This window comes from Sphingomonas endolithica, assembly GCF_025231525.1.
In the GTDB taxonomy this organism is placed as follows: Bacteria; Pseudomonadota; Alphaproteobacteria; order Sphingomonadales; family Sphingomonadaceae; genus Sphingomonas; species Sphingomonas endolithica.
Genome location: NZ_CP103057.1, coordinates 3,684,753 through 3,797,604, shown reverse-complemented (window position 1 = coordinate 3,797,604; position 112,852 = coordinate 3,684,753). Strand labels below are relative to the sequence as shown.

The window sequence follows — 112,852 nt, the reverse complement described above, 5'->3', positions numbered from 1 at the left end:
GAGCGACGAGGCATCGCCCCCTTCCAGGCCGTAGGGCGGATCGGTGAAGTAGATCGCGCCGCTGCGCGCGACATGCATGTCGTTGGGACTGTTGAAGCGCTTGCCCTGATAGCGATCTGCCAGCACCTCGCGTCGGCGAGTGCGGAGATCGAGACGGTCGAGCGACCGCCCACCGCTATTGGCGATCAACAGCTTGCCCCCGGCATCCAGGGACAGGCCATTAGCGCCAGGCTCGCGGATCAACTTGGGATCGGTGCCGCCCGCGCCCGACGGCGACAGGAACGGCGCCGCCGCCGCGCCCTTGCGCCACCGGCGCACGATGTTGGCGGGCGGATCCGAGAACAACAGATACTGCCCGTTCTCGACCCATACCGGCCCCTCGGCCCAGCGTATGCCGGTCGCGATCACCTCGATCCGTGCGCCGGGCGCGACCATGCGGTCGAACGCCGACGCGATGCGGCGGATACGCGGCACGACGGGCGACGCTGCCCAGGCACCGCTGCCGGCCAGCGCCAGCCCTGCCCCCAGCACCGTCCGCCGGCTCGGCGCGAACCGCGCACTCACAGCATCGTCCATTCGGTCCATCCTCATTTACTTGGTGGTCGCGATCGCGGGCGCGGGTGCCAGGCTGGCGCCGCCCGCAGCCGTCAGCGTCAGCATCGGATGGCCTGCGCTCGCATGGTCCGCCCACGTCGGCAGGCCGGCGCCGTTCGCATTGCCCGTCTTCACGAAATTGACCAGATAGCCGCTCGCCGTCCGCCCGGCGGCCAAGTCCGCCGCCGTCGTCTGTGCGCCATATTTGATCGCTGCCGTATCGAAGAAGAACGGTATGTCGCTGGCATGCGACGCACCCTTGGTTGCGGGCGTGCGCACCGATCCGGCGACATAATCGAAGCGATAGTAGAAGACCGGCACGTTCTTGCGCACCAGCAGGTCGGCGACGTCGCGCGCGCCGGTGATCATATAGCCGTCCGCGCCGCCGATATCGTCGCTGGTCGCGCCGATCATCACCGGCACGTGCGCGAAGCGATCCGCCTCGTACGCCGCGCGTGCATCGACCGCGATCCGCCCGTCGGCCACCGGGCCGCTATAGCTGCCACCCGCCTGCCCCATCGATGCGAGGTTCAGCCCGTCCACCACCTGCGCTCCGGTCAGTGCGCGAAGCTTCGCCAGCGCCTGCGGATCGTCCGGCTGGATGCCGCGCGCCTGCGCGAAGGCGACACCCGCGGCCTCCGCCGTCGCCAGCGTCTTGCCACCCGATGCGGCATTCCCACCGGACTGCACAACGGCGCGCTGGAACAGCCCCTTGGTCAGCGGCGAGGTGACGAGCGCGTGCACCGACATGCCGCCAGCGCTCTCGCCGATGATCGTCACGTTGGCCGGATCACCGCCAAACGCCGCAATATTGCCCTGCACCCAGCGCAAGGCAGCGATTTGGTCCATATAGCCATAGTTTGCCAGCTGCCCGCGATCGGCATCGGCGGCCGTCAATTGCGGGTGCCCGAAGGCGCCGAAGCGGCCGATGCGGTAATTGAAACTGACCACCATGATGCCCTGCTTCGCCAACGCCGCACCAGCATAGGTGGGCGGCGAGGCGCCGCCGTTGACGAAGCCGCCGCCATAGATCCACACCATCACCGGCAATTTCCGCGCCGCACCCGCCGGTCGCCAGACATTGGCATAGAGGCAATCCTCGGCCGGCGCGGTGCCGAGCGGCGCCGCGTCGCTTGGGAAAGGCAATTGCATGCAATCCGGGCCGTAAGCACGCGCATCACGCACCCCTGCCCAGCGCGCGGCCGGCTGCGGCGCGCGCCAGCGCAACGGCCCGACTGGCGGCGCCGCGAACGGAATGCCCTTGAAGGCAGTGACGCCGTCCCTGCTTTGCCCGCGCAGGCTGCCGGACGCTATCTTGACGACCGGAGCGGCGGCCGGGACCGGCACATCCGCCGCGGCGGTGAGGAGCAGCGCCGAGGCTCCGGCAAGTAGAGCGTGGACTATGGGCGGCATATCTTTCCCCTGACGGATCTTGGCCGGCGATAGGCGCCGATACGTCACCATAGCGTGCCGCCGCGTCATGGCGAGCACCGCTGTGGCGACGGGTGAGAGGGTGGTTCGAATTCAGGTGCGCTGCACCGACGCTGAAAGACGCGTTGCATTGCCTCCTCCAGTTCCCCCGCGAAAGCGGGAAAACATGAGGCATGCATCAACCAAGCCGTCACCCCGGACTTGTTCCGGGGTCCACCAGGCGGCTTGCCATGCCGATGCGCTTGGGACGCAGAGCGTGCGGCAGGACCCCGGAACAAGTTGGCGGTTATACCCTTCGAACAAGTAATTCGCCGTCATCCCCGCGTAGGCGGGGACCCATATACTCGAACGTCTGCATTTCATTCGCTAAGCCCGCCACTATGGATCCCCGCCTTCGCGGGGATGACGAACCATGTCTGAAAGAGATAGTTGCCGAACAAGTTCGGGGTGACGGGTATGAAGGTAGCGACCGCTCCCCGCCCCCAAAACCCTAGAACCGCGCGCGGACGCCCACACGATAGATCCGCCCCAGCGTATCGTAGAGCGCCGGGTTGACGTCGAGCCCGGTATTGGTCTGCGGTGCCGGTGCCGGATCGTGATCGAACACATTGTCCACCTTGCCGTACAGGCTGACCCCCTTGGTGATGTTCACCGATCCGCTGACGTCGAGATAGAAGGCACCCTTCATCTTGTTATAGTCGATCGTCGGGTGCTGGCCGTCCGAGACCGGGCAGGATGATGTGCAGACGACATATTGGTTGCCGAACACGCCGTTGGAGAACCAGCGCTCCTGCAGCGTGAAGCTGAACGCGTCATTGTCGTAGCTCTGCGTCGCCAGCCACTTCCAGTCCGGCGTGTTGCCGGTATTGGCGCCGGCCTGATCCACCGTGGCGACACCGGCGATCCCGGCATTGACGAGGAATTTGCGCACATGCGTGCCAAGCGCCCGGACGGTGAAATTGCCCGGCAGGCCGAGCGGCTGGTTCCATTGATAGCTCGCTTCGATGTCGAACCCATCGGTCTTCCACGAAGCGAGGTTGAACGGCTGCACGTTGATGAAATTGCCGCCCTGGGTCGGGCTGTCCAGCACGAAGCCGCCGCAGAACTCCTGCAGCCCGTCCTTGCAGAATTGCACGATCTGCTGCGCCGACAAGGTCGAGATCACGCCGCTCAGCTTGATGTTGTAATAGTCCAGCGACAGGCTCAGCCCCGGCAGGAAGGACGGCCGGGCCCAGACGATACCCACTTCGGTGTTGCGGGCGATTTCGGGCTTCAGATCGGCATTGCCGATCGTGTTTTGGAACGCCTGCACGGCGCCGCCAGTGCCACCATTGGCGAACGGATTGTTGAAGTTCGGCAGCGTGGTGACGGTCGGCGCGGCGAACAACTCCGACAGGTTCGGCGCACGCACGTCGCGCGAGGTGACGACGCGCAGTCGCACGCCGTCGAGCGGCGTTTCCCAGGTGCCGCCGACCTTCCACGCCCACACCGTGCCCGACGTGCTGTAATGCGTCATGCGCGCCGCGCCGTTCAGGTTCGCGGTACCCACCCCATCGCCCTTGAACAACGGCAGGTTGAGCTCGAGAAAGCCTTCGTACACGTCATACTTGCCGCTGCCGTTCTTGTAATTGCCCGCCGCCCAGTTGCTGCCCTGCGTGGCGTTGAGCAGGGGATCGGCCGGATAGTCGGCGCTGTTAGGGCTGACGGCGGTCACGCCGGCACCATAGGGATCGCCGGTCACGCGGTAGAACTCCCGGCGGTACTCGCCGCCGAACGCCACGGAGAGCGGCCCTGCCCACAGGTTGAGCGGCTCGCCCGAGAAGTTCAGGCTGACCACGTCCTGCTTCAGCTTGGTACGCTGGAACGGACCGTTCTCGGGCGTGACATAGGCCAGCGCCGCCGATGAGGGTGCTGCGCCACCGAAGATGTTGATCGGCTGGCATCCCGCCGCGCGCGCCGCGGCGTCCGCGCAGACGATCGCGCCGTTCAGCGTGATCGCGTTGGTCGCGGCCACATAACGGTTCTGCAACACGATATCGTCGACATCGATGTCCGACAGCGTGACGCCGTGCTGATAATAAGTGTCGTAGGTCCAGTCGGTCCCCGCGGCATCGAACTTGCCCGCCGCGCCGACGACGAAGCGATATTGCCGGCGATCGGTCTGCACCCGGGGATCGGGGAAGTTCGCGTTGCTCGTGCCGAAACTGAACGAGGTAATGCCAGCGGTGGTGCAGCGGTCCCGCACCAGCTGGGGCAGATACGGGTTGGCGCACTGCACGGTCAGGCTTGGTCGGTTATAGCCCGGGCTGGGATTGTTGGCGGTCTTCACCTGCGCGATGTTGGCGGTGAAATAGAGCTCGTTATTCTCGGCGAAGTCGAAGCCGATCCGCCCGAAGCCGTTGATCCGTTCGAGCGAGGATTTGAGCGACGCGCCGGAGCCCGGGGCGCCCGACAGATCGCCACCGATGCAGAAAGCGGCCGACGAGTAGCAACCGGTCACCGTGCCGGTGCCCGTCGGCTGCCCGCCTGATCCATAACTGAAATTGAACGGCGTCCCGTTCTGGTCGAAGGCGATGCCCTGCAGCGGCCCGTTGTTGATCAGGCCGAAGCGTGAATATTGGTAGGGCTGCGCAAAATCGCGGTAGAGATATTGCGGCGAGCCGCTGGAAAGCTGCCCGGTGTTGATCAGCGTACTGGCGCGATACCAGTCGCGGCCCTTGGCCAGATCGGTGCCGAAGTCGCCCGGGCCGACGCCGTCTTCATGATCGTATTCGCCGCTTACGATGACGTGCAGACGATCGTCGAAGAAGGATTTGCCCACCGCCGCCTGAACGAGCGCTTGTTCGTCGTCGCCATAATTGGTGATGCCGCCCTGGACATTGCCCTTGAAGCCTTCGAACCGCGTATCGGTGATGAAGTTGACCACGCCGCCGACCGCATCCGAACCGTAGGAGGCAGATGCACCACCGGTCACCACGTCGACCCGCTTGACCAGCAATTGCGGGAACATGCTGATATCGGGCACCCCCGTCACGTTCGCGCCGACGACACGCTGGCCGTCGAGCAGGGTCAGCGTGCGGATCGCCCCCAGACCGCGCAGCGAGAAGGAACTCAACCCCTGCGTGCCGCTCGACGTGCTGAACGTGCCGGTGGCAGCGCCAGTTGAGCCCTGCAGCGAGGGCAATTGCGCGATCGTGTTGAAGATGTTGGGCTGCGCGTTCTTCAGGATCTGGTCCTCGCCGATGACCGTCGTCGGCGTGGGTGCGGCAAACCCGCTGGTGCGGATGCGCGTGCCGGTGACCACCACTTCGGCGCTGCTCGTCGGCTCCGGCTCCGGATCGGCATTGCCGTCGACCGTGGTCTGCGGATTGATCGACTGATCTGGCGCGGCGAGATCGGCGGAGCGCGTGGAGTCGGGCACGCCTGCGGTCTGGCTGGGCGCTGTCTGTGCAGCCGCCGGCGTGACCATCAAGGCAGTGGCCAGTGCTGCGGAACTGATAGCGCTACCGCGCAAAGCCGCCAGCAGCCGGCGATCGGTCGATACGATACCCATCATCATCCCTTCCTGATGGCGCGTGCGTCTTCTTGCGAGCCGCTGCGCCGTTGATTCTCGTGTCTCTACCGGATCGCGCACGCGCCATCATCTACGACCATGGTCGCGGGGGAAGGCCTATGGTTGGGCCGCATACAGCGCATGGTGCGCGAGGATGAACAAGGTGCGCCCATCCGCGCCGCCGAACAGCAGTTGCAACGGGCGCTCCGGTACGTCGATCCGCCCCTGTTCGCGCCCGTCCGCGCCGTAGACGAACACCTGCCCATTGGCGACGTACACGCGCCCGTCCGGCCCGACCGCGACGCTCTCGCCACCGCGCGCAGCGAACGGCTTCAGGTCGGTCACCACGCCACCCGCGCCGAGCAGGCCGCTATAGGTGCGGTTCTCCGACCCGTTGGCGAGATAGACCCGCTCGCCCAACGTACCGGTAACGAAGCCGTACGTGTCGAGCGTATCGGAAAAACGCCAGCCGAGATGATCGGTCGGGCCTTGTTGCCAGACGCGGTAGGCCGGGAGCACGAGGCTGCCATCGGGGGAGACATATTCGCGCGACTTTGCCGCGCTCATGTCGCGCGCGATCATTTCGTTGAGCGTCGTGAAGCGGTCGGCGGCGGGATCGTATTGGTCGCGGAACTCACCATTGTTCCAGAAGCTGCCGGGCAGCGCCACCCGCGCGCCGCGCCGCTCGGCGGTCGGCGTCGGCGCGATCAGCCGCACCTCCTGCGGCTTGCCGGGATCGATGCTGTAGACGGTGGCTTCTGACCCGGCCGACGACAGGACGAGCAATTTGCCCGAACGATCGACCGCCAGGTTCACCGGGTCGAGCGGCGCGTCGGCGACGATCGACAGACCGTCCTTGTCCGACCAGCCATGAATGCGGTGGAATTGTCGATCGATGAAGTACAGCTTGCCTGCCGCATCCACTGCCCCGCCCCCGATCGAATAGAAGCCGTCGGAAAGCTTGCGCACCGGGGCCAGAGACGGTGTGACAGTCGCCGACGCATCGCCGATGTCGAGCACCGCAAACTCCCGCTCGCGCACCTCGGCGCCGCGCGTCACGTCCTGGATCGCATTTTCGTACGGGTATTTGCTGGCCCGCAGATAGGTGTCGCAGCCGCTGTCGTCGCAGGTGGAAAAGCCGCTCTCGGCATTCACATGCACGTTGCGGAACCGGATCCCGCTCGAATTATACAGCTTGATCGCCGCCGGCGCCGGCTGGAGCGAGCGGGTGACCCGGTAGCCATGGAAATTGGCGAACAGGATGTCGTGTGAGTTGCGCACCTCCAGCGCCACGGTCGCGCGGCTCTCGCCCGCTTCCTCCTCGGTCTGCGGCGCCAGGAACTCCCAATTGCGCACCCCGTCCAGCACGATCTCGGCGCGCACATGGTGCTCCGCCGACATCTGGTAGACGTGCCCCGGCGTGCTGGTGTTCGACACGTACAGCCCGGCCTGGGCATAGGTGTTGGGCGTCCACAGCCCGTTGAACGTGCCACCACCACCATCGGTGACCCACAGGCTGGGATACTGCCCGTCCCAGCGCTTCTTCGGATCGACATCTGCCGTGTGGTTCGCGTTGTATGGGTCGAAGCGGCTGCCATCGGCCAGGCTGGTGCCATGCCCGCCCTGGAATTTGACGTCGTCGACCAGGGAGGCGGCACCGGCGCGCCACAGCATCCCGGTCGCGCGCGGATTGATCCCGCCGGTGAACAGCCCCAGCCCGGTGACGATCGCATCGCTGCCCTTGGCGCTCTCGATCAGCGCCTTGGCCGCGCCGACGCCGCGGTAAGCAGGCGTGTCGTCCGCCAGCACGATCTGCGTCAGGCTCGGATGCAGGCCGATCAGCACGCTGTCGGGCCTGAGCTTCAACGTGTCGGTCACGCGGTAGAAGCCGGCCGGAAAATAGAGCACGCGGTGCGTATCGATCGCGCGCTGGATCGCCGCCGTATCATCGCTGACATTGTCGCCCTTGACCCCGAGCGAGCGCACGTCGCGCCACGCTGATACGGTCGGAAACGCGCGGATCGCCGGCGCCGCGGGGCGCGGCAACGCCGCCAATGGCGCGGCATCCATGCGCGTCGCGAACGTGCCGCTCGCGCCGGGCGAGGGCAGCGTCAGGCCGTAGGTGAACTCCTTCACGCGGTAGCGCGGGCCCATTCCGGCGATGGTCTTTCCGCTGTCGCGAAAGCGCGCGAACACTGGCGTGCCGCTTGCCGTCGCATCCTGGAAACCGATCTGCGTGTAGCTGTTGCCTTCGTTGCTGATGATCACGCCGGCCTGCGACACGTTCTCGAACCTCACCCGGCTGCCCCACAGCCAGTCGCCATAGCCGCGGTCGATCTCGATCCCGACCGGTACGTTGCGGATCACGGTATTGACCAAGGTCAGCCCCGCCTCATGCTCGCGGATCGCGGCATCGCGCTGCCCGTCGAACGTGGAATCGAGCAAGGTGTATTGCCAGGCGGGCGAGGTCTTCTCGGTCAGGATGCCATAGCGGCCGCCATAAAAGCGCAGGTCCATGCCGATATTACCGACCTGGTAGATCCCGGCCAGCGCCGATCCCAAGCGGAAGTCGATATGGCTGAGATAGGCATGCTGCGCGACATGGAAGCGCACGGCGGTCGCGGCGGGATTGCCCGCGCCAATCTCGAAATCGACGTTTGACATGGCTGAATAGAAGGTGCCGGAATTGGCGTCGGCGATGTTGGCGTCGAACGGCACGCTGGTCGGCGGCGGGACCGGCACGCGTGGCGCGGCAACCTTCCCGCCCGGCCCCAGCGCGGCGCCGCCGGGCCGGTTGCCGGTGAAGAAGATCATGCTGCCCACGCCCTGCTGAAAGCCGCTGGTCGCGGGTGCTAGGACGAACACCGGGCGCGTCTTGCCCACCCCGAACAGCCGCACGCCGGGCCACATGTACAGCGTCCGGCTCAATCGATAACGCCCCGCCGGCAGGAACACGATCCCGCCACCCGGCTTGCCCGCAGCGTCGATCGCCGCCTGGATCGCGGCGGTATCGTCCGCCACGCCATCGCCGACGCCCTTGGCGACGATCGCACTGGGATCGGAAGGCATCGCGGCCAAGGCCGATGGCCCTGCCCAGGCCGGTGCCGCGATGGCCATGGCCGTCAGCGCCGCGATGCCCCACCCGATACGCTGCGCCCGTCGTGCCATCATGCTGCCCTCGCCCAGGTCGATAAATGCCGGATCATGTCCATGCTATGCCGAATAGACGCTGGGCGACACCCGGCACGACCGCGACAAAGGTCGTAATGGTCAGGCCACGATGCACGCCCGATAGCAGCCGACCATTCGGTCTCGTCGGAGACCGTCCCGACACGCAAGGATGCGCGGTGCACGCACACGACCGGAACGCACTGCCGCCCGCCGCGATCATCGCCATGGGGGTCAGCGGCAGCGGCAAATCGACGCTCGCCGCCTGCCTTGCCAAGCGGCTCGGCTGCCCGGCGATCGAGGGCGACGATTACCATGCCGCCGCCAGCATCGCCAAGATGCGCGCCGGCCATCCACTCGACGATGCCGACCGCTGGCCCTGGCTCTATCGCCTCGGGGGCACGATCGGCGCGGCGGTGGCGCGCGACGGGATCGCGGTGGCCGCCTGTTCCGCGCTCAAACGCAGCTATCGCGAGCGTCTGGCGGCGGCGGCCGGCGTCCCGCTGCGGTTCGTGCTGCTCGACGGCACCCACGACGAGATCGCCGCGCGGCTCGCCACCCGCACCGCGCATTACATGCCAGCGACCTTGCTCGACAGCCAGTTCGCCGCGCTGGAACGGCCGGGTGCAGACGAGGATGCCTTGATCCTGCCGGCGTCACGCTCAGCGGAGGAATCGTGCACCGACGTGCTCGACTGGGTCGTGGCAATGCCTGAACCGGGCAGTAGGGCCTGGCGGCAAGTTTGAGTTACGGTGAAGCTTCCACCAAAACCGGCGAGTTAGCAAACGCCCCGTTGCCGACATGGCTGCGGTGGCAGATAAGTGGCCAATGCGCTGCTTCGTTCTTATAATTCTGATGCTCGAACTGGGCTCCTGCGGGCGAACGCCGCCCGAGCGGCTTGCCCAATGTTGGAGCGCACAAACCTTTAGTCATGGACAAAGGCTTGTTGGGCGTGTGACCATCTTGGTCACGCTGCCGCCGCGTGATTTCTCAGGTTTCCAAGACGCTTCGCCGTTGGTCATGGCTTCGCCGACTCGGCGCGAACACGGCTCATTCGCGATTGAAGGCAGCTACCAAGATCGACTGCTTCGAGAAGGAGCTAATCGACCAGCCATCGGAGATTCTTGGGATCGAGCTTTTCTTGCTGACGTGGAAGGAACAGTCAGGATGGATCGCTCTGACCTCGAAGGGAGTCATGCCCAAGCGCCTGAGCGCCTCGTCTTGTCTCGCGTGAGAAATCTAAAACCAATTGCTAAACCTAATTGGGGACATTGGTGAAGCGCCTCGTGCGAAATAGCCGCAATCCACCAATCTCAGCCATGGCAGCTAACGCCCAGTTGCCGTTGCTGAGCGCGCGCAATGCTCGCCTTGGAAGCTGTCATAGGTCGGGTGTTCACAGACCGATCCGGCGGCAAGCTATCTTCGACGGTCCGTCGAACGGCTGATCATTTTGTGGCTATCGTTGGCAATTGCGTATTCCGAGGAGTTTGGACGCGAAACGCTTGCTCGGTAAGGTCAATGTAACTTGTTGCGGTCGATATTCCTGTAAACGGAGGGCGGAATTATGCGTTTTGCTTGGCTGACGGCGGCTGCTTTTCTGAGTGGTTGCGGAGGTGGGGCGTCTTCTACTGATCCCTGCACGGTGTTAGGGGAAGAGAAACTGAGCGAGATCGCGAAATCGACCGTCACAAAAAAGGAGCTGACCGGCCCAAGGGAGGTCGGCGGGGAGACTGTCTCAACCTGTGATGTCGACTTCTCGGATGGCCAGTGGCTCACGATCAGCTTGGCTCGTCGTGACAAGCCCATCGACGATGCTACCCTCGCGACCTATTCGCACCGCGATAGTACGTTGTCGGCCCAATATGGATTTCCGATCTTCTACGACGGCGAAAAGGACCTTGAAGCCTTCCCCAAGCCGGACCGGCGCGCCCATCTCCGCATGGGGAAAAACGCAGGCCAGGGTTATGCCCAATCGTCTCCGGCGAATGTGGCAGACAAGCTGCGCGCGGTCCTTGCCGCCATCCCGCGATGAAGGGCATAGCAGAAGTCCGGTGGCAACTTGCAGCCTTCCGGGCTCAGGCGTCAACGATAATGCTGCGGAGCCTGAGCGCCTCGAGTTGCGGCCGGTATGCGACTGTGCGCTTCGCTGACCTTCTCGTCTGAACCCGCCTTTCGGGAAACACGCCCGACCTGGATGTTGGATGGCACGCTAAACTTGCTTGCGAGCTTGCATTCGTTAAGTCTGGCGATGTGCAGCACCCGTCCGTCTCTACCGGACAACGCATTTGGAAGCGCTGGAGCTACGGCTTGTCGCTGGTAGTAACAGGCGTGATCACCGTGCTTTTGGTAGTGGACTATCGATGGGCGGTCCCGAAGATGCGCTCGGCTGGGCTAGCCTCGCGGTCTTCGCCGACATGGCAGCTGATGCCCAGTTGCGGACCTCCGCGCAACCGAGGTGAAGTTTTTGCTTATCTCGGTGGCATTGGGTCCGCTTCCGTCATCGTTCCGATAGCCAGAACGATTTCGGGCCGAGCTACGTCGGGAATCGCGTGAAGGAAGATGCCAGTGAGCATCCACCGAAAACGAGCGCTCTTGCGCGCCTCGACCAACACTCTTGCCAGAATATCCTGATCCGGCTTTCGCAGAATATCTTCCAACGGCCCTGCTGCGACTAGAAAAAGGAAGTCTGGCTCATCGTACATTGAGGCGCGCAACGCCGCTAAGGCCAATCCCAAATTAGGATCGTCGTCGGTAAACTGGAACGCCTCGATATCATCGGCATGGGCGTCCAGAAAGGCCTCCTTCGCCTTTCCGTAAGTTCGATAATATTCATGGTATACCGCGACTTTGCGGCGAAGCTCCTCGGCGTCTGGCCTCGGATCGGCGCGCATAAGCTCATCTCGATAGCTTTTGCCGGTCAGGTCGTCCCCCATTTATCAACCGCGATACGCGATGAAAGTGAACGACCGCTTTCCACCAATTCCGGCCGTCCCGGCTACCAACCGGCAGACTGCTAAACCCTCAACAGTGGATCTACGATCGGCATCTCGTGCTTCCCAGAAGGCTGACTTTGAGTTGCAATACGTGCGGTGCACACACGTGACCACCAGATGTAAGGATTGAGCATATGCGGCGTCTCTCGGCAGGTGTGGCCCTCTTGGTGTTGACCGGGCAAGCCACGGCCTCGTCGGTTGACATCCCAGCTGGAGATTTTTGTTCGCGACTAGCGGTAGATAGTGGGATCGAGCGACCTGCGGCACTCGACGGTCGGATCGACTGGACTGTGAACGCCATGAACTTCGGACAGCGTTTTCTCATTGGGGGATCGACGGCGACGGGTGTGGGGGTGACGCCAGTTGAGCCGGCTACTGTGGAGGATTACCGCCGGTTGGAGAACATGTGCCTTCCAAGAGGCAACGGAGCAGTTTGTAACCTCGAAGGTCCGGTTGATTTCAAGTTCATGTGGAAAGGGCGCAAGATCGTGACGCGGATGGGCTCCGGGGAGAGAGCGACCGTATTTGTCAAAGGAACCAAGACGAGATGCCGGTCTGAGGTACGAGATAGCAGCGGAACTTAACGACGGGTGCAGAAGCAGATAGCAGCCTTTTGATATCTAAACGCAGTCGATCAAAAAGGCGGGAGAGATGGCGATGGCCAAGATGGCACTCGGATTATTGTCGTTGGTCACGGCCGCCCCGGCATCTACGCCGATCTCTGCTGGACGGTGGGAAGTCAGCATTCAAATGAAAGAGGCTCTCTTTGACGGTCGACGCAACGACAATCCGACACCGGCTCGGAAGCCTCATGTGATCTGCCTCGCTACGAAAGATGCCGCTAAAGGACCCGGATTGGCTTTCTCGGATGCAAGTCTTTGCAGGGTGCTAAAGAGCAATGTCAAAGATGGCGCTTTCTCGTTTGAGACCGAATGCAAAGCTGTCGAGTCGGACGATGTCATAGTGACCAGATCTCATGGCCGGTATTCGGCCGACAGCTATGTCGGTACATCAACGTCCTTACAGCGCCGCAAGGGCAAGGAGATCGAGATGCGCTCGCGAATGGAAGCCAAGCGCGTTGGAGAATGCTAAGCTGATTGACCACAAATAATCAGTGCGCCGCGTCGCTTTGTCTACCTTCCAGCTCGTCCAGCACAGCCTCCGGCGCAATGTCCCGCTCGACCTCGCTCATTTCAGCAGGAACCGATACCTGCATCTTCTCCGCGATCGCGTTCACGACGATGGCGAGCTTGGTCAACTCATGTTCTGCCAGCAGGTTGATGTGCAGGTCCAGGTCCGCTCGCTTGTCGGCTGCCTGCTGCATCCTGTTCTGGCTGATGAGAACGAAGGTCGAGAGGAAGATTGCCTCGACCGAGGCTTCGGACGCCAGGATCACGAAGCTCGGGTCGAAGGGCTTGAACCCAGGCACGATACCCGAATTCACCGCAATCCAGGCAGCATAGACGACCAAATGCAGGTACACGAAGCGCATGCTGCCGGTGAAGGCCGTAATCGCCTGAGCTACCCGGTCCTCCAGCGATGCTGCAGCGGCCTCCCTCGATTGACGTCGTTCGAGCGCCGTGATGTTACGCTCGAGCGCTTCACTGAGTTGGACCGGTCCAGGTGGTGGCACCAGCGGCTGCGTCATCGATTATCTCCTGAGCCGTCTCGCCGCCAGAACCGCAAGGACAGCTAGAACCGAGACGCGGCGCAACCGTTCCGTCAATCGCGCCGTTACGCTGATCCGCACGCCTGCCAGTCAGCCGACGGTCGCCCCCCGCCACCGCTCACGGCATCAATCGCTTGCGCCCCTGCGACAGATGCCAGCGCATCGCCAGCGCCGCGCCGTCCGCATCCTGCGCGCGGATCGCATCGACGATCGCGTCATGCTCGTCCATCATTGCACCGATCACGTGCGGCGGGCGCGAGCGCGAGATGTCGACGCCGGCGCGCAGGATCCGCATCACCTCTTCGCGCAAGTGATCGAACATCGTCACGAATGCCTGGTTCGCCGTGGCCTCCGCGATCGCACGATGCAGCACCCAATCCTCGTCATGCGCCGGCGCGCTGGACAGCAGCGCGCCACGCAGCGCGACCAGAGCACTCTCGATCGTCTCCAACTGGCTGTGCGAGCGCCGCTGCGCTGCCAGCCTAGCGGTTTCGGCCTCCAGCACGAAACGCACCTCGTACGTGCCCAAGGTCGGCGCCAGCGCATCCATCGGCATGTGCGAGCCGAGCCGTTCGGACGGGCGCCGCTTGACGAACGACCCCGCGCCGCGTCGCGCCTCGGTGATGCCGTCGGCCGCCAGCCGCACCAGCGCCTCGCGCACGATGCTGCGCGACATGCCGAAGCTCTCGGCCAGCCGCGCCTCGGAGGGCAGGCGGTCGCCCGTCGCCAGCGCGTCCTGGTTGATGATCTGCACGATCGCCGTATAGGCGCGGTCGGCCAGCCGCCCCTCGCTCACTGGCGGCTTGCGCGCATCAAACAAAATAGCTCAGCCCGATCACCATCGCGAGACCGGCGACCGAGATCACCGTCTCCAGCATCGACCAGGTGCGGAACGTATCCGCGGTGCTGGTGCCGACATAGCCCTTGACCAGCCAGAAGCCCGGATCGTTGACATGGCTGAAGAAAACCGATCCCGCGCCGATCGCCAGCACGACCAGTTCGGGCGACACGTCCGACCACATCACCACGCCCGGCATGATGCCGACCGCGGTGATCGTCGCCACCGTCGCCGAGCCCGCCGCGAGCCGGATGCCGACCGCGACCAGCCAGCCAAGCAGCAGCGGCGAGATCGAATACATCAGCACCAGCCGCGCGAGCAGGTCCGATAGGCCGGCGGTGACCAACACCTGCTTCAGCGCCCCGCCCGCGCCGATCGCCAGCAGGATCGCGCCCGCCGCGCCCATCGTCTCGAACCACACCGCATCCTGGATCGCCGCCTCGCTCAGCCGCCGCCCGAACAGCAGCGGCAAGGCGATGAGGTTGGTGACGAGCAATGCCAGCACCGGGTTGCTCGCCGCCATCAGCAACGTGTTGTCTTTCAGCGACGGCACCAGCTTGCCCAATTCCCCCGTGGCGATCAGCACCACCGGCAGCAGCACGATGAACAGCGATACCAGGTGCCGCGGCGGCGCGATCTCGAACGGATGATCCAGCAGCACCGGCGTGGTCAGTTTCACGCCTCGCCCGACCACCTTGGCCAGCACCGGCCCCGCGATGATGGCGATCGGGATCGCGATGGCGATCCCATACAGCATGGTCAGCCCGAGATTGGCGCCCAGCGCCTCGACCGCCAGCAACGGCCCGGGATGCGGCGGCACCAGCGCATGCACCACGCCCAGACCCGCCAGTGCCGGCATGATCAGCCTGAGCTTGGCATAATCCTGATCCTCTTCCTCTGGCATCGCCGCGGCGGCCGCCATCACGATCGGCAGCAGCAGGACAAGCCCCGTTTCGAAGAACAACGGCAAGCCGATGATGATCGCGATGCCGAGCGTCGCCCATGGCGCGGCCTTGACGCCGGTCATTCTCAGCGCGCCGCTGGCGAGCGACGCCGCCGCGCCCGACAGATGCAGCATCGCGCCGAGCGACAGGCCGAGCGCGACCACCAGCCCCGTCCCGCCGACAATGTCGCCTACCCCCTTCTGCACCGCCTTGGCCGTCTCGGAAAGCGGCAGCCCGGCCAGAGCGCCGACCGCAAAGGCCCCGCACAACAGGCCGAGAAAAGGATGCAATCGGCCACGCACGATCAGCAGCACGGCGAGCAGGATGCCGGCCAGCGCGGCGACGATCAACCGGATGTCGCCGCCGGTCATCGCAACGTCCCCGCCTGGCCCATCCGCCCGTTCATCATTCCCGGCATCGCCGCCTCCCCTATCTCCCTGGCGGCGCATTCGCCTGCCGGGTATTCCATGAAGTTGTAGGACCGGTTTTCGGCGATCGGCAATAGAAAAGGCTTGATCGAGGCAATAATTGAGGAACATACTGCAACCTGTCCAACCGATTCCGGATCAACCGGCACGGCTGCGAGAACCGAGCGCGGGCACGATGCCCGGGCTCGGACAGCGATTTCGGCCAAGAGCCTAGGAGCAGGGATGATGAGGGAAGCCTTTCCACCAACGCGCCAGATCGGGGCGACGCCGGTCGCCATCGCGCCCGCCGCCAAGACCGACATCCGGCTCACCCCGACGCAATTGAAGGTGCTGCGCGGCGTCCGCTCCGGCCAGCTCAACAAGCAGATCGCCTATGATCTCGGCATCGCCGAGGCGACGGTGAAGGCGCACATGACCGCGCTGATGCGCAAGCTGAACGTGCGCAACCGCACGCAGGTGGCGATCGCCGCGCAGACCTTGTCGCTCCACGCCTGCTGAAGGCGCCTACCCTGACACCCGGCACCAATCCGGCGCCGGTCGCACGATCGGACAATACAGCATGAAGCAGACCTTTCTGTTCTGCGCCGCGGTGATGCTCGCGCCCGTCCCGGCCTTGGCCAAGTCGAGCTCGGTCTATCTCAGCGCCCCGAGCGACCCCCGCGCCATCACCGTGCGCGGCGTGGGCGACGGGCGCGCCGATGACAGTGCCGCGCTGCAGAGCGCAATCGATGCGGCGGCAGTGGGCGGTCATGGCGGCGTCGTGTTTCTGCCTTCAGGCCGCTATCGCATCAGCCGCACGATCCTGGTGCGCTCCGCCGTGCGCATCTTCGGCGTCGGCGCGACGCGGCCGGTGATCGTGCTGGGCGACGACAGCGCGGGCTTCGGCAGCGGCGTGGCGGCGATGGTCAGCTTCACCGGCGAGGACCAGTATCGCGTCGGCAAGGCACCGGTCCCGCCGCCCAGCAACGTGCCGTTCGATCCGGCGATCTTCGACGCCACCTCCAGCACCTTCTATTCGACCCTCTCCAACGTGGATTTCGAGATCGGGCGTGGCAATGAAGGTGCGGTCGCGGTGCGCTTCCGCGTCGCGCAGCACGGATACCTGAGGCATATCGATTTCCATCTCGGCTCGGGGCTGGCCGGCATCTACCAGGCCGGCAACGAGGCGGAGAAACTGCGCTTCTATGGCGGGCGCTACGGCATCCTGACCGAGAAGACCTCGCCCGCCTGGCAGTTCACGCTGATCGACTCCGAATTCGACGGCCAGCGCGATGCGGCGATCCGCGAGCACGAAGTCGATCTTACGCTGGTCAACGTCGCCATCAAGAACACCCCGGTCGGCATCGAGATCGATCGCGGCTATTCGGATTCGCTGTGGGGCAAGGACGTGCGGCTTGAGAACGTGTCGCAGGCCGGCGTGGTGATCTCGAACGAAAACAACGTGTTCACGCAGATCGGCTTCGACAATGCCGTCGCCTTGAACACGCCGGTGTTCGCGCGCTTCCGCGAGAGCGGCAAGACCATCGCCGCGCCGGCCCGCGCCTACCGCGTGGCGGACTTCTCCTATGGCCTGAAGCTGCCGGGCCTCGGCGCGATCGGCGACTATGCCACCGACATCAAGATCGCCCCGCTCGGCCGCCTGCCCGCGCGCCCGGCACCGGCAATCCGCGCGCTGCCGCCGGTGCGCGACTGGGCCAATGCCCGCGATCTCGGCGTCAAGGGTGACGATCAGACCGACGACACCGTCGCGCTGCAGCGCGCGGTCGACACGCACCGCGTCGTCTATCTCCCCATGGGCCGCTACCGCCTGACCGACACGCTCAAGCTACGCCCTGACAGCGTGCTGATCGCGCTCCATCCCAGCCTCACGCACCTCTATTTGCCCGATGAAACCCCGGCTTACATGGGCGTCGGCGGCCCCAAGGCGCTGCTGCAAAGCGGCAAGGGTGGCAATGCCATTGTCTCAGGGCTTGGCCTGTGGACCGGCGCCGTCAATCCGCGCGCCACTGCCTTGCTGTGGAAGGCGGGCGAGGCGTCGATGGTCAACGACGTCAAGATCCAGGGCGGCGGCGGCACCGTGCTGTCCAAAGGCAGCCCGATCGCCCCCAACGACGCCAAGGCGCGCCAGGACGGGCAACATCCCAGCATCTGGGTGACGGATGGCGGCGGCGGCACCTTCGCCGCTTTGTGGTCGCCCAACACCCTGGCCTCGGCGGGTTTCTACGTGTCCGACACCAAGACCCCCGGCCATGTCTACGAGCTTTCCGCGGAGCATCATTACCGCGCCGAGATCGTGCTGGATAATGTCGAGAATTGGGAGTTCCTCGCGCCGCAGACCGAGCAGGAAGTGCGCGATGGGGTGAATGCAATCTCGACGGAATTCCGCAATTCGCGCAACATCCTGTTCGCCAATTATCACGGCTATCGCGTGACGCGCTCGATCAAGCCGATGGATGCGGCCGTGAAGCTCTACAATTCGAACGACATTCGCTTCCGCAACGTACACGTCAACGCCGAGAGCGGCTTTGCCAGTTGCGACGACAAGGGCTGCGGGACCTATACCCGCGCCAGCAAGTTCCCGTTCGAAAACGCCATCAAGGATGTGACCAGCGGCCAGGAAGTCCGCGAACGCGAATTCGCCAGGCTCGATTTCCAGGCCTCGTCCGCACGCGCCGCCGTGCCAGTCACGCCCGGCGTCGAGAAACTCGCCGACGGCTTCTATTCGATCGCCGGTGCCGCGGTCGATGCCAAGGGCAAGCTGTATTTCATCGATCGCCAGTTCCAGCGCATCCACGGTTGGTCGGAGAAGGAAGGCCTGACGATCGTCGCCGATGCGCCGCTCGATCCGGTCAATCTGGCGATCGACCGGTCGGGCGACCTGCTCGTCCTGTCCTCGGCCGGCCGCGACGCCAGCGTCTACAGCATCGATCCGGCCAAGCCCTTCGACGTTCGCGTGATCGCCCCAACCCCGAGCAAGGTGCGCAGCGCCGCCGCCACCGCTTTACCGGTCAACGTCTGGTCCAATGGCGAATTCGCCGACCGGATCGATCCCAAGACCTACCAATATCCGCCGCTGGCCGACTTCTTCGTCCGCGGCCTTGCCGAGCCCAAGGCACAGGAATATGTCTCGCCGGATGGCTCGCTCGTCCTCCCCGCCTTCCGCGTGTGGAACCAGGGGCCGAACGATCACCAGGGCTGGCGCTGGTCGGACACACTCGATGCGTACGGCCTGGTCACCGCCAAACCCGGCGAGCGGGTGTTTCTAACCAACGGCTCGGAGAACCGCACCTATAGCGGGCTGGTCGGCGCGAGCGGCACCGTCACCGATCTCAAGGTGGTCGCCGATCGCGGCGGCGAAAGCGTCGCACGCGATGCCGCCGGCAACCTCTACGTCGCCAACGGCCAGGTGTTCGTCTACGCCGCCGACGGCACCCTCTCCCGCCGCATCGACGTGCCGGAACGCCCGCTGCAACTGGTGATCGGCGGCGCTGACAAGCGCACCCTGTTCATCCTCACCCACCACAGCCTGTACGCAGTCGGCATCTGAGCGGTGCGCGCCGAGAAGTGCTAGCCGCGCTAGCAACCCGATCGTTCAGTGATAATACCAGACCACTTTACGGAATTTCCACGGTCGCGCGCCGGTGTAAATCGCGACGATCGCCATCAATTCACCGCTTTTTCCAAGCCGAACGGCGGCGTTGGTCGGAAGCCGCACCGCCTGCCCGCCATCGAGCGATTGAGCGACCCGTATCCGGTGGATGCTGAGCAGCGTCGCGCCGGGCAGTCCGTTCACCACCGTGGCACTGGTTGCTTCGTTTAGGTCTATCGGCTTGATGCCGGCCTGGAACGGGCGCGCAGTGGCATCCTCGACCGCGCCGTTGCAGGCTGTGGTACGTGGTTCGATCAAGTCGCAACGGTAACTCGCCTGCGCTTTGATCGATCGACCATCTGAGAGCCGGACCGTCGCGAGCGACATCTCGCGCGTGGCAATCTCCGCGTCGAGCGCGACCGACTGGCAAGCCTCGGGATTATCATTGCCGGGGTCGGCGGCATAACGATACAGGATAGGCAGCGCGGCAGCGGCAGGCATCGCTGTCGCCCGCTTCCGCACCGTTACGAATGACTGCAGATTAGGACAAGCGTCGGGGCTCAGACGCCCCACCTCGGCTGACTGGCCGCCTGACGCATTGTCGACGTCGGCAACCCGACTGGAGACGTCGCAGCTTAGCAGCAGCATCGAACCCGCAAGCATCGTGGACACTGTGCGCAGGACATGTACCATCAATGTCGCCCGCCATTCGTCACGATGAGTTTGTACGAACCCATGGCCACCAGTGTAGTCGCAATTTTCTACAGCGCCGCAGCCTTATGGCGCGTTGCCCCTACCGGCTACAATGCGTTTCTGCCGCCGACACGCATCGTACACGTCCTCGCCCGGCCATCTGTGCAACTCTGAGCGCCATCTGGCGCCCACCGCCAATCCGATGGCCGCAGCCACATCGCAAACCGCTCAAAACAAAAAAGCCTCGGATCCCATGAGGGAACCGAGGCTTTTCATGGTGGGCGTGGCAAGGATTGAACTTGCGACCCCTGCGATGTCAACACAGTGCTCTACCACTGAGCTACACGCCCACGAGGAGGGTGCGTCTAGCCGGGGTTTTCCGTGCGCGCAAGCGGCGGAATGCGTCCCCGTCGATTTAAACGGCTACAATCCGCCGGTGGCGCTTTCCACCTCGAACATGCGATCGACCTCCATCACCAGATCGCGCAGATGGAACGGCTTGGACAGCACGCGCGCCTGGGGCACGGACTTGCCCGCCTTCAGCGTCACCGCGGCAAAGCCGGTGATGAACATCACGCGCAAGTCGGGCATCATCTCGCCCGCACGCTGCGCCAGCTCGATGCCATCCATCTCCGGCATGACGATGTCGGTGAGCAACAGATCGAAATGTTCGGTCTCGAGCAACGGTATTGCGGCCGTGCCACGATCCACCGCGCTCACCGCGTAGCCCGACCGTTCGAGCGCGCGCGTCAAATACTCGCGCATCACCCGATCGTCCTCGGCCAGCAATATCTTCATCATCTGATCCCGCTACCCATTACGCTCACCGGCCGTGCCTTGTATGCGCAAAGCTCTTAAGAAATTCCAGTTCGCCCGGCTTGGTCTTGCAGCCGACCAGCCCGGATAGGCCGAGATGCGATGCCCCTTCCCTTATCTTACGACATATACGGCCCGCTCGATCCGGTAAGCCCGGTGGTGCTGTCGGTGCCGCATGCCGGGCGTGAGTATCCGCTCGCATTGCAGGCGGCGCTGCGCGTGCCGGTCGCCGCTTTGCTGCCGCTGGAGGATCGGCACATCGACATGCTGGCGCTTGCCGCGCACGGCACGGAGACGATGCTGGTCCAGCGCCGCGCACGTGCCTGGATCGACCTCAATCGCGCCGAGAACGAGCGCGATCCGCATATCGACAGCGCAGCCGACAGGCGTGCGCTGGGCCCGCCATCGGTCAAGGTGCGCGGCGGGCTCGGCCTGATCCCGCGGCGGCTCGCCAGCGTCGGGGAAATCTGGGCGCGCAAGCTGGCTGGCGAGGAGGTGATGGGGCGCATCGTGCTCGATCACCGCCCCTATCATGCGGCACTGGACAAGGCGCTGCTCGCCGCCCGCGCACGGTTCGGCGTGGCGATCCTGCTCGACGTGCATTCGATGCCCTCGATCGAGGATGGCACCAGGATCGTGCTGGGCGACCGGCAGGGCCGATCGTCGGCGGCGCGGTACGTCGACCGTCTGCAGGCTGCGGCAATCGCGGCCGACATGGCGTGCAAGGTCAACACGCCATATGCCGGCGGCCACATCCTGGAGCGGCACGGCGCGCCCGCCCGGGGGATCCATGCGATCCAGATCGAATTCGATCGCGCGCTCTATCTCGACGATACGCGCGAGCAGACGAGCGCCGGGCTTGCCGGCACCGCCAGGCTGCTCCGGCAGATGATCGACGCGGTGACCGACGAAGCGCTTGGCCAGCCCAGCGCGATCGCGGCGGAATGAAAAAAACCACCCCACGCTTTCGCGCGAGGTGGCCAAGGTTCAGGGAGGAGCTCACCTGAAAGGTGAGCGGCAAGACCCGCGAAAGGGGGGACACGAGCCCTGCCAGACCGATATAGGTAGGTCGTTTTTGGGCTTCAAGGGCGTTTTACCGCAACGCACCCGAAAATTACCTGCCAGATTGTTACGGCGGTAGAAGTTCGGCCGGTCCGATACTCAATGGCTTAAACCGGCTGTTTGCGCGCCCGGCGCCATGCCAGCGACCGGCGATTGAGCGCCGCCAGATCCGCGTCACCGCGTAGCACCGCCTCCCCCAGGCCAACGGCCCGCGTCAGCGTCTCCGCCGGCGCATGGGCATAAGCGGGGCGTCGCGCGATATGGTCGTACCAACACCCGCCGACCGCATTGTCGAGCAGGATACGCTGGAAGCAGTGATCGCGGGATACCGGCCAACGGCGCGCGGCCGCGACCTGGGGCAAGGCGTCGCGCGTCAGCCGGAGCCAGGTGGCTTCGAGCTGATCGCGCGACGCATCGACGTTGGTCAGCGCAGCGTTTCGCTGCCGTTGGTCAGCGCGGCCTTCTGCTCGTTGGACATTGCCGCGGCGTTCACATCGGCATCGTCGATCGCATCCGACTGCGCGTCGCCATTGTCGCGCACCGCGTCAGCCTGATCTTCGAGATTGTCGGCAGCCGCTTCCAGCGCATCGGCACGATTGTCCGCGGCCGCTTCGACCTGGCTACCCAGCTTGTCGTCACCCTTGCCGCCGCAACCCGCAAGCGAGAGGGCAGTGACAGCCAGTACGGCGGCAGTGAATACGGTCTTCATCTGGATTCCCCTTCGTGCGGTGACACTACACCGTTGTTGGCAACGCAGCGGCCGACCCGCGGCCACTGCGACCGGCTTCTATGCCACGCAGCGCCGCCAACGCGCAATCAGACGTGGATCGCCTTACCGCGTACCGCCATCGCCGCTTCCTTGATCGCCTCGCTGTGGGTCGGATGCGCATGGCAGGTATAGGCGATGTCCTCGCTGGTCGCGCCGAACTCCATCGCAAGGCCCGCCTCGGCGATCATCGTGCCGGCGACGCTGGCGATCGCCCACACCCCCACCACGCGGTCGCTCTTGGCATCGGCAATGATCTTCACGAAGCCGTCGGGCTCGTGATTGGTCTTGGCACGGCTGTTGGCGAGCATCGGGAACTTGCCGACCTTGATCTCGCCCTTCTCGCGCGCCGCTTCCTCGGTCAAACCGACGCCGGCGATCTCTGGCCAGGTATATACCACGCTCGGAATCACGTCGTGATTGACGATGCCGGTCTGCCCGGCGATGTTCTCGGCCACCGCGATCCCCTCATCCTCCGCCTTGTGCGCGAGCATCGGGCCGGGCACGACGTCGCCGATCGCCCAGATGCCGGGAACCGACGTCTGGAAGCGGTGATCGATCTCCACTTGCCCGCGCGTGTTGGTGGCAAGGCCGACAGCATCGAGCGCCAGGCCATCGGTGTTGGCGCGGCGGCCGATCGAGACCAGCACGCAGTCCGCCTCGATCGTCGTCGCTTCGCCGCCAGCCGCGGGCTCGAGCGTCAGCGTGGCCTTCTGCCCATCGTTGGCGACATGCGTGACCTTGGTCGACAGCAGGAACTCGAACCCCTGCTTCCTGAAGATCTTGTTCGATTCCTTGCGGATCTCGCCATCGAAGCCGGGCAGGATCTGGTCGAGGAACTCGATACAGGTGACCTTCGCCCCAAGGCGGCGCCACACGCTGCCGAGTTCGAGCCCGATGACGCCGCCGCCGATCACGACCAAGTGCTGCGGCACCCGCTCCAGCTCCAATGCACCGGTCGAATCAACAATCACCTTCTGGTCGATCGTCACGCCCGGGAGTGGGGTGACCGTCGATCCGGTGGCGATGATGATATCCTTGGCGGTCACCGCGCGCTCGCCGACCTGCACGGTGTGCGCATCGACAAAGGCGCCGCGGCCCTTGATCCACTCGACCTTGTTCTTCTTGAACAGGAAGGCGATGCCGCCGGTCAGCTGCTTGACTGCATCCAGCCGCTGCGCATGCATCTGCGGCAGATCGAGCTCGGGCGTGACCTTGATGCCCATTTTGGCCATCGTGCCATTGGCGGCGGCATCGAAATATTCCGATGCGTGGAGCAGCGCTTTGGACGGGATGCACCCCACGTTGAGGCACGTGCCGCCCAAAGTCTCGCGGCTCTCGACACATGCGGTGCGGAGCCCCAGCTGCGCCGCCCGGATCGCCGCGACATACCCGCCGGGGCCGGAGCCGATTACCAGAACGTCGAAATCATAGTCAGCCATTGTCATCTCCACCCCGGCGCACGCCGGGGTCCAGTTGCGGGACGGATATGGTGAGCACCGCGCCCGATTACATCTGCCATCCCGACTGGGTCCCGGCATAGGTCCCATCAAAGTGATACTTTGATGGGACCTATGCCTGGGTGGTGTAAGGCCTTACAGGTCGATCAGAATCCGCGTCGGGTCCTCGATAGCATTTTTGAGCGCCACCAGGAACGTCACCGCTTCGCGCCCGTCGATCAGCCGGTGGTCGTAGCTCAGTGCCAGGTACATCATCGGCCGGATCACGATCTGCCCGTTCACGACGACCGCGCGGTCCTCGATGCGGTGCAGGCCGAGCACGGCGGACTGCGGCGGGTTGATGATCGGGGTCGACATCAGCGAGCCGAACACGCCGCCGTTGGAGATGGTGAAGGTACCGCCCTTCATCTCGTCCATCTTGAGCGTGCCGTCCTTGGCGCGGCGCCCAAAGTCGCCGATCGTCTTCTCGACCTGCGCGACCGACATCTGATCGGCATCGCGCACCACCGGTACGACGAGGCCGCCCGGCGACGACACCGCGACTGAGATATCCGCATAATCGTGATAGACGATCTCATCGCCCTCGATCGAAGCGTTGACGCTCGGGATATCCTTCAGCGCCATGCATGCGGCCTTCACGAAGAAGCCCATGAAGCCCAGCCGCACGCCATGCTTCTTCTCGAACAGGTCCTTATACTTGGTGCGCGCCTCGATCACCGCAGTCATGTCGACGTCGTTGAACGTCGTCAGCAGTGCCGCGCTGTTCTGCGCATCCTTAAGCCGCTTGGCGATGGTCTGGCGCAGGCGCGTCATGCGCACGCGCTCTTCGTTGCGGCCACCGGCAGCGGTGGCGACCGATGGTGCGACGGCGGGCGTGGGTGACGGCGCAGCGACCGGCTTGCTGCTGGCGGCGACGGCGACGTCTTCCTTGGTAATGCGACCGTCCTTGCCGGTGCCCTTCACGGTCGAGGGATCGACGCCGTGTTCCAGCACCGCGCGGCGCACCGACGGCGACAAGGCCGCCGGGCTGTCGCCTGCAGCCGGCGCCTGCTGACTGGCTGCCTCGGCGGATGCCGCCTGCGGCGCGGGCGAGGCGGTCACGGCGGGCTGCGGCGCGACCGCGCTTGCCGGTGCGCCGTCGCCCGCGTCGATCGTCGCGATCATCGCGCCGACCAACACGGTCTCGCCGACCTTGACGGCATGTTCGCCCATGATGCCGGCTACCGGGCTCGGCACCTCGACCGAGACCTTGTCGGTCTCGAGGCTGGCGATCGGCTCGTCGGCGGCGACCTTGTCGCCCGGCTGCTTGAGCCATTCGCCGAGCGTCGCTTCGGTGATCGATTCGCCGAGTACCGGTACTGTGACTTCGGTTGCCATATCTTACTTCCTCCACCCCGGCGGAAGCCGGGGTCCAGTTGCGCAACGCTCGTTGGCGAATGCTGCGCGTCGTTACATCTACCGTCGCGACTGGACCCCGGCGTTCGCCGGGGAAGTCACGGCGGCACTTAAATCTTCTGCGTGCGGCGAATCTCGCCGCGCACATTGTGGCCGAGCGCGTCGGCGACGAGTGCCGCCTGTTCGAGCTGGTGACGCTTCATCAGACCGGTCGCCGGCGATGCCGATGCCGAACGCCCGGCATAACGCGGACGCAGCACCCGACCGCCAGCCTCGACCAAGGACGCTTCGATGAACGGCTCGATGAACGTCCACGCACCGTTGTTCTTCGGCTCTTCCTGCGCCCACACGACGTCTTCGAGATTGTCCAACGCCTTCAGGCGCTTGACCAGCGGCTCGCCCGGGAAAGGATAGAGCTGCTCGATACGCACGATCGCGGTGTTCGCGTCGCCGGCGGCATCGCGCGCTTCCATCAGGTCGTAGGCGACCTTGCCGGTGCACAGAACCAGGCGCTTCACGTCCTGATCGGCAGGGGCCGACGGATCGCTCAGTATCCGCTTGAAGTGGCTGTCCCCCTGGAAGTCCGCCGCCTTGGACACGGCAAGCTTGTGGCGCAGCAGCGACTTGGGCGTGAAGATCACCAGTGGCTTGCGGAAGCCGCGATGCATCTGCCGGCGCAGCAGGTGGAAGTAATTGGCCGGCGTCGTGCAGTTGGCGACCTGCATATTGTCCTGCGCGCACATCTGCAGGAAGCGCTCGACGCGCGCCGAGCTATGCTCCGGCCCCTGCCCCTCGTAACCGTGCGGCAGCAGCATCACCAGGCCGTTGGCGCGCAGCCACTTGGCCTCTCCGCTCGCGATGAACTGATCGATCATGATCTGCGCGCCGTTCATGAAGTCGCCGAACTGCGCCTCCCACAGCACCAAAGTCTTGGGATCGGCCAGCGCGTAACCGTATTCGAAGCCGAGCACGCCATATTCGCTGAGCGGCGAATCGAGGATCTCGACCCGGCCATGCGGGATCGTGCTGAGCGGCAGGTAGCGATTCTCGTCGGTCTGGTCGATCCACACCGCGTGACGCTGGCTGAAAGTGCCGCGGCCCGAATCCTGCCCCGACAGGCGCACGCCATAGCCCTCCGACAGCAACGATCCGAAGGCCAGGGCTTCGCCTGTCGCCCAATCGAAATTGCTGCCCGACTTGAACATCTCGCGCTTGGCGTCCAGCACGCGGTTGAGCGTCTTGTGGACGGTCAGGTCCTCCGGAACGGTGGTCAGCGTACGGCCGAGCGAGTCGAACAGTTTCTGCTCGATGCCGGTCTCGATATTGCGGCGTGCGCTTTCGGCATCCGCCGGTGCGTGCAGCCCCGACCAGCGGCCCGCGAACCAGTCCGCCTTGTTCGGCTTGTAGTTCGCCCCCGCCTCGAACTCGCCTTCCAGCAGGGTCGTGAACTGGTGAACGTTCTCGTCGATCCAGGCGCGATCGACCACCTTCTGTTCGATCAGCTTGGCGCCGTAAATCTCGCTGACCGGCGGATGCTCGCGGATCGCCTTGTACATCAGCGGCTGCGTGAAGCCCGGCTCGTCACCTTCGTTATGACCGAAGCGACGATAGCACCACATGTCGATCACCACGTCGCGGTGGAACTTCTGCCGATATTCGATCGCCATCTTGGTGGCGAAGGTCACCGCCTCGGGATCGTCGCCATTGACGTGGAAGATCGGCGCCTGGACGCCCTTGGCGACGTCCGACGGGTAAGGCGACGAGCGCGCGAATTGCGGCGAGGTCGTGAACCCGATCTGGTTGTTGATGACGAAGTGGATGCACCCACCCGTATTGTACCCACGAATCCCCGAGAAGCCGAAGCACTCCCACACGATGCCCTGCCCGGCAAAGGCCGCGTCGCCGTGGATCAGCACCGGCAGCGATGCCTTGTGTTCGGCCAGGTCACCGGCGATGGTCTGGATCGCGCGGATCTTGCCGAGCACCACCGGATCTTCGGCCTCAAGGTGCGATGGGTTGGCGACCAGCGACATGTGGACGCTGATCCCGTCGAACTGGCGGTCGGTGCTGGTGCCGAGATGGTATTTCACGTCGCCCGACCCGGCAACGTCGTCGGGATTATCCGATCCGCCGCCGAACTCGTGGAAGATGATGCGGAACGGCTTGGCCATGACGTTGGTCAGCACGTTCAGCCGGCCGCGGTGCGCCATGCCGAACACGATATCGTTGATGCCCAGCTGCCCACCATACTTAATGACGCTTTCGAGCGCAGGGATCATGCTCTCGCCGCCGTCCAGGCCGAAGCGCTTGGTACCGACATATTTGCGGCCGCAGAATTTCTCCCACTGCTCGGCCTCGATCACCTTGTTGAGGATAGCTTTCTTGCCCAGCGCGCTGAACTCGATCGCCTTGTCCTTGCCTTCCATCCGGTCCTGCAAGAAGCGCCGCTCGTCGACATCGGCGATGTGCATGTATTCCAGGCCGACATTGCCGCAATAATTGGCGCGCAGGATATCGACCAGCTCACGCACCGTGGTCCATTGCAGGCCCATCGTGCCGCCCAGATAGACCGGGCGATCGATGTCGGCATCGGAGAAGCCGTGATATTCGGTCTTGAGATCGGCGGGCAGCTCGCGCGTGGCGTTGAGACCCAGCGGATCTAGATTGGCGGCAAGATGGCCCCGCACGCGGTAGGTGCGGATCAGCAGCATCGCGCGGATCGAGTCGGCCGCCGCCTTGGCGATCGCATCCTGGCTCGGCGCCGCGGCGGGCGCAGCCGCAGCGGCGGCGGGCTTCGCGCCGCCACGTGCAGGCTTTGGCGCCGGCTCCATCTGCGTCGGATCGAGCGCCGCGGTCAGGTCGTCCGTGGTGCTGAGCGGCCAATTGGCCTGTTCCCAGCTCGGGCCCTGCGCGGAGCCTTCCAGCCCTTCGAACCAGGATCGCCAGGATGGCTCGACGCTCTCGGGCGATTCCTTGAACCGCGCATACAGCGTCTCGATGAAGGCGGGGCTTACCCCGCCGGCAACATCTGCGAAATCCTGGCCTTCATAGCCCATGTCACTCACCTCTACTGTCCCGCTCCAACTAGGAGAGGGAGGATCCCGCCCGCGAAACGGGTGGGGTGATGAGGGCGACGGTAGCGTCTCGTCACCCTCATCCAGCGCCTGGGCGCCACCTTCTCCCAAGAGGAGAAGGGTTAGATCAACCGTTCAATACCGCCAGCAAGGTCGTGCCGAGTTCGCTGGGCGAGTCCGCCACGCGAATGCCCGCCGCTTCCATCGCCGCGATCTTGTCTTCCGCACCGCCCTGGCCGCCCGAGACGATCGCCCCGGCATGGCCCATGCGGCGGCCCGGAGGCGCCGTGCGGCCCGCGATGAAGCCCGCCATCGGCTTGCTGCGGCCGCGCTTGGCTTCGTCACGCAGGAACTGCGCGGCTTCTTCCTCGGCGGAACCACCGATCTCGCCGATCATGATGATCGACTTGGTCGCGTCATCGGCCAGGAACAGCTCGAGCACGTCGATGAAGTTCGTGCCGTTCACCGGATCACCGCCGATGCCGACCGCGGTGGTCTGGCCAAGGCCTGCATTGGAGGTCTGGAACACGGCTTCATAGGTAAGCGTGCCGGAGCGCGAAACAACACCGACCGAGCCCTGCTTGAAGATGCTGCCGGGCATGATGCCGATCTTGCATTCGTTCGGCGTCAGCACACCCGGGCAGTTCGGCCCGATCAGCCGCGACTTGGAGCCGCTGAGCGAGCGCTTGACCTTGACCATGTCGAGCACGGGAACGCCCTCGGTGATGCACACGATCAGCGGGATCTCGGCATCGATCGCCTCGAGGATCGAATCCGCCGCGAAGGGTGGCGGCACATAGATCACCGATGCCGTCGCGCCGGTGGCGTGGACCGCTTCGGCCACGGTGTCGAAGTTCGGCAGGCCGAGATGCGTCGTGCCGCCCTTGCCCGGCGTCACGCCGCCGACCATCTGCGTGCCGTAAGCGAGCGCCGCCTCGGTATGGAAGCTGCCGGTCTTGCCGGTCATCCCTTGCGTGATGACCTTGGTGTTCTTGTCGACGAGGATGCTCATGCCAGCTCCAAACTTTTGTTCCCCCGCGAAGGCGGGGGTCCAGACCTAAAACAAAGACTCGAACAGATCGTCCCAGTCCGGATTCATCTTTTCAATTTCCGTCAGCTTCCAAAGCCGATTCCATTTCTTTAGCTGCAGTTCGCGGAGCCGGGCGCCATCGATCGTGTCATGCGCCTCGTACCATACCAGCGTCTTGCAACCGTATTTCTTCGTAAACCCGTCGACCATGCCGTTGCGATGTTGGTACGCTCTGGCGGGAAGGTTCGACGTCACTCCGATGTAGATCGTGCCGTTTCGGGCACTGGCCATAATGTAAACGTACCCTGCCCGTTCCTCGCGCATCGCCCGGTCCTTGTGCCCCCGCGAAGGCGGGGGCCCAGACTGGGCTCCTGCCTTCGCAGGAGCACAATGCCGCTCAGTTCAGGCTGCTATCAATCCCCTTGCAGGCGACCAGCAGTTCCTTGACGGCGTCGACGCTCACCGCAAGATTGCCCTTGGCTTCCTCGTCCAGCGCGATCTCGACCACCTGCTCGACGCCGCCGGCGCCGATCACGACGGGCACGCCGACATACAGGTCATCGATGCCGTACTGGCCGGTCAGGTGCGCCGCGGCCGGCAGCACGCGCTTCTGGTCGTAAAGATAAGCTTCGGCCATCGCGATGCCGCTGGTCGCCGGCGCATAATAAGCCGAGCCGGTCTTGAGCAGCGCAACGATCTCACCGCCGCCGGCGCGGGTGCGCGCGACGATCGCATCGATCTTCTCCTGGGTCGAACGACCCATGGCGATCAGATCGGGGATCGGGATACCCGAAACGGTAGAATAGGAAATCACCGGCACCATCGTGTCGCCATGCCCGCCGAGCACGAAGCTCGTGACGTCCTTGACCGAGACCTGGAATTCTTCCGCCAGGAAATGGCTGAAGCGCGAGCTATCCAGCACGCCGGCCATGCCCACGACCTTGTGATGCGGCAGGCCGGAGAATTCGCGCAGCGCCCAGACCATCGCGTCGAGCGGGTTGGTGATGCAGATCACGAACGCGTCGGGCGCGTTGGCGGCGATGCCCTCGCCGACCGCCTTCATCACCTTCAGGTTGATGCCGAGCAGATCGTCGCGGCTCATGCCGGGCTTGCGCGCCACGCCCGCGGTGACGATGATCACGTCGGCGCCGGCGATGTCGGCATAATCGTTGGTGCCGGTGATCTTGCCCGAGAAACCCTCGACCGGGCCGCACTGCGACAGATCGAGTGCCTTGCCCTGCGGCACGCCTTCGACGACGTCGAACAGAACGACGTCTCCCAGGTTCTTGAGCGCCGCGAGGTGCGCGAGCGTCCCACCGATATTACCGGCGCCGATCAGCGCGATCTTCTTGCGGCCCATGCCTCGTCCTTTTTGGAAGTTGCGAAAGTTGCCGCGCCTTAGGCTGCTTTGAATACCGGGGCAACCGCTAAAGCAGCTTATTGCAACTGGTTCGCAGTTGCAATAGTGCCATGCCCCGCTGCCAGATAGTCCTCCGAGCGCATCTCCTCGAGCCGACTGACGGTCCGGTCGAACTCGAAACGGCCATCGCCCCGCTCGTAAAGTTGGTCGGGCTGTGCATCGGCGGCGGCCAGCAACTTGACCTTATGCTCGTACAGCGCGTCGACCAGCGAGACGAAGCGCGCGGCCTCGTTGCGGCTGTCCGGCCCAAGCTTCGGCACCCCGACCAGGATCACCGTGTGATATCTGCGCGCAATGGCCAGGTAATCGGCGGTGCCGCGATTGTCGCCGCACAGGCGCTTGAAGCTGAACACCGCCACGCCCTTCAGGCTCTTGGGCACGTGCAACGTCCGGCCACCCTGCACCGGGATATCCTCGGCGGGCACATGCGCGCGATCCTCGACCGGAAAGTCGGTCAGGCGGAAGAACGCGTCGGACAATTGCCGCGTCGCCTCCGGCCCATTGGGCACGAGCCACGTTTCCTGGCTGCCGAGCCGGTCGCGGCGGTAATCGACCGGGCCGTTAAGCGGCAGAACGTCAAGCTTTTGCTCGACCAGTGCGATGAACGGCAGGAAATGCTCACGGTTGAGACCGTTCAGATAGAGATCCGCCGGCGGGCGGTTCGACGTGGTCACCACCGTCACGCCACGCGCGAGCAGTTCGGTGAATAGCCGCGACAGGATCATCGCGTCCGGGCTGTTGGTGACCATCATCTCGTCAAAGGCAAGGCACCGTGCCTCCTCCGCCAGGCCTTCAGCCACCGGCGGAATCGGATCGCCCAGCCCCTTGGCACGCTCGGCCGCCAGGCGCTGGTGCACTTCGAGCATGAACTCCCCGAAATGGACGCGGCGTTTGCGGTTGATGTTCAGGCAATCGAAGAACAGGTCCATCAGCATCGATTTGCCGCGCCCCACCCCGCCCCATAGATACAGGCCACGCGGCGGCACGGGCGCCTTGCCGAGCATCCGCCACAGCGTCGAACCGCGCTTCGGCGTCGCTTCCAGCTCGCTGGCGAGCGTCGCCAGCCGGGCGGCGGCGGCGGCCTGTTCGGGATCGGGGCGCAGTTCGCCGCTGGCGATCAGCCCGTTATAAGCAGCGAGGACCGAGGTCATGGGTATGTCTTCCTGCCCATGGGCTTCGGCGCCCCTCCCGCCAAGGGACAGGAGAGTGAATGCGGCATCATGCCGACACGGCCGGCGTCCACCGACACCGCGACCCGCGCCTCCCGGATCATCCGTTCATCGGCAGCGCCGCCCCGGATCGCCCGGCACCCCACGCTGGTTCCGCGGTGACGAACAGGGATCGAGCGGCACGGAAGGTCAAACCAGGCGTTCGACTTCCATCTTCTTGATCTCGGCGATCGCCTTGGCCGGGTTGAGCCCCTTGGGGCAGACATTGGCGCAGTTCATGATCGTGTGGCAACGATACAGGCGGAACGGATCCTCCAGTTCGTCGAGCCGCTCGCCGGTCATCTCGTCGCGGCTGTCGGCAAGCCAGCGATAGGCCTGCAACAGGATCGCCGGCCCCAGGAACTTGTCGCTGTTCCACCAATAGCTCGGGCACGATGTCGAGCAGCATGCGCACAGGATGCACTCGTACAGCCCGTCCAGCTGCTCGCGCTGTTCCGGCGTCTGCAGTCGCTCCTTGCCCGATGGCGGCGGGGTGACGGTCTGCAGCCACGGCTTGATCGAGGCATATTGCGCGTAGAACAGCGAGAAATCGGGGACGAGGTCCTTGATCACTTCCATGTGCGGCAGTGGCGTGATGGTGATGTCACCCTTGACGTCGTCGATCGCGGTGGTGCAGGCCAGGCCATTGCGGCCGTCGATGTTCATCGAGCACGACCCGCAGATGCCCTCACGGCACGAGCGGCGGAAGGTCAGCGAGCTATCCTGCTCCGACTTCATCTTGATCAGCGCATCGAGCACCATCGGCCCGCACGAATCCTGATCGATCTCGAACGTGTCGTAGCGCGGGTTCTCGGCCGTATCGGGATCGTAGCGATAGACCTTGAAGTTCTTCACGCGTTTCGCGTCCGCGTCGGCCTTGTGGACCTTGCCCTTCTTCGTCACGACACTGTTCTTGGGCAACGAGAATTCGGCCATGCTCTGCGGTTCCTGCGGCGAATATGTACGCAGGTGCAGCTATGCCTCCAGCCCCTTCAGCGCAACCCCTGACCACCCTTCCAGGCCATGTTATGCCGGGCGATTGGCCAATACGCTGTCGAGCAGGCCGGGAAAGCGCGCGTCGAACTGCGCGCGGCGCAGCGTGTTGATCATCTCGCGCCCGGCCGATTTCGTCTCGACCAGCCCGGCATTGCGCAAGATCCTGAAATGGTTGGAGATGGTGCTTTTGGGCACAGGCTCGCACGGGCTCGCCGCGGTGCAGTTGAGATCGTGCCCCAGATCGAGCTTGGCGACCATGATCAGCCGCACCGGATCGGATAGCGCGTGGAGCGCCGCGGCCAGGCTGACATCGGCAAGATTGGGATGAACGAAGCTCGCCATTACAGTCATATAGGGGCAGGCTCCTCAGTTTAATAGTTCGGTATTATTGAACTGTTGGAAGCAGCTTCCCAGATGGCTTTCTGCCGACAGCGCACGATGCGTGGCCGCGGGCAGACGGAGTGACGACAATGACTGACACAGGGAGATTATCGGGCAAGCGCGCGCTGGTAACCGGCGGCTCGCGCGGCATCGGCGCCGCGATCGCCACGCGGCTGGCGGCCGACGGCGCCGATGTCGTGATCACCTATGCCGCCGCCGCCGATGCGGCGCAGAGCGTGGTCGATGCGATCCGCGCAAGCGGGCGCAAGGGCGAAGCGATCCAGGCCGACGGTGCCGATCCGGTCGCCCAGACCGCGGCATTCGATGCAGCGGCGAAGGTCCTCGGCGGAATCGATATCGTGGTGCACAATGCCGGCTTCGGCATCTTCACGCCGGTCAGCGAGGATACGCCCGACAATCTGCGCCGACAGCTCGCGCTGAACGTGGAGGGCGTTCATTCGGGCACGATCGCCGCACTGCCGCACATGCCGGATGGGGGACGCATCATCATCATCGGCAGCATCAGCGGCCACACCGCGCCGTTCCCCGGCTCGGCGACCTATAGCGCGACCAAGGCGGCGGTGACCGGGCTGGCGCTCGGCTGGGCGCGCGACCTGGCACCCCGCAAGATCCTGGTCAACGTCGTGCAGCCCGGCCCGATTGCCACCGACATGAACCCGCTCGACGGCCCTTACGCCGAGATGTTGGTGCCGACGATCCCGCTCGGCCGCTACGGCGAGGCAAAGGAAGTGGCCGCGCTGACCGCATTCCTGGCGAGCGACGAATCGTCGTTCATCACTGGCTCCACGATCGACATCGACGGCGGCATGTCGATATAATTGCCGCAACCGAGCAGTCGCTTGGGATTCCCAAGCGACTGCTCGGCAAACCTGGCTGACGGTGGGTTTGCAGCACCCGCGGTCACCCGTCTATTCTCGCTTATGCGCCACGCGCTACGCAGCTGCCCCACCCAGTCGAACGCCGCCAACCAACTACCGGCGACCTGCCGCCTACATACCCGAAACCGTCACCGCATCCTTGAACGGGATCAACAGCAACGTCTCGCCATCGCGATCGGTCACCCGGATATTGCAGCTGAGGCACAGCTTGCCGCTGAGTACCTCGGCGGCCATGATATCGCGTGCTGCCGCGATGGCCTTCGCCCGGGCGGCATCGAGATCGGCCACCTCCTGCCCCTCGACATCGCCGGTCACGGTCCCGCACTCGTTCAGCTCGAAAAACAGTCTAGCCATCGGCCATGATAGCGCGCGAACGCGCGGTACGTTGCGTTACTTGATTCATTTTAGCATCATTTATTCCGCCCGGTCTCCGCGAGAAGACCGGGCGGCCCCGCAGGGATCAGCTCGTAAAAGGATGCTCGGTCGGCGGCACCCGGCCGCCCCAATCGAGCCCCCGGGTAAGATACATCACCGCCGCCAGCGCCGCGAACAGCAGCAACGATCCGATCAGCAACGAATAGGCCTCCAGGCTGAGCAGCACATAGAGCACTCCGTACAAGGCGGTGAGCAGCCCCGCGATATAGGTCGCCCGCCGCCAGCTGCCGAGCACCGCGGACGAATAGGCCGTCAGCAAGCCGATGATTGCCGCTGCCGCCAGGCAATAAGCCGGCGTGAAGCCGGTCACCTCGGCAAAGGCCAGCAACAGCACGAAGAACAACACCAGTCCGGCGCCGACCAGCAAATATTCCACCGCCGTCACGCGCACGCCGCCGATCACGTCGAACATCAGGAACGCAACGAAGGTAAAGCCGATGAACAGGAAGCCGTATTTCACGCTGCGATTGACCTGGCTGTAGAGGTCGACCGGCGTAACGAGATCGACGCGCGCCTCGTAATCGCCAGGCGTCGCGGCCAGTGAATCGACACCGCGGGCATTGTACGGCGTCGCCTGCTCCGCTTTGTCCTGCTCGGTACCGACCAAGGCGCGACCGAGCGCGAGATTGCCCACACGCCAGGTGGCGCTGAAGCCCTTGTCGTCGACGCGGCGGGTAGCTGGCAGGAAGCCGCCGGTGAAGCTCGGGCTCGCCCAAGTCGAGCTGACCGTCCAGCGTGTATCCCCCGCTTGGGGCAACAGCGACAGCCAGCCATTGCCGCGAAAGGCATAGTCGAAGCTGACAGCGATCGGCGCCTGCTGCAGCGCGCCGGCATCGAGCCAAGTGAAGAAGCCCGAACCGCCGACTTCGCTCGGCCCTTTGCCCGGTTGCAGCGCCAGCCGCCGGTCGTCGATCGTCACCGAGGGCGGCGGACCGAACAGGCCGCGCGCATCGCGCAACCCGAAGCGCAACTCGGCCCGGTTCAGCGTGAGTTGATCGAGCCCGACGCCGAAGCGCTGCAGGTCGGCCGGCATGGCGAAGCGCGCAGTGCCGGTGTTGCGCGCCTCGTACACCACCGCATCGTAGATCGAGCGGCTGCGGCGTTCCGGCTTCAGTTCCGATCGGATGTCGGCGGAAACCGGCGCGATGGTCAGTTCGCGCCACACCATATTGGTCTTGACCACCTGCTTGCCGTTTTCGGTCACCGTCTCGCTAACCTGCTCGCTATAGGGGATGACCAGCACCGGCCCGGCGATCGTCTGCGGCCCACCCCAGCCCTCGACGATCGAGGATCGCGCCGTCTCCGACTGTGACTGGCGATCATAGACCAGCAGGTAGACGGCAAAGAGCGGGATCGCGAGCAATGCGCCGATCAGGATCGCGAACAGCAGTTTGCGCCCCGGCGGACGTTCGGTGACATGGTCGGACATGATACTCCCCTAAGGTTGTGGAGAGTATCGGCTAAGGCGCGGCCGAGCGAAAGGCCAAAGCTGTTGGCGTGGAATGTCGGTGCAGGATCCGTGCAGACGGCGCACGGACGGTCAGATCACGTCAAGCACCAACCCCAGGTCGCGCGCTTCCTCCGCCTCGATATACCAATTGGCCGGCGCCTTTTCGCGCAGATCGCCGAAATCGACGTTGCTGCCCCGCACGATATCGCGAAAGCCCTCCTCCTCGATCAGGATCGACTGCTCGACTTCGTGCAGCGCCGCCTTGATCGACGCGACCATCATGCGCAGCGGCCCTTCCAGGTTGATCTGCTTGGAGATCTTGCGCTCGTGGATCATCAACCGCGTCCGACGCGTCAGGAAGCGGCGATCGACCGGGAACGCGGCCATGAACGTGGCACCGGCCGAATAGACCGCGACCTTGCCCAGGAACAGGATTTCGCGGCCGTCATGCTCCTGCAGCAGCCGAATATCGTCGGCCATCGTGCGCGCGACTTCCGGATCGCCGCCGAGCGTTGTCAACGCAACCACCAACGTACCCTCGAGCGGACACGCGTCGAGCTGGCTGCGGAAGTTCTGGTACATGAGCTGATCGACCGTGCCCGACAGGCGGATGTGCGGCTTGGCGAGAAGCGGATATTTGATTTCCTGCGGCATGCGCGCTGGAACCCTGAAAATGAACCAAGGTTCCGAGCCTTTTCAGGCCGCGCGTTTCCAGGCGCAGCCGCTCCCCGGCGAAGGCCGGGGCCCAGTCGAGGAGCAGACGTAACGTGCGCCGCGCCTAGTTACCAAAACCTGTCCGCCGTGGCCCTTCGCCTGCGCCGGGGAACACCGCCCGATCCCGCTTTACTGCCCGTCGAGCAACGACACCGCCGGCCGCCCCACCGGCGCACTCGCAACCGTCGGTCCGCGCTTATCGAGCGCCGCCAGCCAGCCAGCAGTCCCGGCCCCAATCGACACCTGCGGCTGCGAGGGCTCCAGTTTGCCGCGCTGCTCCCACGTCGTGATCAGCCCCACCGCCTCCTCGCCCGCCGCCGCGATCGGCTGCGGCTTGCGCAGCGCATGGTTGATCAGCGCATCGCCGAAAAAGGTCCAGTCGCTATCCGCCTGACACCCGAACGAGGTGCGATCCGCCGCCGCCGCGGTGATGACCACGCTGTCTTCGCTCGCCAGCAGCGGCACGAACACGCCGGCATAGCAGGCGCTGATCAGCAGCATGCGCCGCTGGATGCCAAGCGCGCCGAGCATCGTCCACAGCCGCCGCGGCGAGATCATCCCGAAGCCCTGATCGCCGTCATTATAGACGATGCCCATCGGCGCGCCGTGGCTGGTAGTGTAGAGCACCAGCACATCCTCGCGGCGGTCCATCACCTCGGCGATGCGGGCGAGCGCCAGCGCGATATTGTCCGGCGAGCCGCGCGGCAGCATGCTGTCCCCGCTGCCATCGCTCCCCGCCATGACGATCGTCCGACCGGCGGCATCATACCGCGCCGACAACACGCGCCCCGCCTCGCGCGCCTCGCGCCCGAACACCGGATCGCTGTCGAGCGCGACCGCGAGCACATAGGCATCGACCACGCCCTTGCGCTGCGGCTGCAGGCCGCCGAGCGCGCGATCGATGCGGCGATGCTCGGCCAGCAGCCAGCCGGCCGTCCGGTCGCGCTCGGACGTAAGGCCGAGATCGGCCAGATGCGCGGATTGCTCGGGCGTGACCTCGGCGTAGAAAGGCGGTGCCTCGGTATGCTGCGGCGGCTGGTACGTCGATTGCGCCGCCCCGACCGCAGCGATCCCCGCCACCACCACACCCGTCACGATCCGCCGGAACAACTGCATCGACACGCCCCCTTGGGTCACGATGTCGGGTCGCACCCAGTGCCTGTCAAGCGGTCGGGGATCCCCGCCGCCGTCACCCCGGACTTGTTCCGGGGTCCACCGTTCCGCACGCTATGCGCCAGACGCACTATGCTCATCGCAAGCAGCTTGGTGGGCCCCGGAACAAGCCCGGGATGACGGATTGCGAGGTGGCATACCGGGTTGCCAAACGCATTGAAGCGCGAAGCTTCCCCCCCGCTACTGTCGTCGTCCGCTCAGTACACCCGCTTCTTCGGCTTGATATACTCGACATCGTCGGTCAGCGTGTAATCGTGCACCGGACGCGTGCCGAGCGTGCTGGTGCCGCCCTTCCCACCCCAGCCATCGAACGTCACCGTCGAGTGCACCATCCATTCCGCATCGTTGCGGTCGGGATAATCCTCGTTGACGTGGGCGCCGCGGCTTTCGGTCCGGTTGGCAGCGGATTCCACCGTGGTCACCGCCTGCGCCATCAGATTGTCGAGCTCCATCGTCTCGACCAGATCGGTGTTCCAGATGAGCGAGCGATCGGTGATGCCGATATCGCCAAGCTGCGCATAGGTCGCGCCGATCTTGGTGCGGCCTTCGCCCAGCAGCGCATTGTCGCGGAACACCGCGCAATGCTTCTGCATCGTGCGCTGCATGTCGAGACGCAGGCCCGCCGTGGTGGCGCTGCCCTTGGACTGGCGGAAGTGATCGAGCCGGCCGAGCGCGAACTCGTCGGCGGCCTTGACCACCGGATCGTGCGGCGTGCCCGGCTTCATGATCTCGGCGATGCGCTTGCCGGTCGCACGGCCGAACACCACGAGATCGATCAGCGAGTTGGAGCCGAGCCGGTTGGCGCCGTGCACCGACACGCACGCCGCTTCGCCGACCGCGAACAGGCCGGGGACGACCGCGTCGGGATCGCCATCCTTCAGATGGACCACTTCGCCGTGATAATTGGTCGGGATGCCGCCCATGTTGTAATGCACGGTCGGGGTGACCGGCAGCGGCTGGCGCGTGAGATCGACCCCGGCAAAGACCTTGCCCGTCTCGGTGATGCCCGGCAGCCGCTCGTGCAGCACCTTGGGATCGATATGGTCGAGATGCAGCCAGATATGGTCGCCATTGTTGCCGACGCCCCGGCCTTCGCGCATCTCCATCGCCATCGATCGCGAGACCACGTCACGCGACGCCAGATCCTTGGCCGACGGGGCATAACGCTCCATGAAGCGCTCGCCTTCGGAATTGGTCAGATACCCGCCCTCGCCGCGCGCACCCTCGGTGATCAGCACGCCCGCGCCGTAGATGCCGGTCGGGTGGAACTGGACGAACTCCATGTCCTGCAGTGGCAGGCCGGCGCGCAGCACCATCGCATTGCCGTCGCCGGTGCAGGTATGCGCCGAGGTCGCCGAGAAATAGCAGCGGCCATAGCCGCCGGTCGCCAGCACCACTTGGTGCGAGCGGAAACGGTGGAGCGAGCCGTCGTCCATGCACAAAGCGATCACGCCCTTGCACACGCCGTTCTCCATGATCAGGTCGATCGCGAAATATTCGACGTAGAAGTCTGCGTCGTACTTCAGGCTCTGCTGGTACAAAGCGTGCAACATGGCATGGCCGGTACGATCGGCCGCCGCGGCGGTGCGCTGTACGGGAGGCCCCTCGCCCATGTTCTGCATGTGGCCGCCGAACGGACGCTGGTAGATCGTGCCGTCATCGTTGCGGCTGAATGGCACGCCGGCATGTTCCAGCTCGTACACTGCGGCCGGCGCCTCGCGCACCATATATTCGATCGCGTCCTGGTCGCCCAGCCAGTCCGACCCCTTGACGGTGTCGTACATGTGCCAGGTCCAGTGATCGGGCGAATTGTTGCCCAGGCTCGCGGCGATGCCACCCTGCGCGGCGACCGTGTGGCTGCGCGTCGGGAACACCTTGGTGATGCAGGCCGTCTTCAGGCCGTTCTGCGCGCATTCCATAACCGCGCGGAGGCCTGAGCCCCCGGCACCAACGACCACCGCGTCGTAGACATGGTCGATGATCTTGTACGCTTCGGCCATTATTTAGGGACCCCGATGAACGCGACCTTGAGGATCGAGAAGATGGCGACCCCGGCGGCCGCAAAGGTGAAGAAGTTGAGCAGGATCATCAGCATCACGCGGCTCTGGCCATGCTGGTAATCCTCGATCACCACCTGCAGCCCGAGCCGGAAGTGGTAGAACACGCTGAAGATAAGCAGGATCAGCGGGATTGCCACCCATGCCGACGACAGCCACAGGCGCAACGCCGCATAATCATATGACGGGACGTGCGCGACCGCGAGCATGAACCACAGCATCAGGAACAGGTTGCCACCCGCGGTCAGCCGCTGGTGCCACCAATGCCCGGTGCCCTGCTTGGCACTGCCCAGGCCGCGGACGATGCCGATCTTGGTGCCCGTACCCATCAGTTCTTCCCCATCGTCAGATACGCCCAGTACAGGATCGTCGCGGTCAGCGAGAAGGCAAAGGTCGCCCAGGCGCTCATCCGGTTGCCCTTCAGCTCGTAATTCGCGCCGACATCCATGAAGAAGTGGCGCACGCCGCTCGCCATGTGCTGGAACAGCGACAGCGTCAGCCCGATGCCGAACAGATAGCCGAGCGGCGCCCAGCTGCCGGTGAACCACGACCAGAAATAATCATGCGCTTCCTTGCCCGCGGCAAGCGCTGCCAGCCACCAGACCAGCAACGCAGTGCCGACCGTCGCCATCCCGCTGCCGGTCGCGCGGTGCACGATCGACACGACCATGTTGATCGGCCACTTTACGTGCATCAAATGGGGGCTGAGCGGGCGGGTCGATGGTCGGGTGGCCAAGGGGCAGATCCTCTAGCAGGCCCCTGAACGGGACGAAGCCCGACCTATTAGTCGGCATGCGCGGTGATGCAAGCGTTGCGACGCGGCCGCTTTCGCCTTCTAACCCCCTCTTAACCAAATCGGCTGTAGACGAACGCGGGAACAGCCGGCGTACACCCGGTGCCTCATCCGGAGTGACATCCTTGCTCGACCAGACCCTACCCGTGCCCGGAACGATCGCAGCGACGATCGACATGCAGGCGCGGCTGCGCGCCTTCGATTTCGACGGCACGCTGGAGGAGCGCGGCCGGACCGTCTGGGCGATCCTGGAGCCCCACGGCGAGGCCCTGGCCGGCGCCTTCTGGGAGCAATGGCGCCGCGCCAGCCCCGGCGCACGCGACTGGCAGCCGCATGAGGAAGCCAAGATGCTGCAACTCGGCGCCACCTATCTGCGCAATCGCTTCTGCGACGTCAGCGGTCGCGCCTGGGTCGAATCGATGGAGCGCTCGGTCGCCTCGGGCTATGCCGCCGGCGCCTCGCCGATGGCCCTGCTGTCGATGACGTGCGCCAGCGACCGCGCCGCGATGGCCGTCCTGCTACGCGAAGTCCCGGCCGACGATCCGCGCCTGCCCGACTTCATCGATACCGTGTTGCGGCTCAGCGGCCTGGAAAGCGACATCACGGTCGAGATCTACAGTGCCTTCCGCCAGCATGCCGCACGGCGCGAACGCGACCAATTGGCCAGCGAGTTCCGCGATGGCATCGCCACGATGGTGGAAGATGCCACCGACGAGAGCGCGGTGCTGCGCAAGCAATCGCTGCACACCTCCAGCGCCGCGCGCGGCATGCTGGGCAAGACATCCGAAGTCGCCGCCGCCGCCGAGCAATCCGCCGTCGCCATGCGCGAGGCGGCGCACACCGCCGCCGGGCTGATCCGCGCGATCGAGGATGCGCGGATCGAAGTGGATGCCGCGCGCGAGATCGCCACCCGCGCCTCCGGCCAGGCCGGCGTCGCGGTCGGGATGTCCGAGGCGCTGAGCGATCACGCCAAGTCGATCGAATCGATCCTGGGGCTGATCCGCGACATTGCCGGCCAGACCAACCTACTCGCGCTCAACGCCACGATCGAGGCGGCGCGTGCCGGCGACGCCGGACGCGGCTTTGCAGTGGTGGCGCAGGAAGTGAAATCGCTAGCCAACCAGACCGCGCGCGCCACCGACGACATCGCCGCCAAGATCGCTGCGATCCAGTCCGCCACCCGCTCGACCGTCGATACCAATGCCGGGATCAAGGCGACCGTCGCCGAAGTGCAGGAAAGCGCCAACCGCATCCGCTTCGCCATGGAGGCGCAGGCGCAGACGGTGACCGCGATCACCGCGGCCGTGGACGAAACGGCGCTCGCCGCCGATTCGATGTCGAATACGATCGCGGCGATTCGCGAGGACACCGAAAGCGTGGCATCGGAGATCGACACGGTCGGCCGCGGCTTCGATTCGCTCGAAGGCCGGCTGGGAACACTCAAGAACAGCGCGGGCGAATTCGTCGCCAAAGTTGCTGCATGAGGCGGATGAGGGGATGATCGGATGCCACAAAGCGAGCCAGGCATGCTCGGCGGCTGGAGCGGCGGGGCACGGTCGGCAGCGGCGCGCGTCGCCGATTACGATTGGGACGGCAGCATCGCCGATGCCGCGGCGGAGATCGCCCGGCTGACCGCGGGATCGGAAGCTACGATCTCGGGCAGCTTCTGGGACTATTATCTGTCGCTACCCGTCACCGCACACCTCGTGCCCCTGTTCGATACCGCGCTGCGCGCCAAGCGCGTCGCCAAGAGCGCGCTGTATACCCGCGTCAAATATGCCGAACCGTTCGGCGATGCGTGGATGATGATGGCCATGGGTCATGCGAGCCAAGCCTATGAGGCCGACATACCGCTCGCTGCCCTGCTCTCCTCGCTCAGTTTCGCGCATAGCGAGACATTGAAGATCGTGGCGGAGAAGCTCGGCGACGATGCCGCGCGTATCCGGAAACTGGCCGACGTCATCCAGCGCCTGGCCCAGGTCGAAGCCGACGTGATGAGCACGCATCTGGGCAAGCGCGATGCACAGCGCGCGCAACAAGCGCGGGCCAAGCGCACCGACCGCTTCCGCGCCGAGATCGGTGAATCGATCGACGGCACGGCAAGCCTCGGCCTGCGCATCCGCGACCAGGCGCATGGTGCATCCACCTCGACCCGCGGCATGTTCGGCAAGACCTCGCAAGTGGCGTCCGCCGCCGAGCAATCGGCCGTCGCCATGCGGGAGGCGGCGCAGATCGCCTCCGGGCTGATCCGGGCGATCGAAGACGCGCGCCATGAGGTGGAAGCCGCGACCGAGATCGCCGGCCGCGCCTCGACCCAGGCCGGCGAAGCGGTCGGCATGTCGGAGACGCTGAGCGAGCATGCCAAGTCGATCGAATCGATCCTCGGCCTGATCCGCACCATCGCCGGCCAGACCAATCTGCTCGCGCTGAACGCGACGATCGAGGCGGCGCGTGCCGGTGATGCCGGACGCGGCTTTGCCGTCGTCGCGCAGGAAGTGAAGAGCCTGGCCAACCAGACCGCGCGCGCCACCGACGATATCGCCGCCAAGATCGCGGCGATCCAATCCGCCACCCGCTCGACCGTCGCCACCAACGCCTCGATCAAGGAAACCGCGGCGGAGGCGCAGCATTCCGCCGATCGCATGCGCCGCGCGATGGAAGTGCAGGCACGCACCGTCACCGCCATCACCGCCGCCGTGGACGAAACCGCGTTGGCTGCCGATTCGATGTCCACCACCATCGCCATGATCCGCGAGGATACCGAAGGCGTGGCGAGCGAGATCGACCTGCTGGAACGCGATTTCGGCGCCGTGAACGATCGCCTCGGCAGCCTGAAGGAAGCGGCGGATCGCTTTTCGGAGCATGAAGCCGCTTGATGGAACGTGATGCGAGGTCGTTGTGCGACGCATGCTCCCGCTCCCGCTCCCGCGTCCCGCGCCCGCCGTCCGCCCCACCCTCCGTTCGTCCTGAGTAGCCATCGAGTAGCGTACCGAGAAGGCGTATCGAAGGACAGGCGCGCGCTCTAGGTGCTCCGATACAAGCTATCGAAAAACGTTAGGTCGACTCGCTCTAATCCTCCCCCGCCAGGGGGAGGTGGCACGCGCAGCGTGACGGAGGGCGCGGTAAGTGACGTACTCTGTTGGAGACGCCGCCGCTTACCTCCCCCTCCGCCCCTTCGGCGGCACCCCCCCTGGCGGGGGAGGATGTGGATAGCGATCCAAGTAGTTTCAGCCCCATCGCAGTGCTGGCGCCACGCTGCCCCACGCGATATGCCCCGCCCCCATGACCAACATCCTCCTCACCGGCAGCAGCCGGGGCATCGGCGCGGCGATCGCAAAGGCGCTCGATTTGCCTGACGTCGCGCTCGTCGGCCACGGCACGACCAGCGGCATTCCCGCCGACTTCAGCGATCCCGCAGCACCGCAGGCGCTATGGCAGTCGGCGCTGGATCGGCTCGATGGCCGGATCGACGTGCTGATCAACAATGCCGGCGTGTTCGACGCCAACCCGCTCGATCGTCCGCACGACGAATGGGTCGCCGAATGGGAGCGCACGATGCGCATCAATCTTACCGCCTCGGCCGAATTGTGCCGCCTGGCGGTGGCGCATTGGCAGCAGCGCCACGCCCCCGGCCGCATCGTCAACATCGCCAGCCGCGCCGCCTATCGCGGTGATTCGCCCGCGCACTGGCATTATGCCGCGTCCAAGGCCGGCATGGTGGCGATGACCAAGAGCATCGCCCGCGGCTATGCCGCCGAGGGCATCCTGGCCTTTGCGATCTGCCCGGGCTTCACCATGACCGGCATGGGCGAGGATTACCTCGCCAGCCGCGGCGGCGACAAGTTGCTCGCCGACATCCCCCTGGGCCGGGTCGCCCAGCCCGAGGAGGTAGCAACCGCCGCGAAATTCCTCGCGCTGGAGGCGCCACCCTCGATGACCGGCGGCGTGATCGACGTGAACGGGGCAAGCTATGTCCGCTAACCCGCCGATCGAATCCTGGAAAGTCACCCTGCCCTGCACGCGCGCGGAAGCCGAAGCAATCGACGCCGCCGACGATCTCGCGATCGACGCGGTGATCATGACCACCGAGACGGTCGAGGACGATGTCGAGACCTGGCGCCTCGATGCCTATAGCGAGCAAGAACCCGATGCCGCGATGATCGCCGCGCTCCAGGCCCTGGTGCCGAGCGCCGGCGACTCCCAGCCGCAGATCGAACCGCTGGTCTCCGAGGATTGGGTGGCGATGAGCCAGGCAGGGCTCGAACCGATCGCCGAGGGCCGCTTCGTCGTCCACACCAGTGCGCACCCGGTCGAGGCCCCCGCGGGCGGCCGCACCTTCCTGATCGACGCCGGCAACGCCTTCGGCACCGGTCATCACGCGACCACCAGTGGCTGCCTGAAGATGCTCGACGGCCTCGCCGACCACCGCTTCGCGAACGTCATCGATATCGGCACCGGCACCGGCCTGCTCGCCTTTGCCGCTGCACACCTCTGGCCGGCGGCGGCGATCATGGCGACCGACATCGACCCGGCGGCAGTGCAAGTCACGCGCGAGAATGCGGTCGCGAACAGCGTCGCCGGCATCGACCTGATCGTCGCCGACGGCGCACTCGCCGACGCGATCACCGCCCGCGCGCCCTATGACCTCGTCATCGCCAACATCCTCGCCGGCCCGCTCGTCTCGATGGCGCCCGAGATCGCGGCCGTTGCGGATGCCCGCGCGACGATCATCCTCGCCGGTCTGCTCGACACGCAACGCGACCAAGTCGTGGCCGCGTTCGAAGCCTGCGGCTGCACGCTGGAAGTAACCGACCGCCGCGGCGACTGGACCATCCTGAAGCTGACCGCGGGCGCGACGCGCTACGTGCCCGACCGCCCCTTCGATCCCAAGGGCCGCGACGGCTGGGCGCTGGATATCTGACCTCATTCCGTCACCCCGGCCTTGAGCCGGGGTCCAGCTTTTTCTTCCACGGCTTGACGAGCGAGGTGGGCCGCACCTTCCCCGTTCGTCCTAAGGTGCCCCTTCGACTGCCTGCAAGGGCAGGCGCTCAGGACAGGCATCGAGTAGCGCGAAGCGCGTATCGAGAGGGCGTATCGAAGGACAGGGGATACCGCGCTCCATCAGTGCTTCGATACGAGCCCTCGATACGGCCTGCGGCCTACTCGGTCTCTACTCAGCACGAACGGGTAAAAGTCAGATCATCAAGCCCTCGATTTGGTGCAAGGCCGCCGCCCCCCAGACGGGGCCAGATAACGACAGCTCACCCCTTCGACAGCGCATATTCCTGCGTCCCGCGCGTCATCAGCGCGTCCTCCGGCAGCACCTCCGCCACCGCGATATCCGGCAGCGCCTTCAGTTCGGCGTAGAGCGGCGCGAAGTCCGTCTCCACCGTCAGGCGCAGCAGTTCGTCGAAGCTCGGGATGACGAAGTAATTCTGCTGAAAATCGTCAATCCGATATTCCGTGCGCATCACCCGCGCCAGATCGAAGGCGATGCGGTTGGGGCTCGGATCGTCCAGCGCAAAACGCGACTCCGCAAAGCTGGAGACAATCCCCGAGCCGTAGATGCGCAGGCCCTCGGGCTCCGCGATCAGCCCGAATTCCACCGTATACCAATATAACCGGCCGAGATATTTCAGCGCATCAAGCCCCAATGCGCGCTGCCCGCCCTTGCCATATGCCTCGAGATAATCGGCGAACACCGGATCGGCGAGCATCGGCACATGGCCGAAAACGTCGTGGAACACGTCCGGCTCCTGCAGGTAATCGAGCTGGTCGGGCCGCCGGATGAAATTGCCCGCGACGAAGCGGCGATTGGCCATGTGATCGAAGAACACGTCGTCCGGCACCAGCCCCGGCACCGCGATCACCTGCCACCCGGTCAGCTTCATCAGCCGTTCGGACAATTCCTCGAAATCGGGAATGCCGGGCTTGCTGAGCTTGAGCACGTCTAGCCCGCGCAGATAGGCGTTGGAAGCGCGCCCCGGCAGCAGTTTCGCCTGCCGCGCGAACAACGTGTCCCAGGTCGCATGCTCCTCGGGCGTATAGTGCGACCAATCCTGCGGGATCGACCAGTCGGCGCTGGGGGCGGTTGCGAGAACGTGCGTATCGTGAGCCATGAATGTGTCATATCACACCCAGCATGGTGCAGGAAACAACCCCCGTGCGCGATCGGCGCGCGCCCTCCAAGCTGCTCTGGGCGGCCGAGCTGCCGCGCGCGGCGCTGACCGTGATGTCGCTGATTCGCGCCCGCGCTTCGCTGGCGGATCTGCCGCGCGGCGATGGCCGCCCGATCCTGCTGCTGCCCGGCCTGTTCAATGCCGATCGCTCGAACTTCGTGCTGCGCCGTTACCTGAACGATCTCGGCTATCGCGCGGAAGGCTGGGGGCTCGGCCGCAACACCGGCGTGCGCGTGGTCGGGCCGGAAGCGGAGCGGCTGTTCGACCGGATCCGCGCGCTCCATGCCGAAACGGGGCAGCCCGTCACGTTGATCGGCATCAGCCTCGGCGGCATCATGGCGCGCCTCGCCGCACAGCGCCTGCCCGGCATGATCCGTGAGGTGATCACCGTCAGCTCGCCCTTTGCCGGATCGCCCCGCGCGACCAACGTCTGGCGCGCGTTCGAATGGTTCACCGGCGAACGGATCGACAGCGACGCGGTCCGCCGGCGCAGCGCCGAAGCCGCCGCTCCGCTGCCGGTGCGCTCGACCGCGATCTGGAGCCGCAGCGACGGCCTGGTCAACGGCCGCATCTGCCGCAGCGACGGCGACCCCCTCGCCCGCGACATCGAGATCAGGTCGGGCCATCTCGGCGTCCAACTCCACCCGCAAACCCTGCGCGCAATCGCCGGGATATTGGGACAGCAGTAGCAACCCGGCCGAGCATAGACCGTCACCCCGGACTTGGTCCGGGGTCCACCGTGCCGCACGCTCTGTCCCGGATGCACTATCCTCACCGAAAGCCACTTGGTGGACCCCGGAACAAGTCCGGGGTGACGGTCGGAAACTCAAAGTGCGCGCGCCATCTGCTCCCCGGCGAAGGCCGGGGCCTAGTCGGAAAGGTCGCAGTGACGATGCGCAGCGACAATTACCCCCTGCGCCACGCCTGGACCCCGCCCTCCGCCGGGGACTGCCGATCAATCGTCCCGCGGCTGCCCAGCCCGATACCCATCATACGTCCCACACGCCGCCGGATCCTTGCGACACGCTTTCTCCGCCTTCTTCCGCTCGCGCCCCTCACGCTCCTCGGCCTTGCGCATCTTCTTGCCGTAATTGCGATCGGCCTCGGACTGGCTCGTGGTGGTCCAGTCGACGCCCTTGCTCACTACCTTCACAGGCGCGGTGACGACGCTCGCCACGGTGCTGACGCAGCCGCTCAACACCAGAGGCAGCAGGGCAAGACAATATCGACGCATGGCTTCAATCCTTGTTCGCGGCGGCACGCGCCTCGACACCGATTGCCGGAAAATCGGTGAAGAAGCCATCCACGCCCATCTCGACATAGCGCGTGATTTCGGCGGAAACACGGCCATGCCCGCGCGGGTTGATCCCAATCCAGGCGGACTTGGGCAGGAAGAAGTTCTCGGCGCGGAACGTCCAGGGATGGACGCGCAGGCCCGCCACGTGCGCCGCGGCGATCAACGTGCCGTCCGATGCCATGGCGATGTTCGGGCCGATCCCGTAGGCATAAGCCGCGACCGCCTTCAGCCCCTCGGGCGTGGTCATCGCGGCATAGCTTGGCGCCGCGCCATCGGCCGGCGCGCCCTTGGCATCCATCAACTGGATCAGCCGCACCTGCGTCATGCCCTTCAGCCGCTTGAGATTGTCCACCTCAAACGACTGGATGAACACCGGCGCGTCGGCACTGTCCCACCCGGCCGCCTTCAACTGTGCCACCAGCCGCGCCTCCATCGGATGGCCGATCCCGGCGAAATAGCTCGGATGCTTGGTTTCCGGATAGATGCCGACCTTGTGCTGCTTGGCCAACGCGATCACCTCTGCCAATGTCGGCACCTCGAACTGCCCGTCATATTGCACGTTGTTCGGGCGCAGCAGCGGCAGCCGCTCCTTGGCGCGCAGCGTCTTCAGCTCGGCCAGCGTGAAATCCTCGGTGAACCAGCCGACATGCTTCTCGCCATCGATGATCTTGGTCGCCCTGCGCGCGGCGAACTCGGCATGCTTGGCGACATCGGTCGTATCGGTGATGTCGTTCTCGTGCCGCGCGACGAAAACGTCGTCCTTGGTCAGCACCAGGTCCGGCTCGATGAAGTCCGCGCCCTGCTCGATCGCGAGCGTGTAGGACGCGATGGTATGTTCCGGCCGGAGCCCGCTAGCGCCGCGATGCGCGATGACGATCACCGGGGACAGGCTCTTCTGCTTTGCGATCGGCGGCTTGGGCATATCCGTCTCCTGCGCCTGTACACTGCCCGCTGCCAAGAGCACCGCGGCCAGCACAGCCACTTTGTTGATAACGATTGTCATTTGGAAACCATCCTAGTCGCACGCGTTGGGGCCAAGAATTCGGTAAAGACAGGGGCATCTGCATGCACTTCACGATCAACGGCCAGTCCCATGAGGTCGAGCCGGACATCCGCACGTCGGTGCTCGATCTCTTGCGCGAACATGTCGGGTTGACCGGCAGCAAGAAGGGCTGCGATCACGGGCAGTGCGGTGCGTGCACCGTGTTGATCAACGGCCGCCGGGTCAATTCCTGTCTCACGCTGGCGGTGATGCATCAGGATGATGACATTACGACGATCGAGGGCCTGGGCACGGCGGACAATTTGAGTCCGATGCAGGCCGCGTTCGTCAAGCATGACGGCTATCAGTGCGGCTATTGCACGCCGGGGCAGATCTGCTCGGCGATGGGTATGCTCGACGAGGTCAAGAAGGGCTGGGGCAGCCATGTCAGCGCCGACCTCACCAACCCCGAGCTGACCGACGAAGAAATTTCCGAGCGCATGAGCGGCAACATCTGCCGCTGCTCGGCCTATCCCAACATTGTCGATGCTATTCGTGAAGTCGCAGGAGCCGACGCATGAAGACGTTCGATTACGCCAAGGCCGATAGCCCTGAGGCCGCCGTCCACGCCGTCACCCTGGGCACCAAGTTCATCGCCGGCGGCACCAACCTGCTCGACCTCATGAAGCTGCAGATCGAGACGCCCGACAAGCTCGTCGACATCTCCCGCCTCGATCTCGCCCAGATCGAACAGCGTGAGGATGGCGGCCTGACGATCGGCGCGCTGGTCCCCAACAGCGATCTCGCCGCCGATCCCCGCGTGGTCGAGAAATATGCCGTGCTCAGCCGCGCTTTGCTCGCCGGCGCGTCCGGCCAGTTGCGCAACAAGGCCTCGACCGGTGGCAACTTACTCCAGCGAACGCGCTGCTATTATTTCTACGACACCGCCATGCCGTGCAACAAGCGTGAGCCCGGCACCGGCTGCTCGGCGATCGGCGGCTTCAACCGCATCCTCGCCGTGCTCGGCACCAGCGAGCATTGCATCGCCACCCACCCCAGCGACATGGCCGTCGCGATGCGCGCGCTCGACGCCACGATCGTCACGCTCAAGGTCGATGGCGACCGCCGCCGCATCTCGATCCACGAATTCTACCGCCTGCCCGGCGATACGCCGCAGATCGAGACCGTGCTCGAACCCGGCGAACTGATCACGCATATCGAGCTGCCCGCCCCGCCCAAGGGCAACCAGATCTACCGCAAGGTCCGCGACCGCGCCTCCTATGCCTTCGCGCTCGTCTCGGTTGCCGGCATACTCTCGGTCGAGACCGGCAAGATCGCACATGCCTCGCTCGCCTTCGGCGGCCTTGGCCCGATGCCGTGGCGCGATCCGGCAGTCGAAGCCGCATTGATCGGCCAGGCGCCGTCGGAGGCCGTGTTCGAGGCCGCCGCCACCGCTTTGCTCGCCGATGCGCAAGGCTATGGCAGCAACGACTTCAAGATCCCCCTCGCCCGCCGCGTGCTCATCGCCTGCCTGCGCGACCTAACCGGCACGCGCGCATGACGTCGCGCCATCCTTCTTGTTCTCCCGCGAAAGCGGGAGCCCAGGAGTCGCGAGCGCTGTCCTCCGTAACCCTGGGCTCCCGCGTGCGCGGGAGAACAGCAAGGTTCGATGAAAGAACCCACCCATGAGCACCACCACCAGCCTCAAGATGAGCAAGCCGGTCGAAACCAGCCTGCTCGATAGCGGCGTCCAAGGGCTGATCGGCCAGGCGCTCACCCGCACCGAAGGTCCGCTCAAGGTGTCCGGCACCGCCACCTACGCCGCCGAATACGACATCGAAGGCCTGTGCTACGGCGTCCTTGTCGGCAGCGATTTCGGCCGCGGCAAGATCACGCGTGTCGATGCCGAGAGCGTGCGCGACATTCCTGGCGTGATCGACGTCGTGACCGATTTCAAGACCTTCGCCCGCAACCCGCAGCAAGGCGGCGAGACCAAGGCGCCTACGCAAGGCGTCGAGGACGTGCATTATTTCGGCGAGATCATCGCCATCGTTCTCGGCGAGACGCTGGAGGCGGCGCGCGATGCCGCCACCCGCCTGGTGGTCGAACATGAACCCGCTGAAGGTCGCTTCGATTTCGAGACGCTCAAGCACCAGAAGGAAACCCCGCCGCCAAGCGAGACCAAGCCGCATTTCAGCCAGGGCGACCTCACCCAGGCGATGGCCGAGGCGCCGGTGTTCGTCGACGAGATCTGGACCACGCCGAGCCAGAACAGTGCGGCGATGGAGCTCCATGCCAGCATCGCCCGCTGGAACGATGACGGCTCGCTCGATGTCTGGGGCTCCTACCAGATGCCGTCGTCGGACAAGCAGCAGCTTGCCCAGGCGCTCGGCGTCAGCCAATCGAAGGTGCGCATCGTCTCGCGCTATGTCGGTGGCGGCTTCGGCTCGAAGCTCGGCATCGCGCCCGAAGCGATCGCCGCTGCCATCGCCGCGCGCCAGCTGAAACGCCCGGTAAAATGCGTGATGGAGCGCCAGCAGGTCTTCGACGCCACCGTCCGCCGCACCAACACCGAACAGCGCCTCCGGCTCGGTGCCACCAGGGACGGCAAGCTCACCGCGATCGGCCACGATTCGGTGATGGGCCAGCTGCCCGACGAGAGCTATTTCGAGCCGGTCGGCGTCTCCACGCACTTCCTCTACGCCGCCGAAAATCGCCAGATCAATCACGACGTGGTGCGAATGGACCTGCTCCTCGCCGGCTCGATGCGCGCACCGGGCGAAGCCGTCGGCATGCTGAGCCTCGAAGGCGCGATGGACGAACTGGCCGAGAAGCTCGGGATCGATCCGATCGAGCTGCGCCGCATCAACGAGCCCGAGCTGGATCCGGAACAGGACGTGCCCTTCTCCACGCGCCAGCTGATCCACTGCCTCGATGAAGGTGCGGCCAAGTTCGGCTGGGACAAGCGCGCCGCGCCCGGCACGACGCGCGACGGCGAATGGCTCGTCGGCATCGGCGTCGCGGCGGCCGCGCGCAGCAACACGCTGATGAAATCCGCCGCGCGCGTCTCGATCGATGCCACCGGCAAGGCGACGGTCGAGACCGACATGACCGATATCGGCACCGGCACGTACACCATCCTCGGCCAGATCGCCGGCGAACTGCTCGGCCTGCCGCTCGACCGGGTCGAGGTGAGGCTCGGCGACACCAATTCCCCGCCGGGCGCCGGTTCGGGCGGCTCGTGGGGCGCCGGCTCCAGCGGCTCGTCGGTTTATCTCGCCTGCGAAAACCTGCGCGAGCAGCTCGCCAAGCAGATGAACGTCGATCCGCACGCCATGACGCTCAAGGACGGCTACGTCACCGCCGACAATCGCCGCGTGCCGCTCACCGATCTGGTCGGCGACGGGATTACCGCCGAGGGCGAGATTGCCCCCGGCGCGCAGGAGACCGCCACCCGCCAGGCGAGCTTCGGCGCGCATTTCGCCGAGGTCGGCGTCAACGCCACCACCGGCGAAGTCCGCGTCCGTCGGATGCTCGGCGTCTTCTCCGCTGGCCGCATCCTCAACGCCACCACCGCCCGCTCGCAATTCCTTGGCGGCATGACCTTCGGCATCGGCGCCGCACTGACCGAGGAACTGGTCCACGATCCGCGCAACGGCAAGCTCGTCAATCGCGATCTCGGCGAATATCACGTGCCGGTGAATGCCGATGTGCCACAGATCGACGTCATCATGCTCGACGAGCGCGACGTCCACGCCAACCCGCTACACGCCAAGGGCTTGGGCGAACTCGGCATTTGCGGCGCCGGCGCGGCTATCGCCAACGCGGTGTATAATGCCTGTGGCGTTCGCGTCCGCGACTACCCACTTACGCTCGACAAGATCCTCGCCGGCCTGCCGCCGGTGTGAGGTCAACAAGACTTCTTCTAGTTCCCCGGCGAAGGCCGGGGCCCAGTCGGGAAACAGTCGTCATCATGCGTTGCGCGCCGTAACTTCTGACATCGCGACTGGACCCCGGCCTTCGCCGGGGAAGCACGACAGGTGCGGCACGATCAACGCGCAATCGTTCGGGGAATACTAATGGCCGACTACAAGATGGACGCCGATCACCCCGGCACCGCAATGGCGCGCGGCGTGCAGGGCGTGCTCGGCAAGGGCCTCGACCGTGTCGAGGGCGCGCTCAAGGTCACCGGCGCGGCCACCTATGGCTACGAACACAGACAAGACAACGTCGCCTACGGCTTCCTGATCACTGCCCCCGCCGCCAAGGGCAAGGTCACCGGCTTCGATACGGATATCGCCCGGTCGTTGCCCGGCGTGCTCGACATCATCGTCGACGATCCCCGTATCCCGCGCCAGGCCGCCGCGTTCGGCCCGGCCCATGCCGGCAACGAAGAGATCGACCATTACGATCAGGTGCTGGGCGTCGCGGTGGCGGAAAGCTTCGAGGCCGCCCGCGCCGCCGCCAAGGCAGTGACCGTCCATATCGCGCCCGAGCAGGGCCGCTTCGACACGATGGCCAATGTTGCCAAGGCCGGGGGCCCGCCAAGCGACGCCCGCCTGCAGGATGTCGAAAAGGGTGATATCGATGCGGCCATGGCCGACGCCGCGGCCAGCATCGATCAGGTCTATACCACCCCGCATCAGGTTCATGCCGCGATGGAGCCGCATGCCTCGATCGCCTCGTGGCAGGGCGACCAGTTGACGGTCCACTCCAGCCTGCAGATCCTGAAGGTCGCCAAGCAGGTCCTGGCAAAATCGCTCGGCGTGGCAGCAGATCAGGTGCGCCTGCTGTCGCCGTATGTCGGTGGCGGCTTCGGCGGCAAGATGCTCGGCCCCGACGCCGTCCTCGCCGCGATCGCCGCGCAGAAGATCGGCCGTCCGGTCAAGATCGCGATGGCGCGCCAGCAATTGTTCCACAACGTCTACCGCCGCACCGACACGCACCAGCGCCTCCGGCTCGCCGCCGACCAGGACGGGCGGCTGACCGCGGTCGGCCATGACAGTGTCGTCAGCCAGGGCCCGGACGGCGGCTTCATGGAGCCGGTCGCGCTAGGCACGATCTCGCTCTACGACGCGCCGGTCCGCAAGATCAGCCACAAGATCGTCACGCTCGACATGGTCATGGCCGGCGCGGTCCGCGCGCCCGGCGAAGCCGTCGGAATGCTCGCGCTGGAAACCGCGATCGACGAACTTGCCGAGAAATGCGGCCGCGATCCGATCGATTTCCGCAAGTTGAACGAACCCAAGGTCGATCCGATGAACGGCGCGCCGTTCTCGACCCGCGGGCTGGTCGAGTGCCTCGATTGGGGCGCCGAGAATTTCGGCTGGGGGCGGCGTAGCCCTACACCGGGGCAGACGCGCGACGGCGAATGGCTGATCGGCATGGGCGTCGCCGCCGCCGTGCGCATCAACCTGATGATGGATTCCGAAGCCCGCGTCACCTTGTTGCCCGACGGCCGCGCCCGCGTCGAAACCGACATGACCGACATCGGCACCGGTAGCTACACGATCCTCGGCCAGATCGCGGGAGAAGCGCTCGGGCTGCCGCTGCACTACATCGACGTCGTGCTCGGCGACACCGATCTGCCCCCCGCCGCGGGTTCCGGCGGCTCGTTCGGCGCGGCCAGCGCCGGCTCCTCGGTGGCGCTGGCCTGCGAGGACATCGTCGCCACGCTCGCGCGGCGGATGGACACGGCGCCGGAGGACATGACGCTGAAGGATGGCCACGCAATCGCCGGCAACCGCCGCGTGCCGCTGGACGAACTGGTCGGTGACGCCCCGCTCGTCGGCAACGGCAAGATCAGCCAGGGCAGCAACGCCAAGACCTACAGCCAGGCGGCGCACGGCGCGCAATTCGCCGAGGTGGCGGTCAACGCCACGACCGGCGAGGTGCGCATGCGCCGCATGCTGGGCGTGTTCGAGGCCGGCCGCATCCTCAACGCCAAGACCGCGCGCAGCCAGGCGATCGGCGGGATGATCTGGGGCATCGGCTATGCGCTGATGGAGGATGCCGTGCTCGACCGGCGCACCGGCCAGTTCGTCAACCAGGATCTGGCGGAATATCACGTCCCCGCGCACGCCGACGTGCCGCATCTCGACGTGCATTTCATCGAGAGGATCGACGAGCATGCCAACCCGATCGGCGTGAAGGGCCTGGGCGAACTGTCCATCTCCGGCGCCGGCGCCGCGGTCACCAACGCGATCTACAACGCCTGCGGGGTCAGAGTACGAGACTTCCCACTGACCCTGGACAAGATCCTGGCGGGCTTGCCGCCAGTCTAACCCGTCACCCCGGACTTGTTCCGGGGTCCACCTGGCCTAAATCCCATCGGCCGCAGATGACGCGGCGCGGTGGACCCCGGAACAAGTCCCGGGTGACGTTTCTAGGAAGATCATGGCCGACAACGACACCATCCTCGCCGCCGCCACTGCCTGGAAAGGCGCACCGATGGCGATCGCTACCGTCGTCTCCACCTGGGGCTCGGCCCCGCGCCCGCGCGGCAGCCACATGCTGGTGCACGGCGACGGCCGGTTCGAAGGCTCGGTCTCCGGCGGGTGCGTCGAAAGCGACATTCTCGCCACCGCCGCCGACGTCATCGCCGGCGCCCCCTTCGCGGTAAAGCGCTATGGCGTCGAGGATGCCGCGGCCTGGGAAGTCGGCCTGCCTTGCGGCGGCGAGATCGCGGTCATGGTCCAGCCCGTCTCCGCTGCCGGCTTCGACCCCGAATTGTTCGATCGCATTGCCGAGGCGCGCAGCACCGGCCAGGCGCTCACCGTCACGACCGATCTCGACAGCGGCACCAGCTCGCTGCGCCCGCCCGAAGGCGCTGCCTTCGTCAACAAATATGATCCGCCGCGCCGCCTGCTGATCGTCGGCGCGGTGCAGATCGCGCAGGCGCTCGCCGGTCTTGCACGCGAACTCGGCATCGACACGGTGGTGATCGACCCCCGCGAACGCTTCCTGACCGAGGAGCGCTTCCCGCACGTCACGCTCGACGATCGCTGGCCCGACGAAGCCGTCGCCGCTTATGCGCCAGGCCCGTCGACCGCAGTGGTCACGCTCAGCCACGACACCAAGATCGACGATCCCGCCTTGATCGCCGCGCTCAAGACCAACACCGCCTACGTCGGCGCTTTGGGCTCGCGCCGCAGCCACGCCGCACGGCTGCAGCGGCTCGCCGCCGAGGGCGTCATCGAGGCCGATCTCGCCCGCATCGACGCGCCAGTGGGTCTCGATATCGGCGCGATCGGCCCGGCCGAGATCGCCCTGTCGGTGGCCGCCGCCATGGTCGGCGCGTTCAACAAGCAGCAGGCGACGGTATGATCGCGGCGGACAGGACGGTATTGATCCTGCTCGCCGCCGGCCGCTCGCAGCGGTTCGGCGATGTCGACAAATTGACGCAGGACTTCCTCGGCAAGCCGCTCGCCTTCCACGTCGTCACCGCGCTGGAAAGCGTCCCTTTCCTAGAGCGGATCGTGGTCAAGAACGGCACTGATCTGGATTTCGAGGAACGCGGCTACCGCGTGATCCACAATGAGGAGCCCGAGATCGGCATGTCCAACTCGGTGAAGCTCGGCGTCGCCTGCGCGCAGGCGATGGGCGCCGATGCGGTGATGATCGCGCTTGCCGACATGCCGCGCGTCACCGCCACGCACGTTCTCCGCCTGCTCGATGCCGCCGACGGTGTCGATGCGGTGGTGGCGTCGAGCGACGGCGTAAAGCCCTGCCCGCCCGCCGTGTTCGGCGCTGACCAGTTCCCGGCCCTGCTGATGCTGGAAGGCGACGAAGGCGCCCGCGCGATGGTCGCCAGCGGCAAGCACGTCATCGCCCCCGCCCACGAATTGCTCGACATCGACCGCCCGGAAGACTTGGAACGCCTGCGCGCACTGCGCTGACGTCACTTCCACCCGTTCGTGCTGAGTAGAGACCGAGTAGGCCGCAGGCCGTATCGAGGGCTCGTATCGAAGCACCTTGCAGCGCGGTATCGCGTGACCTTCGATGCGCGCTTCGCGCTACTCGACGGCTACTCAGGACCAACGGAGGACTAGAGATCTCCGCGAGCCACCCTGCGCTAAGCCTGCCGCCGACCAAATCCCTGCACCGGCCGCCGCTCGACCAAGGGGTTCGCCTCGCGCTCCAGCAGCGCCAGCGTCTGTTCGAACATCGGGCGCAGCCGCACGACATGCTCCAGCGCTTCCTCCGGCGTATCGCGATTCTCCACGCAGTCGCGCGCGATCATCTCGATCGCCTCCGCGCAATCCGCCAGCGGCTCCGCCCCGAAATGCCGTGCCTCGCCTTTCAGCGTATGCGCGGGCAAGATCAGCGCGCAGGCATCGAACGCGCGCATCGCGGTTTCGATCGCCGCCACCGACTTCACGCCGTCTTCGCGAAAATAGCCCAGGATGCGCACGAACCCCGCACCGAGCTCGCTGCGCGAGCGCTGATAGGCGATCCAATCTACCAAGGTGCTACCTTCGAACGACACATTTGTCTCCCATGACAGGCAAATCTGCCGCGAAGGTCTTAGCGAGATCTAATCGCGTGCGGTAAAGAAGTGGTTGACGAATGAACCTGGATTGAACGAATTTTTAGCGGTCGAAGGGGTTTTTCGGCGCACGCAGCGTCAAGCGCACCGGCACGGCGCCGAACCCCAGATCGCGTCGGATGCCATTGATCAGATAGCGCTGATAGCTGGTCGGCAATTGATCCACCCGCGTGCCGAACAGGATGAAGCCCGGCGGCCGAGTCTTGGCCTGGGTCAGATAGCGCAGCTTGATGCGCTTGCCGCCCGGGGCGGGTGGCGGATTGGCCTCCACCGCTTTCTCGAACCAGCGGTTGAGCTCGCCCGTCCCGATCCGCTTCGACCATGCCTCGCGCGTTTCGAACGCGACCTTGATCAGCATGTCGAGCCCCTTGCCGGTCGCTGCCGACACGGTCAGCACCGGCACGCCCTTGACCTGGCTCAGCCCCTCTTCCAGCGCCGCCTTGACGCCGTTGAACAGCGAACTGGCATGTTCCGCGACATCCCATTTGTTGAGCGCCACGACCAAGGCGCGCCCTTCCTGCAACGCCGCATCGGCAATGCGCAGATCCTGCGATTCCAGCCCGCGCGTTGCATCCAGCAACAGCACGACCACCTCGGCAAAGTCGATCGCGTGCAGCGCGTCGGCGACCGACAATTTCTCCAGCTTGTCCTGCACGTTGGCGCGCTTGCGCATGCCCGCCGTGTCGATCAGCCGCACCGCGCGCGCATTCCCGTCCTCGTCATGCCAGGTCCAGTCGACCGCGATCGAATCGCGCGTGATGCCGGCTTCCGGCCCGGTGATCAGCCGTTCCTCGCCCAGCATGCGGTTGATCAGCGTCGATTTGCCCGCATTCGGCCGCCCGATAATGGCGAGCTTCAGCGGCGCACTCATATCGTCCTCGCCATATTCGGGCTCGGGCTCGATATCCTCGCGGTCGATATAGGGCAGCAGCGCATCGAACAGGTCGCCCATGCCCTCGCCATGCTCGGCCGATAGCGGCACCGGGTCGCCATAGCCCAGCGCCAGCGCCTCCAGCAGTCCGGCCTCGCCCGCTTTACCCTCGGCCTTGTTGGCGACCAGCACGATCGGGGTGTCGGACCCGCGCAGCCAGCGGGAGATCTCCTCCTCCAGCGGCACCACGCCGACGCGCGCATCGATCATGAACAAGGCGACATCGGCCTGCGCGACGGCAGCCTCGGTCTGCGCGCGCATCCGCCCGGGCAGCGTCGCGGCGTCCTCATCCTCATATCCGGCGGTGTCGATGACGCGGAAATAGACGCCGACCAACGTCGCATCCCCCTCCCGCCGATCGCGCGTCACACCGGGCCGATCGTCGACCAGGGCGAGCTTCTTGCCGACGAGGCGATTGAACAGGGTCGATTTACCGACATTAGGGCGGCCGATGATGGCGACCACGGGAAGATTGGACATGGGCCAGCCCTTAGCCGCATTGGCGGCAAAGGTCACGCACGGGGATTTAGCCTGCCTCAACTGTTCCCCGGCGAAGGCCGGGGCCCAGGAGTGGAACGCGCATTGGCGAATGCCGCGCCGGGTAACACCTGCGCGACTGGACCCCGGCCTCCGCCGGGGAACAGCAGCACGCGCAGCAAGCCCTCACCGATACGCCGAAACCCGCCCCTTCATGTCCAGCACGTACAGCGTGTTGTTGGCCACGATCGGCGGCAGGTTGATCGGCGCGCCCGACTTGATCACCGCACCCATCTCGCCGCCACCGCTGCCGACCGAGACGATCTCGCCTTCGGAATTGGTCAGCACCAGCCGGTTGCCGGCCAGCACCGGGCCGAACCAGGTGATCGGCCCCGAGCGCTTCTTCTCGTTCTTGAACGCCTTCAGCTGGCTGATCCAGCGCACCGCGCCGTTGTTGCGGCTGAGGCAGACAAGCTTGGCATCGTCGGTCACCAGGAACAGCCATTCGCCCGCGATCCACGGCGTGGAAATGCCGGCGAAATTCTGCGACCAGATGCGGCGGCCCGTGCCGATATCGATCGCCACGGTGCGCCCGCCCTGCCCGACGGCATAGACGCGGCCTTGGTCGATCACCGGCGCGGCATCGATATCGGCCAGCGACGACACCGAGGTCGAGATCGCCGAGCGCGACAGCGCGTCCTGCCACAGCCCGCGGCCATTCTCGTAGCGATAGGCGTTCAGCTCGCCCGACGAAAAGCCCGCGACGATCGTGCCCGCGCTCACCGAAGGCGCCGCCACCCCGAACACGCCCTGCGATTCGAGGCTGCCCGACTGGTTCCAGCCGACCTTGCCGTCCTCGGTCGAGACCGCAAACAACTGGTTGTCCTGCGTCAGCGCATAGACGTTGCCATAGGCGACCGTCGGCGAACCGCGCAGCGGGCCGCCCGGCTTCGATCGCCACACTTCCTTGCCGTCGGCGGCGTTCAGCGACACCAAATCGCCCAGGCCGTCGCTCGCATAGACCTTGCCGTCTTCGTAGCTGACGCCGCCGCCGAAGCGCGCACCCTGGTTTTCCTTGTCCTTGACGATGCTCGCCGTCCACAGCACCGCGCCGGTATCCGCGGCAAAGGCGTGCACCGTGGCATCCACGTCCATCACGAACATCTTGCCGTCGCCGATCACCGGCGGCGCGGCGAGCCGCTGGCGGTTGGACCCGCCATCCACGGAGACGCTCCACGCCCGCGCCAGCGTCTGGCCAAGCGCGACATGCCCCATGGATTTCGCGGCATTGCCGCCCGGCTGCGTCCATTCGGTATTCGTTTCGGGCGCCGGCAACAGCACCTGCACGGCGGCGATCGTCTTGTCGGTCTCGACCGCCGATTCCGATAGCAGGATCGGCACGCGGTCACCCAGCACTGGCGTCTTCTTGCCGCCACCCTTGAAAATGCCGCACGCGCTGAGCGCCAGCAGGGCCGCGATCGCGAGCGAACCCTTGGTCGATTTCATCATGGTGCTTTCTTTTCCTCAGGCTGGTCGACCGCGTCGATTCCCAATACGCCGGCCATCTGAACCGCGCGTTGACGGAGCGTGGGCGGTACGGTCTCTTCGCGCGCGATGCCGGCAAAGATCGGCCCGGCCAGATCGGCGCGGTTCTGGCGCAGATAGGCAGCGGCCATCAGCTCGCCGGCGCTGCCGAACCACGGGCTGCCCTTGACGGCCAACGGGCGCAGGCGATTGATCACCACCTCGGGCTTGATCGTGTCGAATTCGGCGCTCGTCTGGCGGATCAGCGCAAGATCGCGGAACGGCGCGCCGACCGATGTGTCCGCCGCCACTTCGGCGAACTTGGCCGCCGCACCCTTCAGGTCGTTCTTCTGCAGCAGCAGGTCCGCCTGCATGAAGCGCGCGCTGGCGCGGTAGCCCTTGATGTCCGAGGCCGCGAGCTCCTGCAGCGGCTTGGCCGCCGCCGGCACCTTGCGCTCGGCCAGCAGGTCGTTGACCGTCTTCAGCTGCTCGCCCTGCTCGCCGGCCACCTGGTTCTGGTGGTGCAGCCAATACAGAACGCCGGCGAAGATCGCGAGCGCGAGCACGATCGCGCCGATCGTCAGGCGGCCATAGCGGGTCCAGAAGCTGGTCAGCTGATCGCGGCGGAGTTCGTCATCGACCTCGCGCAGAAATGCTTCGTCGGTGTTCGGCGGGACGGCCAAGGCAGGCTCCAGATCGGCAAGGGGGGATGTCGGTGAAGGCCGCGACCTTAGCGGCGTGGCCGGGCAAACGGAAGCGAATCAATCCCGGGGGTCAATCCTTGGGCTGATAGGTCTGTTCGGGGCCCGGAAACGTGCGCGATCGCACATCCCCGGCATAGGTCTCGACCGCGGTCGAGATGCGCCCGGCGAGATCGTCGAACTTCTTCACGAAGCGCGCCGTGCGATCGAACAGCCCCAGCATGTCCTCGGTCACCAGCACCTGCCCGTCGCAATCGGCCGACGCGCCGATGCCGATCACCGGGCAGGATACTTCGGCGACGATCGCCCGCGCCAGCGGCTCGACCACGCCTTCCGCGACGATCGCGAACGCCCCCGCCGCGGCGATCGCGCGCGCATCGGCGACGATCTTGGCATGCTCGGCATTGGTCCGCCCACGCGCGCCGTAACCGCCAAGCGCATTCACTGCCTGTGGGGTGAGCCCGATATGCCCCATCACCGGAATGCCGCGCGCGGACAGGAACGCCACCGTCGGCGCCATCGCCTCGCCGCCCTCCAGCTTCACTCCCGCCGCGCCCGTCTCGGCCATGATCCGCGCGGCGGACACGAACGCCTGTTCCGGGCTCGCCTCGTAACTGCCGAACGGCATGTCGATCACCACCACCGCGTGGTAGCTGCCACGCACCACCGCCGCGCCATGCGCGCACATCATCTCCACCGTCACCGGCAGCGTGGAGGGCAGCCCGTAGATCACCTGCCCCAGGCTGTCGCCGACCAGCAGCAGGTCGCAATGCGGATCCAGCAACTGCGCCATCCGCACCGTATAGGCGGTCAGCATCACCAGCGGCTCGCCGCCTTTGCGCCGCTGGATCGCCGGCACGGTCAGCCGTTTCATCGGCGCCGGTGTCGGGTTCGCGCGGCTGGTCGAGGTGTCGATGGTGAAGGTCGTGGACATGCGCGAAGAGCTAGCGGATCGCCGCCCGCGTTGCCAGTGCGATGCGCCGGCGTTCGCGAGCGCTACGTTCCCCGAGTACCGAGCCGTCACCCCGGACTAGTTCCGGGGTCCACCGCGCAACACGCTCTGTCGTCAAAGCACCATTCCCAGTCCAAGCAGCTTGGTGGCCGCCGGAACAAGCCGGTGGTTGCACCCTTAGAACATGTATCTCTTGTTCTCCCGCGAAAGCGGAAGCCCAGGGTCGCAAGCGCCCGCGCTCGTGGCCCCGCCCGCCTGCTTTCGCGGGGGAACAAGAGTTACATGTCACGTCACCGAATCCACGCCCGCCGCCGCGCCCGCGTCGCGAACCAGATCTCCCCCATCCCGATCAGCGCGATGAGGATCGGAAACGCGGTCGCCACCACGACCCCCTTCACCGCGATCAGGTCGGTCGCCGCAAAGACATAGCCGAACATCGCGATCACCAGCATCAGCGACAGCACGAACAAGGGATGCGCCACGACCGATCGCCGCAACAGCAGCACGCCGCCGATCAGCCCGCTCCACACCGCCGCACCATAGACCCACATGAACCAGCCCGGCCGGCTCGCGCGCAGCGCGCGATCATAATCGCTCATCCCCGCCACCGCGGCGGACGACATGCTCACATCCATGTAGAAAGCGGCCACGCCGATCACCCCCCAAAGCGTGATCAAGCCCGCCACCAGCCAGAACCAACCCGGTGCCTTGTTCCGCAAGACGGTCATCCCGTACTCCCCCATTGTCCCTGACGGGAAAATGCCCGGTTCGTTACGGAAAGGCAACCAGTCGGCGCCGGCATCACTTTCCGTTCGTGTCGAGCCAAGTCGAGACACCTCCCAACGCAGGCGTCTCTTATCAAACGCCCAGCCATCACCCCGGACTTGTTCCGGGGTCCACCAAGCGGCTTTCGATAAGGATAGTGGCTCGACGGCCGCACGCGCGGCACGGTGGACGCCGGAACAAGTCCGGGGTGACGATGAGTGTACCTCAACCCCAGGCCGTTCCCCTGCGAGAGCAGGGGCCCAGGAGTCGCAAGCGCCGTCCCTTACAACCCTGGGCTCCTGCATCCGCAGGAGCCCACCACGCTCTCCAAAGCGGGCCCAGCACCGCCAGCAATGCCCTCAAGGCCTTGCGACCAAACCCTCAGGCAATCACCACGCCCTTCCAGAACGCAAACCGCCCCTTGATCTCCGCAGCCGCCGATTTCGGATCGGGATAATACCACGCCGCATCCGCGTTCCGCGCGCCATCCACCACCAGCGACTTGTAGCTCGCCTCGCCCTTCCACGGGCAGAAGCTGTGCGTCGCACTCTCCTCGAGCAGTGCTGCATCCAGGCTGTCCGCCGGGAAATAATGGTTGCCCTCGACGACGACCGTGTCGTCCGATTGCGCGATGACGGTGCCGTTCCAGCGTGCGGTGACCATGTAGCTGCTCCTATCCGGTGATCTGCCCCAGATAGGTATCCGGCTTGAACCCCGCCAGCAGCGTATCGCCCTGCACGATCACCGGCCGCTTGATCATCGATGGTTGCGCCAGCATCAGCGCAATCGCCTTGTCCTCGTCGAGGTCGGCGCGCGCCGCCTCGGGCAGCTTGCGAAACGTCGTGCCCGCGCGGTTGAGCAACGCCTCCCACCCGAGCCGCGCGCTCCACCCCCGCAACGTCGCCGCGTCGATCCCGGCCTTCTTATAGTCGTGGAACGTATACGCCACGCCCTGCGCCTCCAGCCACACCCGCGCCTTCTTCACCGTGTCGCAATTGGCAATGCCGTACAGGATGGTCATGAATCGTCCTTCAGGAAGCGCCCGAGCGTGACGACCTTCTGCCGTTCGAAGCCCAGACCGTCATAGAAACCCAGCGCCGCCGCATTGTCCTCGCGCACCATCAGCTGGACCTTCGGCGCACCCTGCCCGCGCAGCCAATCCTCCGCTGCCGTCATCAAGGCAAGCCCCAGCCCGGTGCCGCGCGCACGCTCGGCCACCGCCAGATAATAGACCCAGCCGCGATGCCCGTCGAACCCGGCCATCACGCTGCCCGTGAGGCCGCCATCGTCGCCGCGCGTGACAAGAACGATGCTGCCGGGCGTCGCCAGCGCCAGCGCGAAATCGGCCTGCGGATCGTTCCACGGCCGCGTCAGCCCGGCCTCCTCCCACAGCGCCACCACCGCCGCACCGTCCGCCGAGGTGGCCGTTGTAGTCCCGCTCATTTCGCCTGCTGCTTGGCAAGCTCCGCATCGAAGCCGGCGCGCGCCTCGCGCACCATCGTCGGCAGCACCGCCCGATCGACCAGCGTGCCGCGCGCGCGCCGCCCCATCAGATCGACGCTCTCGGGGTGGAACGGCAGCACGACATCCGCCGACATCGCCCCCAGCCGCGCGAAGCTGCGCCGGAAGTCGCCGACGATCCCCGGATAGGCGCGGTTGCCGACCAGCCGATTGCCCGCCACCGTCACGCTGCACGCGAACAGCACGTCCAGCGGCTTGCCCGCTTGCCGCAGCCTGACCGACCAGCTCGTGCAGCCCGGCGTATGCCCCGGCGTCGCCACCGCGGCCAGCGTCACGCCGCCCAGCGTCACGCGCTCGCCATCCCGCACCGCCCGGTCCACTTTCACCGCCGGAAAGCGGATCACGCCGTAGCTCGTCTCGCCCGGGGGCACGCCGCTTTCCAGCGCCGCGCGGTCCCCCGCCCCCGCCACCAGCCGCGCCCCGCTTGCCCGCTTCAGCGCCGCCAGCCCACCGGCATGGTCGAAATGCGCATGGCTCAGCAGCAGCAGCTTCACGTCGCGCATCCGCACCCCGCGCTGCGCGATCGACCGCTCGATCGCCGCCGCATTCTCCGCCATCGTCCCATCGATCAGGATCGCACCCGCCTTGGTGTGGATCAGATACGCAGCCAGCCCCTCGGTCCCGACATAATCGATCGGCCCGATCACGTTGAACGGCGCGATCGGCCGCGTCCAGGCGGGCGGATCCTTCGCTATCGCCGGCCCGCCGAGCATCGCGACGGCAAACATCAGCCCGGCAGAACGACGCAGTACCCCGGCGAAGGCCGGGACCCAGCCGGGAGACAGAAGTTGGTTGGTGTAGCGCGTCGTTACCGCGCCCTTAGCCACTGGACCCCGGCCTCCGCCGGGAAACAACACGCTGGATGGCGCGCCCGCACCCCGGCGGCCTTGCAGCCGCCGAGCGACGAAGCCGCGATCATCCCCCGGATGATCGCGAGTCTTCGTCACTCCCATTCGATTGTCCCCGGCGGCTTGCTCGTATAATCATACGTCACCCGGTTGATCCCCCGCACCTCGTTGACGATCCGCGTTGCCACCCGCGGCAGGAAGTCGCCCGGGAACTGGAACGCCATCGCCGTCATCCCGTCGGTCGAGGTCACCGCCCGCAGCGCCAGCACATTGTCGTAGGTCCGCCCGTCGCCCATCACGCCCACGCTGCGCACCGGCAGCAGCACCGCGAACGCCTGCCAGATCGTGTCGTACAGCCCCGCCGCACGGATCTCCTCGAGATAGATGGCATCTGCCTTGCGCAATATGTCGCAACGCTCCTTGGTCACCTCGCCCGGAATGCGGATCGCCAAGCCCGGCCCCGGGAACGGATGCCGCCCGACGAACGCCTCGGTCAGCCCCAGCTCACGACCCAATGCGCGCACCTCGTCCTTGAACAATTCGCGCAGCGGCTCGACCAGCTTCATGTTCATGCGCTCGGGCAGCCCGCCGACATTGTGGTGGCTCTTGATCGTCACCGATGGCCCGCCGGTGAAGCTCACGCTCTCGATCACATCGGGATACAGCGTGCCTTGCGCCAGGAACTCCGCCCCGCCGATCTTCTTCGCTTCCGCCTCGAAGATGTCGATGAACGCCCCGCCAATGAACTTGCGCTTCGCCTCCGGGTCGGTCACGCCGGCCAGGCCGGCCAGGAACGTCTCCTCTGCATTCACGTGGATCAGCGGGATGTTGTAATGGTTGCGGAACAGGCTGACGACCTGCTCGCTCTCGCCGCTGCGCATCAGCCCGTGATCGACATAGACGCAGGTCAGCTGCGCGCCGATCGCCTCATGGATCAGCACTGCCGCCACCGACGAATCCACGCCGCCGGATAGCCCGCAGATCACCTTGCCATTGCCGACCTGCGCGCGGATCTCGGCGATCTTGGCCTCGCGAAATTCCGCCATCGTCCAGTCGCCGGCCAGGCCACACACATGCCGCGCGAAATTGGCGATCAGCTTGCCACCATCGGGCGTGTGCACCACTTCCGGGTGGAACTGCACGCCGTAGAAACGCCGCGCCTCGTCGGCGACGATCGCATAAGGCGCACCGTCGGAGGTCGCCACCGGCACGAATCCCGGCGCCAGCGCGTCCACCTTGTCGCCATGGCTCATCCACACCTGGTGCCGCTCGCCCGGCGCCCACAGCCCGTCGAACAAGGCGCAATCCGATTTCACGTCGATATAGGCGCTGCCGAACTCGCCGCCGTCGCCCGAGACGATCACGTTCCCGCCCAATTGCGCGGACATCAATTGCTGCCCGTAACAGATGCCCAGTACCGGCACCCCCGCCTCGAACAACACCTGCGGCGCCCGCGGGCTGGTCTCCAGCGTCACCGACGCCGGCCCGCCCGACAGGATGATCCCCTTGGGCTGCAACCGCGCGAATGCCGCCTCGGCCGACTGGAACGGCGCCACCTCGCTATACACGCCAGCCTCCCGCACGCGCCTGGCAATCAGCTGCGTCACCTGGCTGCCGAAATCGACGATAAGGATGGATTCGGGATGCTCTGTCATGCCGCTCGCGATAGCAGATGACGTGCGCGGGGGAAGAGTTATGCGTTACCCTTGGGCCCTGGGCCGAAACGTCAATTCTTAACCTTATCCGGCGCCGCGGCTGGGGCGGTGCCGACCACGGGAGCGCTGAGGCTCTTCGCATCCTTGGTGATCCGATACGGTCGCGCCACCGGTTCGAAACCAATATCGTTACAGCTCTTGCCACGCAGATCCCGGCTTGTCGCAATCGTCGCGACATCGCCTGAATAGGGCAAATCGACACATGCCGTCGCCACGGCCCGCATCAGCGCGAGAAAGGCGCCCGGCTTCACCGCACCATCATTATCGCCGCGCAGATGATCGGCCGTCGCCTCCTTGGCGGGATCGGCGAACAAATCCTCCTGCGACAGGCCAAGGCAATTCGCCGCCTCGATCACCGTCCTCGTCCGCGCATCGAACGTTCCCGTCAGACACTTGTTGCCCATCTGCTCGGCGACGATCTCGAGCCCTGAGCGATAACGCCCAAACGCGAAATGTAGCCCACCGCCGCCCTTGGCTACCGTGCCCAGCGCACTCCATGCGGCGCCCAGAATGTTGCCCTGCGATGCGTCATCCAGAAACTTTCGGGCCTTGTCGGTGGGAAGCGCGGCGAGCATCACCTTGATGATGCGCTGTTCGATCAACGGGATATCGCCTTCGAAATTGGCATAGAAGCCGCTGCAATTCTTGTCGTCGACGCGCGCCGTGACACAGACGATCCCGGTGCCATCCGACTTGGTATCGTACAGATCGGCAGCGGCATGGTTGATCTCCTTTGCCGCCGCCGCAAGATGTTTGGCAAAGGCATCGCCGTCGTCGCCGCGCACGGTAACGCGGCTCATCTCCGCTGCCATTGCCAGGACCAATGTCGCACGGAGCAGAAAAAGTTGCTTCGAAGCGGATGTATTAAAGGTACGCTTGTCCATGATGTACCCAGGATAGCCCCCGGTATATCGGACCTCCTTCAGTATCGGCGTGCATCCTGAGACAACTGACCCGATCACGCATATCGCAAGAATGCCGATCTTCTTCATATCCCGCTCCCCAGCTGATTAGAGCAGAATGATCCTGGAAGAGTCGAAGAGAGTCAATAATGCAAAAACCTCCGTGTTTTGAACATCTAGTAACAATATCGATGTTGCTCGGGCCGATTCGATCCACTGCGAGACTATGCTTGCCGCTCGAAGGGATCCCGCTCAGTCGGCTAACCGATAACGCCGGGTTTCACACCGTTCTCCACACACCTGCGCCGCCAACTACCCTTTAGACATCACGGTGCCACCATAACGACGCCATTGGGGCTGATCCGCAGCGTAAAGCTCGAATACAAGCCATGCAGCGTAACCTCACCGCCGTCTGGCGATCGCGTGATCAGGGGATCGGCGGCTTGCACCCGATCGACCAGACACGAATCCACGAGCCGCGCGAACACCTCTTTGCGCGCCCTGACATCCAGCACGCGAAAATAGGTCTCGCTGCCGCTCTGGCACCTCGACAGACCCTGCGGCTTCGACGGATAAGCGTCCAGCACCTCGACGATCCTATCGCCACGCTGCCCGACGACCTTGATCGAACGCGCGTTCGTGGCACCTCCGGTATCGATCGTAGCGCGACTGACCGTGACGGGTATCTCGACCGTGCCCGATTTCCCGGCAGGAACGACGATCTTTGCGAAGCTGTCTGCCCCGCCCGCACCGAAGGCGGAAACCGGGTGACTGGCGGCGCACGCGCCGGCGCTCAACAAGCAGGCCAACACCACGACACGGGAGCGGTTAGGGAATGAGCGCGTCGTCATACCGAATTCCAGTATATCGCCAGCGGCGATGGGGCGAATTACCCAACGCCTCGATCGAGCACCCCGGATCAAGCTCACCATCTGGATCGCACCGCTACCCTTGGATGTCTCAACGCCATTGCTGCAGGATGGTGCCCCTCGTCCGATCGACAACCGCCCCTTCGCACAGCCCCGGTGCTCAGCGATCCCGGTTCAGATAGCGCGTGATCTCGGCCCGCGTGCTTGAATCCGTCGATGGATCCGCCTCGGCCTTTTCAACTGCCGAGACATATACCTCGCTCTCGGTGGCAGTTTGCGTCCCGTTCAAGAGCCGGTTCACCATCCAGGCGGTAAGTGAGGTCGGGCGACGGTCGAACGAACTCAAAAGAGCTGCCTCATATCCCTTGCGATAAAACTCTTCTGCAAAATGAACGAGTGCGCCCGGGGCTCCATAATCGAGATCCGGATGTCGCTCGATAAAAGCCAAGGCTGCTTTCACCCCGTCTAGCCCCACGCCACGCGCTTTCCATGCCTGCATCAGATCGTCGGAGGCATAACGGAGATCGTCGTCTTTCGGCAGGGCCTCCAATTCGGCCAGCAGTTCCTCCATAACCGTCTAATGCCCTAAGTTCTTGGCGTGATCGGTCGCCATCTGATGTAGTAGATCGATATTCTCTGGCGGTGCCGCTTTCAAACCCGCAGAATTTGTACGTTCGCATTGATATTCTCGCCGGGTGTCTACCGAGACCGCCGTTTCGCCGATCGCGCCGCGTTGTCCCGTTCCCCCGCCGCCAGCTTGCGCCAGCGTTCGAACCGCGCCTCGGTCAAGGTGCCCGCGGCGATCGCCGCCTGCACCGCGCAGCCCGGCTCCACCCCATGCGAGCAATCCGAAAAGCGGCACTCCTCGGCGGCCGCTGCGAAATCGTCGAACACTTCGGCGATGCCCGACGCGGCGTCCGCCAGCTGCAATTCGCGCATCCCCGGCAGATCGAGCAGCCACCCGCCACCCGCCAAGCGATGCATCGCCCGCACCGTCGTCGTGTGCCGCCCGGTATCGTCCTTCGGGCGGATCGCCTGCGTCGCGATGCTGTCCGATCCGCGCAGTGTGTTGACCAGGGTCGATTTGCCCACGCCCGACGATCCCAGGAACGCCACCGTCCGCCCCACGCCGCACCAGCGGGCGAGCCGCGCGACATCCGCCGCGTCCCGCCCATCGACCGTTTCCACGCGCAAGTCCGGCTCGATTGCGCGCGCGGCCGCCGCGAACGTCTCGGGCGTGTCGGTCAAGTCGGTCTTGGTCAGCACCACCACCGCCTGCACCCCCACCTCGCGCGCCAGCACCACATAGCGCTCCAGCCGCGCGACGCTGAAATCCTGGTTGCACGAGGCGACGATGAACACCGTATCGACATTGGCCGCGATCATCTGTTCGCGCCGCGGGTCGGCCGGCGCGCGCCGCTTGAACAGGTTCATCCGCGCCAGCACGCGGATCGGCTGCAGCGTGTCCCGGTCGACCAGCAGCCAGTCGCCGATCGTCGGATGATCGTCCGACGGCAGCGCACCCGCGATATAGGGCGAAACCAGCCGGTCAGAGCCCGCACCCGCCACCGCGATCTGCCCGCGATGCACCGCCATCACCCGCACGGGATCGACCCGCCCGGCTTCCTCGACCGACACCTGCGCGCCAAAATGCGCGCGCCAGCCAAGCTCTTCCAACGTCTCTGCGGTGGCGGTCATAAGGCTGGTGCGATGTCCTTCTTTACGACCCTCGCCGGGGCGGGATCTTAGCTTAGGTGGGCCTAACATCCTTCTCCGTCACCCCGGACTCGTTCCGGGGTCCACGGTTCCGCAAACCCACTTGCGTGAGAGGCAGCGGCACGGTGGCCCCCGGAACAAGTCCGGGGTGACGATAACTGGAGAGCGCTCCCCTCTCGTCACCCCGGCCTCGAGCCGGGGCCCAGCTTCTACCTCTGCTTCTCCACCCGCACCTACCGAACCGGCTTAACCACCAACCCGGTCCACTTGGCCGCGAACGCCCAATTATCCGCCGCTTCCTCGATCACCTTGTCGGTCGGCTTGCCGCTGCCATGCCCGGCGCGCGTCTCGATCCGTGCCAGATGCGGCCGATCGCCGATGTCCGCGGCCTGCAACGCGGCAGTGTATTTGAACGAATGCCCCGGCACCACGCGGTCGTCGGTATCGGCCGTCGCCACCAGGATCGCCGGATAGGCCTTGCCGCTCTTCACATTGTGATACGGCGAGTATGTATACAGCGTGCGGAAATCGGCTTCCTTCGCCGGATAGCCGTAATCGTCGACCCAATAGCGCCCCGCGGTAAACCGATCGAAGCGCAGCATGTCCATCACGCCCACCGCCGGCAAAGCCGCCGCGAACAGGTCCGGCCGCTGGTTGGTCACAGCGCCGACCAGCAACCCGCCGTTGGACCCGCCCTGGATCGCCAGGCCATCCTTCGACATGATGCCTTCCTTCTTCAGATACTCGCCCGCGCCGATGAAGTCGTCGAACACGTTCTGCTTGTTGGCCAGCCGTCCGCCATCGTGCCACGCCTTGCCATACTCACCGCCGCCACGGATGTTCGCCACTGCCAACACCCCGCCCTGCTCCAGCCAGGCAAGCCGCGTCGCCGAGAAGCTCGGCGTCACCGAGATGTTGAACCCGCCATAAGCGTACAGGAGCGTCGGCGCCGGCCCGGTCACGTCCTTGCGCTTGACCACGAACATCGGAATCCTGGTTCCGTCCTTCGAGGCATAGAAACGCTGCGCCACATCGTATTGCGCCGGATCGAACGCCACCTTGGGCGCCGCCCAGGTCGTCGTTTCGCCGGTCGCCACGTCGTAGCGATAGATCGTCGTCGGCGTGGCGAAGCTGGTGAACGCAAAGAACGTCTCGCTCTTGTCGGCATCGCCCGAAAAGCCCGAGGCCGAACCGATCCCCGGCAGCGCGACCACGCCGTCCGGCTTGCCCTCCAGCGTATAGCGCCGCACTTCGCTCTTCACGTCCGCCAGATATTCGACCAGCAATTTGCCACCAACGATCGCCGCCCCTTCCAGCACCGACTTGTCCTCCGGCACCAATTCGGTGATCGGCGGCTCGGCCGAGCGCGCATACAGGTTCATCATCACGATCTTGCCGCGCGGCGCATCCTTGTTGGTCGACCAGAAGAAATTGCCACCGACATTGCCCGCCAGTGACCATTCATTCTCCAGCCCCTTGACGATCGTGCGCGGGCTGAGCGTCGGCGCCTTCAGGTCGATGACCGTGATCTCGTAGCGATTGTCGGTGCCCTCGGTCGTGGTGATGACCAGCCACTTGCCGTCGTCGGTCACCTGCACCTGGTGGCTGCGCTTGGGCGCATCGGGCGTCGCATAGATCAGCGTGTCGGCGCTCTGCTGCGTGCCGAGCTTATGGAAATAGACCTTCTGGTTCTCGTTCAGCGCCTGGAACTTGGCGCCCTCGGCAGGGGCGGCAAAGCGCGAATAATAGAAGCCGCTGCCATCCTTCGCCCAGGCGAGATTGCTGAACTTGACCCATTCGATCGTGTCCGCCGCGACCTTACCCGTCGCCACGTCCAGCACCTTCACCGTGCGCCAGTCGGTGCCGCCGTCCTGCACCGTGTACAGCAGCTTGGCGCCATCCTCGGACGGCACCCATTCGGCCAGCGCTGTCGCGCCATCCTTCGACCAGCCATTGGGGTCGATCAGCACGCGACCCTCACCCTGCAGGGTATCGCGCACGTACAGCACGGCCTGGTTCTGCAGGCCGGCATTGCGGCTGTAGAAATAGCGGCTGCCCTTGTGCACCGGCACGCCGAACCGCTCGTAATCCAGCAATTCCTTCAACCGCGCCTTGAAGATGTCGCGCCCCGGCAGCGTCGCCAGATAGGCATTGGTCACCGCATTCTCGGATGCGACCCAGGCGGCCACCTCCTGGTCGGTGCGCACGTCATTCTCCAGCCAGCGATACGGATCGGCCACCTTCACGCCGAACTGCTCGTCGACCTGGGGCACGGTGCGCGTCGTGGGGTATTTCATCGGGGCAACCTTGGTCTGGGAAAGTGCAGGCGCCGATATAGTCATCAAGGCGATCAGCGGGAGGGCGCGGCGCATCTAATACTCCAGACATGCAAAAGGAGCCGCACCCTTACCGGGTACGGCTCCTTTTGAAACCCTAAGTCCTCCCCGGGACGGGGAGGGGGACCACTCGGCTTCTTCAGCCGAGTGGTGGAAGGGGGCTTCCACAATCGCTGCGTTGCCGCCCCGCCCCTACGTCAGCCTGTGGCTGCCACCTCCCGCCCGGGGAGGAGCAGCTCAAGCAGCCTGGTCGTAATCCTCGTCGCTCATCAGCGGGCCCGAATCCTGGCCCTTGGCGCTGACGTCGCGATCGACGAATTCGATGATCGCCATCGGCGACGCGTCCGACAGGCGGATGCCCGCCTTGATCACGCGCGTATAGCCGCCGTTACGGCCGGCATAACGCTCGGCCAGCACGTCGAACAACTTCACCAGCTGCGCATCGTCGAGCAGCTTGGCATGCGCCAGGCGGCGATTGCTGAGGCCACCCTTCTTGGCGAGCGTGATCAGCTTCTCGACGTAAGGACGCAGTTCCTTCGCCTTGGCGACGGTGGTGGTGATCTGTTCGTGCTTGATCAGCGCTGCCGACATGTTGCGGAACAGGGCGATGCGGTGAGCCGAGGTCCGCTGAAGCTTACGGCCGCCTACGCGATGGCGCATGGTATTTCCTTACGTTCGTTAAAGGGCCGTACGAGGTACCCCAGACCAGGCAGTGTTCACGGACACCGCCAAAAAACCGTGCCGTTTGCGGCGCGCCCCTGCGAAGGCAGGGGCCCAGTACCAAACGGAACGCGCGCTCAACCCCAATCCGCCCGCAGAGTCAAGTCTCGCGCACCCTGGGCGGGCCGCCACGCTCCAGCATCAGCGCCCACAGCGCCCACACCATCGCATCCGCCCGGTCCGGCGATCGGCCCGGCCCCTCATAGCCGCCCACCACCATGCCCGCCAGTTCCGTCTCCAGCTCGGCAAACACCCCGCACAGCCGCACCTGCCCCGTCTCGAACAACGCTGCCACCGGTTCGGCGCGCGCGATCTTCCCGCGCGTCGCCGTCACCGCCCTGATCGGCAGTCGCACATCCACCGAGCGCAGCACCGCGCCGACCATTTCCCCGCCCTGGTTGGTCTCCACCACCACCCGGTCGGGGCCGTAAGCCTCGGTGGTCGCCACCACGCTCCGCGCCCAGCCCTCGGGCGACAGCCCGCCCGCCGATCGATCCGCCAGCACATGGCCGATGCCCGCCTCATCGATCCCGCACACCACGATCCCGCACACGCCGCCCGCGCTGGCCGGCGGATCGACCCCCACCACCACGCGCACCAGTGCGCCCGGCGCCGGCATCCCGCCACGGCACGCCGCGATCAGCCCCGCCGGCCACAGCGCCCCCGCCAGGTCCGCCGCCAGCACGCCGTCGATCTCCTGCGCCTCCAGCCGCCCGCCGGCAAAGTGCCGCCGCATCGCCCGCACCCATGCCTCGCCGACATGCGGGTTCAACCCCGATGCCCCCCCAATCTGGATCGTATCCGGCTCGTCCACCATCCGCTGCAGCATCCCCAGCCCCGCCGCGCACGCTCGCGCGGTGCAGCCGCAGCAGGTTCAGCGCCTGGTCCACGCTCATCGCCGGGGCCGGCGCGTCACCGGCAATCTCCCCCACCCGCAGGCTGTCCGTCGCCAGCTCGACCAGCTGCACCTCCAGCCGCGCAAAGCCCTGCGCCAGGCTCTGCTCCCACGCCGCCGCAAAGCTCGGCCAGTGCATCCGCCGGCGGTAGATCGCCACGGTCGAGAACCCCGCTTTCTCCGCCGACGCCGTCACGTTGCAGGTCGCCGCCAGCTCCTCCAGGAACACCTCCTCCGCTTTGTCGGACCAGCGCTTGCCCTTCGTGCGGATCACCTGCGTCTTCCCGTTCTTCGCCTGCCGCACCGTGCGGCCTGCGCCGTCCGTCTCGTCTGTGTCTGTCGTGCCTGCCTTCGTCATCGCTCACCCCGCTTGCCCCGAAACGCAAAAACCGCCCGACGCCAAAAAGGCGCGGACGGTCAATGTTCCTGTTTTGTGCCATATCAGCGTGACGATGTCAAGGGGATTTATCCAGATAGGCTAATGCCAGCCCGCAACCCGCCCGCATTGAGGCAGCACCACCACCCCTCGTTCACGCCTGGCTTGGCCGTGGTACAGCTGCTTCTTGCGACAGAAATGTGATTTGAGCGCTCTATAGTCGAGCTCCCGCTGGCCCTCCAACTTCGTCGCACCACGTGCATCGATCAAGCGATCGCTGTCGAACTGCGCCGGTAGCGAAGCACTACACCGTATCATATTCGCCCAACGCCAATGACTTACAAGTATAAGGCGACGATATTCCAAAGTGGACCTATTCTTTTCATTGCCATGCCAAACACTAGTGGTACATTCCGCTCATCATATCGAGTCGCGTCATTAAAGAAGAAAGTATCTAGCTGAATCTGAAGGAGAGGATAGATGTCGGAAAAAAATGACGCTCCGTCGCCGGATGTAGAGTTCAGCCTGTCCAGGTCCGATCTTGAGGAAACAGCTGGTGGACATAGCAACACGATTCCCAACGTGACATTCTTCGGCAAAACGGCTTTTACCATCGAAAATGCTCCCATTCCCAAAAGCATCCGCGACAGCGTCGGCTTGGAAAAGACGATCACGGTGCAATTGAAGGTCAAGCTGGACAAGTCGAGGGATTAGTCGGGGAGCCCAGTGCCATGATCGCAGACGTCCCCCGGCTGGCCATAAACCATTTGGGATTAGCCGCCGGTGACAACGGCTATGGTGGCGCGCTCACAGCGGTCTTCGATACGGCGCCACCTGCCTACGCTTCCAATTTGTTCGCGCGCGAGTTCCAGCGCCAAGCCAAGGATCCGTCTTGGTTCGCCAGCCTGCTCGTCTCGGACTGCGATCTAGAAGGATATTCGGCGCGCCAGCTTTCCCGCTATTCGGGCGAGGTCGTCGACCGGCGCGTGGCGATGGGCTTGGCGGCGCATGCCGCGGACGAAGCGCGTCACTCCCGCATGTTCGCCAGTCTCGTGGTGGAGGTCTTTCCCAACCTGCGACCAGACATCGGCCTGCGGGACAAGTTGCGCGAGATGGCGCCGCGGCTTCGCCTGAGCAGCTATGGCGGGAGTCTGGCATTTGCCGCGGTCGACGAGGCGCTGCTCTCGTCGATGGTGCTGATCAACCTGCACGAGGTCAAGGCGCTGATACTCGAATACCTGCTGCGCCCGTTGGCGCTGGCGCATGCCCCGGCGGCGCATCGCTCGAAGGTAGGGCGGCAGTTGGACGTCCTCGTCGCCGATGAGGTCCAGCACATCCGCTATTCCGCCGCCTATATCAATCATGCGGTAACCAATGGCTGGGGCAATACCGTGATGGATATGATGCGCGATTATGGGCAGTTGATGGATGACGTGACGTTGGACGAGATCGAACAACGTTCGCCTCATGCCCTGGCGGAGGAGTTGGAATTGTGAACGCCTCGTCGCGCGGCGGGGCTCCCGCCTATCGGTTGGAGAAGCAAGCGGTCGGTCCGGATCATCTGGAATCGATAGAACGGTCGCTCGAGGGGAGCGACTATGTTGGGGCAAGCCCGCTGGGCGCCGAATTCGTGCTCACGCAAGGCTTCTCGCTGGTATTCACGCGGGATCACCTGGACCTGGTGACGGAGACCTTTCCGTTTCTGCGCCACTTCCTCGACACGGTGGCGTTCGCGACATCCAACGCGTTCTTCGTCAATCCACTCATGATGCGCAGCGGGTCGCAGGTGCGGCCGCATATAGACTGCAGGCTGCTCGACGAACAGAATTTGCGCATCATCCCAAATCTCGTCTCCATCCTCTACGTACGCGTTCCAGCCGAGATGAAGGGCGGCGACATCGTGCTCGGCTCGAACCGTCCGGACGCGGTCACGATGAAGCCGCAATCGGGCGACGTCCTGCATTTCCCTGGCGACATCGTGCACCATGTCACGCCCATCCTGTCGGACGACACGCGATTATGTGTCGTTTGCGAACAATATCGCCTGACCGACGAGGTGCTCGACGGATTTCCGGCCTTCGATGTCATCACGGATGCCGATCGCTATGCCCGTCAGTCCGATACGATCGCCGCGGCGTGATGAACGGCCCGGCGCAACCGTTGGGATACGATATCCTGTACTTCTGGGCGTCCTGGTGCGGCCCATGCAAGATGAGTGGAAGGTCGCTCGATCGGTTCGAGGTCGAGCATGGCTTGACTGACAAAATCCGGCGTATCAACGTCGATGAGCATCCGCGGCTGGTAAGCCAATGGTACGTCACGGCGATTCCCGCGCTCCTGATCGTGTCCGATGGCGAGGTCCGCTGGCGCTGGTCCGGCACGTTCCGAGGCTCACAGTTGCGCCGCGCTCTGGAGGACTGCCGCCTGTCGGATCTCTCGGCAACGCTGAACCCCGCTGCCGGGAGTATGTTGGGTCCCGGCGAACGCCAATTCGACTATCACTCCAATGCACAGGAGCGCGCGTGACAACCATCGACATAGCCCGGCCACAGGGATCGCCCGTCAATCCGCCATTCCCCGCCGAGTTCGCGGACGTTCTGGACGCCGACAGCTTCCACGGCGTGATAGGCGCTGCCGAAGCTGCGATCCTTATGCAACGAACGGGATACACGCTGCCACAGCTCGCCGCTTCCCTCGTTCCGTTCGCGCAGGGATATGCCGTGGTGCCGGTATCGAACTTCAATGTCGGCGCAATCGGCCTGGGCACGAGCGGCGCGCTATATTACGGTGCCAATTACGAGGTTTCGGGCCAGGCGCTCAGCTTTACCGTTCATGCAGAACAGGCCTGCGTCGCCAATGCGTGGGTGAACGGAGAGAACGGCCTTCAATTGCTGTCCATTTCCGCAGCGCCATGCGGCTATTGTCGTCAGTTCCTCTACGAACTCGTCGATGCGGCCACGCTGCAGATCGGACTACCCGGACAGCCGCCCCGATTGCTCACCAGCTTTCTGCCCGACCCGTTCGGCCCGGGCGATCTCGGCATTCAGGGCGGCTTGATGCAGCCTCAAGCCAACGGCCTCGTCTTGCCCGGTCCGATCGACACGACCACCGAAGCAGCACTTGCCGCTGCCAATGCTTCCTATAGCCCCTATACCGCAACGTATGCCGGCGTGGCCCTCACGACAAGCGACGGGATCACGTGCGTTGGGCATTATGCTGAAAATGCAGCGTACAATCCAAGCATGTCGCCGCTGGAAGGGGCCCTGTCGCAGCTCGCGTTCTACAACCGCTCCCCCGCAAATGTGGTGGAAGCGGTGCTCGTCGAAGCACCCGGTACCGCCAGTCAGGCAGGTGCAACCAACACGTTATGGAGCACCGTCAGCGGGATTGCGCTCACTGTCCTCGTCGCCGAGACCAGTTAGCTTCCCCGACTACCTCGCCGGCTGTTGGGAAGAGACGATCGAGAGCTCGATGACTTTGCATCCACTCCCGTTCGTGTCGAACGCAGTCGAGACACCAGCGCTTGGGATGGTGGTCTCGACTGCGCTCGACACGAACGGGCTGACATGACGATGTCGTGGTCTTCCAGCTTTGCACCCAACCAACCCAACAGAGCGGCGGACATGATCGCCAATCGCGTATGGTACCTCAAGGTCTTCGCCATAAACGAAAGGGCCCGGATCAACGGAAGCCCTTGCGCCGACCGGGAAGGCGCAAACCCTGGGTAAGAATGTAAGCGCATCAACTGAAACAACACGCATCGTCGCAGCAAAGCTGCGCCTTCGCCGGTCGCACTCGCCCCGCGGTCCAGGAACAGCAGACAACAAAAAACCCCACGGCTTGCGCCGCGGGGCTTTGTCGGACGGGCCGGTGTCGCGGCGCTGCCGCTCCCCCGCCCGCCGGCCAGAGTAATCGCCGAGAGGCGGATTAGCTTTCGCTAATCCGCTGCGATTACCCCATAATCTCCTGCTCGAGCTTCTTGGCCATTTCCTCGATATTCTCCGGCGGCCAGCCGGGGATTTCCATCCCCAGGCGCAGGCCCATCGACGACAGCACTTCCTTGATCTCGTTCAGGGACTTGCGGCCGAAGTTCGGCGTGCGCAGCATCTCTGCTTCCGTCTTCTGCACCAGATCGCCGATATAGATGATGTTGTCGTTCTTCAGGCAATTGGCGCTGCGTACCGACAATTCCAGCTCGTCGACCTTCTTGAGCAGGTAACGGTTGATCTGCTGCGTATCGCCCGAGACCTCGCCACCAGCCGTGGCCGGTGCCGCATGGCCGATCGGGGCCGAACGCGGCAGGCTCGAATCGTCGAACTGCACGAACAGCGCCAGCTGGTCCTGCAGGATGCGCCCGGCATAGCCGATCGCGTCCTCAGGCGTCACCGTACCGTCGGTCTCGACGTTTAGCGTCAGCTTGTCGTAATCCAGCTCCTGCCCGACGCGCGTATTCTCGACCTTGTAGCTCACCTGCTTGACCGGCGAGTACAAAGCATCGACCGGGATCAGGCCGATCGGGGCATCGGCCGGGCGGTTGGCGATCGCCGCGACATAGCCCTTACCGACATCCGCGGTCAGTTCCATGTTCAGCGTCGCGCCCTCGTCCAGGTGGCAGATGACGAGCGTCGGGTTCAGCACCTCGATGTCGCCCGATACGGCGATATCGCCGGCGGTGACGGTCGCAGGGCCGGTCGCCGACAGCTGCAGCCGCTTGGGGCCTTCGCCCTGCATGCGCAGCGCGATCTGCTTCACGTTCAGCACGATGTCGGTCACGTCCTCACGGACGCCGGCCAAGCTCGAGAATTCGTGCAGCACGTTCTCGATCTTGATCGAGGTGACGGCGGCACCCTGCAGCGACGACAGCAACACGCGGCGCAGCGCATTGCCGAGCGTCAGGCCGAAACCACGCTCCAGCGGCTCGGCGACGAACGACGCCTTGCGCTTGCCGTCGCCGGACTTCTTTTCGAGACCGCTGGGCTTCTTGAGTTCCTGCCAATTTTTCGCATTGACGGACATGGGCTTCCCCTTGGTTTTGGACCGGCACCGGGCGGGCGCGGGCCATGAGTAGAGTCGCCCGCGCGGCGTGATCAATCGCGCGCGGGCAGAGAACGACAGGTCAGACGCGACGACGCTTGGACGGGCGTACGCCGTTATGGGGGATCGAGGTCACGTCGCGGATCGAGGTGATCTGGAAACCGACCGCCTGCAGCGCGCGCAGCGCCGATTCGCGGCCCGAACCCGGGCCCTTCACTTCGACTTCCAGCGTGCGGACGCCGTGCTCGGCGGCCTTCTTGCCGGCGTCTTCCGCCGCGACCTGCGCCGCATACGGGGTCGACTTGCGGCTTCCCTTGAAGCCCATCGCGCCGGCCGACGACCAGCTGATCGCGTTGCCTTGCGCATCGGTGATCGTGATCATGGTATTGTTGAAGCTTGCGTTCACATGGGCGACGCCCGAGGTGATGTTCTTGCGCTCGCGCCGCTTGATGCGTGCTGGTTCACGTGCCATTTTTGGTTCCTGTATCCTTGGATAGAGATAAGCGAGCCGCCGCGCTGTTGGGCGCGAACGGCTGCGAGCTTATTTCTTCTTGCCGGCGATCGGCTTGGCCTTGCCCTTGCGGGTGCGGGCGTTGGTGTGCGTGCGCTGCCCGCGGACCGGCAGGCCCTTGCGGTGGCGCAGGCCACGATAGCAGGCGAGATCCATCAAACGCTTGATGTTCACCGATACTTCGCGGCGCAGATCGCCCTCGACCGTGTGGTCGGCGTCGATCGTCTCGCGGATCTGCAGCACTTCCTGGTCGGTCAAGTCCTGCACGCGGCGCTCGCTGGCAATGCCCAGCTTCTCCACGATCGCCTTGGCCTTGGTATTCCCAATGCCGTGAATATAGGTCAGCGCAATCACAACGCGCTTGTTAGTAGGGATATTAACCCCAGCAATACGAGCCACTTTTTTCTCCTGCTCCACGGGGCGGCATGGCAGCGGCCCCATCTCATAGCGTTACAAGCAATCCCCAACGCACAGCAACGACGAACGCTTGCAAGCGCCGCCGGGACCGGTGGATCGGAATATTCAGGAGGTAAGCGCGCGCAAACCCCGAGTCAAGGGAAGGGTTCCCGTGCGGCACGCAATTTGGTCCATTTACTAAACGCCACCGCAGTCCACGCCAATTCGACCAGACCGAAGGGCCATGCTCCCTGCAGGAACCCATAGGCCGAGCCCATCAGACACCCTCCGGCAAAGGCCAAGGTCCACCAATGGCTGCCTGCTTCCTTCATATAGCAGACCAGCATGAAGCTTACCGCAAACAGGCCGAACAACGTGAGTGCATCCATAGCCGCTCCCCTGCCCTTCTTTTTGCCGAAGACCAAGCCGCGAGGGGCTCCGCCCCCCGCGTAAAACACTCAATACGGTTTGATTACGCCGCGTTAACTCGCGCTGGCGGCATGTTCCCGTGAAGGGATGAAACGCTGCACACGATTGAGAAAAACGTCCGGCTAGGGTTCATCGAGGTAACGGTGAGGGGTTTCTGGGAAGAGGAGCATTTCGACGAGTTCGTACGCGAACTGCACTTGGCCATCGCAAGCTTTCCACAGTCGGGCAAGCCGCCCATGACCCTCTACAACTACACCCATGCCTGGATTCAACCGCAGGCGGTGGTCACCAAGATGCGGGCGCTGGCGCAACATCCCGCAATGATCGATCGCAAGGTGGCGATGTACACCGAAGGCGTGCTCGCACGTCAACAGGCGAAGCGCGTTGCCGAAGGACGGGACAACATGCGAGTCTTTGGTTGCCGCGCCGACGCATTGGCGTTCCTGGCTGCCAACGACCTACCGCGGAATGACCCAGCAGCTACTCCGGATGCATAACCAAGGCGAGTTAGATATGCCGGCGCACACGGAGAAGCAGGCGCACTAACGCCTCAGCGCGTCAACGGTCCAGGATCGCCTCGATCGCCTGAGTGACGTGGTCGATATCCGCCATCCCGTCGACCCGGTGAACCAGCCCACGCGCGTCGTAGATCGGCAGGATCGGCGCAGTCTTGGCGCGATACTCCTCCATCCGCGTACGAACGGTTTCCTCATTGTCATCGGGGCGGCGCTTGAACTCGGTCGAAGCGCACTTGTCGCACACCCCGGCGACCTGCGGCTTGGCAAAGCTATCGTGATAGCCAGTGCCGCAATGCGCGCACGTGTAGCGGCCGACGATACGCGCAACCAGCGCATCCTCGTCGACGCCGAGCTCGATCACATAATCCAGGGTCCGCGCCCGCGACGCTAGCAACTCGTCAAGCTGTTCGGCCTGGGCAGCGGTACGCGGATAGCCGTCGAAAATCACGCCCCGCGCGGTATCCGGCTCGTCCAGCCGTTCGCCAATGATGCCCGAGACGATATCGTCGGAGACCAGGCCGCCCGATGCCATCACGGCCTTGGCCTGCATCCCCGTCGGTGTCCCCGCCTTGACCGCCGCACGCAGCATGTCGCCGGTGGACAGCTGGACCATCCCGCGGTCGGCCATCAAGCGGCTCGCCTGAGTGCCCTTGCCGGCGCCCGGCGGGCCCAGGAGGATAATATTCACGCCCACATTCCCCTCGTCTGCCCCCATCGGGAGCCGCCCGCTTAGCGCAGGCGACCGCCCTTCAGCTTGGCCTTCTTGATCAGGTCGCCATATTGATGCGCCAGCAAGTGCGACTGGATCTGCGTTACCGTGTCCATCGTTACGTTGACCACGATCAGCAAGCTAGTGCCCCCGAGGTAGAAGGGTATCGACAGCGCCGACACGAGATATTCCGGCAACAGGCAGATGATCGTCAGATAGGCGGCGCCGATGACCGTGATCCGGGTCAGCACATAATCGAAGTACGTCTCGGTATTCTTGCCGGGACGAATGCCCGGGACGAAGCCGCCATAGCGCTTCAGATTGTCCGCGGTCTCTTCCGGATTGAACACCACGGCGGTGTAGAAGAACGAGAAGAAGATGATGCCTGCAGCGTACAGCGCCATGTACACCGGACTGCCGTGCTGCAGATACTGATTGAGCGTGATGATGAAGTCGCCCCAGCGGCTTTCGCCCGCCACGCGCTGCCCGGCGAACTGGCTGATCGTCAGCGGCATCAGCAACAGCGACGAGGCAAAGATCGGCGGGATCACGCCTGCCGTGTTGAGCTTCAGCGGCAAATGGCTGCGATCGGCCTGCATGCCGCGTTGCGTCTGCCGCTTGGGATATTGGATCAGGATGCGACGCTGTGCGCGCTCCATGAAGCAGATGAACAGCACGAGCAGGATGACCGCGACCACGATCGCCAGGATCGTGACACCACTGGTGCTGCCGGAACGGCCGCCTTCAAAAAGGTTATAGAGCGTGGTCGGCAGGCTGGCGACGATGCCGGCCATGATGATCAGCGACATGCCGTTGCCGATGCCGCGAGCGGTGATCTGCTCACCCAGCCACATCAGGAACATCGTGCCGCCGACCAGGCTGATGACCGCGCCGACGCGGAACAGCATACCCGGCTCGACGATCGCCTGCACGCCCTGGCTGGCGCCCAACGCCTCCAGGCCGACGGCAATGAAATAGCCCTGCACCGCGGTCAGCGCGACCGTGCCGTAACGGGTATATTGGTTGAGCCGCTTGCGGCCGCTTTCGCCATCCTTCTTGATCGATGCGAGCGTCGGCGACAGCGACGTCGCCAGCTGCACCACGATCGACGCGGTGATGTAGGGCATGACGCCCAACGCGGTCAGGCTCATGCGGCTGAGCGAACCACCCGAGAAGGCGTTGAAGAAGTCGAGCACGCCACCACGCGTCTGCTGGCTGAGCAAGCCAAGGGCAGTCGGATCGACGCCCGGCAAGGGCACGTAGGACAGCATCCGGAACACGATCAGCACGCCGATGGTGAACCACAGGCGCTTCTTGAGATCGGTTGCCTGCGCGAACTTCGACAGGCTGAGGCCCTGGGCCATGTTATCGGCTGCTGATGCCATGTGCGTTCGATATCCTGGAAACAAAAGCGGCGGGAAACGTTATCCGCCCCCGCCGCTCATATAGTCATGCAAGCGGGCTTGCCTAGCGCCTGTCGTGGATCCGCTTGCGCGGAGCCGCAGTTTACGCCTTGAACGAAGCCTTGTGCGCCTTGCGCTCCTGGTACTTCACGCCCTTCTTGGCAGCAGCCTTCTCGGCGGCTGGAACGACGTTGATCACCTCGACCGTACCGCCGGCCTTCTCGACCGCCTCGATCGCACCCTTGGAAGCACCGGCGACGGTGAAGCTGAGCTTCGCCGAGAACTCGCCCTTGCCAAGCAGACGGACGCCGTCCTTACCGCCACGGGCCAGGCCAGCGGCCTTCAGTGCGTCATGGTCCAGCGCAGCGCCCGCTTCGATCTTGCCGGCGTCGATCGCCTTCTGGATCGAACCCAGGTTCACCTCAGCATAATCCTTGGCGAAGATGTTGTTGAAGCCGCGCTTAGGCAGACGCATGTGCAGCGGCATCTGGCCGCCTTCGAAGCCGGCGATGGAAACACCCTCGCGGCTCGTCTGGCCCTTGATACCACGGCCGGCGGTCTTGCCCTTGCCGGAGCCGATGCCGCGGCCGACCCGCATGCGGGATTTACGGGCGCCTTGATTGTCGCGGAGATCGTTCAGTTTCATGATTGTGCACTCGCTTTCGCTTTTGTCGCGCTGATGGGAATTTGGAAGCGGCGCCACTAGCGGACGCATCGCCCGTTGTCACCCCCAACCCAAAACCCCTCCTGCAGGCAGGAGGGGCTGGGTAGTTCTTACTTTTCGACGCTCAACATGTGCGCGACCTTGCGGATCATGCCGCGAACTTCGGGCGTATCCTCCAGTTCGCGGGTCTTGTGCATCTTGTTGAGACCAAGCCCGATCAGCGTTGCCCGCTGGTCGGCCTTGCGGCGGATCGGCGACCCGGTCTGCGTCACTTTGATGGTTGCCATGTCGATTACTCCACGATCGCGTCGGCTTCGGCCTGGGGTGCTTCCGCACCACCACGGCCGAGCAGGTCGGCGATCTTCTTGCCACGACGCTGTGCGACCGACTTCGGGCTGACCTGCGTGGTCAGTGCTTCGAAGGTCGCGCGGATCATGTTGTACGGGTTGGACGTGCCGACCGACTTGGTCACCACATCGTGCACACCCAGCGATTCGAACACGGCACGCATTGGGCCGCCAGCGATGATGCCGGTACCGGCAGGCGCCGAGCGCAGCGTGACGAGACCGGCACCGAAGTGACCGCGACCGTCATGATGCAGCGTACGACCATCCTTCAGCGGCACGCGGACCATTGCCTTCTTGGCAGCGGCCGTCGCCTTGCTGATCGCTTCCGGCACTTCGCGTGCCTTGCCATGGCCGAAGCCGACACGGCCCTTGCCATCGCCGACGACGACGAGTGCGGCGAAGCCGAAGCGCTTACCGCCCTTGACCGTCTTCGACACGCGATTGATGTGAACCAGCTTCTCGATCAGCTCTTCGCCGCCATCGTCGCTGCCGGGACGGCCGCCACGATTGTCACGACCGCCGCGATTGTCGCGACCGCCGCGGTTCTGACCGCCGCCAGGAGGACCACCACGGCCACGGCCGCCACGCGGCGCTCCGCCGGGACCGCCACGATTCGGGCCGTCCTGCGCCGGGGCTGCTGCGCCGTCTGGCGATGCTGCTGCTTCGGTCGGGTTGATGTCGTCAGCCATGTCTTAGAACTCCAATCCGGCTTCACGCGCGGCGGTCGCCAGCGCCTTGACGCGGCCATGGAACAGGAAGCCGCCACGATCGAACACCACCTGCGTCACGCCGGCAGCCTTGGCCGCTTCGGCAACGCGGGTGCCGACCGATGCCGCTGCATCGATGTTCGCACCGGACGTGTCGCGCACGTCCTTCTCGAGCGTCGAGGCGGAAGCCAGTGTCTTGCCCTGCGCATCGTCGATGATCTGCGCATAGATGTGCCGACCCGAACGATGGATCGACAACCGGGGACGGGTGCCGCCACGCGAACGAAGCGCGGTACGAACGCGAAGACGACGCTTCGCGAAGAGAGAGAGAACCTTGGTGCTCATTACTTCTTTTTCCCTTCCTTGCGGAAGATGAATTCGCCGTCGTACTTGATGCCCTTGCCCTTGTACGGCTCGGGCTTACGCCACTGACGAATTTCCGCGGCCAGCTGGCCGACCTTCTGCTTGTCGGAACCGGTGATCTGGATCGTCGTGTTGTCCGGCGTGGCGACCTCGATGCCTTCCGGCACGTTGATGTTCACGTCGTGGCTGTAGCCGAGCTTCAGGTTCAGGTTACGACCCTGAGCTGCGGCACGATAGCCCACGCCGTTGATCAGCAGCTTCTTGGTGAAGCCATCCGACACGCCGGTGATCAGGTTCTGCACCATGGTCCGCTGCATGCCCCAGAACGCCCGCGCACGCTTGGTGTCGTTCGCCGGGTTCACCGCGATGCCGCCGTCTTCCAGCACATAGCTGATCTCGTCGCGCATCGGCATGGAGAGAGTGCCCTTGGGCCCCTTCACGCTGAGGATCGCGCCTTCGATGTTCGCCGTCACGCCCGCTGGGATCGTGACCGGCTTCTTGCCGATGCGGCTCATCAGAATACCTCCGCCAGCACTTCGCCACCGACATTCTGCTCACGCGCTTCGGCGTCGGACAGAACACCGCGAGGCGTCGATACGATGGTGATGCCCAGGCCGTTCATGACGCGGGGCAATTCGGTCGAACCCGAATAGACGCGGCGACCGGGCTTCGAAACGCGGGCGACGTGCTTGATCGCGGGCTGACCCTCGAAATACTTCAGCTCGATGCGGATGCCGGCCGCAGGGCCCATCTGCTCTTCGCTATAGCCACGGATGTAGCCTTCGCGCTGCAGCACGTCGAGGACGCGCTGACGCAGCTTGGAACCCGGAGTCAGGACGGAGTCCTTCTTCGCGCGCTGGCCGTTACGGATGCGGGTGAGCATATCACCCAGGGGATCGGTCAATGACATCTCTACAGATCCTTACCAGCTCGACTTCGTAACGCCGGGGATCAGGCCCTTGTTGGCCAGATCACGCAGCATGATACGAGAGAGACGGAACTTACGGTAATATGCACGCGGACGACCGGTGAGGTTGCAGCGGTTGCGCACCCGGGTGGGGTTCGCGTTGCGCGGAATCTCAGCCATCTTCAGACGGGCCTCGATGCGCTCGCCGTCGCTCAACGTGCTGTCGGCGGCGATCGCCTTCAGCTTCGCATATTTCGGTGCGTACTTCTTGACGAGCAGCTTGCGACGCTCGTTCTTGTTGACGGAACTTACCTTGGCCATCTTACGCTGCCTTCTTTTCGTCTGCGCCTGCGTCTTCAAGCGGGAACGGGAAGCCGAACAGGCGAAGCAGCTCGCGCGCTTCCTCGTCGGTCTTAGCCGTCGTCGCCACGATCACGTCCATGCCGCGAGTCTGATCGACCTGGTCATAGCTGATTTCCGGGAAGATCAGCTGTTCCTTCAGGCCGCAGGCATAATTGCCACGCCCATCGAACGACTTGGGGTTCAGGCCACGGAAATCGCGGACGCGCGGCAGTGCGATGGTGATGAAGCGGTCGAGGAACTCGTACATCCGCTCGCGGCGCAGGGTCACCTTCACGCCGATCGGCATGCCTTCGCGCAGCTTGAACTGTGCAATCGACTTCTTGGCCTTGGTCACGACGGGCTTCTGCCCTGCGATCAATTCCATCTCGCCGGCGGCCTTGTCGACCTTCTTCTTGTCCTGCGTCGCTTCGCCAACGCCCATGTTCAGGACGATCTTGTCGAGACGCGGCACTTCCATCGCATTCTTGTAGCCGAACTTGTCGGTCATCGCCTTGATGATCGTGTCGTCATACAGGTTGCGCATGCGCGGCTTGGTGTTGGTTGCCTCAGCCACCGATCTTCTCCCCGGTCTTGACGGCCACACGGACCTTCTTGCCATCCTGGATCTCAGAACGGACGCGCGTCGGCTTACCGTCGGCGGTCACGTGCGCGACCTTCGAGACGTGCATCGGCGCTTCGGACCGGACCAGACCACCCTGCGGGTCGCCCTGGCTCGGCTTGGTGTGGCGGACGGCGACGTTGACGCCGGACACGATGACCTTGCCGTCGCGCGGCATGGCCTGCGTGACGTCTCCGGTCTTGCCCTTGTCCTTGCCGGACAGGACGATGACGCGGTCACCCTTCTTGATCTTCATCTTGGTGGTCTTGGCTACGGTCGCCATCACAGCACCTCCGGCGCGAGCGAGATGATCTTCATGTGCTTCTTGCCGCGCAATTCACGCACGACTGGGCCGAAGATACGGGTGCCGATCGGCTCCTCGTTCTTGTTGACCAGCACGGCGGCATTGCCGTCGAAGCGGATCACGGTGCCATCGGCACGACGAATGTCCTTGGCCGTCCGCACGATGACGGCGCGGTGAACGTCGCCCTTCTTCACGCGGCCGCGGGGAGCGGCTTCCTTGACGCTGACGACGATGATGTCGCCCACGCCTGCAACACGACGCTTGGACCCGCCAAGCACCTTGATGCACTGAACCCGCTTCGCGCCGCTGTTGTCAGCGACCTCGAGATTGGATTGCATCTGGATCATCGATCCAATTCCTTCCTTATGGGGCCGATTCCGACCGGACCCCGCCTAAATAGACTGACGCTTACGCGTCGACGTCGACCCGCTCCGGCGTCGCATGGGTGTTAACCCGATCGATCACCTTCCAGGTCTTCAGCTTGGAAATCGGCGCGGTCTCTTCGATCCGCACGGTCTCGCCCTGCTTGAACTCGTTGCCCTCGTCATGGGCATGATACTTCTTCGAACGACGGATGATCTTGCCGTACAGCGCGTGCTTTACCTTGCGCTCCACGTTCACAACCACCGTCTTGTCGCCCTTGTCGGAGACGATCAGCCCCGTCAGCACGCGCTTCGGCATGTCTAAATCCTTACTTTGCCGCAGCGTCGCGCGAACGCGAATTCTGCAGGGTCTTGATGCGAGCGATGTCGCGGCGGACTTCACGAACCCGGCTGGGCTTTTCCAGCTGGTTGGTCGCGGCCTGGAAACGAAGGTTGAAGGCCTCGCGCTTCAGGTTGCCGAGCTCTTCGCCCAGCTGGTCCTCGGACTTCGCCTTGAGGTCGTCGATACGGGCCATCTCATGCAACTCCCAGATGCGAGGTGTCGCCGAGACGGGCAACGACCTTCACCTTGATCGGCAGCTTCATGGCTGCGCGGCTGAACGCGATCGCGGCGATGTCGCCGGGAACGCCGTCCAATTCGAACAGGATACGGCCCGGCTTGACGCGTGCCGCCCAATATTCCGGCGAGCCCTTACCCTTGCCCATGCGGACTTCGGCAGGCTTGCCCGTGACCGGCAGATCCGGGAACACGCGGATCCACAAACGGCCCTGACGCTTGATGTGACGCGTGATCGCGCGGCGAGCCGCCTCGATCTGGCGCGCGGTCAAACGCTCCGGCTCCATCGCCTTCAGCCCGTACGAGCCGAAGTTCAGCGTCGTGCCGCCCTTGGCATCGCCATGGATCTTGCCCTTGAAGGCCTTGCGAAACTTGGTTTTCTTCGGTTGAAGCATGTTTCAGTCCTTAGCGGCGGTCGTCGCGCGCCGGGCGCACGCCGGAGGTTTGAGCCTCCATCATGATCCGGTCGGTCGCCATCGGGTCGTGACCCAGGATTTCGCCCTTGAAGATCCACACCTTCACGCCGCACACGCCATAGGCAGTGTGCGCGGTCGCTTCGGCATAGTCGACGTTACCGCGCAGCGTGTGCAGCGGCACGCGCCCTTCGCGATACCATTCCGACCGTGCGATTTCGGCGCCGCCAAGACGGCCGCCGCAATTGATCCGGATGCCTTCGGCGCCCAGACGCATGGCCGACTGCACGGCGCGCTTCATCGCCCGGCGGAACGCGATACGACGCTCCAGCTGGTCGGCGATGCCCTGTGCCACGAGACGGCTGTCGACTTCCGGCTTGCGAATCTCGACAATGTTCAGGCTCACGTCCGACGTCGTCATCTTGCCGAGCGTGCGGCGCAGCTTCTCGATGTCCGCGCCCTTCTTGCCGATGATCACGCCAGGGCGCGCGGCAAAGATGGAAACACGGCACAATTTGGCCGGACGCTCGATCACCACCTTGGAGATCGCAGCCTGCGGCAACGTTTTCATAATGTAGGCGCGCATCTTGAGGTCTTCGAGAAGGAGACGACCGTAGTCGGCGCCTTCCGCATACCAGCGGCTATCCCAGGTGCGGTTGATCTGCAGGCGCAGACCGATGGGGTTCGATTTCTGACCCATTAGGCTTCTTCTTCTTGCTGTTCGCGTACGACGATGCGCAGGCGGCTGAAGGGCTTCAGGATGCGCGTCGACTTGCCGCGACCGCGCGTAGCGAACCGCTTCATCGTGATCGACTTGCCGACCGATGCCTCGGCGACGACGAGCGCGTCGACATCGAGGTTATGGTTGTTCTCGGCATTGGCGATGGCCGAAGCCAGCACCTTTCGCGCGTCGACGGCCATGCCCTTGGACGAGAACGCCAGGATGTTCATCGCATCGCCGGCCTTCTTGTTGCGGATCAGTGCCGCGACCAGGCCCAGCTTCTGCGCCGAGCCACGGATCTGCGTGCCGACCGACAGCGCTTCGTTGTCGCCGACCTTGCGGGGGGATTTAGGCTTGGACATGTTAGCGCTTGCCCTTCTTGTCGGACGCATGGCCCGGGAAGTAACGCGTCGGCGCGAACTCGCCGAGCTTCATGCCCACCATGTCCTCGTTGACCGTGACCGGCACGAACTTGCGGCCGTTATAAACGCTGAAGGTCAGGCCAACGAACTGCGGCAGGATCGTGGAGCGACGCGACCAGGTCTTGATCGCACCGCGTGCATTGGTTTCCTGCGCGGTTTCTGCCTTCTTCAGCAGGTGGAGGTCGACGAACGGACCTTTCCAGACGGAACGTGCCATGAGCTCTTAGCCCTTCTTCTTGGCGTGACGCGACCGGATGATCATCTTGTCGGTCGACTTGTTATGACGAGTGCGAGCACCCTTGGTCGGCTTGCCCCATGGCGTGACCGGATGACGGCCACCCGAGGTGCGGCCTTCACCACCGCCGTGCGGATGGTCGACCGGGTTCTTGGCGACACCGCGCGTCAGCGGGCGGATGCCCAACCAGCGATTGCGGCCGGCCTTGGCAAGGTTGGTGTTGCCGTTGTCGGGGTTCGACACGGCACCAACCGTCGCCATGCAGTTCGCATGGATGTAGCGCTGCTCGCCCGAGTTCAGGCGGATCATCACCATGCCCTTGTCACGACCCACGACCTGCACATAGGTGCCGGCCGACCGTGCGAGCTGACCACCCTTGCCGGGCTTCATCTCGACGTTGTGGACGATCGTGCCGACCGGCATCTGGCCCAGTTCCATCGCGTTGCCCGGCTTCACGTCGGTCTTCTTGGCGGCAATGATCTTGTCACCGACGGCCAGACGCTGCGGCGCAATGATGTACGCGACGTTGGACTTGCCCTCGGGCGTGTCACCATAGTTGATCAGCGCGATGAACGCGGTGCGGTTGGGATCGTATTCGATCCGCTCGACCGTGCCCTCGGTGTCCCACAAGCGGCGCTTGAAATCGATGATACGATAACGCTGCTTGTGGCCGCCGGCGATGCCGCGCGACGTGACATGGCCCTTGTTGTTGCGGCCGCCGGTCTTGCGCTTGCCTTCGGTCAGCGCCTTGACGGGACCGCCCTTGTGCAGACCGGAACGGTCGACGAGGATCAGTCCACGGCGTGCCGGGCTGGTCGGATTATAATGCTTGAGTGCCATTACGCGCTGACCCCCTGCGTCACGTCGATCGACTGGCCGTCGGCCAGCGTGACGATCGCCTTCTTGATGTCGGACTTGGTGTAGGGCACGCCCTTCCACTTCTTGGTCTTGCCCTTCTGGACGATCGTGTTGACCCCCAGAACCTTGACCGAGAACAGCGCCTCGACGGCCGCCTTGATCTCGGGCTTGGTCGCGTCGTTGCTGACGCGGAACACGACGGCGTTGTTCTCGCTGAGCAAGGTCGCCTTCTCGGTGATGTGCGGTGCGACGATCACGTCATAATGACGCAGATCGATGTCGCCCTTTTGCTTCTTAGCCATTGAAGCGCGCCTCCAGCATTTCGACGGCAGCGCGGGTCAGGACCAGCGTGTCGTGCTTCAGGATATCGTAAACGTTGGCGCCAGCGGCCGGCAGCACGTTGATCGTGTGCACGTTGCCGGCAGCAAACGCGAAGCTCTGCTCGACCTGATCGCCATCGATGACGAGTGCGGTCTTGCCTGCACCCAGGTTCGCCCAGTTCGCCAGCAGCGTCTTGGTCTTGCTCTCGGCAACTTCCAGGCTGTCCATGACGACGAGCGTGCCTGCCTGCGCATGGCTGCTCAGCGCCATCTTCAGACCCAGCGCGCGAACCTTCTTGTTCAGCGACGGGTTGAAGTCGCGAACGCGGGCGCCGTGCGCCTTACCGCCGCCGACGAAGATCGGGGCGCGGCGATCGCCGTGACGCGCCGTACCGCCCCCCTTCTGGCGACCGAACTTCTTGCCGGTGCGGGCGACATCCGCACGCTCACGCGTGCCACGTGCCGTCGCACGGCGCTTTTCGAGCTGCCAGGTGACGACGCGGTGCAGGATATCCGGCCGCGGCTCAAGGCCGAAGACCTCGTCGTTGAGTTCGATGTCGGCGCCGGTGGCGTTCGCATCGAAGGACTGAGTGGTGACCTTCATGTTCAGCCCTCCTGGCCGGCGGTCGCGTCGACCGTGGACGTATCCTCAGCGGGCGTCTCGGCAGCAGCGGTGTCGTTGTTGTTGGCAACCTGGCGGAGACCGGCGGGGTAAGGCGCTTCCGCATGGCGGGCGACCTTGACCGAATCCTTGACCAGCAACCAGCCACCCTTCGAACCAGGGACCGAGCCCTTGACGAAGATCAGGCCACGCTCGACGTCAGTCGAGACGATTTCCAGGTTCTGCTGGGTGCGGTTCTTGTTACCCATCTGGCCGGCCATCTTCTTGTTCTTGAAGACCTTGCCCGGATCCTGGCGCTGACCGGTCGAACCGAGCGAGCGGTGCGAGACGGACACGCCGTGGGTGGCACGCAGACCACCGAAACCCCAACGCTTCATACCACCGGCAAAGCCCTTACCCTGGGTCACGCCCTGGATATCGACGATCTGGCCGGCGACATAATGGTCGGCCGAAATGGTCGCGCCGACTTCGAGCACGGCGTCATCGCTGACGCGGAACTCTGCGACGCGCGCCTTCGGCTCGACTTCGGCTTTACCGAAGTGGCCACGCTGCGGCTTGGCGACGTTCTTTGCTTTTGCGGAACCCGCGCCCAGCTGGACTGCGGTATATCCATCACGATCGGCCTCGCGAACGGCCACTACCTGAAGATCTTCCAGCGCCAGCACGGTGACGGGCACGTGGCGCCCATCTTCCCGGAACAAGCGGGTCATCCCCATTTTCTTCGCGATCACGCCAGTGCGCATGATCATGCTCCTTAGATGACAGAGGCACCCCGGGACCATTCCCGAAGGTGCGTGAAGGACCCCATCAGAGCAAAGCCCCGATGAAGTCCCATCAGCCCATACATTTTATACTGCTGCCCCGACCCGGGCTGGTGCCTCCCTGAGGAGGCGTGTCGGGGGACGCAGACCCGGGCCACTCTCATGAAGAGGCGCCCGGCGGTATCCCTGTATCTGGCGCCGCATAAAGCGGCACCGAATCTCGTGAAGCGCGGCTTTATGCCAACTTGATCTCGACGTCAACGCCGGCGGCAAGGTCCAGCTTCATCAGCGCGTCGACCGTCTGCGGGGTCGGCTGAACGATATCCAGCATGCGCTTGTAGGTACGGACCTCGAACTGCTCGCGCGACTTCTTGTCGACATGCGGGCCACGGTTGACCGTGAACTTCTCAATACGCGTCGGCAACGGGATAGGACCACGGATCATAGCGCCGGTACGGCGCGCGGTGTCGGCGATATCGCCGGTTGCCTGATCGAGCACGCGATGATCGAATGCTTTCAGACGAATGCGGATATTCTGCGTGTCCATGAGTCCCTACCGATGCGAAAGAGCGGGCGCCGTTGCCGGCGCTCTTGCTGTTTGGATGAAAAACCGAAGGCGGGCCACTACACAGGTGCGCGTGGGAGATCAAGCTGAAAGAGAGCGACTGATGCGATGAGCACTGTTGCGCCCGCCTCCCCTCGCCTCGCAAATGCTGCTAGCGGAGCAGCCAGCCGAAAGCGTGGTTGATCGCGGCTCGGCCGCCACGCCTCACGGGCTCGGAGTGCGCAGCCAGTACCGCCTTGGTCGGCCAGGCCATGATCCGTCGCAGCGCCGCTCTCGCGGAGCGTCGATCGTAAAATGCCAGCCGGAATTTTCTGGGAACGGTTGGCTCTGGCTCGGCGAGGAGATCCAGCCGCGCAACGACCGCGCGCCATCCCTTGAACCATCCGGCGTCAAAATGCTGGATCAGGTCAGTAAAGATCGTCGTGCCGCTGAGCCGATGGAAGAAGACGACTTCTGTTGTGATCCCATTTCCTCGCACGACTACCTGGTCGATATCCTGAGACCACGCCGCTGGAGGCGTATCCTCGAGATCACTGCCCCATGTCAGATCGCGGCGTTTCTTCCGCAATGGCGGTACCGCGTGCGTTTGCGCTTTAGGGTAGGCCCTCTGCCAGTCACCGACGAATTTGTGATGCAATGTGTTCGGCGCGACGATGTGACGCACCGGCCCGAGCAGATCAACGGCACTCCGGAGGTCGTGTGATAGCGCAGTGGGCGACCAGATGAACAATGCGCCATCCGAAAGCCGGATGACGACCATGCGCGTGGGATAGTCGAAGCCTGCCACGGATATGCATGGGCCTTCGGCGGTCCAAATCTCCTCAGCGAAGCGTCGCAGCATGGTCCCCCCGGATTCGCTCGAGACGGAGCGGCGTTGATCCTACATCCGCTAACGGCGACTTTACAGCCCAGGCCGCAGGACCGGAAGTAGAGCCCCCACCTCTCCCAGTCACTGACGCGCGGCAAGGTGCCCCCCCGCCCCCAAACGCAAGAAGCCCGACCCTCCCCCAAAGGGAAGGCCGGGCCTCTTATCTCAACCCTTGGCGGGTAAGATTTAGGCGGTGATGCCGCTGACGATGCCCGAGCCGACGGTGCGGCCACCTTCACGGATCGTGAAGCGCTGGCCAACGTCCATAGCGATCGGTGCGATCAGCTTCACGCCAAGTGCGATGTTGTCGCCAGGCATGACCATTTCGGTGCCCTCAGGCAGCTCGACGGTCCCGGTGACGTCCGTGGTGCGGAAGTAGAACTGCGGCCGGTAGTTGGCGAAGAACGGCGTGTGACGGCCACCTTCGTCCTTCGACAGCACGTACACTTCCGACTGGAAGTCGGTGTGCGGCTTGATCGAGCCGGGCTTGCAGAGAACCTGGCCACGCTCGACTTCTTCACGGCCCACGCCGCGGATCAGCGCCCCGATGTTGTCGCCAGCCTGGCCCTGATCGAGCAGCTTGCGGAACATTTCAACACCCGTGACCGTGGTCTTGCGCACGGCTGGCTGAATGCCGACGATCTCGACTTCCTCGCCGACCTTGACGATGCCGGTCTCGACGCGGCCGGTGACGACCGTACCGCGACCCGAGATCGAGAACACGTCCTCGATCGGCATCATGAACGGCTTGTCGAGCGGACGCTCGGGCTGCGGCAGGTACGTGTCGACGGCCTGCATCAGCTTGAGGACGGCGTCATGGCCGATCTCGGGCTGCTTGTCGTCAAGTGCGCAAACGGCCGAACCCTGGATAACCGGGATGTTGTCGCCATCAAAATCGTACGACGACAGCAGCTCGCGGATTTCCAGCTCGACGAGCTCGAGGATCTCGGCGTCGTCAACCAGATCGACCTTGTTCATGAACACGACCATCGTCGGCACGCCGACCTGACGGGCGAGCAGGATGTGCTCGCGGGTCTGCGGCATCGGGCCGTCGGTTGCCGAAACGACGAGGATCGCGCCGTCCATCTGGGCTGCACCGGTGATCATATTCTTCACATAATCGGCGTGGCCCGGGCAATCGACGTGCGCATAGTGACGTGCTTCGGTCTCATACTCGACGTGTGCGGTCGAGATCGTAATGCCGCGCTCGCGCTCTTCCGGCGCCTTGTCGATGTTCGCATAGCTGGTGAACGTGGCGCCGCCGGTTTCGGCCAGAACCTTCGTGATCGCTGCCGTCAGCGACGTCTTGCCATGATCGACGTGACCGATGGTGCCGATGTTGAGATGCGGCTTGTTCCGCTCGAACTTTGCTTTTGCCATTTTCGCCTCTTCTTGATTCAGATTCGCGGCCAAGGGGCTCCACGCGAATGGCGCCCCTTAACGGCCTAGTTTGGATTACGCCAGCCCTTAGCGCCTCAGCGCGTCAGGCGAGCTTCGCTTTCACTTCGTCCGCAACGTTCGACGGCACTTCCTCGTAATGCGAGAACTGCATCGAGTAGTTCGCACGACCCTGCGTGAACGAGCGCAGCGCGTTCACATAGCCGAACATGTTTGCCAGCGGGACCATCGCGTCCACCGACTGTGCATTACCGCGCGTATCGGTGCCCTGGATCTGGCCACGGCGGCTGTTGAGATCGCCGATCACGTCACCGAGATAATCCTCGGGCGTGACGACCTCGACCCGCATTACCGGCTCGAGCAACGTGATGCCCGACTTCTGCGCCACTTCGCGCATCGCGCCGCGGGCACAGATTTCGAACGCCAATGCCGACGAATCGACGTCATGGTAGGCGCCGTCATAGACCAGGATCTCGAAATCGATGATCGGGAATCCGACCAGCGAGCCCGTGGCTGCTGTCTCGCGGAAGCCCTTCTCGATCGCCGGGATATATTCTTTGGGAATATTACCGCCCTTGATCTCGTCCTTGAAGATGATGCCCGAACCGCGCTCGCCCGGCGTGACCTTGACCTTCACGCGACCGAACTGGCCTGTACCACCCGACTGCTTCTTGTGCGTGTAGTCGACGTCGACCGGCTTCTTCAGATATTCGCGATACGCCACCTGCGGCGCGCCGACGTTTGCCTCGACCTTGAACTCGCGCTTCATGCGATCGACCAGGATCTCGAGATGGAGCTCGCCCATGCCCTTGATGATGGTCTGGCCGCTCTCATTGTCCGAGGACACCCGGAACGACGGATCTTCGCGCGCCAGGCGATTGAGCGCAACGCCCATCTTCTCCTGGTCGGCCTTGGTCTTCGGCTCCACCGACAGCTCGATCACGGGCTCGGGGAATTCCATCCGCTCGAGAATGATCGGTGCGTTCATTGCGCACAGCGTGTCACCGGTCGTGGTATCCTTGAGGCCAGCGAGGGCGACGATGTCGCCGGCATAGGCCACCTGGATGTCCTCGCGCTCGTTCGCATGCATCAGCAGCATGCGGCCAACCTTTTCCTTCTTGTCCTTGACCGAATTGGTGACCTGCGATGCGGTCTCCAGCTTGCCCGAATAGATGCGAGCAAAAGTCAGCGTACCCACGAACGGATCGTTCATGATCTTGAAGGCCAGCGCCGAGAACGGCACATCGTCCGACGAGGCGCGCTCGTCCGGCGTCACGCCGTCGAGCTTGAGGCCCTGGATGGCCGGAACGTCGAGCGGCGACGGCAGGTAATCGACTACAGCGTCGAGCAGGGGCTGCACGCCCTTGTTCTTGAACGCCGAGCCACACACCACCGGCACGAAGGCCATGGCCAGCGCACCCTTGCGAATCAGCTTCTTGAGGTCGGCCGTGCTCGGCTCGTTGCCCTCGAGATAGGCTTCCATCAGGTCGTCGTCTTGCTCGACAGCCATTTCGATCAGGTCGCTGCGATACTTCGCGGCCTTCTCGACCATGTCCTCAGGAATGTCCTGATATTCGAACTTCGCACCCAGGCTCTCTTCGAGCCAGATGATCGCGCGATTTTCAACAAGGTCGACGAGCCCCTTGAACCCGCCTTCGATGCCGATCGGCAGATACAGCACCGCCGGACGCGCGCCAAGGCGATCGATGATCGACTGCACGCAAAAATAGAAGTCGGCGCCGGTGCGATCCAACTTGTTGATGAAGCACATGCGCGGCACGCCATACTTGTCGGCCTGGCGCCACACGGTCTCGGACTGCGGCTCCACGCCGGCAACACCGTCGAAGCATGCGACCGCGCCATCGAGCACGCGCAGCGAACGCTCGACTTCGATCGTGAAGTCGACGTGGCCGGGGGTGTCGATGATGTTGATCAGATGCTCTTCGCCCTTGCCCTCTTCCGCGCGCCACTTGCACGTCGTTGCGGCGGACGTGATCGTGATCCCGCGCTCCTGCTCCTGCTCCATCCAGTCCATCGTCGCGGTGCCTTCATGCACTTCGCCGATCTTGTAGGACTTGCCGGTGTAATACAGGATACGCTCGGTCGTCGTCGTCTTGCCGGCGTCGATGTGCGCCATGATGCCGATGTTGCGATAGCGGTCGAGCGGATGGCTGCGGGCCATGATCGTTATTCCTTGGATGTGGAGAAGCCGGGGTCACCCCCGGCTCGTCCGATATAGGTAGTTTGCGTTACCGGCGAAAGGCCGGTGCGGCCGTTACCAGCGGTAGTGCGAGAAGGCGCGGTTCGCTTCGGCCATGCGATGCGTGTCTTCGCGCTTCTTCACCGCGTTGCCGCGGTTGTTCGCGGCATCCAGCAGCTCGCCCGACAGCCGTGCGGCCATCGTGTTCTCGCTGCGGTTACGTGCCGCACCGATCAACCAGCGAATGGCCAGAGCCTGCGAACGCTCGAAGCGGACTTCAACCGGCACCTGATAGGTCGCACCACCTACGCGGCGGCTGCGCACCTCGATGTTCGGCTTCACGTTGTTCAGCGCGTCGTGGAACACGCTGAGCGGATCCTTCTTCGCACGCGATTCGACGGTTTCGAGCGCACCGTACACGATCAACTCAGCGACGGACTTCTTGCCATCGAGCATGACCGAATTCATGAACTTCGAGAGAACCTCATCACCGTACTTAGGATCGGGGAGGATGATACGCTTTTCTGGGCGACGACGACGTGCCATTTCAAATTCCTTCGTTCTTCAGCTGATCCGAAACGTGTCCGGGGCTTACTATGGCTATTATTTAGGACGCTTGGCGCCGTACTTGGAACGCGACTGGCGACGATCCTTCACACCCTGTGTATCGAGCACGCCGCGCAGGACGTGATACCGCACACCGGGCAGATCGCGCACACGACCGCCGCGGATCAGGACCACCGAGTGCTCCTGGAGATTGTGGCCTTCGCCCGGAATGTACGAAATCACTTCGCGCTGGTTGGTCAGGCGAACCTTGGCCACCTTGCGCAGAGCCGAGTTCGGCTTCTTCGGGGTCGTCGTGTAGACGCGGGTGCAAACGCCGCGCTTCTGCGGATTTGCTTCCATCGCAGGAACCTTGGACTTGGCCTTCTGCGGATCGCGGCCCTTGCGGACCAGCTGGTTAATCGTCGGCATTGAAGCCTTCACCTTTCAAATGGTTACTTTGCTGGAGCCCTAGGGCGCCGAGGAATACAAAAAGGACCGTCAGGGGCGTCACCACCCCCCGGGCCCTGGAATGCATCCAGCAATGTTCAAGCTTGCCCAGGAGGCACAAGGGCCTTCCAAGCAGCCGCGCCTATACAAGGCGACTCGGTAGCGGTCAACGTCCCACATGGCGCGATCATGCCGGCGCTCGTGACCGCATGGTTTTGTCGATAGTCCTCCCCCGCCGCTTCCGCTAGGTGACAAGGGTGACCTACGATCTCCTCATCATCGGCGGCGGCATCAATGGCTGCGCGATCGCGCGGGAGGCGTCGCTGAACGGGCTGAAGGTGCTGCTCGTCGAACGCGACGATCTCGCGGCGCACACCTCCTCGGCATCGACCAAGCTGATCCATGGCGGCCTTCGCTACCTGGAACATTACGATTTCAAACTGGTCGCGGAGGCGCTGCGCGAGCGCGAGCGCCTGGTGAAAGCCGCGCCGCATATCATTCGGCCGATGCTGTTCGTGCTGCCGCACGAGAACGCGGTGCGCCCGTGGTGGATGGTGCGCGCCGGTCTTTATCTCTACGATTTCCTCGGCGGCCGGATGACGCTGCCACGTTCGCGCGGGCTGAACAAGAAAGACCGGGCCTTCGCCGCACCGCTCAAGGGCGGCGACAAGGGCTTCGTCTATTCCGATGCCTTCGTCGACGATTCCCGGCTGACACTGCTTAACGCCGTGGACGCGGCTGATAACGGCGCCGAAATCCTCGTGGGCACCGCGCTCGAATCAGCGCGGCGCGAGAACGGTGTATGGCGCGCGACCTTGTCCGACTGGCGCACGGTGGAAGCACGCGCGATCGTCAACGCGGCCGGCCCGTGGGTGCACCAGATGCTGCGCGGGCTCGGCGTCAACGCGGCCAGCAACGTGCGCCTGGTCAAGGGCAGCCATATCGTGGTGCCCAAGCTGTACGACGGCGATCACGCCTACATTCTGCAACAACCCGATCGCCGGATCGTCTTCGCCATCCCCTACCAGGACGACTTTACCGAAATCGGCACCACCGACGTGCCCGTCGAGCAGCCAGAAGACGCGAAGATCGACGCTAGCGAGATCGCCTATCTGTGTGACGCGGTGAACCGCCATTTCATAAGGCAGATCACCCCGGCGGATGTCACCTCCACCTGGTCCGGCGTGCGCCCGCTGTATGACGACGGCGCGAGCGAGGCGAAGGAGGTAACGCGGGACTATGTGCTCGAACTCGATACCAGCGGTCCTGCTTTGCTCAGCGTGTTCGGCGGCAAGATCACCACCGCCCGCCATCTGGCCGAGGAGGCGCTCGGCAAGCTTGCCCTGCCGCTCGGCTTCAAAGCGGGCAAGCCGACCCGCGACCGCCTGTTCCCCGGCGCTCCCGCCACGGGCTGGGCCGCTCTGCTCGCCAAGACGCATAGCTCCTGGCCCTTCTTGGGCGAGGCACGCGGCACCCGCATGGTGCGCGCCTATGGCGTCCTGCTCGATGAGATGCTGGCGGGCATCACCGACGAAGCCGGGCTTGGTGACGATCTGGGCGGCGGGCTGACCGAAGTAGAGGCCCGTTGGATGCACGACCGCGAATGGGCGCGCACACCCGAAGACGCGCTTGATCGCCGCAGCAAGATCGGGCTGCATCTGACGCCGGAACAGCGCACCCGTTTCGCGACATGGTGGTCGACCGCCTCCGCCTAACCCGCGCTGCCGCGCCGTTGGCGGCCCTTGTGGCGCTCGGCACGGCCGACGCGCCGATCGTCGCGAGCATCGATCATATTCCGAGCGTCGTTCGCGACCTGTCCACCGCGGTCGCGGATTTCACCGCCTTGGGCTTCATCCTCAAGCCGGGCCGCCCGCATGCCAACGGCCTGCGCAACGCACATGTAAAGTTCCCGGACGGCTCCTATCTCGAATTGATCTCGCCGGCCGCTGGCCCGACCGACGCCCTGGCGACCGATTATGCGAACAGTCTGAAGCGGGGCGAAGGCCCGGTCTTTGCCGGCTTCAACACCACCGATTTTGCGCACCTCGCCACACGACTGCCCCGCGACGACCCGCCGGAGCCTGACGACAGCATGAAAGCCTTTCCAAGTGGCAGCCGCCTCCACCCTTTTTTCTTCCTCGGCTACCGCGTTCCAGCGGTCACCGATCGTCGGGCGCACTACGCACATCCGAACACAGCATACTCGCTCGGCGCCGTATGGATTGCAGCCAGCCGTTACCAGCGTACGACGTTGGTTGGTCTCGCAGGCACGCCGAGCGAGGTTGCGGGCTGCGGCTTTTTTCCCGCCAGCGCGAAGAAAATTCGGCTGACCGCGGGCGAGATCATTCTCCTCCCCAGGGGCAAGCGGTCGATCACGGGTGCGACAATCCTCGTCCGTAGGCTCGCCACCGCCGCCGCAGTGCTCGACCGCAACAGGATTGCCTACACACAGGTCAGCGCCTGCCCGAATAGCTTGTGGATAGCCCCCGGTGCCGCGCACGGCATAGCGCTTGAACTTCGCGAGGCTCAACGCTGAAGCGGCGACGCCGGGCGGTCGCCGCCCGGGTCGGGTGATGACGGCCTTCCGAAGCGGAACAGCCTTAATATGGCTCCCACACCTTGTGGCCGGCGCCGCGAGGGCCATTTACTCGACTCTCCTGCCAACTTCCTCTGATCTCGGGAATTTTTCGTCACCACCACCGCCAACGCCTTCGCGGCGCCGTCTGCCGACGCGCCGTTCGCCCCCTTTTCGTTCGAGCGCCGCGATCTTCTCGCCGACGATGTCGCGATCGACATCCTGTTCTGCGGTGTCTGCCATTCCGATCTGCACACCGCCCGCGGCGAATGGGGTGCGACCAATTACCCTTGCGTGCCTGGACATGAGATCGTCGGCCGCATCTCGGCGGTCGGCAGCGATGTGACCAAGTTCGCCGTTGGTGACCTCGCCGGTGTCGGGTGCATGGTCGACAGCTGCGGCCATTGCCCGTCCTGCCAGGAAAGCGAAGAGCAATATTGCGAGACGACCGGCTTCGTCGGCACCTATGACGGGCCGGACAGCGTATCGGGCGGATATACGTTCGGCGGTTATTCCGATCACATCGTCGTCAAGCAGGGTTTCGTGCTCAAGGTCGGTCACGACGAGGCCGATCTTGCCGCGGTTGCGCCCTTGCTGTGCGCCGGCATCACCACCTATTCGCCGCTGCACCATTGGAAGGTCGGGCCGGGCCAGAAGGTCGGCATCGTGGGTCTCGGGGGTCTGGGCCACATGGGCGTCAAGATCGCCAAGGCGATGGGGGCGGACGTCTATGTGTTCAGCACCTCGCCCACCAAGCGCGAGGATGCCAAGCGGCTCGGCGCGACCGATCTGATCGTGTCGAAGGATGCCGACGCGATGGCCGAGCATGCCAACAGCTTCGACTTCATTCTCAACACCGTCGCCGCAGCACATGACCTCGATCCCTTCCTGCTCCAGCTGAAGCGCGACGGCACAATGACATTGGTCGGCGTGCCGGAAACCCCGCATCCTTCGCCCAGCGTCGGCAACCTGGTGTTCAAGCGTCGCTCGATCGCCGGGTCACTGATCGGCGGGATCAAGGAGACACAGGAGATGCTCGATTTCTGCGTCGAGCATGGCCTGACCTCGGACATCGAGATGATCGACATCCAGAACATCGACACGGCCTATGACCGGATGATCAAGAGCGACGTCAAATATCGCTTCGTGATCGATATGCAGTCGCTGAAGGCAGCATAATTGCCAGCGGACGGGGACGATCGTAGAGCGCCAAGCCTGATGATCGTCCCCGCCCCTATCCGCGTCGCGGCGCTGTACCGCTTCGCCCGCTTCCCCGATCCCGCTGCGTTGCGCGTACCTTTACTGGCGGTTTGCGCCGCCAATCACGTCAAGGGCACGCTGCTACTGGCGCGCGAAGGCATCAACGGCACGATCGCCGGCACCGCCGACGCGATCGACATCGTCCTCGCGCATATCCGCACCCTGCCCGACTGCGCCGAACTGGAGGTGAAGGACAGCTCTGCCGAGACTCCACCGTTCCTGCGCATGAAGGTACGGCTCAAGCGTGAGATCGTGACGATGGGCCAACCCGACATCGATCCGCTTGCCGGCACCGGCCATTACGTCAAACCCGCCGACTGGAACGCGCTGATCGCCAGTCCGGACACCGTGGTTATCGACACGCGCAACGATTACGAGGTGAAGGTCGGCACCTTTGCCGGTGCGATCGACCCGGCGACCAAGAGCTTCAGTGATTTCCCCGCCTGGTTCCGCGCGCATCGTGGCGAACTGGCCGACAAGAAGATCGCCATGTTCTGCACCGGTGGTATTCGCTGCGAGAAATCCACCGCCTTCCTCAAGGCCGAGGGGCTGGAGGATGTGTACCATCTCGAAGGTGGCATCCTGAAATATCTGGAACAGGTGCCGGCAAGCGAGAGCCGCTGGCAGGGCGAATGCTTCGTCTTCGATCAGCGCGTCGCCGTCGGCCACGGGCTCATGGCCGGCACGCATAGCCTGTGTCACGCCTGCCGGATGCCGGTCAGCGCCGAAGAACGGGACTCCGGTCTCTATGTCGAAGGCGTCAGCTGCCCTGCCTGCCATGACCACCGCGATGACACGCAGCGTGCCGGCTATGCCGAGCGTCACCGCCAGGTGCTATTGGCGCAGGCACGCGGCGATGCGCATGTCGGCGCGGTCATCACCAAGACTTAACGGTGCGGCAGCGTGCCCGGTTTTGAACAAGGCTGAAAATGAAGAAGATCGTTCAGGTCGTTTGCGTCCTCCTCGTCGCGGCGGCGGCACTCTTTGGCGGGCGCTGGTACATGTATGTCGCGCATGCCGAGAGTCCGTATGACGAGGTCGGCATCGCGCTCAACGGCTATGCGCCGGCACCGATGCGGAACTGGGGCTGTCACACGATGCAACAGCGTTTTCCGGGGCAGCTACCGCCTTATGGGTGTGCGGGATCGGATGGCCGTAGCTGGCGCTGAGCGCGCATCCGGCCCGCCATCAGCTATGAGGCAGCGGTCAGGACGGCGCAGGATAGCTAGTGCAGGCTTTCACTTGAGGGGGTGAGCCCCAGAAGAGCCCTCAGGCGCCATATCCGATCGTCCAACCACCGCCGGACAGGATTGGAGGCATCGACGAGCGGCAGATCCACCACGAACGTCCGCGATACCCGATCGGCTTCCCACATGGTCTGCGTGCCGGGTGCCGCATCGCCGTACAGCTGCACCATCTCCAGGCTGGATACGCCGCGGATGGCATGTCGTTCGTCCCGCAGCACCATCCATCCTGGTGCGTCGCTACTGCCGCCAGGCATGGCGAAAAACATGGGGCGTCGGCACAGCGTCAACGTCCAACGTTTGTCCGGGCTGTGCTCTGGCGCCACATAAGGCGCGTCGCAGGCGAGATGACCTTCCGGCACGATCAAGACGATCGCCACCGGCAGGATTGCCAAGGCAAGTGCAACCCGCCTGGCCCGCCCCCACGACGAACGGACGGGACGGTCTCGCGGCGGATGATCGTCCTCAGGCTCTAACGGCATCTGCGCTCATTGCCCATCGTTGGTACCATCCCTGCATCGGGCACGGCCAAGACGCAGTTCCCGGTCGCTTGCCAGTCGGTCAGTACCGGCCAGCGAGAGTCGATGGCAAGGCAAGTGCTTCGTGTTCGATCAGCGCTTCGGCGTCGGCCACCGGCCGGTGCTGGGCACGTACAGCCTGTGCCACGCCTTGCCGCACGCTTGCCCGACACGCCACGCGCTACGAAACGCAGCGCGTGGCGAGCCGGATATTGGCGCCATCGTCGCCATGCGTTAGGGGGACGGCGAGAGGCTCTTTGTGGCTGGTGCGCCGGCTGCATCCTGCGAGGAGAATAGCCATGACGTCGATCGATCGCCGCCGCTTTGTCGCCCTTGCCGCCATCGGCACGGCGGGGGTGATGCATGCGGGCATTTCAAGCGCGGCAAGCACGCCGCCGGTCGCTCGCAACGTGGTGCTGGTGCACGGCCTGTATGCCGACGGATCGTGCTGGTCGGAGGTGATCCCGCGCCTGCAAGCCGCCGGCCTTGCCGTCACCGCAGTGCAGAACCCACTGACCACGCTGGAGGATTCCGTGGCCGCGACGCGCAAAGTACTGGCGCGACAGGATGGGCCGACCGTGCTTGTCGGGCATTCGTTCGCCGGCACGATCGTCTCGGAAGCCGGGATCGACCCCAATGTCACAGCACTTGTGTATGTAGCGGCACGCGCGCCAGATGCGGGTGAGGATTATGCCGCGCTGGCCAAGCGGTTTCCCACGCCCCCGGCATCGGCCGGGATCGTGTTCGACGGCGACAAGGGCCGGCTTAGCGAAGCGGCGTTCCTGCGTGATTTCGCCGGCGATCTCCCGCCCGCGAAGGCCAAAGCGCTGTTTGCCGTACAGCAGCCGTTTCATAAGGCGTTGCTGACCGGCCGGACGACGCAAGCCGCGTGGCGCAGCAAGCCGAGCTTCTACGCCGTCTCGCGCGACGACCGAACGATCGATCCCGAGTTGGAGCGGTTCATGGCCAAGCGCATGGGCGCGACCACGATCGAGCTGAACGCCAGCCACCTGTCGCTGATCTCGCACCCGCGCGAGATTGCCCAGCTCATCTTGCAGGCGGCAGGTCGCGGCTAGGCAAGCTGAAGGTCGAGCGGGATTCTTGCCCTGACGTCGCCTATCCCTCCGGGATCAATATGATCGCCCGATCAGCACCCGCTCCACTGCTGGCGCGCCGGTAAAGATGCAGGTCGTGGCCCCCTTGCCGGTCTGCCCCATCGGTGCGTTGCGGATCGTGAGCTTGAGCGCCTTCAGCCGCTCGACCACCGCGTCGAGCGCAGCGCCGGTCGGTTTGGACCAGGGCACGTCCACCCAGCCGGGATTCTTTGTATCCGCCCCGAAGGTCGCCTCTACGCCGGCCCAATCCTCGATTGGCGCGATGTTCGCACGCAGGCGGGCATGCGCTTCCTCGTACAGCGACAGCTGGATCGCCTCCAGTATCGCGCCGGCACCGCCGACGAAATCGCCCTGCGCCACCACGGCGCTGTCGAGCTTGCCGTCCTCGCGGTACAGCCGATCGCGGCGAATGACCGAGACGTTGCCGCCCGCCACGTCACGCCCGCCGACTTCGATCACGACCGGCGCGCCTTTCTTGACCCAGCCCCAGCGCTTGGTCGCGGCCTTGCCGAATTTGAGATCGAGCAAGGCGCGCACGGGCTCGCCCAGTGCCGATTGCTTGGCGAGGCCGGCCTGCAGCGCCTTGCAATAGGCGATGATCGCTTCGTCCTCGGGCTGATCGCGCAGCATCGGCACGATCACCACCTGCCACGGCGCGACGCGCGGCGGCACGCGCAGTCCGTCGTCATCACCATGCACCATGATCAGCCCGCCGATCATCCGCGTCGACATGCCCCAGCTGGTCGTCTGCGCCAGTTCCAGCTCACCCGCGGCGTTCTGGAAGCGAATGTTCTGCGCGCTGGCGAAATTGGTGCCGAGGAAATGCGATGTGCCGGCCTGCAGCGCCTTGCCGTCCTGCATCATCGCCTCGATCGAATAGGTCGCGACCGCGCCGGGGAAGCGCTCATTCTCCGGCTTCTCGCCGGCCACTACCGGCAGCGCTACGCAATCCTCGGCGAAGCTACGATACACTTCGAGCATCTTGAGCGTCTCGTCGCGCGCCTCGGCCTCGGTGGCGTGCGCGGTATGCCCTTCCTGCCAGAGGAATTCGGACGTGCGCAGGAACATGCGCGTGCGCATCTCCCAGCGCACCACATTGGCCCATTGATTGATCAGCACCGGCAGGTCGCGCCACGATTGCACCCAGCGCGCAAAGGCCATGCCGATGACCGTTTCCGAGGTCGGGCGGACGACAAGCGGCTCCTCCAGCTTGGCGGTGGGATCGGGCACCAGCCCGCCCTTGCCGTCGCTCACCAGCCGGTGGTGCGTGACGACCGCCATTTCCTTGGCGAAGCCCTCGACATGCTCGGCCTCCTTCTCGAAATAGGAGAGCGGGATGAACAGCGGGAAATAGCAATTCTCGTGCCCCGTCGCCTTGATGCGATCGTCGAGCAGGCGCTGGATTCGCTCCCAGATGCCATAGCCCCACGGCCGAATGACCATGCAGCCGCGTACGCCGGATTCCTCGGCGAGGTCGGCCTCGGTGATGACGGACTGGTACCAGGCGGAGAAATCGGCCTCGCGGGTGACGGGTAGCGCGCGTTTGATCATGAAGCGGCGATACGGCCCGGAGCCTTATCCCGCAAGGATCAGCGACTCGCGCCGCCGAAGATCGATCACGCCGTCGATCATCGTCGGACGGAACAGCCGCGGTCCGGCCGATCCGTCCCCTGGCACATCGTACAGCATCCAGCCGAGATCGACCGGCCCGCCCCGCACGTCGTTCAACGGCGGCGAAGCATCGGGCTGCAATTCGACGACGTGCGCGGTAAATGCCGGCAGGCCGACATAGGGCTGCCGCACATACGCGCCGCTGGCGACGCGGCGGCGGAAGATCGCGGCATGGGGGCCTGCCTGCCCGTCCGCCGCCTCCAACCGGGCGGTGATGACATAGCCGACGTCTACCAGGACGTTGGCCATCCGGCGATCGTGCCGTCCGGCGACGATCCGTGTCACATTGTCGGCAGTTCCCGGCTCGGCCTCGGCCAGCGACATCCAGGTCGACCGTATCGGGCGGAGCACGCGGATTTCCTCGATCCTCCAGCGCATGTCCGGCGTGCAGTAGATGGTTTCTAAGAGCCTGCGCGCCGCGAGTGGCGGGATCACGTCATAGCTGACCAGATCCTCGGCGAACTCAACCCGCTTGAAGCAGGCACGCTCCCCGCTCACTTGCACTCGGATTTCCATCACGCGCCCCCGCGACTGGCGGCCGCCGTCGTCATCGGAACTGTGTAGAAGCGATGGCTCCAAAGCGGACCGTGATTGATCCGAATTGGACAGAGTAAAAACGTAATGCTCGTACCGGCTCGACACGCCGTGACGACCGAGCGCGCGGCTCATGCCGATACACTGCGCATCCGACGGTGCAGGTAATTTTCGTCAAAGCCGGCAATGTTCACCAGCTTGCCCGGATCGGCGATCTGCAGGCTGCCCCGGCTCAACATCATCGCACCGGCTTCGCGCAATGTCTTGATCACGCGGTTGATGTGCACCGGCGTCATGCCCAGCGCATCGGCGAGCAGCGCCTGGGTGACGGGCAGCACCAATTGCTCCTCCTCGCACGCCGTCACGTTGCGCGCGCGTAGATACAATTCGCACATCAAGTGCGCGACGCGCTCGATGCTGCTGCGCCGACCCATGCTGACGATCCACGCCCGCAAAGTGCCCTCGTCAACCAATTGCGAGATGTACATCGCCTTGGCGATCTTGGGATGATCGTCGAACATCCCGGTCATCTCCTCGTGCGAGATCGTCGCCACGGTGGCCTGCGTGATCGTCTGGATGCCGTGATCCATATAAGCCAGCACATTGATGTGGAGGTCGCAGCAGTCGCCGGGCATCATGAACGCCATCACCTGCCGCGTGCCGTTGGGGAGTATCTTGTACCGACAGGCCCAGCCCTTGAGCATGACGAACACCGGCCCGGGACGATCGCCTTCGCGGATCAGATCATGCTTGCGGGGGTAATTGCGCGCCCGCGTCGTTGCTGCCTGCAAGGCGGCATCATCCTGTTCGCTCAGCGGCCCGAAACCGCGCAATTTCTCGACGAAGGCGTTTGTCATCTCCTTTCATCACACCGATCGCACAACAAACATATTGACCGATGTTATAAATGGATAGTTGATCCATGTGGTATCTGCAGACCCCCGATCGCCTACCACCAACGGACCGCCACGCTGAAGTCGCGGGAGTTCGCCGAGTGGTGGAGCTTGCAAAACCGATCGGGAACACCGTCTTATGACCGTATCCGCCTCCTGGCGATCCGCGCCCCATACTCTCGCCGAGACAACGGTGCAGTCGTACCGCGACGCCAATTTCGCTGCCGTGAAGTCGCTTTGGGAGCACAGCTACCCCAACGATCCGCCCTGGAACCGTGCGGAAACGGTGATCCCGACCAAGATGGCGACCCAGCCCGATTTGTTCGTCGTCGCGCTTGACGAGGACGAACTGGTCGGTGCCGCCCTGGCGGGATATGACGGGCATCGTGGCTGGCTCTATTCGGTGACGGTCGCGCGGCCGCATCATCGTCTAGGGATCGGTTCTGCTCTGGTCAGGGAGCTTGAACAGCGGCTGGCGGCGCTTGGCTGCCACAAGATCAACCTGCAGGTGCGGTCGCTCAACATGAGCCTGGTGAGCTTTTACCATTCGCTCGGATATAGGACCGAGGACCGCGTCAGCATGGGCCGCCGCCTCGCCTGACCGGCGGCGCATCAGCGCACGGCACGTACCTCGGCCAGCAATCGCCGCGCACGCAGGAACATTTCCAGCCGCTGCGTCGCGAGCAGGCCCAGCGCGAAGGCGATCAGCACATCGGTGATGGCCATTGCGTTCAGATGCAGGCTGGCCTCGCCTGCCACCGCCAGTTGCCGCGCGCCCGCCCGCAACGCGACCAGCGCGACAATGAACAGCAAGGCGGCCGGGGACGGACGGTGATTCAGCGCGTGACTGGCCGGATCGACGGTGATGCGCATCATCCGCCCGCGCCACCAGCCCGCCGCCGCACCGATCATCACTGCCAGCCCGCAATAAAGCCAGACGGGACCGCTTGGCGGGAAATTCCAGTACATCACCAGCGTGAACACGCCGTAGATCGCCGGGAGGATCCACAATCGCTCCAGCAGGAGCGGGCGATCCTTGCTCATCCGCCGGATGCGGAAGAACAGAACGATACCGACGACGATCGCGGTGACCGCGTACTGGATCCAGGCATTCGGCTGGACGGCTTGCACCTGCATGTTCGTTCCCCTGCTACGACGCTGTCATAGCAGGGTGAGACACCGGTGCGAGCCTTAATCCGGCGCTATTCGGCCGCCTCGGCGAGCACCGCATCCTTCCACACCAGCACCGGCTTGCGCGCCGCCAGCGTCTCGTCGAGCCGGCTGCGCGGCGCGAAGTGCGGCGCGGTCTTGAGTGCCGTATCGCCGGCCTTGGCGCGTTCGGCCACCGAGCGCAGCGCGCCGATGAACTGATCGAGTGCCGCCTTGCTTTCCGTTTCGGTCGGCTCGATCAGCATCGCACCGTGGACGACGAGGGGGAAATACATCGTCATCGGATGATAGCCCTCGTCGATCAGCCCCTTGGCGATGTCGATCGTCGAGAAGCCCTCGGCCAGATTGTCGTCCGAGAACAACGCTTCGTGCATGCACGGCCCGCTATGCCCGAACGGGGCGACCAGCGTGTCGTCCAGCGAGCGCAGGATGTAGTTCGCGTTGAGCACCGCATCTTCCGCGACCTGGCGCAGGCCGTCCGCGCCGTGGCTGAGGATGTACGTAAGGGCACGCGTAAACATGCCCATCTGCCCGTGGAAGGCGACCATGCGGCCGAAGGTCTGCTCGTGATGCTCCTCGGCGGTTTCCTCCTCGACCAGGCGGAAGCCGGCGTCGGTCTTCTCGACGAACGGCAGCGGCGCGAACGGGGTCAGCGCCTTGGACAGGACGACCGGGCCGGAGCCGGGTCCGCCGCCGCCGTGCGGGGTGGAGAAGGTCTTGTGCAGGTTGATGTGCATCGCATCGATGCCGAGATCGCCGGGGCGCACGCGGCCGACGATGGCGTTGAAGTTCGCGCCGTCGCAATAGACCAGTCCCCCGGCCTCGTGCACCGCATCGGAAATCGCGCGCATGTCGCGCTCGAACAGCCCGCACGTGTTGGGATTGGTGATCATCACCCCGGCAACGTCCGGCCCGAGGCGGGCGATCAGCGCGGCCGTATCGACGCGGCCTTCGCTGGTCGCGGGGATATCCTCGACGCGGTAGCCGGCAAAGGCGGCGGTCGCCGGGTTGGTGCCGTGCGCACTTTCCGGCACCAGGATGACCTTGCGGTGGCCCTCGCCACGCGCTTCGAGCGCGGCCTTGATCGCCAAGATGCCGCACAGCTCGCCATGCGCGCCGGCCTTGGGGCTCATGGCGACCGAATCCATGCCGGTCAGCGTGACCAGCCAATGCGCGAGTTGGTGGATCACCTCCAGCGCGCCCTGCACCGTGTCGACCGGCTGAAGCGGATGGACATCGGCAAAGCCGGGCAATCGCGCCATCTTCTCGTTGAGGCGCGGATTGTGCTTCATCGTGCAGCTGCCGAGCGGGAAGAAGCCGAGATCGATGCCGTAATTCTGGCGGCTGAGGCGCGTATAATGGCGCACGGTTTCAGGCTCCGACAGGCCGGGGAGCCCGATCGGCGCCTTGCGGGTCAGGTTGCCGAGCCGGTCGTGCGCGACATCGCCTTCCGCGAAATCGACACCGGTCGTCTTCGTGTCGCCGATCTCGAAAATCAGCGCCTCTTCCAGCATCAGCGCCTTGTTGCCGGTGAACGATGCCGGAACGCTGTCCGTATTCGCTTCGGGCGCGGTCGGACGCCAGCCGCTTTGGTTGATGCTCATGCCAGTATCTCCTGCAGGGCGACGGCCAGCGTCTCCACGTCCTCCGCGCTGGTCGTCTCGGTCACTGCGACGACCAGCCCGTTCGCCAGCGCGTCGACGCCGGGATAGAGCCGGCCGAGCGACACGCCCGCCAGAATGCCGCGATCGGCCAGCGTGCGCACCACCGGCCGCGCTTCGACCGGCAGTTTCAGCGTGAATTCGTTAAAGAACAGGTCGTTGACGAGCTCGACGCCCGGCACCTGTGCCAGCCGGCGCGCGGCGTGGACGGCGCCGGCATGATTGATCCCCGCCAGACGCCGCAGCCCGGCTTCGCCAAGCAACGTCATGTGGATCGAGAACGCGAGCGCGCACAGGCCGCTATTGGTGCAGATGTTCGACGTGGCCTTTTCGCGGCGGATATGCTGCTCGCGCGTGCTG

Annotated in this window: 118 protein-coding genes, 1 tRNA gene and 1 pseudogene (2 of these 120 only partly in view); 31 read left to right on the top strand and 89 right to left on the bottom strand. The window is 64.7% G+C overall.

What is annotated here, in order from left to right; all coding sequences use genetic code 11:
• The 4 genes from NV382_RS18035 to NV382_RS18020 form a co-directional block, all read right to left on the bottom strand.
• Positions 1–576, bottom strand: the 5' portion of a protein-coding gene (locus NV382_RS18035; RefSeq protein WP_260598162.1) for an SMP-30/gluconolactonase/LRE family protein. Its footprint begins 459 nt before the window's first position; only the first 576 of its 1,035 coding nucleotides appear in the window; its start codon is at positions 574–576; its stop codon lies beyond the left edge, outside the window.
• Between the two features lie 15 nt (positions 577–591).
• Positions 592–2,007, bottom strand: coding sequence for a carboxylesterase/lipase family protein (locus tag NV382_RS18030; protein ID WP_260598161.1), 1,416 nt, complete (start codon positions 2,005–2,007; stop codon positions 592–594).
• A 508-nt stretch (positions 2,008–2,515) separates the two neighbouring features.
• On the bottom strand, positions 2,516–5,581 hold the full coding sequence (locus NV382_RS18025; protein WP_260598160.1) for a TonB-dependent receptor plug domain-containing protein: 3,066 nt from the start codon (positions 5,579–5,581) through the stop codon (positions 2,516–2,518).
• Between the two features lie 114 nt (positions 5,582–5,695).
• Positions 5,696–8,746 (bottom strand): glycosyl hydrolase family 28-related protein, encoded by a 3,051-nt coding sequence (locus NV382_RS18020; RefSeq protein ID WP_260598159.1) that lies wholly within the window; start codon positions 8,744–8,746, stop codon positions 5,696–5,698.
• Between the two features lie 179 nt (positions 8,747–8,925).
• Here NV382_RS18020 and NV382_RS18015 point away from each other — a divergent pair, with 179 nt between their 5' ends.
• Together NV382_RS18015 and NV382_RS18010 are read left to right on the top strand one after the other, a co-directional pair.
• A complete protein-coding gene (locus NV382_RS18015) occupies positions 8,926–9,492 on the top strand; it encodes a gluconokinase (protein WP_418066709.1) in 567 nt (188 codons plus the stop codon).
• A gap of 818 nt (positions 9,493–10,310) precedes the next feature.
• Positions 10,311–10,778: a hypothetical protein gene (locus tag NV382_RS18010; protein WP_260598158.1), complete on the top strand. Its 468-nt coding sequence runs from the start codon at positions 10,311–10,313 to the stop codon at positions 10,776–10,778.
• A gap of 436 nt (positions 10,779–11,214) precedes the next feature.
• Here the strand turns inward: NV382_RS18010 and NV382_RS18005 are convergent, their stop codons facing one another.
• The gene (locus NV382_RS18005) at positions 11,215–11,679 is read right to left on the bottom strand and encodes a DUF6869 domain-containing protein (protein ID WP_260598157.1); all 465 of its coding nucleotides are present in this window, start codon (positions 11,677–11,679) and stop codon (positions 11,215–11,217) included.
• A 717-nt stretch (positions 11,680–12,396) separates the two neighbouring features.
• On the opposite strand from NV382_RS18005, the gene NV382_RS18000 reads away from it, so the two are divergent.
• Positions 12,397–12,831 carry a DUF3617 domain-containing protein gene (locus tag NV382_RS18000; protein ID WP_260598155.1) on the top strand — a complete coding sequence of 145 codons (435 nt, stop codon included), beginning with the start codon at positions 12,397–12,399 and terminating at the stop codon, positions 12,829–12,831.
• A 19-nt stretch (positions 12,832–12,850) separates the two neighbouring features.
• Here the strand turns inward: NV382_RS18000 and NV382_RS17995 are convergent, their stop codons facing one another.
• From NV382_RS17995 to NV382_RS17985, 3 genes are all read right to left on the bottom strand, one after another.
• Positions 12,851–13,387, bottom strand: a complete 537-nt coding sequence (locus NV382_RS17995; protein ID WP_260598154.1) for a DUF1003 domain-containing protein — start codon at positions 13,385–13,387, stop codon at positions 12,851–12,853.
• 139 nt (positions 13,388–13,526) lie between these two features.
• A complete protein-coding gene (locus tag NV382_RS17990; RefSeq protein WP_260600472.1) occupies positions 13,527–14,204 on the bottom strand; it encodes a FadR/GntR family transcriptional regulator in 678 nt (225 codons plus the stop codon).
• Positions 14,205–14,220: 16 nt separating this feature from the next.
• The gene (locus tag NV382_RS17985) at positions 14,221–15,561 is read right to left on the bottom strand and encodes a GntP family permease (RefSeq protein WP_260598153.1); all 1,341 of its coding nucleotides are present in this window, start codon (positions 15,559–15,561) and stop codon (positions 14,221–14,223) included.
• Between the two features lie 282 nt (positions 15,562–15,843).
• On the opposite strand from NV382_RS17985, the gene NV382_RS17980 reads away from it, so the two are divergent.
• Both NV382_RS17980 and NV382_RS17975 read left to right on the top strand, forming a co-directional pair.
• A complete protein-coding gene (locus NV382_RS17980; RefSeq protein WP_260598152.1) occupies positions 15,844–16,116 on the top strand; it encodes a helix-turn-helix domain-containing protein in 273 nt (90 codons plus the stop codon).
• A 61-nt stretch (positions 16,117–16,177) separates the two neighbouring features.
• The gene (locus NV382_RS17975; RefSeq protein ID WP_260598151.1) at positions 16,178–19,165 is read left to right on the top strand and encodes a glycosyl hydrolase family 28-related protein; all 2,988 of its coding nucleotides are present in this window, start codon (positions 16,178–16,180) and stop codon (positions 19,163–19,165) included.
• Between the two features lie 45 nt (positions 19,166–19,210).
• On the opposite strand, the gene NV382_RS17970 is transcribed toward NV382_RS17975, so the two are convergent.
• The 3 genes from NV382_RS17970 to cpdR all read right to left on the bottom strand — a co-directional run bounded on the left by NV382_RS17970 (position 19,211) and on the right by cpdR (position 20,701).
• The gene (locus tag NV382_RS17970; RefSeq protein WP_260598150.1) at positions 19,211–19,708 is read right to left on the bottom strand and encodes a hypothetical protein; all 498 of its coding nucleotides are present in this window, start codon (positions 19,706–19,708) and stop codon (positions 19,211–19,213) included.
• A 467-nt stretch (positions 19,709–20,175) separates the two neighbouring features.
• Positions 20,176–20,250 (bottom strand) — tRNA-Val (locus NV382_RS17965).
• Positions 20,251–20,323: 73 nt separating this feature from the next.
• Positions 20,324–20,701, bottom strand: coding sequence for a cell cycle two-component system response regulator CpdR (cpdR, locus tag NV382_RS17960; RefSeq protein WP_260598149.1), 378 nt, complete (start codon positions 20,699–20,701; stop codon positions 20,324–20,326).
• 117 nt (positions 20,702–20,818) lie between these two features.
• Between cpdR and NV382_RS17955 the strand changes: the two genes are divergently transcribed.
• On the top strand, positions 20,819–21,664 hold the full coding sequence (locus NV382_RS17955; protein WP_260598147.1) for an N-formylglutamate amidohydrolase: 846 nt from the start codon (positions 20,819–20,821) through the stop codon (positions 21,662–21,664).
• Between the two features lie 221 nt (positions 21,665–21,885).
• On the opposite strand, the gene NV382_RS17950 is transcribed toward NV382_RS17955, so the two are convergent.
• The 11 genes from NV382_RS17950 to NV382_RS17900 form a co-directional block, all read right to left on the bottom strand.
• Positions 21,886–22,140: a GCN5-related N-acetyltransferase gene (locus tag NV382_RS17950; protein WP_260598146.1), complete on the bottom strand. Its 255-nt coding sequence runs from the start codon at positions 22,138–22,140 to the stop codon at positions 21,886–21,888.
• 62 nt (positions 22,141–22,202) lie between these two features.
• Positions 22,203–22,487, bottom strand: coding sequence for an LptM family lipoprotein (locus tag NV382_RS17945; protein ID WP_260598144.1), 285 nt, complete (start codon positions 22,485–22,487; stop codon positions 22,203–22,205).
• Positions 22,488–22,594: 107 nt separating this feature from the next.
• Positions 22,595–23,986 (bottom strand): dihydrolipoyl dehydrogenase, encoded by a 1,392-nt coding sequence (gene lpdA / locus NV382_RS17940; protein ID WP_260598143.1) that lies wholly within the window; start codon positions 23,984–23,986, stop codon positions 22,595–22,597.
• A gap of 153 nt (positions 23,987–24,139) precedes the next feature.
• A complete protein-coding gene (gene odhB, locus NV382_RS17935; RefSeq protein WP_260598141.1) occupies positions 24,140–25,381 on the bottom strand; it encodes a 2-oxoglutarate dehydrogenase complex dihydrolipoyllysine-residue succinyltransferase in 1,242 nt (413 codons plus the stop codon).
• Positions 25,382–25,509: 128 nt separating this feature from the next.
• Positions 25,510–28,455, bottom strand: a complete 2,946-nt coding sequence (locus NV382_RS17930; RefSeq protein ID WP_260600471.1) for a 2-oxoglutarate dehydrogenase E1 component — start codon at positions 28,453–28,455, stop codon at positions 25,510–25,512.
• A gap of 145 nt (positions 28,456–28,600) precedes the next feature.
• Complete coding sequence (sucD, locus tag NV382_RS17925) at positions 28,601–29,485, bottom strand: succinate--CoA ligase subunit alpha (RefSeq protein ID WP_260598140.1); 885 nt, start codon at positions 29,483–29,485, stop codon at positions 28,601–28,603.
• Positions 29,486–29,530: 45 nt separating this feature from the next.
• Positions 29,531–29,827: a GIY-YIG nuclease family protein gene (locus NV382_RS17920; RefSeq protein ID WP_260598138.1), complete on the bottom strand. Its 297-nt coding sequence runs from the start codon at positions 29,825–29,827 to the stop codon at positions 29,531–29,533.
• A 73-nt stretch (positions 29,828–29,900) separates the two neighbouring features.
• Positions 29,901–30,863, bottom strand: coding sequence for a malate dehydrogenase (mdh, locus tag NV382_RS17915; protein WP_260598136.1), 963 nt, complete (start codon positions 30,861–30,863; stop codon positions 29,901–29,903).
• A 77-nt stretch (positions 30,864–30,940) separates the two neighbouring features.
• Positions 30,941–32,074 (bottom strand): cell division protein ZapE, encoded by a 1,134-nt coding sequence (zapE, locus tag NV382_RS17910; RefSeq protein ID WP_260598135.1) that lies wholly within the window; start codon positions 32,072–32,074, stop codon positions 30,941–30,943.
• A gap of 207 nt (positions 32,075–32,281) precedes the next feature.
• Positions 32,282–33,067: a succinate dehydrogenase iron-sulfur subunit gene (locus NV382_RS17905; protein WP_260598133.1), complete on the bottom strand. Its 786-nt coding sequence runs from the start codon at positions 33,065–33,067 to the stop codon at positions 32,282–32,284.
• A 90-nt stretch (positions 33,068–33,157) separates the two neighbouring features.
• Positions 33,158–33,478, bottom strand: coding sequence for an ArsR/SmtB family transcription factor (locus NV382_RS17900; protein WP_260598131.1), 321 nt, complete (start codon positions 33,476–33,478; stop codon positions 33,158–33,160).
• A gap of 119 nt (positions 33,479–33,597) precedes the next feature.
• Here NV382_RS17900 and NV382_RS17895 point away from each other — a divergent pair, with 119 nt between their 5' ends.
• Positions 33,598–34,347, top strand: coding sequence for an SDR family NAD(P)-dependent oxidoreductase (locus tag NV382_RS17895; RefSeq protein WP_260598130.1), 750 nt, complete (start codon positions 33,598–33,600; stop codon positions 34,345–34,347).
• Positions 34,348–34,518: 171 nt separating this feature from the next.
• Here NV382_RS17895 and NV382_RS17890 read toward each other — a convergent pair whose 3' ends face one another.
• From NV382_RS17890 to sdhC, 7 genes are all read right to left on the bottom strand, one after another.
• Positions 34,519–34,761: a DUF6894 family protein gene (locus NV382_RS17890; RefSeq protein ID WP_260598129.1), complete on the bottom strand. Its 243-nt coding sequence runs from the start codon at positions 34,759–34,761 to the stop codon at positions 34,519–34,521.
• A gap of 106 nt (positions 34,762–34,867) precedes the next feature.
• Positions 34,868–36,271: a cell envelope integrity protein CreD gene (creD, locus tag NV382_RS17885; RefSeq protein WP_260598128.1), complete on the bottom strand. Its 1,404-nt coding sequence runs from the start codon at positions 36,269–36,271 to the stop codon at positions 34,868–34,870.
• A 111-nt stretch (positions 36,272–36,382) separates the two neighbouring features.
• Positions 36,383–36,946 carry an ATP-dependent Clp protease proteolytic subunit gene (locus NV382_RS17880; protein ID WP_260598127.1) on the bottom strand — a complete coding sequence of 188 codons (564 nt, stop codon included), beginning with the start codon at positions 36,944–36,946 and terminating at the stop codon, positions 36,383–36,385.
• A gap of 189 nt (positions 36,947–37,135) precedes the next feature.
• The gene (locus NV382_RS17875) at positions 37,136–38,122 is read right to left on the bottom strand and encodes a C13 family peptidase (protein ID WP_260598125.1); all 987 of its coding nucleotides are present in this window, start codon (positions 38,120–38,122) and stop codon (positions 37,136–37,138) included.
• Between the two features lie 254 nt (positions 38,123–38,376).
• Positions 38,377–40,179 (bottom strand): succinate dehydrogenase flavoprotein subunit, encoded by a 1,803-nt coding sequence (gene sdhA, locus NV382_RS17870; protein ID WP_260598124.1) that lies wholly within the window; start codon positions 40,177–40,179, stop codon positions 38,377–38,379.
• Positions 40,179–40,565, bottom strand: coding sequence for a succinate dehydrogenase, hydrophobic membrane anchor protein (gene sdhD / locus NV382_RS17865; RefSeq protein WP_260598123.1), 387 nt, complete (start codon positions 40,563–40,565; stop codon positions 40,179–40,181). The genes sdhA and sdhD overlap by 1 nt, the downstream gene beginning before the upstream one ends.
• Entirely contained in the window at positions 40,565–40,906 is a 342-nt protein-coding gene (gene sdhC, locus NV382_RS17860) for a succinate dehydrogenase, cytochrome b556 subunit (RefSeq protein ID WP_260600470.1), read from the bottom strand. The genes sdhD and sdhC overlap by 1 nt, the downstream gene beginning before the upstream one ends.
• A 299-nt stretch (positions 40,907–41,205) precedes the next feature.
• On the opposite strand from sdhC, the gene NV382_RS17855 reads away from it, so the two are divergent.
• The 4 genes from NV382_RS17855 (at position 41,206) to NV382_RS17840 (ending at position 45,950) form a co-directional block, all read left to right on the top strand.
• On the top strand, positions 41,206–42,513 hold the full coding sequence (locus NV382_RS17855; RefSeq protein WP_260600469.1) for a methyl-accepting chemotaxis protein: 1,308 nt from the start codon (positions 41,206–41,208) through the stop codon (positions 42,511–42,513).
• Positions 42,514–42,534: 21 nt separating this feature from the next.
• Positions 42,535–43,905 (top strand): methyl-accepting chemotaxis protein, encoded by a 1,371-nt coding sequence (locus NV382_RS17850; RefSeq protein ID WP_260598122.1) that lies wholly within the window; start codon positions 42,535–42,537, stop codon positions 43,903–43,905.
• A gap of 406 nt (positions 43,906–44,311) precedes the next feature.
• Positions 44,312–45,010, top strand: a complete 699-nt coding sequence (locus NV382_RS17845) for an SDR family NAD(P)-dependent oxidoreductase (RefSeq protein WP_260598120.1) — start codon at positions 44,312–44,314, stop codon at positions 45,008–45,010.
• Positions 45,000–45,950, top strand: coding sequence for a 50S ribosomal protein L11 methyltransferase (locus tag NV382_RS17840; RefSeq protein WP_260598119.1), 951 nt, complete (start codon positions 45,000–45,002; stop codon positions 45,948–45,950). Before NV382_RS17845 ends, NV382_RS17840 begins: the two co-directional genes overlap by 11 nt.
• 340 nt (positions 45,951–46,290) lie before the next feature.
• Here the strand turns inward: NV382_RS17840 and phhA are convergent, their stop codons facing one another.
• The gene (gene phhA, locus NV382_RS17835) at positions 46,291–47,148 is read right to left on the bottom strand and encodes a phenylalanine 4-monooxygenase (RefSeq protein WP_260598117.1); all 858 of its coding nucleotides are present in this window, start codon (positions 47,146–47,148) and stop codon (positions 46,291–46,293) included.
• 44 nt (positions 47,149–47,192) lie between these two features.
• Between phhA and NV382_RS17830 the strand changes: the two genes are divergently transcribed.
• Entirely contained in the window at positions 47,193–47,897 is a 705-nt protein-coding gene (locus NV382_RS17830) for an esterase/lipase family protein (RefSeq protein WP_260598115.1), read from the top strand.
• Positions 47,898–48,163: 266 nt separating this feature from the next.
• Here the strand turns inward: NV382_RS17830 and NV382_RS17825 are convergent, their stop codons facing one another.
• Both NV382_RS17825 and NV382_RS17820 read right to left on the bottom strand, forming a co-directional pair.
• Complete coding sequence (locus NV382_RS17825) at positions 48,164–48,442, bottom strand: hypothetical protein (RefSeq protein ID WP_260598114.1); 279 nt, start codon at positions 48,440–48,442, stop codon at positions 48,164–48,166.
• A 4-nt stretch (positions 48,443–48,446) separates the two neighbouring features.
• Positions 48,447–49,508: a glycerophosphodiester phosphodiesterase gene (locus NV382_RS17820; RefSeq protein ID WP_418066707.1), complete on the bottom strand. Its 1,062-nt coding sequence runs from the start codon at positions 49,506–49,508 to the stop codon at positions 48,447–48,449.
• Positions 49,509–49,570: 62 nt separating this feature from the next.
• Between NV382_RS17820 and NV382_RS17815 the strand changes: the two genes are divergently transcribed.
• The 6 genes from NV382_RS17815 (at position 49,571) to NV382_RS17790 (ending at position 57,385) form a co-directional block, all read left to right on the top strand.
• Entirely contained in the window at positions 49,571–50,068 is a 498-nt protein-coding gene (locus NV382_RS17815; protein WP_260598112.1) for a 2Fe-2S iron-sulfur cluster-binding protein, read from the top strand.
• Positions 50,065–51,048, top strand: a complete 984-nt coding sequence (locus tag NV382_RS17810) for an FAD binding domain-containing protein (protein ID WP_260598110.1) — start codon at positions 50,065–50,067, stop codon at positions 51,046–51,048. Before NV382_RS17815 ends, NV382_RS17810 begins: the two co-directional genes overlap by 4 nt.
• A 124-nt stretch (positions 51,049–51,172) precedes the next feature.
• Positions 51,173–53,395, top strand: a complete 2,223-nt coding sequence (locus NV382_RS17805; RefSeq protein ID WP_260598109.1) for a xanthine dehydrogenase family protein molybdopterin-binding subunit — start codon at positions 51,173–51,175, stop codon at positions 53,393–53,395.
• A 171-nt stretch (positions 53,396–53,566) separates the two neighbouring features.
• On the top strand, positions 53,567–55,771 hold the full coding sequence (locus tag NV382_RS17800; RefSeq protein WP_260598107.1) for a xanthine dehydrogenase family protein molybdopterin-binding subunit: 2,205 nt from the start codon (positions 53,567–53,569) through the stop codon (positions 55,769–55,771).
• Between the two features lie 112 nt (positions 55,772–55,883).
• Positions 55,884–56,813, top strand: a complete 930-nt coding sequence (locus NV382_RS17795) for an XdhC family protein (RefSeq protein WP_260598106.1) — start codon at positions 55,884–55,886, stop codon at positions 56,811–56,813.
• Entirely contained in the window at positions 56,810–57,385 is a 576-nt protein-coding gene (locus NV382_RS17790) for a nucleotidyltransferase family protein (protein WP_260598105.1), read from the top strand. The genes NV382_RS17795 and NV382_RS17790 overlap by 4 nt, the downstream gene beginning before the upstream one ends.
• Before the next feature lie 176 nt (positions 57,386–57,561).
• On the opposite strand, the gene NV382_RS17785 is transcribed toward NV382_RS17790, so the two are convergent.
• From NV382_RS17785 to NV382_RS17700, 18 genes are all read right to left on the bottom strand, one after another.
• Positions 57,562–57,975, bottom strand: a complete 414-nt coding sequence (locus tag NV382_RS17785; RefSeq protein WP_260598104.1) for an Hpt domain-containing protein — start codon at positions 57,973–57,975, stop codon at positions 57,562–57,564.
• Positions 57,976–58,078: 103 nt separating this feature from the next.
• Complete coding sequence (der, locus tag NV382_RS17780; protein WP_260598102.1) at positions 58,079–59,446, bottom strand: ribosome biogenesis GTPase Der; 1,368 nt, start codon at positions 59,444–59,446, stop codon at positions 58,079–58,081.
• Positions 59,447–59,629: 183 nt separating this feature from the next.
• Entirely contained in the window at positions 59,630–60,949 is a 1,320-nt protein-coding gene (locus tag NV382_RS17775; RefSeq protein ID WP_260600467.1) for a PQQ-binding-like beta-propeller repeat protein, read from the bottom strand.
• The gene (locus NV382_RS17770) at positions 60,949–61,650 is read right to left on the bottom strand and encodes a tetratricopeptide repeat protein (RefSeq protein WP_260598101.1); all 702 of its coding nucleotides are present in this window, start codon (positions 61,648–61,650) and stop codon (positions 60,949–60,951) included. The genes NV382_RS17775 and NV382_RS17770 overlap by 1 nt, the downstream gene beginning before the upstream one ends.
• Before the next feature lie 91 nt (positions 61,651–61,741).
• A complete protein-coding gene (gene panB, locus NV382_RS17765; RefSeq protein ID WP_260598100.1) occupies positions 61,742–62,602 on the bottom strand; it encodes a 3-methyl-2-oxobutanoate hydroxymethyltransferase in 861 nt (286 codons plus the stop codon).
• A 308-nt stretch (positions 62,603–62,910) separates the two neighbouring features.
• Positions 62,911–63,348 carry a hypothetical protein gene (locus NV382_RS17760; RefSeq protein ID WP_260598099.1) on the bottom strand — a complete coding sequence of 146 codons (438 nt, stop codon included), beginning with the start codon at positions 63,346–63,348 and terminating at the stop codon, positions 62,911–62,913.
• A 418-nt stretch (positions 63,349–63,766) separates the two neighbouring features.
• Positions 63,767–64,048, bottom strand: coding sequence for a DUF427 domain-containing protein (locus tag NV382_RS17755; RefSeq protein ID WP_260598098.1), 282 nt, complete (start codon positions 64,046–64,048; stop codon positions 63,767–63,769).
• Between the two features lie 10 nt (positions 64,049–64,058).
• Positions 64,059–64,406, bottom strand: coding sequence for an ArsC family reductase (locus tag NV382_RS17750; RefSeq protein ID WP_260598097.1), 348 nt, complete (start codon positions 64,404–64,406; stop codon positions 64,059–64,061).
• Positions 64,403–64,828: a GNAT family acetyltransferase gene (locus NV382_RS17745; protein WP_260598095.1), complete on the bottom strand. Its 426-nt coding sequence runs from the start codon at positions 64,826–64,828 to the stop codon at positions 64,403–64,405. Before NV382_RS17745 ends, NV382_RS17750 begins: the two co-directional genes overlap by 4 nt.
• Positions 64,825–65,853, bottom strand: coding sequence for a subclass B3 metallo-beta-lactamase (bla, locus tag NV382_RS17740; protein WP_260598093.1), 1,029 nt, complete (start codon positions 65,851–65,853; stop codon positions 64,825–64,827). Before bla ends, NV382_RS17745 begins: the two co-directional genes overlap by 4 nt.
• Positions 65,850–67,409, bottom strand: coding sequence for a glutamine-hydrolyzing GMP synthase (guaA, locus tag NV382_RS17735; protein ID WP_260598092.1), 1,560 nt, complete (start codon positions 67,407–67,409; stop codon positions 65,850–65,852). The genes bla and guaA overlap by 4 nt, the downstream gene beginning before the upstream one ends.
• Positions 67,410–67,480: 71 nt before the next feature.
• A complete protein-coding gene (locus NV382_RS17730) occupies positions 67,481–68,269 on the bottom strand; it encodes a hypothetical protein (protein WP_260598091.1) in 789 nt (262 codons plus the stop codon).
• A 428-nt stretch (positions 68,270–68,697) separates the two neighbouring features.
• Positions 68,698–69,168 (bottom strand): hypothetical protein, encoded by a 471-nt coding sequence (locus NV382_RS17725; protein ID WP_260598089.1) that lies wholly within the window; start codon positions 69,166–69,168, stop codon positions 68,698–68,700.
• Positions 69,169–69,400: 232 nt separating this feature from the next.
• Positions 69,401–69,811 carry a hypothetical protein gene (locus tag NV382_RS17720; protein WP_260598088.1) on the bottom strand — a complete coding sequence of 137 codons (411 nt, stop codon included), beginning with the start codon at positions 69,809–69,811 and terminating at the stop codon, positions 69,401–69,403.
• A 128-nt stretch (positions 69,812–69,939) separates the two neighbouring features.
• Positions 69,940–70,938 (bottom strand): ribosome small subunit-dependent GTPase A, encoded by a 999-nt coding sequence (gene rsgA, locus NV382_RS17715; RefSeq protein WP_260598086.1) that lies wholly within the window; start codon positions 70,936–70,938, stop codon positions 69,940–69,942.
• Positions 70,939–71,189: 251 nt separating this feature from the next.
• The gene (locus tag NV382_RS17710) at positions 71,190–73,328 is read right to left on the bottom strand and encodes a prolyl oligopeptidase family serine peptidase (protein ID WP_260598085.1); all 2,139 of its coding nucleotides are present in this window, start codon (positions 73,326–73,328) and stop codon (positions 71,190–71,192) included.
• 201 nt (positions 73,329–73,529) lie between these two features.
• Positions 73,530–73,952: a 50S ribosomal protein L17 gene (gene rplQ, locus NV382_RS17705; protein WP_260598083.1), complete on the bottom strand. Its 423-nt coding sequence runs from the start codon at positions 73,950–73,952 to the stop codon at positions 73,530–73,532.
• Positions 73,953–74,112: 160 nt separating this feature from the next.
• A complete protein-coding gene (locus NV382_RS17700; protein WP_260598081.1) occupies positions 74,113–74,841 on the bottom strand; it encodes a phage terminase large subunit family protein in 729 nt (242 codons plus the stop codon).
• A gap of 922 nt (positions 74,842–75,763) precedes the next feature.
• On the opposite strand from NV382_RS17700, the gene NV382_RS17695 reads away from it, so the two are divergent.
• From NV382_RS17695 to cdd, 5 genes are read left to right on the top strand one after another with little or no spacing between them, the layout of a single operon-like run.
• The gene (locus tag NV382_RS17695; RefSeq protein ID WP_260598080.1) at positions 75,764–75,997 is read left to right on the top strand and encodes a hypothetical protein; all 234 of its coding nucleotides are present in this window, start codon (positions 75,764–75,766) and stop codon (positions 75,995–75,997) included.
• A 17-nt stretch (positions 75,998–76,014) separates the two neighbouring features.
• Positions 76,015–76,779 (top strand): hypothetical protein, encoded by a 765-nt coding sequence (locus NV382_RS17690; RefSeq protein ID WP_260598078.1) that lies wholly within the window; start codon positions 76,015–76,017, stop codon positions 76,777–76,779.
• A complete protein-coding gene (locus NV382_RS17685) occupies positions 76,776–77,423 on the top strand; it encodes a 2OG-Fe(II) oxygenase family protein (RefSeq protein ID WP_260598077.1) in 648 nt (215 codons plus the stop codon). The genes NV382_RS17690 and NV382_RS17685 overlap by 4 nt, the downstream gene beginning before the upstream one ends.
• Entirely contained in the window at positions 77,423–77,809 is a 387-nt protein-coding gene (locus tag NV382_RS17680; protein WP_260598075.1) for a thioredoxin family protein, read from the top strand. The genes NV382_RS17685 and NV382_RS17680 overlap by 1 nt, the downstream gene beginning before the upstream one ends.
• Complete coding sequence (cdd, locus tag NV382_RS17675; RefSeq protein ID WP_260598074.1) at positions 77,806–78,705, top strand: cytidine deaminase; 900 nt, start codon at positions 77,806–77,808, stop codon at positions 78,703–78,705. The genes NV382_RS17680 and cdd overlap by 4 nt, the downstream gene beginning before the upstream one ends.
• A gap of 529 nt (positions 78,706–79,234) precedes the next feature.
• On the opposite strand, the gene NV382_RS17670 is transcribed toward cdd, so the two are convergent.
• From NV382_RS17670 to NV382_RS17655, 4 genes are all read right to left on the bottom strand, one after another.
• The gene (locus NV382_RS17670; RefSeq protein WP_260598072.1) at positions 79,235–80,299 is read right to left on the bottom strand and encodes a DNA-directed RNA polymerase subunit alpha; all 1,065 of its coding nucleotides are present in this window, start codon (positions 80,297–80,299) and stop codon (positions 79,235–79,237) included.
• Between the two features lie 100 nt (positions 80,300–80,399).
• Complete coding sequence (rpsK, locus tag NV382_RS17665) at positions 80,400–80,789, bottom strand: 30S ribosomal protein S11 (RefSeq protein ID WP_260598070.1); 390 nt, start codon at positions 80,787–80,789, stop codon at positions 80,400–80,402.
• A gap of 69 nt (positions 80,790–80,858) precedes the next feature.
• Complete coding sequence (gene rpsM / locus NV382_RS17660; RefSeq protein WP_260598068.1) at positions 80,859–81,227, bottom strand: 30S ribosomal protein S13; 369 nt, start codon at positions 81,225–81,227, stop codon at positions 80,859–80,861.
• Positions 81,228–81,379: 152 nt separating this feature from the next.
• Positions 81,380–81,613: a hypothetical protein gene (locus tag NV382_RS17655; RefSeq protein ID WP_260598067.1), complete on the bottom strand. Its 234-nt coding sequence runs from the start codon at positions 81,611–81,613 to the stop codon at positions 81,380–81,382.
• Positions 81,614–81,796: 183 nt separating this feature from the next.
• Between NV382_RS17655 and NV382_RS17650 the strand changes: the two genes are divergently transcribed.
• Complete coding sequence (locus NV382_RS17650; RefSeq protein WP_260598066.1) at positions 81,797–82,150, top strand: hypothetical protein; 354 nt, start codon at positions 81,797–81,799, stop codon at positions 82,148–82,150.
• Between the two features lie 61 nt (positions 82,151–82,211).
• On the opposite strand, the gene NV382_RS17645 is transcribed toward NV382_RS17650, so the two are convergent.
• From NV382_RS17645 to rpsL, 28 genes are all read right to left on the bottom strand, one after another.
• Positions 82,212–82,859 carry an adenylate kinase gene (locus tag NV382_RS17645; RefSeq protein ID WP_260598065.1) on the bottom strand — a complete coding sequence of 216 codons (648 nt, stop codon included), beginning with the start codon at positions 82,857–82,859 and terminating at the stop codon, positions 82,212–82,214.
• Between the two features lie 41 nt (positions 82,860–82,900).
• Complete coding sequence (secY, locus tag NV382_RS17640; RefSeq protein WP_260598064.1) at positions 82,901–84,265, bottom strand: preprotein translocase subunit SecY; 1,365 nt, start codon at positions 84,263–84,265, stop codon at positions 82,901–82,903.
• Positions 84,266–84,386: 121 nt separating this feature from the next.
• Entirely contained in the window at positions 84,387–84,929 is a 543-nt protein-coding gene (gene rplO / locus NV382_RS17635; protein ID WP_260598062.1) for a 50S ribosomal protein L15, read from the bottom strand.
• A gap of 128 nt (positions 84,930–85,057) precedes the next feature.
• The gene (gene rpmD, locus NV382_RS17630) at positions 85,058–85,234 is read right to left on the bottom strand and encodes a 50S ribosomal protein L30 (protein WP_260598061.1); all 177 of its coding nucleotides are present in this window, start codon (positions 85,232–85,234) and stop codon (positions 85,058–85,060) included.
• A gap of 5 nt (positions 85,235–85,239) precedes the next feature.
• On the bottom strand, positions 85,240–85,983 hold the full coding sequence (gene rpsE / locus NV382_RS17625) for a 30S ribosomal protein S5 (RefSeq protein WP_260598059.1): 744 nt from the start codon (positions 85,981–85,983) through the stop codon (positions 85,240–85,242).
• 3 nt (positions 85,984–85,986) lie between these two features.
• Positions 85,987–86,346 (bottom strand): 50S ribosomal protein L18, encoded by a 360-nt coding sequence (rplR, locus tag NV382_RS17620; protein WP_260598058.1) that lies wholly within the window; start codon positions 86,344–86,346, stop codon positions 85,987–85,989.
• Positions 86,346–86,879 carry a 50S ribosomal protein L6 gene (rplF, locus tag NV382_RS17615; protein ID WP_260598057.1) on the bottom strand — a complete coding sequence of 178 codons (534 nt, stop codon included), beginning with the start codon at positions 86,877–86,879 and terminating at the stop codon, positions 86,346–86,348. The genes rplR and rplF overlap by 1 nt, the downstream gene beginning before the upstream one ends.
• Complete coding sequence (gene rpsH / locus NV382_RS17610) at positions 86,879–87,274, bottom strand: 30S ribosomal protein S8 (protein ID WP_260598056.1); 396 nt, start codon at positions 87,272–87,274, stop codon at positions 86,879–86,881. The genes rplF and rpsH overlap by 1 nt, the downstream gene beginning before the upstream one ends.
• Positions 87,275–87,286: 12 nt before the next feature.
• Positions 87,287–87,592, bottom strand: a complete 306-nt coding sequence (gene rpsN, locus NV382_RS17605) for a 30S ribosomal protein S14 (RefSeq protein WP_260598055.1) — start codon at positions 87,590–87,592, stop codon at positions 87,287–87,289.
• Position 87,593: 1 nt separating this feature from the next.
• On the bottom strand, positions 87,594–88,157 hold the full coding sequence (gene rplE / locus NV382_RS17600) for a 50S ribosomal protein L5 (protein WP_260600466.1): 564 nt from the start codon (positions 88,155–88,157) through the stop codon (positions 87,594–87,596).
• 22 nt (positions 88,158–88,179) lie between these two features.
• Positions 88,180–88,488, bottom strand: coding sequence for a 50S ribosomal protein L24 (gene rplX, locus NV382_RS17595; RefSeq protein ID WP_260600465.1), 309 nt, complete (start codon positions 88,486–88,488; stop codon positions 88,180–88,182).
• Positions 88,489–88,514: 26 nt separating this feature from the next.
• Positions 88,515–88,883 carry a 50S ribosomal protein L14 gene (gene rplN / locus NV382_RS17590; RefSeq protein ID WP_055781278.1) on the bottom strand — a complete coding sequence of 123 codons (369 nt, stop codon included), beginning with the start codon at positions 88,881–88,883 and terminating at the stop codon, positions 88,515–88,517.
• Positions 88,884–88,944: 61 nt separating this feature from the next.
• The gene (gene rpsQ / locus NV382_RS17585) at positions 88,945–89,217 is read right to left on the bottom strand and encodes a 30S ribosomal protein S17 (protein ID WP_260598053.1); all 273 of its coding nucleotides are present in this window, start codon (positions 89,215–89,217) and stop codon (positions 88,945–88,947) included.
• Between the two features lie 10 nt (positions 89,218–89,227).
• Positions 89,228–89,434, bottom strand: coding sequence for a 50S ribosomal protein L29 (gene rpmC, locus NV382_RS17580; protein WP_260598051.1), 207 nt, complete (start codon positions 89,432–89,434; stop codon positions 89,228–89,230).
• 1 nt (position 89,435) lies between these two features.
• Positions 89,436–89,870, bottom strand: coding sequence for a 50S ribosomal protein L16 (rplP, locus tag NV382_RS17575; RefSeq protein WP_260598049.1), 435 nt, complete (start codon positions 89,868–89,870; stop codon positions 89,436–89,438).
• Between the two features lie 10 nt (positions 89,871–89,880).
• Positions 89,881–90,588 carry a 30S ribosomal protein S3 gene (gene rpsC, locus NV382_RS17570; RefSeq protein ID WP_260598047.1) on the bottom strand — a complete coding sequence of 236 codons (708 nt, stop codon included), beginning with the start codon at positions 90,586–90,588 and terminating at the stop codon, positions 89,881–89,883.
• A complete protein-coding gene (rplV, locus tag NV382_RS17565; protein WP_260598046.1) occupies positions 90,588–90,971 on the bottom strand; it encodes a 50S ribosomal protein L22 in 384 nt (127 codons plus the stop codon). Before rplV ends, rpsC begins: the two co-directional genes overlap by 1 nt.
• A 1-nt stretch (position 90,972) precedes the next feature.
• Positions 90,973–91,248 (bottom strand): 30S ribosomal protein S19, encoded by a 276-nt coding sequence (gene rpsS / locus NV382_RS17560; protein WP_260598045.1) that lies wholly within the window; start codon positions 91,246–91,248, stop codon positions 90,973–90,975.
• A gap of 6 nt (positions 91,249–91,254) precedes the next feature.
• Positions 91,255–92,106: a 50S ribosomal protein L2 gene (rplB, locus tag NV382_RS17555; protein WP_260598043.1), complete on the bottom strand. Its 852-nt coding sequence runs from the start codon at positions 92,104–92,106 to the stop codon at positions 91,255–91,257.
• Positions 92,106–92,426 carry a 50S ribosomal protein L23 gene (locus NV382_RS17550; protein ID WP_260598042.1) on the bottom strand — a complete coding sequence of 107 codons (321 nt, stop codon included), beginning with the start codon at positions 92,424–92,426 and terminating at the stop codon, positions 92,106–92,108. The genes rplB and NV382_RS17550 overlap by 1 nt, the downstream gene beginning before the upstream one ends.
• Positions 92,419–93,048 (bottom strand): 50S ribosomal protein L4, encoded by a 630-nt coding sequence (rplD, locus tag NV382_RS17545; RefSeq protein ID WP_260598040.1) that lies wholly within the window; start codon positions 93,046–93,048, stop codon positions 92,419–92,421. Before rplD ends, NV382_RS17550 begins: the two co-directional genes overlap by 8 nt.
• A 2-nt stretch (positions 93,049–93,050) precedes the next feature.
• Positions 93,051–93,809 (bottom strand): 50S ribosomal protein L3, encoded by a 759-nt coding sequence (gene rplC / locus NV382_RS17540; RefSeq protein ID WP_260598039.1) that lies wholly within the window; start codon positions 93,807–93,809, stop codon positions 93,051–93,053.
• A 253-nt stretch (positions 93,810–94,062) separates the two neighbouring features.
• On the bottom strand, positions 94,063–94,374 hold the full coding sequence (gene rpsJ, locus NV382_RS17535) for a 30S ribosomal protein S10 (protein WP_260598037.1): 312 nt from the start codon (positions 94,372–94,374) through the stop codon (positions 94,063–94,065).
• Between the two features lie 169 nt (positions 94,375–94,543).
• A complete protein-coding gene (locus NV382_RS17530) occupies positions 94,544–95,179 on the bottom strand; it encodes a DUF4336 domain-containing protein (RefSeq protein ID WP_260598036.1) in 636 nt (211 codons plus the stop codon).
• Positions 95,180–95,446: 267 nt separating this feature from the next.
• Positions 95,447–96,640 (bottom strand): elongation factor Tu, encoded by a 1,194-nt coding sequence (gene tuf / locus NV382_RS17525; protein WP_260598034.1) that lies wholly within the window; start codon positions 96,638–96,640, stop codon positions 95,447–95,449.
• Between the two features lie 103 nt (positions 96,641–96,743).
• Positions 96,744–98,840 carry an elongation factor G gene (gene fusA / locus NV382_RS17520; RefSeq protein WP_260598032.1) on the bottom strand — a complete coding sequence of 699 codons (2,097 nt, stop codon included), beginning with the start codon at positions 98,838–98,840 and terminating at the stop codon, positions 96,744–96,746.
• A 93-nt stretch (positions 98,841–98,933) separates the two neighbouring features.
• Entirely contained in the window at positions 98,934–99,404 is a 471-nt protein-coding gene (rpsG, locus tag NV382_RS17515) for a 30S ribosomal protein S7 (protein ID WP_260598031.1), read from the bottom strand.
• Between the two features lie 57 nt (positions 99,405–99,461).
• Positions 99,462–99,833, bottom strand: a complete 372-nt coding sequence (gene rpsL, locus NV382_RS17510) for a 30S ribosomal protein S12 (RefSeq protein WP_010164594.1) — start codon at positions 99,831–99,833, stop codon at positions 99,462–99,464.
• A gap of 275 nt (positions 99,834–100,108) precedes the next feature.
• Between rpsL and glpD the strand changes: the two genes are divergently transcribed.
• From glpD to NV382_RS17480, 5 genes and pseudogenes are all read left to right on the top strand, one after another.
• Positions 100,109–101,566, top strand: coding sequence for a glycerol-3-phosphate dehydrogenase (glpD, locus tag NV382_RS17505; protein ID WP_260598028.1), 1,458 nt, complete (start codon positions 100,109–100,111; stop codon positions 101,564–101,566).
• Complete coding sequence (locus NV382_RS17500) at positions 101,545–102,387, top strand: VOC family protein (protein ID WP_260598027.1); 843 nt, start codon at positions 101,545–101,547, stop codon at positions 102,385–102,387. The genes glpD and NV382_RS17500 overlap by 22 nt, the downstream gene beginning before the upstream one ends.
• 171 nt (positions 102,388–102,558) lie before the next feature.
• Positions 102,559–103,605, top strand: a pseudogene (locus NV382_RS17490) (NAD(P)-dependent alcohol dehydrogenase); the annotation flags it as partial.
• 39 nt (positions 103,606–103,644) lie between these two features.
• Positions 103,645–104,577: an oxygen-dependent tRNA uridine(34) hydroxylase TrhO gene (trhO, locus tag NV382_RS17485; RefSeq protein ID WP_260598025.1), complete on the top strand. Its 933-nt coding sequence runs from the start codon at positions 103,645–103,647 to the stop codon at positions 104,575–104,577.
• Between the two features lie 38 nt (positions 104,578–104,615).
• Positions 104,616–104,855, top strand: a complete 240-nt coding sequence (locus NV382_RS17480) for a YdgA family protein (RefSeq protein WP_260598024.1) — start codon at positions 104,616–104,618, stop codon at positions 104,853–104,855.
• 56 nt (positions 104,856–104,911) lie between these two features.
• Here NV382_RS17480 and NV382_RS17475 read toward each other — a convergent pair whose 3' ends face one another.
• On the bottom strand, positions 104,912–105,325 hold the full coding sequence (locus NV382_RS17475; protein WP_260598023.1) for a hypothetical protein: 414 nt from the start codon (positions 105,323–105,325) through the stop codon (positions 104,912–104,914).
• A 422-nt stretch (positions 105,326–105,747) separates the two neighbouring features.
• Between NV382_RS17475 and NV382_RS17470 the strand changes: the two genes are divergently transcribed.
• Entirely contained in the window at positions 105,748–106,524 is a 777-nt protein-coding gene (locus tag NV382_RS17470) for an alpha/beta fold hydrolase (RefSeq protein WP_260598021.1), read from the top strand.
• A gap of 54 nt (positions 106,525–106,578) precedes the next feature.
• Here NV382_RS17470 and NV382_RS17465 read toward each other — a convergent pair whose 3' ends face one another.
• From NV382_RS17465 to NV382_RS17455, 3 genes are all read right to left on the bottom strand, one after another.
• Complete coding sequence (locus NV382_RS17465) at positions 106,579–108,114, bottom strand: proline--tRNA ligase (protein ID WP_260598020.1); 1,536 nt, start codon at positions 108,112–108,114, stop codon at positions 106,579–106,581.
• Between the two features lie 24 nt (positions 108,115–108,138).
• A complete protein-coding gene (gene cas5, locus NV382_RS17460) occupies positions 108,139–108,750 on the bottom strand; it encodes a CRISPR-associated protein Cas5 (RefSeq protein ID WP_260598018.1) in 612 nt (203 codons plus the stop codon).
• Positions 108,751–108,899: 149 nt separating this feature from the next.
• On the bottom strand, positions 108,900–109,625 hold the full coding sequence (locus tag NV382_RS17455) for a Crp/Fnr family transcriptional regulator (protein ID WP_260598017.1): 726 nt from the start codon (positions 109,623–109,625) through the stop codon (positions 108,900–108,902).
• 175 nt (positions 109,626–109,800) lie between these two features.
• Here NV382_RS17455 and NV382_RS17450 point away from each other — a divergent pair, with 175 nt between their 5' ends.
• Entirely contained in the window at positions 109,801–110,262 is a 462-nt protein-coding gene (locus NV382_RS17450; protein ID WP_260598015.1) for a GNAT family acetyltransferase, read from the top strand.
• 11 nt (positions 110,263–110,273) lie between these two features.
• On the opposite strand, the gene NV382_RS17445 is transcribed toward NV382_RS17450, so the two are convergent.
• The 3 genes from NV382_RS17445 to gcvPA form a co-directional block, all read right to left on the bottom strand.
• A complete protein-coding gene (locus NV382_RS17445) occupies positions 110,274–110,798 on the bottom strand; it encodes a cytochrome c biogenesis protein CcdC (RefSeq protein ID WP_260598014.1) in 525 nt (174 codons plus the stop codon).
• 65 nt (positions 110,799–110,863) lie between these two features.
• Positions 110,864–112,435, bottom strand: coding sequence for an aminomethyl-transferring glycine dehydrogenase subunit GcvPB (gene gcvPB / locus NV382_RS17440; RefSeq protein WP_260598012.1), 1,572 nt, complete (start codon positions 112,433–112,435; stop codon positions 110,864–110,866).
• Positions 112,432–112,852 carry the final stretch of an aminomethyl-transferring glycine dehydrogenase subunit GcvPA gene (gene gcvPA / locus NV382_RS17435; protein WP_260598011.1) on the bottom strand. The gene runs 938 nt beyond the window's last position, so only the last 421 of its 1,359 coding nucleotides appear in the window; the start codon falls outside the window, past its right edge — the gene reads right to left on this strand; its stop codon occupies positions 112,432–112,434. Before gcvPA ends, gcvPB begins: the two co-directional genes overlap by 4 nt.

Bases quoted from the DNA above. Each gene is read 5' to 3' on its own strand.
- NV382_RS17700 (WP_260598081.1), bottom strand. From the start codon at position 74,841: ATGCTGCAGCGGATGGTGGACGAGCCGGATACGATCCAGATTGGGGGG.
- NV382_RS17970 (WP_260598150.1), bottom strand. From the start codon at position 19,708: ATGCCTGCCGCTGCCGCGCTGCCTATCCTGTATCGTTATGCCGCCGAC.
- NV382_RS17875 (WP_260598125.1), bottom strand. From the start codon at position 38,122: ATGCAGTTGTTCCGGCGGATCGTGACGGGTGTGGTGGTGGCGGGGATC.
- rpsS (WP_260598045.1), bottom strand. From the start codon at position 91,248: ATGGCACGTTCCGTCTGGAAAGGTCCGTTCGTCGACCTCCACCTGCTG.
- NV382_RS18025 (WP_260598160.1), bottom strand. From the start codon at position 5,581: ATGATGGGTATCGTATCGACCGATCGCCGGCTGCTGGCGGCTTTGCGC.
- cas5 (WP_260598018.1), bottom strand. From the start codon at position 108,750: ATGGAAATCCGAGTGCAAGTGAGCGGGGAGCGTGCCTGCTTCAAGCGG.
- rplQ (WP_260598083.1), bottom strand. From the start codon at position 73,952: ATGCGCCATCGCGTAGGCGGCCGTAAGCTTCAGCGGACCTCGGCTCAC.
- NV382_RS17820 (WP_418066707.1), bottom strand. From the start codon at position 49,508: ATGACAATCGTTATCAACAAAGTGGCTGTGCTGGCCGCGGTGCTCTTG.
- NV382_RS17730 (WP_260598091.1), bottom strand. From the start codon at position 68,269: ATGAGCCGCGTTACCGTGCGCGGCGACGACGGCGATGCCTTTGCCAAA.
- NV382_RS17890 (WP_260598129.1), bottom strand. From the start codon at position 34,761: ATGGCTAGACTGTTTTTCGAGCTGAACGAGTGCGGGACCGTGACCGGC.
- NV382_RS17810 (WP_260598110.1), top strand. From the start codon at position 50,065: ATGAAGACGTTCGATTACGCCAAGGCCGATAGCCCTGAGGCCGCCGTC.
- NV382_RS17655 (WP_260598067.1), bottom strand. From the start codon at position 81,613: ATGGATGCACTCACGTTGTTCGGCCTGTTTGCGGTAAGCTTCATGCTG.
- NV382_RS18000 (WP_260598155.1), top strand. From the start codon at position 12,397: ATGGCCAAGATGGCACTCGGATTATTGTCGTTGGTCACGGCCGCCCCG.
- NV382_RS17690 (WP_260598078.1), top strand. From the start codon at position 76,015: ATGATCGCAGACGTCCCCCGGCTGGCCATAAACCATTTGGGATTAGCC.
- gcvPB (WP_260598012.1), bottom strand. From the start codon at position 112,435: ATGAGCATCAACCAAAGCGGCTGGCGTCCGACCGCGCCCGAAGCGAAT.
- rpsL (WP_010164594.1), bottom strand. From the start codon at position 99,833: ATGCCGACGATTAACCAGCTGGTCCGCAAGGGCCGCGATCCGCAGAAG.
- rplR (WP_260598058.1), bottom strand. From the start codon at position 86,346: ATGAGCACCAAGGTTCTCTCTCTCTTCGCGAAGCGTCGTCTTCGCGTT.
- NV382_RS17760 (WP_260598099.1), bottom strand. From the start codon at position 63,348: ATGACCGTCTTGCGGAACAAGGCACCGGGTTGGTTCTGGCTGGTGGCG.
- NV382_RS17455 (WP_260598017.1), bottom strand. From the start codon at position 109,625: ATGACAAACGCCTTCGTCGAGAAATTGCGCGGTTTCGGGCCGCTGAGC.
- rplE (WP_260600466.1), bottom strand. From the start codon at position 88,157: ATGCGCAACCTGTATGACGACACGATCATCAAGGCGATGACCGACAAG.
- der (WP_260598102.1), bottom strand. From the start codon at position 59,446: ATGTCCAATCTTCCCGTGGTCGCCATCATCGGCCGCCCTAATGTCGGT.
- sdhC (WP_260600470.1), bottom strand. From the start codon at position 40,906: ATGGTCGTGTCGATCGTGCACCGCGCGACCGGCAGCGGGATGGCGACG.
- sdhA (WP_260598124.1), bottom strand. From the start codon at position 40,179: ATGGCCGAAGCGTACAAGATCATCGACCATGTCTACGACGCGGTGGTC.
- NV382_RS17980 (WP_260598152.1), top strand. From the start codon at position 15,844: ATGAGGGAAGCCTTTCCACCAACGCGCCAGATCGGGGCGACGCCGGTC.
- secY (WP_260598064.1), bottom strand. From the start codon at position 84,265: ATGGCATCAGCAGCCGATAACATGGCCCAGGGCCTCAGCCTGTCGAAG.
- guaA (WP_260598092.1), bottom strand. From the start codon at position 67,409: ATGACAGAGCATCCCGAATCCATCCTTATCGTCGATTTCGGCAGCCAG.
- NV382_RS17480 (WP_260598024.1), top strand. From the start codon at position 104,616: ATGAAGAAGATCGTTCAGGTCGTTTGCGTCCTCCTCGTCGCGGCGGCG.
- trhO (WP_260598025.1), top strand. From the start codon at position 103,645: ATGATCGTCCCCGCCCCTATCCGCGTCGCGGCGCTGTACCGCTTCGCC.
- NV382_RS17815 (WP_260598112.1), top strand. From the start codon at position 49,571: ATGCACTTCACGATCAACGGCCAGTCCCATGAGGTCGAGCCGGACATC.
- NV382_RS17680 (WP_260598075.1), top strand. From the start codon at position 77,423: ATGAACGGCCCGGCGCAACCGTTGGGATACGATATCCTGTACTTCTGG.
- tuf (WP_260598034.1), bottom strand. From the start codon at position 96,640: ATGGCAAAAGCAAAGTTCGAGCGGAACAAGCCGCATCTCAACATCGGC.
- rplX (WP_260600465.1), bottom strand. From the start codon at position 88,488: ATGAAGATCAAGAAGGGTGACCGCGTCATCGTCCTGTCCGGCAAGGAC.
- NV382_RS17465 (WP_260598020.1), bottom strand. From the start codon at position 108,114: ATGATCAAACGCGCGCTACCCGTCACCCGCGAGGCCGATTTCTCCGCC.
- NV382_RS17745 (WP_260598095.1), bottom strand. From the start codon at position 64,828: ATGAGCGGGACTACAACGGCCACCTCGGCGGACGGTGCGGCGGTGGTG.
- NV382_RS17720 (WP_260598088.1), bottom strand. From the start codon at position 69,811: ATGGAGGAACTGCTGGCCGAATTGGAGGCCCTGCCGAAAGACGACGAT.
- NV382_RS17445 (WP_260598014.1), bottom strand. From the start codon at position 110,798: ATGCAGGTGCAAGCCGTCCAGCCGAATGCCTGGATCCAGTACGCGGTC.
- sdhD (WP_260598123.1), bottom strand. From the start codon at position 40,565: ATGGGTACGGGCACCAAGATCGGCATCGTCCGCGGCCTGGGCAGTGCC.
- odhB (WP_260598141.1), bottom strand. From the start codon at position 25,381: ATGGCAACCGAAGTCACAGTACCGGTACTCGGCGAATCGATCACCGAA.
- rpsQ (WP_260598053.1), bottom strand. From the start codon at position 89,217: ATGCCGAAGCGCGTGCTGACGGGGCTGATCGTCTCCGACAAGGGCGAC.
- rpsC (WP_260598047.1), bottom strand. From the start codon at position 90,588: ATGGGTCAGAAATCGAACCCCATCGGTCTGCGCCTGCAGATCAACCGC.
- NV382_RS17795 (WP_260598106.1), top strand. From the start codon at position 55,884: ATGGCCGACAACGACACCATCCTCGCCGCCGCCACTGCCTGGAAAGGC.
- NV382_RS17845 (WP_260598120.1), top strand. From the start codon at position 44,312: ATGACCAACATCCTCCTCACCGGCAGCAGCCGGGGCATCGGCGCGGCG.
- NV382_RS18030 (WP_260598161.1), bottom strand. From the start codon at position 2,007: ATGCCGCCCATAGTCCACGCTCTACTTGCCGGAGCCTCGGCGCTGCTC.
- cpdR (WP_260598149.1), bottom strand. From the start codon at position 20,701: ATGATGAAGATATTGCTGGCCGAGGACGATCGGGTGATGCGCGAGTAT.
- NV382_RS17805 (WP_260598109.1), top strand. From the start codon at position 51,173: ATGAGCACCACCACCAGCCTCAAGATGAGCAAGCCGGTCGAAACCAGC.
- NV382_RS17905 (WP_260598133.1), bottom strand. From the start codon at position 33,067: ATGGCCGAATTCTCGTTGCCCAAGAACAGTGTCGTGACGAAGAAGGGC.
- NV382_RS17880 (WP_260598127.1), bottom strand. From the start codon at position 36,946: ATGCCGCAGGAAATCAAATATCCGCTTCTCGCCAAGCCGCACATCCGC.
- rpsN (WP_260598055.1), bottom strand. From the start codon at position 87,592: ATGGCCAAGGTAAGTTCCGTCAACAAGAACGAGCGTCGCAAGCTGCTC.
- rplB (WP_260598043.1), bottom strand. From the start codon at position 92,106: ATGGCACTCAAGCATTATAATCCGACCAGCCCGGCACGCCGTGGACTG.
- NV382_RS17840 (WP_260598119.1), top strand. From the start codon at position 45,000: ATGTCCGCTAACCCGCCGATCGAATCCTGGAAAGTCACCCTGCCCTGC.
- mdh (WP_260598136.1), bottom strand. From the start codon at position 30,863: ATGGGCCGCAAGAAGATCGCGCTGATCGGCGCCGGTAATATCGGTGGG.
- rpsE (WP_260598059.1), bottom strand. From the start codon at position 85,983: ATGGCTGACGACATCAACCCGACCGAAGCAGCAGCATCGCCAGACGGC.
- NV382_RS18005 (WP_260598157.1), bottom strand. From the start codon at position 11,679: ATGGGGGACGACCTGACCGGCAAAAGCTATCGAGATGAGCTTATGCGC.
- NV382_RS17985 (WP_260598153.1), bottom strand. From the start codon at position 15,561: ATGACCGGCGGCGACATCCGGTTGATCGTCGCCGCGCTGGCCGGCATC.
- NV382_RS17855 (WP_260600469.1), top strand. From the start codon at position 41,206: ATGCAGGCGCGGCTGCGCGCCTTCGATTTCGACGGCACGCTGGAGGAG.
- NV382_RS17470 (WP_260598021.1), top strand. From the start codon at position 105,748: ATGACGTCGATCGATCGCCGCCGCTTTGTCGCCCTTGCCGCCATCGGC.
- NV382_RS17775 (WP_260600467.1), bottom strand. From the start codon at position 60,949: ATGAAATCGACCAAGGGTTCGCTCGCGATCGCGGCCCTGCTGGCGCTC.
- rsgA (WP_260598086.1), bottom strand. From the start codon at position 70,938: ATGACCGCCACCGCAGAGACGTTGGAAGAGCTTGGCTGGCGCGCGCAT.
- NV382_RS17895 (WP_260598130.1), top strand. From the start codon at position 33,598: ATGACTGACACAGGGAGATTATCGGGCAAGCGCGCGCTGGTAACCGGC.
- rplN (WP_055781278.1), bottom strand. From the start codon at position 88,883: ATGATCCAGATGCAATCCAATCTCGAGGTCGCTGACAACAGCGGCGCG.
- rpmC (WP_260598051.1), bottom strand. From the start codon at position 89,434: ATGGCCCGTATCGACGACCTCAAGGCGAAGTCCGAGGACCAGCTGGGC.
- creD (WP_260598128.1), bottom strand. From the start codon at position 36,271: ATGTCCGACCATGTCACCGAACGTCCGCCGGGGCGCAAACTGCTGTTC.
- NV382_RS17755 (WP_260598098.1), bottom strand. From the start codon at position 64,048: ATGGTCACCGCACGCTGGAACGGCACCGTCATCGCGCAATCGGACGAC.
- NV382_RS17710 (WP_260598085.1), bottom strand. From the start codon at position 73,328: ATGCGCCGCGCCCTCCCGCTGATCGCCTTGATGACTATATCGGCGCCT.
- NV382_RS17920 (WP_260598138.1), bottom strand. From the start codon at position 29,827: ATGCGCGAGGAACGGGCAGGGTACGTTTACATTATGGCCAGTGCCCGA.
- phhA (WP_260598117.1), bottom strand. From the start codon at position 47,148: ATGGCTCACGATACGCACGTTCTCGCAACCGCCCCCAGCGCCGACTGG.
- NV382_RS17550 (WP_260598042.1), bottom strand. From the start codon at position 92,426: ATGGCTAAGAAGCAAAAGGGCGACATCGATCTGCGTCATTATGACGTG.
- panB (WP_260598100.1), bottom strand. From the start codon at position 62,602: ATGTCCACGACCTTCACCATCGACACCTCGACCAGCCGCGCGAACCCG.
- rpsJ (WP_260598037.1), bottom strand. From the start codon at position 94,374: ATGGACACGCAGAATATCCGCATTCGTCTGAAAGCATTCGATCATCGC.
- NV382_RS17670 (WP_260598072.1), bottom strand. From the start codon at position 80,299: ATGTCCGTCAATGCGAAAAATTGGCAGGAACTCAAGAAGCCCAGCGGT.
- NV382_RS18020 (WP_260598159.1), bottom strand. From the start codon at position 8,746: ATGGCACGACGGGCGCAGCGTATCGGGTGGGGCATCGCGGCGCTGACG.
- NV382_RS17930 (WP_260600471.1), bottom strand. From the start codon at position 28,455: ATGGGCTATGAAGGCCAGGATTTCGCAGATGTTGCCGGCGGGGTAAGC.
- rplD (WP_260598040.1), bottom strand. From the start codon at position 93,048: ATGAAGGTCACCACTCAGTCCTTCGATGCGAACGCCACCGGCGCCGAC.
- sucD (WP_260598140.1), bottom strand. From the start codon at position 29,485: ATGAGCATCCTCGTCGACAAGAACACCAAGGTCATCACGCAAGGGATG.
- NV382_RS17695 (WP_260598080.1), top strand. From the start codon at position 75,764: ATGTCGGAAAAAAATGACGCTCCGTCGCCGGATGTAGAGTTCAGCCTG.
- NV382_RS18010 (WP_260598158.1), top strand. From the start codon at position 10,311: ATGCGTTTTGCTTGGCTGACGGCGGCTGCTTTTCTGAGTGGTTGCGGA.
- NV382_RS17825 (WP_260598114.1), bottom strand. From the start codon at position 48,442: ATGCGTCGATATTGTCTTGCCCTGCTGCCTCTGGTGTTGAGCGGCTGC.
- rplP (WP_260598049.1), bottom strand. From the start codon at position 89,870: ATGCTTCAACCGAAGAAAACCAAGTTTCGCAAGGCCTTCAAGGGCAAG.
- NV382_RS17995 (WP_260598154.1), bottom strand. From the start codon at position 13,387: ATGACGCAGCCGCTGGTGCCACCACCTGGACCGGTCCAACTCAGTGAA.
- NV382_RS17800 (WP_260598107.1), top strand. From the start codon at position 53,567: ATGGCCGACTACAAGATGGACGCCGATCACCCCGGCACCGCAATGGCG.
- rplV (WP_260598046.1), bottom strand. From the start codon at position 90,971: ATGTCCAAGCCTAAATCCCCCCGCAAGGTCGGCGACAACGAAGCGCTG.
- NV382_RS17945 (WP_260598144.1), bottom strand. From the start codon at position 22,487: ATGAAGACCGTATTCACTGCCGCCGTACTGGCTGTCACTGCCCTCTCG.
- NV382_RS17750 (WP_260598097.1), bottom strand. From the start codon at position 64,406: ATGACCATCCTGTACGGCATTGCCAATTGCGACACGGTGAAGAAGGCG.
- NV382_RS17975 (WP_260598151.1), top strand. From the start codon at position 16,178: ATGAAGCAGACCTTTCTGTTCTGCGCCGCGGTGATGCTCGCGCCCGTC.
- rplF (WP_260598057.1), bottom strand. From the start codon at position 86,879: ATGAGCCGCATCGGCAAGAAGCCGGTCACGATCCCAGCGGGCGTGACG.
- rpsK (WP_260598070.1), bottom strand. From the start codon at position 80,789: ATGGCACGTGAACCAGCACGCATCAAGCGGCGCGAGCGCAAGAACATC.
- rpmD (WP_260598061.1), bottom strand. From the start codon at position 85,234: ATGGCAACCATCAAAGTGACGCAGACCGGGTCGCCGATCCGCCGCAAG.
- NV382_RS17450 (WP_260598015.1), top strand. From the start codon at position 109,801: ATGACCGTATCCGCCTCCTGGCGATCCGCGCCCCATACTCTCGCCGAG.
- rplO (WP_260598062.1), bottom strand. From the start codon at position 84,929: ATGAAACTGAACGATCTCCGCGACAATCAAGGCGCCCGTAAATCCCGC.
- NV382_RS17900 (WP_260598131.1), bottom strand. From the start codon at position 33,478: ATGACTGTAATGGCGAGCTTCGTTCATCCCAATCTTGCCGATGTCAGC.
- rpsH (WP_260598056.1), bottom strand. From the start codon at position 87,274: ATGTCATTGACCGATCCCCTGGGTGATATGCTCACCCGCATCCGTAAC.
- rpsG (WP_260598031.1), bottom strand. From the start codon at position 99,404: ATGGCACGTCGTCGTCGCCCAGAAAAGCGTATCATCCTCCCCGATCCT.
- rplC (WP_260598039.1), bottom strand. From the start codon at position 93,809: ATGCGCACTGGCGTGATCGCGAAGAAAATGGGGATGACCCGCTTGTTC.
- zapE (WP_260598135.1), bottom strand. From the start codon at position 32,074: ATGACCTCGGTCCTCGCTGCTTATAACGGGCTGATCGCCAGCGGCGAA.
- lpdA (WP_260598143.1), bottom strand. From the start codon at position 23,986: ATGGCTGACTATGATTTCGACGTTCTGGTAATCGGCTCCGGCCCCGGC.
- NV382_RS17790 (WP_260598105.1), top strand. From the start codon at position 56,810: ATGATCGCGGCGGACAGGACGGTATTGATCCTGCTCGCCGCCGGCCGC.
- NV382_RS17955 (WP_260598147.1), top strand. From the start codon at position 20,819: ATGCCCCTTCCCTTATCTTACGACATATACGGCCCGCTCGATCCGGTA.
- NV382_RS17850 (WP_260598122.1), top strand. From the start codon at position 42,535: ATGCCACAAAGCGAGCCAGGCATGCTCGGCGGCTGGAGCGGCGGGGCA.
- fusA (WP_260598032.1), bottom strand. From the start codon at position 98,840: ATGGCCCGCAGCCATCCGCTCGACCGCTATCGCAACATCGGCATCATG.